This window comes from Salipaludibacillus sp. HK11 (assembly GCF_047795645.1).
Classification (GTDB): domain Bacteria; phylum Bacillota; class Bacilli; order Bacillales; family Salisediminibacteriaceae; genus Salipaludibacillus.
Genome location: NZ_CP181045.1, coordinates 2,825,903 through 2,941,245, shown reverse-complemented (window position 1 = coordinate 2,941,245; position 115,343 = coordinate 2,825,903). Strand labels below are relative to the sequence as shown.

The window sequence follows — 115,343 nt, the reverse complement described above, 5'->3', positions numbered from 1 at the left end:
CATCATTTGTCAGTTTGTCTGGTTTTAACAATATGGATTCAGGTACTTTCGTTTTACCGATATCATGCAAAAGTGCACCAAAATAAAGTTTATGTAATGATTCGGAATTCAGTTGCATTTTCTCCCCAACAAGCATTGAAAGATCTTTGATTCGTTTACAATGTTCGGCTGTATAGCCGTCTTTTTTCTCAATTTCAACTGCAAGTAGTTCCATTTTTTTAGTTGCGCCACTGTAATGGTGATACATAGGGCCAGAACAAACGTATAAAAATTCTGAATCTTCTATTGCAGTAAATACGAGATATTCACTAACTGGTTGTCCAGCAATAAAATCGCCAGGTTCAAGTAAGTACTCTTTCTCCGTTGTGTGCATAGTCATTTTTCCTGATAAAAGATAAATAGATTCTAAAATGTTTGTCTGATCATCTTCTGGTGTGATTCCCCATCTTCCACCTTTGATTAATTGGTGATGTATTATCTCTGTGCCATCATGTGAGCTCAAAAGAGATGTAAAAGCTTTTCGAGATCTAGTAGATTCAATAGATTCTCCTTTTTTTAAAATAAGCAAAGGAGATTTTGATGGTTTATGAGAACTCATTGTTGTACCTCCGACATAGCGTTTCGAGACTTACCCTTATTATAAGGTAAATTGGTAAGATTTGTCGAACTTAAATGATAATATAACTTAAATGAGCATTATGAATCAGGACTATTATTGTTAATTTTGTGAATATTAGATTTATTACTAGAATTTTCGTTGAAAAAACGACATATTCTTATTTTTATCAAAAATTCTTCTCTGCTATAATGGCAAAGAATACATATTAATGATGAATAGTAGGAGAGGATAGCATGAACTTGCCGAATGTAGAAGAAACAATTGTACTCATTAAAAAACTTGTAGAAATTCCGAGTCCCTCTGGTAATACAGAAAAGGTTATCTCTTTTGTGGAGGAGTATCTAGCTGATTTTGATGTGCAGACGAAACGAAACCGAAAAGGTGGTCTTATCGTAACGATTCCAGGAAAAGAGACAACGAAGCATAGGATGCTAACTGCACACGTTGATACACTTGGAGCGATGGTCAAGGAAATTAAGCCGAGTGGGCGGTTGAAGTTGGATCTGATAGGGGGATTCAAATTCAATGCAATTGAAGGCGAGTATTGTCAAATTGAAACTTCTTCAGGGAAAACATTTAATGGGACAATTTTAATGCACCAGACATCTGTTCATGTTTATAAGGATGCGGGAAGTGCGGAGCGCAATCAAGCAAATATGGAAGTACGGATTGATGAAAAAGTATCAACTGCTGAGCAGGTAAGAGAACTAGGTATTGAAGTGGGCGATTTCGTGTCGTTGGATCCTCGTGTTCAAGTGTTGGATAGCGGGTATATTAAATCACGTCATCTCGATGACAAAGCTAGTGTGGCGATTTTGCTGCAATTGATTAACAATGTTGTGAAGGAAAAAATTGAGCTACCATATACGACTCATTTCCTTATCTCTAATAATGAAGAAATAGGATATGGAGGCAATTCGAATGTGACAGCTGAGACGGTTGAATATCTCGCTGTTGATATGGGGGCAATGGGGGATGGACAGTTGACGGATGAATATACTGCATCAATTTGTGTCAAGGATGCAAGTGGACCATATCATTTCGGACTTCGAAAAAATCTCGTAAAGCTCGCTGAAGAATATGGTGTAGGTTATAAGTTAGACATATACCCTTACTACGGATCAGATGCTTCGGCAGCGATTCGAGCAGGAAATGATATTGTTCATGGTCTCATTGGACCTGGTATAGACTCCTCACATGCATATGAGCGAACGCATAAGGATTCAATTGAAGAAACAACGAAATTATTATGGCATTATTTACAAGCTGACATGGTGGAGTAAAAAGGGAATTAGTGTAAAGGACTGAGGGTTTTAGTTTTAGAAATACTATAAAAAGCAAAAATACGAATTTTTGCACACGTATTTTATCCGACAATCCACCACTTAAACTTTTAAGTGGTGGATTGTATGTTGCAATTTTCTAACTTCCTTAGGTAAGAATAGATTGGAGGGGAATATTGTAAGTAGTTCAAGGACGAGTAATAATCAATTAACAACTCAAGAATAGAGGAGTTTTTTTTCTTGGTAGGATGCGTACGGGTATTATTATCTATTACAAACTGAAACACTTTATGGTTATATTTAAATTCATCAATTTCAGGTAAAATGAATGCCCGAATACCAGGAGACACATACGTCTTTTTTCGCAAAGCAGCTAAATGAATCCCATCTTTTTGTTGTTTTTTTTCATAATCAAAAATAATCCCATCACCTTCCACTAGCAGATCAGAAACTGCAATCAAAGAGATAGGTCCCCTCAAGACAAAAATGACTGTACATTCGATCCATTTAAGTATTTCGATTTCTTTTCGTTCAGTTGTACTTTCTACTGGATAGGAATTAAGGTAGACATAATGAATCGAAGGCTCTTTTGCCATCGATGATAGAAAATGACGCAGATTACGTGTAATAATTTACACCTCCTATATAATTGTAATTAATTTATCTTAGCTATAATGATTAGGTTTGAGTCTGTCTATTCTATATAATACCACTTTAGAACTAATTTTTCCATTAAAAACAGTTGAATTTAATAGGTCTTTTATATTATTAAACTAATTCTTTTTGATTCGGAAAACAGGATGTTAGAGTTAAAAAACATAAAACCTTCTGCATATAGATGCAGAAGGTTTTCAGAAAGAATTTAATTATGCGACTTGTTTATTAGCTAATGGTGTTAACTTATCTTTAAAAATGACAGTGCGGATATATGGAATCACCCATCGGTCGCCACCAAATTTACCTGCATTGTATCCAGCAGCAAGAATAAAGATTGTGAGCAACACGAGCCATGGATTAGAAGAAACCGTACCGGCGAACATAAAAGCAAAATTCATCATAATACCAAAGAATGCGGCTGCTGTTGTTAATACGCCGACAATCAAGCCAAGTCCAACGAGTAATTCTCCCCATGCGACCATGAAACTAAAAACATCGGCACTTGGTAAAGCGAAATTTTCAATAAATGCATGATACGTTGGGTACTGTTCAATGACCGCTTCGTTGTTAACAACACCATTTAAATAACCACTTGCATCAAAACCACCTGTTACTTTTCCCCAGCCAGCAGTAAGCCACTGCCATCCAATATATACTCTTAAAATTGTTAAAACTCCGGCTGCAATCTTGTTATTTCGTAAGAATTCCATAAACATGATTCATTCCTCCTCAGAAATGTAAGTTTTTTATAGAGAGTTGGTTGATCACTTGTATCAAAAAAAATGAATGCTGGTTGTTTTTGTATACTTTAAGAATGTTTAACTTCGCAAAAGGATTGAAGTATAAGATAAAATAATGTGTGTGATCACTAACTAACTTTCTATAGTCTTAGTATAATATGGATTCCTCGACCGTGATCGTTGTAACTGTGAACAGTTCGTTGCAATCTAATGACCAATTTGTGAACAGGTGAACATTTGAAGAGAGTTAGGATGATAGCTACCACGTTTGATTTTGATATCATTAGCAAGGTTTTCTTTATCGTTAGAAAAAGTATATAATCATAGAAGTAAAACGCTTAATATTAAAATGAACGAACTAACGAAATAGTGAGAAAAAATTGATTATTGCTGTTGTTTTTTGGTATGATAGATAACATTATCGGTATTTCCTACTTGTTTATTGCGAGTGGGACAAGCTATGTCAACGTTTACGTAGGTTGTTCCAATTATAATCTCATCATTTAATGGTGAAGATGAAGCCGAAGTATAAAAAAATTAATGAATATGATCAAAGACTTTACTTTAATTAAGTTGTTGTTATATCTAATGTAGGAAGTTTACTAAAGACAACGTTCTGGCTTAAGGAAACTTTAAAAGTACAGATTTTTGGTCATAAACAGAGATGTTAGCTGAAAGATAAAACTCTGACATTTGATTAGGAGGATGATTTTATGATAGACACAAAAGATGCTAATGCACAATTACGAACAGATGTGAAAAAGCTAGGGAATATTTTAGGTGATGTGCTTATTGAGCATGGAGGAAAAGACTTATTTAATAAGGTGGAAGAAATACGAGAAACGACAAAAGGATTACGGGTTGATTTCCAAGAAGAGTCATATCAAGAGCTGAAAGAAAAAATCAGTAACTTGAAATCGCCGCAACGTCAAGACGTTATCCGAGCATTCTCTACATACTTTCATCTCGTCAATATAGCAGAACAAAATCATCGGATTCGCCGTTCTCGTGACTATCGATTAAGAGAAGATGGGGAAGTGCAGCCGATTTCGATTGAAAGTGCAGTGAAATCCGTGAAAGAGGATAACCATCCTAATGAAGTAATTCAAGAGATCTTAGACGATTTGTCAATTGAATTAATTATGACTGCTCATCCGACTGAGGCGACAAAACGAACAGTATTAGAAATTCAAAAACGTATTTCGCAAATTCTTCAGGATCTAGATAATCCTCTAATTACTAAAAAAGAGCGAAAAAATTATGAAGAGAGCTTGGCAAATGAAGTTACGGCAATTTGGCAGACGGATGAACTCCGTCATCGTAAACCAACTGTGATAGATGAAGTTAAAAATGGACTTTACTACTTTGATCAAACATTGTTTGATGTTTTGCCTGCTGTTCATCAAGAGTTAGAGGAACAGCTTGATGACTACTATCCAGGGCATCAATGGAAAGTGCCAAACTTTTTATTCTTCGGTTCATGGATCGGTGGAGACCGTGATGGAAATCCATTTGTTACATCTGATGTGACATGGGAAACGCTGAAATTGCAACGCGAATTAGCCTTGAAAAAATATGAAGAGTCACTTATTGATTTGATGCGAAGATTTAGTCAATCTACTGAACGGGTAAAGATTGATGAAGAGCTAGTGAATTCACTAGATGGAGACGAGAAAACGTACTTGAAAAAAGGAGAAAAATGGCCAGTAGCTTCTGAGGCGTACCGCAGAAAGTTTGCAATTATTCTTAATCGTATTCGCCAAGTAGGGAAAACAAAAGCAGGCTACCAGGATTCAGAGGAGCTTCTAAGTGACTTGCTCTTAATTAAAAATAGTGTTGAAAAACATCAGCTAAAAGGACAAAAACTTAAGAAGTTGGCAAAACTAACTCGTCAAGTGCAACTATTTGGATTTCACTTAGCGACGTTAGATGTTCGAAACCACAGTGGAGAACATGAAACAGCGGTTGCTGAAATGCTTAAGGTTGTTGGTATCTCAAAGGATTACGCACAACTATCTGAAGAAGAGAAATTGGACGTTTTACAAAAAGTACTGAAAGATCCGCGTCCATTAATGCTGCATAATGAAGATTATTCAAAAGAATCACAAGATATTTTTGATGTTTTTAGGACAATCAAAAAGGCTCACGAGGAATTTGGTACTCGCTCAATTGAAGTGTACTTGGTAAGTATGACGCAATCCTCGAGTGATCTGTTGGAAGTTCTCGTCTTGGCGAAAGAAGCGGGGATCTATCGATTACATGCGGATGGTACAGTAGAAAGTGGTTTGCATGTCGCGCCATTATTGGAAACTGTTGATGATTTAATTGCTGGGCCAAAAATTATGAAAACATTGTTTGATATGGACATTTACCGTCATCATATTCGTGAGCGTGGAGACCATCAGGAGATCATGCTCGGTTACTCTGATGGAAGTAAAGATGGAGGGACGTTAACAGCGAATTGGAAATTGTTCAAAGCGCAACAGGAAATCCATGACACTGCTCGTGAATTTAATATTGGGTTGAAATTTTTCCATGGACGTGGCGGTTCTCTTGGACGTGGAGGTGGACCTCTCAATCGTAGTATCGTTTCTCAACCGGCAGAAACATTAGGTGACGGGGTGAAAATCACGGAGCAAGGTGAAGTTCTATCATCTAGATATATGTTAGAAGATATTGCTTTCCGTAACTTAGAGCAAGCTGCTTCAGCTTTACTTTCTTCCTCATCGAAAGTTCATAGCAAGTCTGAGAAAGTAACTGGATTGAAAGATGGATGGGAAAAAGCGATGGAAGAAATCTCTCAGCATTCCTTAGAGAAATATCAATCACTTGTTTTCGGTGATAAAGATTTCTTGACGTATTTTAAACAGACAACGCCTTTAAATGAGCTTCGTGAACTAAATATTGGTTCACGACCGATGAGTCGTAAAAACAGTGAAGCGTTTGAAGATTTACGCGCAATTCCATGGGTGTTCGCTTGGACTCAGTGCCGACAGAACTTGCCTGCTTGGTATGCAGCCGGAACAGGTTTATCAGCTTTTGCATCTAAAGGTGACGAAGAATTAGCAATGTTGCAAGAAATGTATGAAGTTTGGCCTTTCTTTGAGTCAACTGTAAATAACTTGCAAATGGCGTTAATGAAAGCTGACTTGCACACGGCAAAGGAATATGTTGATTTAGTAGAGGATAAAAAAATCGGAGAACGTATTTTTGCAGATATTTCTGAGGAATATGAGCGAACAAAAGACGTTTTACTGAAAATTTCTAAAAGTGAAGAACTGTTAGATCACACACCAAATATTCGAGAGTCTGTGCATCGACGTAACCCTTATGTGGATCCGTTAAACTATTTGCAAGTCGACTTGATTCAAAAAATGCGGGAGTCTGATGATAAGAAATCTGAAGAATTGTTAACGGAAGTCTTATTGACGATAAGTGGTGTTGCCGCAGGTCTTGTTAATACTGGTTGATCATTTTTCTCAATTGAATACTTTAGTGTTGAATGAATATAGCTACAAACAGAATCGTTTAAGGTCCTTGGAAGTTCAATCTTCCGAGGGCTTTTTTTATACATGGGATACTTAGAGTAAGAAGAAGGAAGGGAGTGTCGAGAAAGAGGGTAAGGGATCCAAGTGGACTAGTTTCACTCCTAACTGAACGTTCTCTCAGCTAAGTAGGGAACGAATCGACTAGATTCACTCCCAACAGACGTATCTCCAGCAAGGTAGGGTTCGAAAGTCTCTCTCGACTTCACTCCTTAGGTAAAAATAACCCCCAATTCATCTCTTCTGTAAAAAATTCATATTATTACTCCACGAAACCCACACACCAATGGAAAATCAACGCTACCCATATAAAAATGACCTTTTGCATCCAATCAATCATTTATCAAACCCTAAGTAAAGGTTTATAACCATATAAAATGAATAATAACTCTCAAATTAAGTACATAATATTCATGAACACATCGAATCTTCAACTCTTCGTAGATTAAATTAACACTTTAGTTTATCTTATTTATGACATTTATCTTTCATACTTTTTCAAAAAATTTATATAATCAAAAAAAGAAAGAAAATTCAGTTAGTAAAAAGGAGGGAACGAGGGATAAAAATAAAATAGATAAAGGAGGGTACAAACCATGGTAGACAATATGCCAATTATTATTACGTTTATTGTTTATTTAGTTGGGATGCTGGCTTTAGGTGTCATCGCATATAGACTTACTACGAATTTATCGGATTATGTTTTGGGAGGAAGACGATTAGGGGCAGGGGTAGCTGCGTTATCTGCCGGTGCTTCTGACATGAGCAGTTGGTTAATTTTAGGATTACCTGGTGCTTTGTATGCTAGTGGTCTCGTTGAAGCATGGATTGCTATAGGTCTTGCTATTGGTGCGATTATAAACTGGCAATTTGTTGCAGGTAGGTTACGTTCTTATACAGAAGTTGCTAATGATTCGATAACGTTACCGGATTTCTTTGAAAATCGGTTTCAAGACAAATCCAAGTCTTTACGAGTTGTTTCAGCTATATTAATTTTAGCATTTTTTACTTTTTATACTTCCGCCGGGCTTGTAGGTGGAGCGGTACTGTTTGAAAGTAGTTTCGGTTTGGATCAGCAAGTGGCTTTATGGGTAGGTGCCATTGTCATTATTAGTTATACTTTTTTAGGTGGTTTTCTTGCTGTTAGTTGGACAGATTTTGTGCAAGGTATTCTAATGTTCCTTGCGTTAATTGTCATTCCAGTTGTGGCAATAATGGATCTTGGTGGCGTCGGACAAACGTTTGATCAAATTCGCAGCATAGATCCAGAGAATCTCAACATTATGAGCGGTGCTGGCTTCATTGGAACGATCTCCTTATTAGGGTGGGGGCTTGGTTACTTTGGGCAGCCACATATTATCGTCCGTTTTATGGCGATTCGTTCGATGAAAGAACTTCCTAAAGCAAAAGTAATTGGGATATCTTGGGTAGTTCTTTCTATGTTTGGTGCTGTAATGACAGGTTTAGTAGGGATTGCCTACTTTGCTGGGCAGCCTTTAGAAAACTCAGAAACCGTTTTTCTAGAGTTTACTCAAGTGTTATTTCATCCGGTAGTAGCCGGAATTCTTTTGGCTGCTGTATTGGCTGCGATTATGAGTACGATTGACTCTCAGTTACTCGTATCGTCATCGGCATTAGCCGAGGATTTCTATAAAGGGATGATCCGCAAAAATGCTCAGCAAAAAGAACTAGTCCTCGTAGGACGTTTCGGTGTGCTTGCGATTGCTCTTATTGCTTTGTTATTAGCGCAGAATCCTGACAGTACTGTCCTAGAATTAGTTAGTTACGCATGGGCAGGTCTCGGAGCTACCTTTGGACCACTCGTTCTTTTCTCGCTTTTCTGGAGACGAATGACGCGGAATGGTGCCCTAGCAGGAATGTTATCAGGTGGACTGACAGTTATTTTGTGGATTTTTATTAAAACAGATACAGGTTTCTTCTCTTTATATGAACTTGTTGTTGGATTTGTCGTTTCATCTATTTGTATTATCATATTTAGTAAAATTGGTCCGCCTCCATCAAAAGAAATCGAAGTTGACTTTGATAAGGCAAGAGACATGGACAAAAGAAAGGTATAATTAATATTTAAATGAAGCAGTTCTAGCTTTTTTCTTCCATTACTACAGTTCATCGTAAGAATTGGTAGACCTTGTCGTGCTCTGTACGACAAGGTCTTTAAAAACCGTTCTTGGAATTCATTCCAGGAACGGTTTTTATGGGAATTTGGAGAAGTCAGCTGAATGTAGTTCATTAAGGAGCTTAGTATCCGGTTATTAAATATTTACAAATAATTACTCAAATATTAATAGAGTGATAGACCTATACGATTTTTTTCTGTAAGATAAATGAAGAATACTTTGTAAAGTTAGTGTTTACTCGGTAGAGTGCATGTGATAGAACGACACTCTAACTCACTCAAACTATTACTACGGTGTTTATAAGGCGTCAATGCCTTTATAATACAGGAGGGGTTACATGCACCCGGATGAAAAACAACATAAAAAAATATTATTTCTTTCGCTTTTGGGAGCGGGTATCTTGATTATTACGATGCTCTATCAGTCTCGGGAGATTTTGTTCGACAATGAAATAGAGATGGAAGATGAAGTATATGTCGGAATCTTAACTTCTGATCAGATTATTGACCAGAGTTGGGGGAGCCTTGCTTACAAAGGGCAATTGGAGATAGAAGGTAAATTCCCTGTTAAAACGAAATTAAAAAGTGACTTGAATTCTACTGTTTTGATGAAGGAAGCGACGATTGACTTGATAGAAGATGGAGCCCGGTTAATTATTGGTCACGGAAGAGAATTCTCTGAGACATTTACAGAGATTGCTTTAACTCATCCTCATATAACTTTTGTAACCATTCACGGCTCCTCAACGTATCATAATCAAGCTGTTTATACGTTTAATCAAGGGGAGATAGATTATTTTGCTGCGCTAGCAGCAACATTAAAGTCAAAGACACAGAAAATAGCGATTATTGATGCAATTGATGAAAGGGAAATTTTCCCACAATTTGAAAAGGGAATAAATCATTATGCCCCCAAAGCGCAATTATTCTATGAAGTTGTTAATAGTCGAAATGACGGAGATAAAGCGGTGGAGATCATGGAAGACTTGATTGCCAGTGGAGTTGACGTGGTTTATTCGAAAGGGAATGCTTTCAATCAGGATGTGATTGATTATGCGAAAAAGGAAGATATCTATGTGATCGGATACATGGAAGATCAATCATATATGGCTAAAGACCACGTATTAACAAGCGTTTTAAATAATGTATCTAACGCATATATTGCGATATTGCGTGATTTTTTTAGTGAAGAAGGTATCTCTCCTGGAACGACGATTTTGAATGAAACTGATGAAGTTTATGGACTTGCTCCACTAGGCACAATGTTCTCAAAAGAAGAAAAAAAGTACGTTTATCGGGAAATGGAAAAATTTAAGCAGGGTGAATTTGTATTTTAACGTTGTTAGGGTGCAAATGCAGGTTTATTGGGAGGTAGAAGAGCGATGAAGGTTTTTTTCACAAAGATGACATTTCGAAGTAAAATTTTTTCCGCTCTTCTACTTACAACCGTTTTGTTTAGCAGTTTCTCATTTGTACTTATTCAATCAATGGATGAGATGAATCAAGTAAGTGATGACTTGAGTAATCGAAATATTCCTGAGCTGATTTGGCTAACACAATGGGAAGAAAACTTAACTGTAAAAGAATATATGGTAGAAACAGCAATTCAATCAGATTTTTGCTGTCAATTTATTGATAGATATGATGCATATCAGATCCAAATGGATAAGCAATTGACTAAAGACTATGACGAAGCTCCACCTGAAGTTGAAGATTTAAAAAGAGAGATGGATCTTTTGGATTTCATGATAACTAATGACGTTAGAGGGCTGATAAACTTTGAAAGTGAACAAGCAGCTGTGCGAATTATTGAAGAACAATATTTGCCTCAATTAAACGAACTACGTCTTGACTTACGTGCGGAAAGGGAAGGTTTACTGTCCTCACTTGAGGGCCACTCGACACGCCTTTCCAATATTATAAAAGAATCAATGTGGTTATTATTAATGTTGACGTCCATTTCAATAGTGTTGGCGATTGTGGCATCTTATCGTATAAGTAAAGGTTTGACTAAGCCAATTGAAAAAATAAGAAATAGACTTGGTCATATTGCCAAAGGGCAATACGGTTTATCCGTCGAAGAAGTGGACCAAATCGAGCTTAAGTCGTTAACAACATCAATTAATCAAATGTCATCACGTTTAAAAGACTCTTTCGAAACGATAAATGATGATAAGATATATCGAGAACAAATATTAAATTCATTACCTATTGGGATAGTTACTCTTGATGAAAAACAAGGTGATATAGCTTTAAACAATGCGGCAAAAAAACTACTGGTTAATAGTGATGGAAAGATAAAAACGCTTCAAGGTGACCCTTATGGCGAATCAAATCATGACTTCTGGAATGCTTTTTCTTCAAATGAAATTTTCCGTAACGTGAAACTCACTTTTCAAACAGAAGAGAAATATAGGTCTTTACTTGTATCGCAATCTCAATTAATTAATCGTGAAAAAGTAGAAATCGGACAAGTTTTTTATTTCGTCGATATTACAAAGACGGAAGAGTTAGCAAAGAAAATGCAGCATACAGAAAAACTGGCGCTTGTTGGAGAATTGTCTGCAGGAGCTGCTCATGAAATTCGTAATCCTCTAGCAGTCATAGACGGCTTCCTGTCTCTTATGAATCAATCTTTGTCAAATGAGCAAAAAGAGCAATTTCGCATTCCACTATTATTAAAAGAAATAGACCGTATAAATACGATCATTGAAGAAATGTTGCTGTTGACGAAACCAAGTGTTCCCAATCTTAAATTAACATACTTACAAGACATTATAGATGATATTTTGCCATTAATTCAGCGCACAATTAGTAATCAATCAATATCATTCACGATTCAATTGAATTCAACACCGCTGTTTGTAGATGGAGAGCAAATGAAACAAGTGCTACATAATCTCATTCGTAATAGTACTGAGGCTCTGGATGGAAAAGGTGATATATCAATTACTTCTTATACTAAAGGTGAAATGTGCCAGATTTTTTTAGAAGATAATGGACCAGGAATTTCTGAGCAGATGAAAAAGCAGATATTTAATCCGTTCTTAACAACAAAAGAAAATGGCACTGGATTGGGGTTGACGATCGCCCAACGAATCCTTGATAATCATGAAGGTAAATTGGAATTAGTATCGTCGTCTGAACGAGGAACGTGCTTTTTAATAGAAGTACCTATTGTATTGGGGGAGAAATAATGGTTTGTCAAACAAACAGATATACTCCTGACAAAAACTGACCATACTACTATCAGAAAATAGTGCGTGAGAAAGGTTCTGTTCTACAATGTTAATAGAATTACTTATACTAGTCAGTATTTTTTTTATCGGGAGTTTTATACAAGGTGTAAGTGGTTTTGGGTTTGGCCTTATTGCAATGAGTTTCTTACCTCTTTTATTTACGGTAAAGGAGAGTACTCTTCTTGTCGTCGCTCTCGCGTTCGTATTATCGGTTAGTATAGCAGTCCAAATGTTTCGCCATATTCAATGGAAAGCAATTATTATTTTATTAAGTGCAGCTTTATTAGGACGAATTTGTGCATTTTTTATCCTTGATCAGCATGGGGACAATGACATATTAAAAGTTCTACTTGGTATTTTTTTAATCGCTGTAGTTGTTTATTTCTTTAAAAGCAAGCGACCAGATGTAAATCGAGTAACAAATCGAACGTGGTTACCAGCTTTGCTTGGTTTAGGTGGTGGACTAGTTGGAGGAGTATTTGCCGTAGGTGGGCCCTTTTTTGTATTTTATATGCTACTGATTTTCAGTAATGACAAATATGCATACAGTGCAAATTTGCAAGTTAGCTTTGTTATGACGAGTCTTACTACGATTCTTTTACATGGAATAAATGGTGATTTCAATGTCGATTTTTTCGTTTATTTTTTAGTAGGTGTTATAAGTGTGCTAGTTGGATCACGTATTGGCGTTCTCTTCTTCAAGCGAATCTCTCAAGAAAATATCAAAAAGTTAGCAGCTGTCGTAGTGGCAGTTGCTGCGATTAATCTTATTCTGTTTGGGTAGTAAAATGGACAAGGATTGTATTCTGTTCAACTACTGTTATAATGAGTTTTGATTCCCAAAATAGTACATATTAGGCAATCATCAGAAGGGTGGTTACTCCATGGTAGATACGTTACATAATTTATTTACTGTCAGCATCCAAAAAAATCAGAATGACACCTATACTTTTGTAGGTTTAGTGAATGTAGAAGATTTACCTGAAGGAACTGTTTTAGAGTTAAATGTAAAAGAAATTTCAGGATTTTTAAAGAGGATCGTTAGCACTACTTTGGATGAATTTCGTTATTTTGCAATGGAAGATATTCCCTTAACAAATGATGATTTTCTCCATCTTTATCTCAAGCTATCTGAAACCGATATAATCGAGAAAATTGAATTTATAGAAGAATAAATAGGTAAATTTGTACTACTTTTTAGGAACAGGAATCGTAAGAGCTTTTAGTTTTGATACTCACTCATTTCTCAAGGAATGTAAAACGAAAATGGCGCTTATATCATAGTTATATTTGTGGAAATAAGAGAATAGTAGTGAAAAAGCCTAATTTTTACTGTATAATTTCTTTGTACATAGAATTTATTTATAATTATTTACAATGTAAAAGGAGAACAAAATGAACAAATATCTCGTAGCTAGTATTATAGCGTTATCTATACTTGTTATCATTTTTGGACGATATCAGTATGAGCAAAAACTTTCAGATATTACCACTTCTGCTCAACAGATGCTTGCAGATCAAGTTGATAATTTCTCTGAAGAACCAGAAGAAATAAATCAGGAAATTATCGTAGAACCGTCTGAAGATCCTGAATTAAATAGCGAAGAGGGCGATAGTAGCTCAGAAGTAGAGTTGGATGTGTTGTTAGAAGATACGCCTTCAAGTTTAGCTGACCGAATAGAAGCGCGGTTAACAGCAAACGAAACTATCACGATTTTAGCATTTGGCTCCGAATCACTAACAGATTCACAGAATGAAGGTTTGGTTCCGTGGCCAGAGTTATTCATGGAAAAAATTAATGAAGCTTTTTCTACTGACTTATTTGTCGTCGAAACAATGTCTGTTGGTGAAATGACATCGTTAGACATGGTTCTACAAGGAGTTGATCAAGAAGTAGCAGAAAAAAATGCTGACATATTCTTGATTGAGCCATTAATGTGGAATGATAATGGAAATGTGATTATTGATCATTCATCTGATCATCTTACTACATTAATGAACAGTATTTCGGAAGAAAACGATGAAGCAGTTATCGTTATTAATCCATCACAACCTGCGTATGAAACAGTTAATTATCCAGATCAAATGGAGTCTTTACGTAGTTTATCAATTGAAAACAATTATCTATTCGTTGATCATTGGAGTGACTGGCCAGGTATTTACGAAGAAGACCTGCTAGAGTATGTAGATGAAAATGATCACAGAATGCCAACTCAAATGGGCCATGAACAATGGAGTGAAAGCATCTTATCTTATTTTGTAAATTAAAAAAGAACCCAGGGTCCTGGGTTCTTTTTCTCGTCTTATGTAGTTTCAGAGGGTTTAAGTTGTGATGTAGAGGTTGACGTGTCTTTACCATCTGAAAAATTCATTTTCTTTGCGGAATATCCTTTAAAACAACTTGGACATTGGAAAGGAAAAGAGTTTCCTTTTTTCACTGCTGCATTTCTGATGTCAGGAGAGTGACTACCATACGTATCTTGAGCAAGTTGGTTCCACTTAGAAACTAGTTCAACGGATTTACAGTTTGGACATTCTACATAAGAAGCGTGCAATATTCTCTTTTGTCTTGCTGATTTCCAAAGCAACAAATCACCACCGATATTTAAATTAGTTCTACAGTATACTATATAGAATAATGTAATTATGTGAAATACTATTGCGAATTAGTGAATAAAAGACTAGTTTAAATAATTCCGTTTAGGACTTTTTGCTATTTTAATCGTTGATTGCATTATAAGTTCAGAATAATGAAAATATAGTAGTGAAATAGATTTAATTATCATTCATCCTTTTTTTGAAAAAATCAAGTTAACTTACATGTTGATGAGGAGAATATTCATTTTTTATAGAGTGAAAGTTGTTATAATAGAAAATAACACATATTGGAGGGATTTAGATGAAAGTACATAAAAGGCTTACAGGCTTGCTTTTATTGCTACTGATTGTAATGATATTGGCTGCTTGTTCAAATGAAGAACCAGCAAACCCGGAAGATGCTTTGGAGAGTTATGTAACTACGTGGAGCAATGGAGCATTTGCGGATATGTTGGAATTATTGAGTGATGAATCGATGGATGAAATCAGTAATTTTGATTGGGATTTCGAAGAGAGGTATGAAAATGAATACTCTGATTTAAGTGTTGAAGATTTAGAGATTACCTATCAATCAAGGGATTTTGATGGGGAAGAGATAGATCTAGAGGAATTACAAGAATTGGATTATCAAATATCTATTGAAATGGAAACATTGGTCGGGAAGTTAAGCTATCAAACAGATGTGGAGTTAAATAAACAAATCAGCTTAGATGAAAATGAAGACGAATTGGAAGAATGGGTGATTGAATGGGATCCTACACATTTATTAATGGGGATGAAAGATGCCCACGATCAAATTATTATTGAAACGGAGCAACCAAAACGTGGCGAGATTTTTGATCGAAATGGGGAACCGTTAGCGATTAATGGTGAAATCTACGATGCTGGTATTGTTCCCGATAGAACAGAAGATCTTGAACAAACGGCAAGCGAATTTGCTGAATTAATTGGTTTGAATGAAGAAACAGTCATAGAATTAGCAAATAGATATCCTGATAACCCTGATTGGCCGGCACCGGTGCAAAATTTATCGGTAAACGATGAACGGATAGATGCGTTACTAGAGATAGACGGGGTATTGTTAGATCGAGATTCTGGAAGGGAATATCCATTTGGTGATACGACAGGTCATATTATCGGTCACATTGGTGCGATAACAGCTGAACAATTAGAAGAACGAGCAGATGAAGGATATCATATGCACTCGGAAATAGGAATGAATGGAATGGAACTTCTTTTAGAGGAAGACCTTCGTGGAGATGCGGGAGTTTCACTATCTATTAAAACCGAAGATGGAGATGTTAGAGATCTTCTCAAGAAAATTGATCCAATTAATGGGGAAGATGTACACCTTACATTGGATATGGACTTACAGGAGAAAATGGCTGAGGTTTTGCGTGAAGATTCAGGATCTGGTGTTGTCATAGATCCGATATCAGGAGAAACATTAGTATTAGTAAGTGAACCGGCGTTTGATTCGAATCTAAGATATTTGCAATTATCAGATCCTCGAGCCGATGATTTGGATAATGCAGATATATTATTTGAACGCCGTTTTCAAAATGTTTATTCTCCTGGTTCAATTTTCAAGCCATTTACAGCTATTGCCGGAATTGAAGAGGGAACATTGGATCCTAATGAACAGAAACGAATTGAAGGAAGCCAGTGGCAAGCTGATGATAGTTGGGGGGGGTATCAAGTAACAAGAGTAAATGACAGTGTGTCCAATGTCGATTTAGAAACAGCGTTGAAACTGTCAGATAATATTTATTTTGCGCAACAGGCGTTGGAAATAGGGGAAGGGAAGATAGAAGAGTGGGCCGAAAAAGTTGGGTTCGGAGGAGGATTCTCTTATGACTTTCCTTTGAATTCTTCTACGATCGCCAATAATGAATTAGACCGTGATATTTTGTTGGCAGACACCGGATATGGACAAGGTGAGGTGCAAGCTTCTCCAGTTCATATGAATGCGTTATATTCGATATTCGTAAATGATGGGCAAATGGTTGAGCCAACGTTGTTTGTAGATGAAGACTCAAGTCCTGTGTATAACGAGATTTCATCTCCTGAAACAGCGGATCTTGTTCTTGATTCGCTTGTTCAAGTTGTAGAAGATTCAGATGGAACAGCGTATCGGTCTGAACCCGGCCATACTAGAGCTTTAGCTGGAAAAACTGGAACCGCGGAATTAAAACAAGAGCAAACTGCTGAAGAAGGAGAACAAATTGGCTGGTATGTCAGTTTCGATTATGAAGAAAAAGATCTTTTAACCACAATTATGGTTCAAAATGCGGAAGATAAAGGTGGAAGTGGTCATGCGGTAAACTTAGTTAATGAGTTTTGGGGAATGTTAGAATAATTGAAGATTGTTGGTTGTTGGAAAAGCTGGCCTTACGGGTCGGCTTTTTTATTTTGTTTTGACTGTGGGAGGAGGAGGAGGAGAATTGCGACCCATGGCGAGTGGATATGGAAAAGAAAGGTGACAAGAAGAGAGAGCTTGTGGACTATCAAAGCGGAAAAGTAAGAAGAAAGGTAACAAGTCGAACAGCATGCCCGAATCAATCAAACAAAAAACTATCCATCTACTGAACTACAAAATAAAATGAAGCTTTTGTGAACTCTATTGCAATTCGATCGATATTAATTTATATTATAACTATCAAGTTAGTGAAAATGTTCACAAAATATTATATCGATGTTGTTAACCTATAAGTCATTAATTAATTCTTTTATTTAAACTAATATGTGAATAGATTCACAAAAAACTAGGGGGAATGTGACATGTTACAAATTACGGATCGCGCAGCAGGTATGTACAGAGAGGATATGGAACTTTCAGGAGAAGATGAAGTTCGTTTATTTGTCCGAGGAGCAGAAGGATTTTTTCTTGGAGTGGAAAAAGACGCCTCGGATTCAGATGATTGGAAGACAGTTGTAAATGGTGTTCGTTTCTTTATTAAGGAAGATGACTTATGGATGTTTGATGGAATGACTCTCGATTTTTGTGAAAAAGGAGATTGTATTAAACTTCACTAAAATAATACTTTTCTATATTTAGACATGGGCTTCTCAGATTGACTGGGAAGCTCGTTTTGTTTGGTCGAAAGTCGATGGGGGATTGACCCCTCTGGGAAACATCCTAACCTCGAACTCACTTAACCTTCTACTAAAGATTGTCTTACAACGAATTCATGATAAAATATAATTGAAAACTAATGTTGACAAATAGTCGAGAGGGAGTGTTATTGAGATGATTTTAAGTGGAAAAACAATTTCTGAGAAGCTCTCTACAAAAGAAATGGTAATTAAACCGATGACAACTGAGCAAATTCAACCAGCTTCTGTAGACCTTCGATTGGGAAATCATTTTCTTGTAATTGATGATCATTTGAGCACCAAACTTTCTTTAACTGCAGAGGCTGTTTATCGAGAAATTGATGTGGGCGAGAGGGGGACGATTGTTATTCCACCACAGTCATTTCTCCTTGCCACGACAAAAGAGTATATAGAAATCCCCCCTACTTTAACGGCATTTGTTGAAGGTAGAAGTTCGATTGGACGACTAGGTTTGTTTATTCAAAATGCAGGCTGGGTTGATCCAGGGTTTCGTGGACATATCACGCTTGAGCTATTCAACGCGAATCGACTCCCTATCGAGTTAGACGTGAATCGGCGTATCTGTCAACTTGTACTTGCTCAAGTTGATCAAGAAGCAACGCCTTATGAAGGGAAATATTTAGATCAAAAGAATGCGACAGCAAGCCGCGTTCAATTGGATTACGAAAATCGAAATCGTTTAGACTAGAAAAATCTAGCTGTTGCCCTTTAATTGGAATTAGGGCAATGGCTTTTTTTGTCGTAAAAAACTCATTCTGCTTCAGTTTGTTAAGTGGTTTATTTGATTTAAAAATCTCTAATTATACTATTATAATTTCTCTAATTATGGTGGTGTTTCTATTATTTTCCGTATGATAAATTATAAATGAAAGCGGTTTCTATTTCAGAGAGGAGGGAACTTTGTCACCATTACATGGTTTATAGTTTTAATAATTGATGTGAGACAAAAATGAGGAGGAGTATATTTTGAAGAAGTCTTTATGGAACTTGGACAAGATTTCACGATCTAAAACGATGCTATTATTGTTCGGATTAATTATGTTGTTGTTTTTATTTCCTGTAAGTACTTTATCGGCTGATGAAAATGAAGGGATGGACATTGAGGGATATGTGGAGGCAATGCAGCCAGGTTGGAACTTAGGGAACACATATGATGCAGTTGGAGAAGATGAAACAGCTTGGGGGAACCCTAGGGTTACAAAAGAATTAATCGAACAAATTGCGGCTCAAGGATTTAAGAGTATTCGAGTGCCGATTACGTTTGATGAGAGAATGGAAGAATATGGTGATTTCGAGATAGATGCGGATTTCTTGGGGCGTGTTAATCAAACGGTTGAATGGGCCCTTGAAGAGGATCTATACGTAATGATAAATATTCACCATGATTCGTGGGTGTGGTTAGAAGCAGGGATGCAAAGTGATTATGATCATTCCCTTGCACGGTATAATGCCATTTGGAATCAGCTTGCAGACTATTTTAAGGATCACTCAGATAAAGTAATGTTCGAAAGCATAAACGAACCACGTTTCTGGGGAGCGGAAGAAGAAAGATTCGAGTATCTTTCTACACTTAATTCCTCTTTCTACGAAATCGTTCGAAATTCAGGAGGACGAAACGACGATCGACCACTTGTGTTACCAACGATGGATACGGGATCTGAGCCAGAAAAATTAGATGCCCTTTATGATGAGATTGTCGCGTTAGATGATCCGAATGTGATCTCTACGGTTCATTTCTACGGATTTTGGCCGTTCAGCGTAAACGTTGCTGGCTTCACTACGTTTGATCAGGAAACGAAACAAGATATCATTGACACATTCGATCGTGTACATGATAAATTTGTTGCCAATGGTATTCCTGTTGTCCTTGGAGAATTTGGATTGCTTGGTTTTGATACGAATACGGGTGTAATTCAACAAGGTGAAAAATTGAAATTTTTCGAATTTATGATTCATTATGCGAACGAAACAAGGATTACTCACATGTTGTGGGATAATGGGCAGCACTTCGATCGTACGAACTTTGAGTGGGCAGATGAAGAGCTCTACCAAATGATGAAAGCTAGTTGGGAAACGCGTTCATCAACTGCTGAATCGAATTATATTTACTTGAAAAAAGACAACGAGATTGTTGATGTGGATATGCCGCTTAACTTACATGGAAATCAATTTGTTTCACTACGTTATGACGGTGAAGAGTTAGATCAAGATCAAGATTATCAGCTTAACGGTGATATTTTGACGATTAACGCGAGTTTACTTGCGGACATTGCTTTCTCAGGTCAACTAGAAACAAACGGAGTTTTGACAGCGACGTTTAATAATGGAGCCGATTGGTTTTTTAAGGTGAACACTTACGATACACCTTTCCAAGAAAGTACGGAAGGGTTAGCGAGTAATTTTTCTATTCCAACAACCTTCAATGGCGATCAACTTGCGACGATGGAGGCGGTAGACGGAGACGGAATTCCAACTGGACCACAAAATTGGACAACCTTTAAGGAGTTTGGTTATGCTTTTTCTCCATCTTATGATACAAATGAAATTACTTTTCCACAGAGCTTTTTTAATGAAGTTGCTGATGGAGAAGTTGCGTTGCGTTTCCATTTTTGGAGCGGAGAAATTCTTGAATATACATTATTGAAAGATGGCAACAATATTACTGGAACAGTTGTAGAAGAAGTAGATGATACAACGCCGCCTGGTGAAGATGTTGTTAAAGTTACTCCTCAAGTAGACAGTGAAAATAAAGGTACTATCTTAGATGAGGATGTTCAAAAAGTAAATGCAAACGGTGAGCTTGTCGTAAATGCAAATGAGATTACTCAACTTGAACTCTCCTCAGATCAAGTGAAAATATTAAAGGGTAAAGAGGTAACCGTTATTTTTGAAAAAGAGACGGTAAGTGTTTCTATCCCTAGTGAATACTTTACTGAGGGGAATGAAATGACTATCACATTGGAAGAAGTGCAAGAGAGTTACAATGTTCCTTCTAATGTAAATATTAGAGCTGGGATTTTCAAATTTACCATTTCTGATGGAGAAAACGAAATGAATACATTTGAAGGTGTTCCAGTTACGCTTGCTTTTCAGATCGATTCTAGTAATCTGACTGAGTCTGAGAATTTAGCAGTATACATTCTTAACGAATCAACAGGCGAGTGGGAAAAACAAGATGGTGGCTCGTATAGTGATGGTGTTTTCACTTATCAGGCTAGCCATTTTAGTACTTTTACTGCGATGGAAGAATCAGATGATACTTCAACGCCACCAGGAAATGGAGAGCCTGAGGATGGTTCTGCCAACGAATTAGAAGAACTCTATGAAATTATTACTGAGTTAGCTGAAAGAATCGAAGAGCTTGAAAATAAAACAGAAGTTGAAAATCTTGCTCTAGAAATCGAGAATCTTGAACAAGAAATACTTGAGCTTGAATCGAAGTATCAAGCATTGGAAAATAAAACTTCTGAACTAGCAGAACTGATTGATAAGCTAAAATCAGAACTTGAAAGTTTAAAGGAACTTCTCGCTAATGCTGAGTCAGCTGATTCAAATGATGATGGTACAGAAACTCCCGCGAGTGGAACATCTGATAACGAAGAAAAAGACTCATATGGATCAGGAGCGACTGATCAAGAAATGAAAAGTGGCGCAATCTTACCAGATACTGCTACCAATACCTTTACCTTCTTAATGATAGGATTGGTGTTACTGATCATAGGCGGTGCGATTGGTGGCGTCTATTTCAAAAAAAGAAAAGTAATCGATTCAATATAATTTAAATTTCAATAAGAAACAATGAAGGTGATTCTAGAAGCGATTTAGCTAGTTGCCCGTTAGGATCACTTTTTTTGCGTTTGCTAATATCTAATATTTTTTAAAAAACTGGGTTACTATCTGAAACCCTAATTTCCTTTATAATTCGAAAAATTTGTTATACAATAATGTTGATAAATAGAAGACCCGTTTAACAGAAGACAAGATTATTTTAGAAACGAATACAGGTAGAAAGAGGGGATGATATTTTTGGCAGAACAAAAGAAATCTAGAGTCGGGATAGATATTGGAGGAACATCGATCAAAGCGGGTTTAATTAGTCATGATGGGGAAATGATCTCTCATCGCGAAACCCCTACCCCAGAAGATCCAAACAATGGAATGGACAAAATTAATGCGTTAATTACGGACTGGCTCGATGATTCCGAAGATATGATTGGTGTCGCGGCGCCTGGACCGATGGATTTAGCGAAAGGAATATTTTTGGATCCGCCAAATTTGAAAGGATGGCACGACTTCCCTTTTGTTCGAGAGTTTGAAGAGAAAAATGGAAAGGTATGTTTATTTGAGAATGATGCAAACGCTGCTGCAGTGGGGGAATATTACGCCGGTGCGGGACAGGATGCAAGAAGCATGGTCTACATAACGATCAGTACTGGAATTGGTGCAGGAATAGTGCTGAACGGACAGCTGCTATCTGGAGCACAATTTAGTGCAGGAGAAGTAGGTAATATGATTATTTCCGGAGATGGCCCAAAACAAGTAGGTCTGAATATTGGTTCATGGGAGGCACTAGCGTCAGGAACTGCGATAAAAAAGAAAGTGTTAGATGTATACCAGTCTGATGGCGGAGCCAAAGAGCTGATCACTAAAGTAGGTGAAAATGAGTCAGATGCTGTGCACATTTTCAACGATTGGATTGCTCATTTAGCAGCGGGAATTGCGAATCTCGTGCATGTGATTAATCCAGAAATGATTGTTCTCGGTGGTGGTGTGATGCAAGGTAAGGACGCAATACTACCCAAACTGATACCAGCAGTCGAGGAAAGAGTATATGTTAGTTTACGAGACTCTATTCAGATTCAACCCGCTCAACTAGGGACAAAAGCAGGCGTTGTCGGTGCATCGTACTTGCCTGTCGTGAAGCGGATATAATAAAAAAGTCATAGGTACTGTAATAAGCGATAACTTCGTAACAAGAAGTTATCGCTTATTAAATGGAAAAGTCCTATAATCATTTACAAAAATTGACGTAGATCGTCTTGCTTCTTATCAGTGTAAATGATACTTTAGTAATGTATCATATTACTTAAATAGAGGTGAGAAAGTGTTTAATAATATTAAAATATTGACGAAGTTTCAAATTGTAATGATTTCGACTATTCTTTTAGTATCAGTGATTTTATTATCGGTGACGTATACTCAAGTGAAAAGTGGAATGGAAAGTTTTGCGGCAGATAAAGCTGGTTCAGATATCGAGTTTTCATACAGCTACGTTGATGAAAAGTTAGAAGGAGCATGGGAAATAGTCGATGGAGAACTATATAAGGGTCCTCATAGAATTAATGAAAATTACGAACTTGCTGATGAATTAGCAGAGATGTCGGGAGGATTGGTAACAATCTTTCAAGATCGACAACCAGTAACAACGAATTTAATCATTAATGATGAAAGGGCTGTATCAGTTGAGGCTACAGGAGAAGTAACAGAACTTGTATTAGAAGAAGGACAAATGTATTATGGCGAAGCTGATATTTTAGGCACTGACATGCAGACAGCATATCGTCCGATTTTAGCTGAAGATGGAGAAATTATTGGAATGTTTTTCGTATCGACATCTCAAGAAATGATTAACTCGATTATGTCAGAAATTATTATATATGTATCAATCATTCTCGGCGTGATTCTAATAATCGTAACGATTTTACTTATGATTTTTTCAAGAAAAATTAAAAGTAGAATTGATTCAATCATGGATAACCTTAAATTGGCAGGTGAAGGAGATTTTCGCTCTCATCAACAAGAATCTAGTATGGATGAGATAGGGGAGATTTCAACTAGTTTTAACAAAATGAAGGGAAACCTTAGCGGTCTCTTGCAAAATGTCTCTTCAGCCTCAGTTTATCTTGCGTCTTCATCAGAAGAATTGATGGCAACGAGTGAACAATCGGCAAAAGCATCAGAAGATGTCGCAAAAACGATTGAGGATATTTCAAGAAGTGCACAAGAACAAGCATCAGATACAGAAAAAGGCTCTAAACAGGTGAATGAACTAGGTGTCTCCATTGAAGAGAATCAGGAGCATGTGGTGAGTTTAAATCACGTTGCTAGTGAACTTGGTAACTTGAAAGACAAAGGAGTCTCATTAGTGAACAATTTAATTGAGAAGACAACTGATAACAATCACTTAACAGAAGAAGTACATGAAATTATTTCTGAAACGCACATAAATACGGAAAAAATTGAAAATGCGAGTGGGATGATAAAAAATATTTCGGAGCAGACGAATTTATTAGCCTTAAACGCTTCGATTGAAGCAGCTCGTGCTGGAGAGGCGGGGAAAGGTTTTTCAGTGGTGGCCGACGAAATTAGGAAGCTTGCTGAGCAATCGAACCAATTCTCTGAGGAAATCTCGACTATCATTCAAATGCTTGCAGAAAAAACAAAGGATGCTGTTTCTAAAATGGAAGAATCGAAGCAGATGTCTCAAGTGCAAACAAAAAGTGTCCACGACACAACAGAGACATTTGATGGAGTTGCACAAGCGGTTGAGCGTATGCGGACAACACTGACAAACTTGAATTCGTCTGGGGAAAATATGCAAAATAAAAAAGACGGAATCATTAAAGTAATTGAAAACGCATCTGCAATTTCAGAAGAGAATGCTGCAAGCACCGAGGAAATGTCAGCTGCGATGGAAGAACAGACTGCTTCTATCGAAGAAATCGCAAGCTCTAGTGAGGCATTGGTTAAGTTAGCAGAAGATTTACAAAAAAATGCAGGTAAATTTAAGTACTAAAGCAGTAGAATAAAAAAGACCTGGTTTGAGCTATCTGCTCAATCCGGGTCTTTCTCTTTCATATCAAAAATCAACTCTCATGCACACCTAATGCCAATTTTGCGTAACGGGACATCATCTTTTTATCCCAAACTGGACTCCAGACGATATCAACATCAACTTCCTCGCCAATCTCTCCAATTTCTTGAAGTTCTTTTAATGAGTTTTTAATTTCACTTACGATTGTACCAGCAAGTGGGCAGCCCATTGACGTTAATGTCATTTCAATCTGGACATTATTTTTATCGTCTAAATCAACATCATATACTAGTCCTAAGTTGACAATGTCAACACCAAGTTCGGGATCAATTACTTTTTCCAATTCTGCATATACACGGTCAACCATTTCTTGTTTTTCATCGGTCATGTATATTGCCTCCTTCCTTCTAGTGTATCCATTACAATAAAAAAATGAAAATAATCTGCATAGTGAAAATTAGGAGAGGTACTAATAAGCGTTTGCTTATTCGTGAAATTTTACTTATGGCGTAAACTAGTGGTTGTTCCCTTGCTCTATTATTTTAAATCGTAATCGCCGAAATATAGGTGTCAGAAATAAAAAACTCGCCGTCCATTGCTTGTTTCCACCAATCTCGTTGTCTAGCATTTACCAGACCAGCAGGTGGGTTCGAATAAATAAATGATCCGTCATCTCTGTTAGACCAAATTACTTCAATTTCTTCAGAGTTTTCTAGATGGTTTGTTAATTGTGTTTTATGGTGGGTAGGGTCTAAACTGATGATCTCAGGAAGTTGCGTAATCGCCAGAAGTTTCTCTTTAATTGGTTCTAGGTTCAAGTCTTGAACCTTCGTTTGGCGAAGAACTCCTAACTCGTTAATTGATCGCGTCAACTCAGTAGAAGTAGCCTGGAGATCCGCACTAATTGTATGTAAATGTTCTGTTTGATCATGCTGTGCATCCATGTCTTCAACAGTTTTCTCTACGTAAGTCAGCGTGTCTTTCACACTGTCGCCAACGACTTCCAGTTGATTTGTGGCTTCAGTTGTCATCGTTGCTTGGGATTGGCTATCCTTGGTTGTTTCTTGAACCAAATCATTTACTAACGATATTTTTTGAAAAATAATAGCGATCCGTTTTTCCATATTGCCGACTTCGTTTACTCCTTCCGCGACAGCCAATTTCTCTGCCTCGACGGAACTGACTACTTCTCACTGTTTTCAATCGTAGACAGAATGTTTGAGGAACGTCCGACGGCTTCACTACTTTGATCGGCAAGTTTATTAATTTCTTGTGCAACCACTGAAAAACCTCGTCCATGTTTCTCGGCACGAGCAGCCTCAATCGAAGCATTTAAAGATAGAAGTGATGTCTGAGTCACTATTTCTTTTATTATGTGATTAATCTCTTCAATTTTATTAGTATGATCTGCAAGTCCATGAATTTTTTCTGTTACCGATTGGTTATAATCTGATAGCCGGTCCATCGATTGGTAACTGTTTTCCTTAAGGTATGTACCTTCAGTGACTGATTTATCGGCAATATATTTTAATCGATCTAATGCGATATTCACTTCTTTCACGGCAGCCATCATCCGATCAGATGCGACTTGAGATTCATTAATAAATTCATAGACTAGCTCCATATTCATATCTTATTCTTGAAAAGTTTGGTTATTTTATCCTGTTTTAAGAAAACTACTTAGAAAACTCATCCCTAATCACTCCCATACTTTGTCAAAAAATCATTATATATGAAAGATTATCATAGATCATCCGACCTAACCGTAGTTATGATAGATTTTCTTACTCTTTAAAAATATTTAACTTTGCTAAAGGATTAAAGTATAAGCTAAACTAAGTTTTTTAACGTAAAATAACAAAGCAAAAGCGTAGGAGCTAAATAGCCACTACGCTTTTGCTGCTTGAGTTATATCCATTTTTATTTATACTCTGGTAACCAATCACCGTGCGCTTCGATTAAGTCATCGCACATGGCGACGATGTCATCCAATGACAATTCGGCACTTGTATGTGGATCGAGCATTGCAGCTTGATAGACGTGCTCTTTCTTTTCAGTAACAGCAGCTTGAATAGTAAGAAGTTGTGTATTAATATTTGTTCGGTTTAGTGCCGCTAATTGTTCCGGAAGAGCACCAATATATGTCGCAAGAATCCCGTTTCGATCAGCGATACATGGAACTTCGACACATGCATTTTCAGGTAAATTTGAAATCAATCCACCGGTATTCAATACGTTTCCACCAAATTTAAACGGAACATTTGTCTCCATCGCTTCAATAATGCGTGATCCGTATTCCTTCGAACGTTCATGTGTTAATTGAGAATTGTTGACGATTTCGTCTCGCATCTCCTCCCAACCATTAATCTGATTCACACAACGGCGTGGATACTCATCCAATGGAATATTAAACCTATCGATTAATTCAGGATAACGGCTTTTGATGAAGTAAGGATGATATTCGGCGTTATGTTCAGACGACTCAGTGATGTAATAGCCGAACTTGTCCATTAATTCGAAGCGAACCATATCATTATGCTTTACTACTTGTTTTTCACGAGCTCTTTTTTTGATTTCTGGATACAAATCTTTTCCATCTCTTTTCACTTCCAAAAGCCAAGCCATATGGTTGATACCTGCGATTCTTTCTTCAATTCCTTCATGATCCATATCGAGCGATTTAAAAAGATCCTTTGTACATATTTGTACACTGTGACAAAGTCCAATTGTTTTCACATTCGTGTAGCGTAGCATAAACCCAGTTAATGCAGCCATTGGATTTGTGTAGTTTAACAGCCAAGCATCAGGGCAAACTTCTTCAATGTCTTTTGCGATATCCAGCATGACTGGGATCGTTCGTAAGGAACGAAATAGACCACCAATTCCGATCGTATCTGCAATCGTTTGTTGCAAATCGTATTTTTTCGGTACATCAAAGTCAATAACGGTACTTGGCTCATATCCACCGACTTGGATAGCATTGATCACATATTTAGCTCCTATTAAAGCCTCTTTTCTATCCAAATATGCTTTGACTTTTATCGTATCGTTATAGTTTTTAGCTAAATTTTTTAGCATCTGTTCCGATTCTTGTAATCTTTTTTCGTCAATATCGTGTAAAGCAAATTCAAATCCGTTTAAAGCAGAGACAAACATGCAGTCTCCAAGAACGTTTTTAGCAAAAACAGTACTTCCTGCACCGATAAACGTTATTCTTTTCAAAGAATTCAGCCCCTTTTGGTATATTATTGTTTTATTTATTAGATTAAAAAATCAATTAATATGTGATATATTAAGGTTAATATGAAAAGAGATCGCTTACAATGGTAAAAAATTGTTATTGGAGGGTAAGATATTGTCTAGGGAGAATTGGTGCAATTTAAAACAGGAGATTATTGGGTTTCGTAGGAATGAAAAAGTTGAAACAGTCGTAGATATTGATGTGATTGGATTGGAAACAAGGAATTCGCCGGAGTATAGGTGGCATGGTCGTGAGAGGCAAGGCCGAAATTCATTTGTATTTCAATACACACTTTCTGGAGAAGGGGCAATTGATATTCATGAAACGACGTATAGGCTAACGAAAGGAAAAGCCTTCATGGTTGAAATACCAGGAGATCATTGCTATTACCTGCCCGATCATAGTCCAGAGTGGGAATTTATATTTATTACATTGAGAGGCGAAGAAGCGAAACATTGTTGGGATAGAGTTTTGCAAAGGTATGGGCCAGTTCTTGATATTTCATTGTACTCTCGTGTGATGGAAAAATTGTTTGATATTTATATTGTTGCATCTGAAGAGAATTTTGACGACGCCTATATGTCATCAGCCGAATCATATTCATTTTTAATGGAATGTTATCGATTATTAAAACCAACGCAGGCTAAGTCGGAGATCCCAGATAGTTTAAACCGAGCAGTAAGTTTTATTAACCAGCATTATCATACATACGTGACAATCGATGAGATAGCAAATGCCGCTAATGTATCAAAGTACCATTTAATTAAGTTGTTCCAGAAATCACTCAATATTACTCCTGGCCATTATGTAACAAATAAACGGATAGAAAAGGCGATTGAATTAATGGTCAATACAGACTTTACAATTAAAACAATTGCAGAAAAAGTAGGATTTGCGAATGATAACTACTTTAATAAGGTTTTCAGAAAAGTGGTCGGTATTCCTCCTGGTGAGTTTCGAAAAAATAAGAACCGTATGCCGTTTGAGCGAATTGTGATTCATTGATGGTAAAAAACAGCGTGCAATTCTATGACCTCTCCACCGAAAGGTCATAGGCTAAGTTGAAGTAACCGTGTTTTCAATACTAACCAAAAGATACCTAATGAAAACAGCAAGAATCCTGCTAAATAGTAAACAGCGGTTAAGCTATACCAGCCAATGATTAGAAACGATATACTTGGCCCAAGAGCAGCACCGATATCTACCATGACGGTATGAGCAGTCATAACTTTCACACGGTCAGTTTGAGCGGCAGCATTTGTCGCAATGGTGTCCGTCGTTGTTACGAAAATCGTCGAGAGAAACTGAAACATTACTAAACCGACGATCAGCAGAATGATAGACTGAATATTCGCTAGTGTAAGGAAGAGGGCACTTCCAAGAAATAAAGGGACAAGTAAGATTCTCAGCATTGAGGAAGAGTTATCTAACATTTTTCCGACAATCGGAGCAACAAAGGGGTCCCATCCCCAACGGATCGCTTGGATGATACCAGCAAGAGTCGCGGCTCCAATTGTTATCTGTGCAACCGTCCAATCATCGAGATAAACTCGTTCGATAATTGGACTTAAAGTGGATGCAAACAGACCGAAAATAATAAATCCCATTGCCATCCCAGTGATGAGAACCATGCCGACATAGGGGGATAACCACTGTCTGATAGGAAGTGATCTTGTTTGTTTCCGAGTTTCAGATGCCTTGCTGACTGGAACGAGAATCCAAGCAGTTGGAAGGGCAGCTAAACCAATACATGCGAATAACGATGTTACGACAACGATCGATGTTTGGTCAACGAGCAAGCCACCTGCTAACATGCCAATTAATCCACCAATCCCCCACAAACCATTATATAAGCCAACATATTGGCCGCGATTTTGGTCATCTGTTGCATCAATGACTGTTAATAATCCGCCAAGTCGAATCAACGACCATGCAACTCCCCACAATATTCTCATCATCAAAAGCATCCAAAATTCAGTTAATAATCCATAAGACGCTGTCGTAATGACAGCGAGAAAAAGAGCAATTAAGACGCCTGTTCGCAACTGAAAGCGCTGATAAAAGATACCGACTAATGGATTGATAGGGAGTCGAATGAACCGGTTAACAGAAAGAAGGATTCCTATTTGCCAAAGTGCAGTTAAGCCAAATTCTTCCCAATAGAGAGGAAGGACAATAAATAACATCGAATCCCCCATCACCGCCACTGCAGTGAGTAAGGCGATGCCGACAACTCGTTTTTTTAGGGGAACTGTCATTGTCGTCATTTCGTTGCTCGTCCCCTTTTTAACCATTCAATAATTTCTAGTTTTGCTTGAAAAAGAGCTTGGCTTCGATGATTGATCAGTTGATTAGTTGAGTGATTTTGAGCAGATAAAGGTCGACCATTACTAAGCAAAAAAATATCGCCATATCCGTTACTTCGTTGGATAGGCTCTTCGGCAATCCAGCCGGTCATTGTTCCGGAGCAGGAAATTGTCTGCTCTTCTGGAAAAGACAAAGCTATAGAGCATTGAAATTGTGCCTGGCGTTTACTCAGAGGAATTCCTTTAAGCATGTTCAATAATTCTGCGGCTCTATCGTTATCATCACCATCTCTAAATCGAGCGGTATGAACACCGGGAAAACCAGATAAAGCATCGATGCAAAGACCTGAATCTTCCCCTAATATCAGCTCTTTTTTATACTTTTCTCTAGCAGCATTTACCTTTAATCGCGCATTACCTATAAAAGTATTTTCCGTTTCCTCTATATCCTGTATGTCATGAGCTAAGCAGAAAATAGGGATTTCTAAGTTTTTTAATTCATTTTGAATGAGTTTGAATTTCTGTTCATTCCATGTTGCTACGACTAATTGCATGTCTATCAACCTCCTTTCTTTATTGTAGTTTTTTAAAAGAGGAAAAAAAGTGTATAGTTATGATAATTATATTTCCCCTTTTAGAGAGGTTGGTTAAAACGATGAAATTACTCGATCACTATGAAGTGTTAGTTAACAATTTAAATGAGTATCAGAAAGCAACGCAGATTACCACTCCAGAAATTGCTTCGATGTTGTCTTGCTCAGAACGTAATGCAAAATTAATTATTGGTCGGTTGCAAGAGGATGGATGGATTGAGTGGAAAGCAGGGCGTGGAAGAGGCAACTATTCATCAATCACGCTAGTTGCTGAACTCGAGACGTTAGTTTTAGAAAATGCTAAAAAGCTAGCATCCTCTCATTCCATTGATGAGGCTATAAAATTTACAAAAAAATATTACTTGAGTGATTCGTTTCGACAAGAATGGCGTGATTGGCTCTTTTATACGCTAGTCAATGATAATGGAGATCGAAAAACGGGAGATAGAGATCGACTGCTGTTCCCCTCTTACAGACCGTTACCGGTTCTTGATCCGCTTTTCGTCAATCGTCGTTCGGAAAACCACGTTATGAGACATGTTTTCAGCCAACTTGTGACGTATGATGAAAGATCAGACATGCACGTTCCTCAACTGGCCCACGATTGGAGTTTTAATGATAGCTACACAGAATGGACGTTTCATCTGCGGAAAGGTGTCTTATTTCATGACGGACAGGAGATGAAGGGCGAAGATGTATGTTATAGTTTTCACCGCCATTTTTCTGAGTTCTCTGCCTACCACTGGTTGGTGCGTCATATCGCGAGCAACAAAGCTGAAAACAAATATAAAGTCGTGTTTACATTTAACCAATCGGTTCGATATTTTCTTCATATCGCTTCATCCTTAGGAGCGAGCGTTATTCCTAAAAATTCGAACGGAAGCATTAAAAAGCTACCAATTGGTACGGGGCCTTTTCAAGTGAAGGAAAATACAGAGGACAAGTTGGTGCTTACAGTATTCCAACAGTATTTTGGAATACGTCCGTTTTTAGATGAGGTGTCGATGTACTTCTTCCCACAGCTATATGACAATAAAAAGGACGTGCGTATTCCTGAAAACGAACGAATTAACTTTTATCATTATCCTTACAACAAAAAAATGACGGGAAACTTTGATCAGCATACAGCCGTTGATCGAGGTAGCAAACTTCTAACGCTAAATTTGCGACAGGGAATGTTAGCACAAGATCGCTTGTTGAGAAAAGCAATATTTCATTTATTGCAATCGACGAAATTAATGAACGAATTAGGTGGGAATCGCTTTGCTTCTGCTTCACGAATGTTAGTTGAATCAGAGGATAACGTGGTTGTACATGACGAAAAGATTGCGAAAAGCGCATTGGAACAGAGCAATTATAAAGGCGAAACACTCACGCTGTTTAGTTACTCTGGAGCGGGCAATGAATTAGATGCGAATTGGATTCAGAGACAGCTCACTGATGTGGGGATTGTTGTTTCTATTAACATTCTCCCTTATGAAGAATTGCAGGCAGTTTCTTTAACTGACCGAGCAGACATGCTTTTAGGGGAGCAACTTACTTATGAGAGTGAATTATATACCTATCTCGTTTCCTTCGTAGGTAATCACAGCCTTATGGCAAATCATTTATCGAAAAAAATGACGGAGAAAGTTTTTTCATATACAGGAAGTGGTGGTGCAGAAAATAAGTTGCTGCAATCGTTCCGAGAAATCGAAACGGATATCGTTCACGAGTTTGGTCATATCCACTTGTATCGATTGAAGCAATTTGCAATTTATCCGACGTATGTAAAGAACATTCATATCAATGCACTTGGTTGGGTTAATTATACAAAGCTTTGGTACAGGGGATGAAAGACCGAGCCTTCATTTAATAATCATAAAAGAAAGTTTCGTGTGGATACGTGTTTTTCAGCTTGGGATGTCACTTACTCGAATAATAAAAAGTATAATTAATAAAACATCACAGCAATTAAACTTAATCAAATTTCGATTTTTATATAATTTTACTCAAAAAAGCACTTCAATCCTTATTTAATCAATGTTTGCTAATTGAAAATCTTGAAAACAACAAGAGCGAGTGATAAACTATTTATAGTTTAGTAAAAATTTTACCAAGGAGGGTAAGTGATGGCGACAATAAAGGATATTGCGAAGCATGCAGATGTTTCAATTGCAACAGTTTCAAGAGTACTTAATAATGATAAAAATCTTTCAGTTGCTAGAAAAACTCGTGATCGAATAATGAGTGCGGCAAGTGAATTGAATTATATACCTATCAGACAACGGCAACAAACAGTTAGTAAAAAGCCAACAGTTCATGAATTTGAAATTGGAATTGTTATGTGGTGTTCTGAGGAGTATGAATGGGAAGACACTTACTTTCTCTCTATTCGAAGAGGGATTGAAAAAGAATGTACGAAGAGAGGAATAGTTGTTAATAAAATCGTCCATTTAGGAAATGGTAGAAATATGCAATTAAATAGTGTTGATGGAATAATTGTTGTTGGTGAAACTGATAAAGAAATTGAAGAAATTATGAGGGAAAAAATTAATAGAAATATTGTTTTTGTGAATCATATACCAAATGATGAAGATTACGATACGGTTGTGATTGATTTCGAAAAATCAACAAGAATTGCATTGGACCACATATTTTCTCAAGGTCACACAGAAATTGGCTTTATTGGTGGTATCAAAGAAAATGATAAAGAGGAAGTGAATCATAATACTGTTGACCCACGTAGAATCTATTATGAGAAAATCCTAAAAGAAAAAAAATTATTTGATCGAAATCTTATCTATGAAGTTAATGATTTTTTTATAAGTAATGGTTATGATGCGATGAAACGAGCGTTACAAGATGATAAACTTCCTACAGCATTTTATATAGCTAGCGATGCAATGGCAATAGGGGCAATTAGGGCATTACACGAGGTCGATATTCATGTGCCGAATGAAGTTAGTATCGTAAGTTTCAACGATATTGAAATGGCGAGTTTTGTTAAACCATCATTAACAACTATTAAGATATACACGGAGGAAATGGGAGGGATGGCAGTAAAACTGTTGTTAGATAGATTATCAGGTCGAGAACTACCAATAAAAGTTGTTGTTCCTTGTCACTTAATAATAAGAGAAAGTTCAGGGGTAAAAAAATAATATTCATATTTTACCAAAAACTACATTTTTAAGTGTAGTTTTTTACTTGTTTAAAGGCGAAATATACTTCCTTAGAAGGTCCGAAATAAATTAAAATGATTATCCCACTAGCTCAGAATGAGTAATGGTGTTTGATGATGCATACAGCTTTATTAAGCGACTGAACCACTTTCCTTCAAATTAACGTCGATTAAATCGATAACAAAATTCATCTAAATAAGCTTGAAGGTGTTTGAATCCACCCCGAGGAAAGTCCCGCTGAAAAAAGCTTTGGCATTTGAAAGAACCGTATGAAGCCAATGTAAATGGTCCGGAGTTTTTTTCGCGTCATAAAAATGGTACTCATGGTTAACCATTTTTCCACTTTAGTTGAAACAGATGACCCTGACAAATTTCTTCAGAAGAAAACTGCTTTTGAAATGAAATTAAACTCATCTGTTGGTATTTAGCCAATTATAACACCCATCCAGAACATTCGAACGCAAGGGTAGTGATTCCGAGCAAAAGGGATACTCAATTAAATAAATACTATTTAGTTCATAGATCAAAATACCATTACTCCAAGGTTTTTGTTAATTTTGATTAAAAATTAAAATAAAATAATAAAAAATCTTGATTTTTTTATGAAAAAATAATATAATTTTACTTAAATCAGATATATTTTTAGTTAAATTTATCTGACCGATTTAATTCCCATCTTTTTGTAAGCGTTATGCTTTTTGTCTGATATCAAAAATAAAAAGGAGGAAGAAAGTGAAAAAAGGCAGTTCAAACTCACTAAAAAATTTATTCAGGGGGAATAGTACAATGAAAAAATCATTAAAAGCGTTATCAGTTTTACTTGCAATGTTTTTGTTTACTGCTTGCAATAATTCAGAAGAACCAAATGAAGGAACGGAAAATTCTGGTGAAGGTAATGAAGCAGTAACTTTATCATTATATTCTACACTTACAGAAGAAAATGCCATCTCGGCTATGGAATCAGTGATTGAAGAATTTGAAAAAGAATATTCACATATTTCGGTTGATGCTAATTTCCCAGCTGACAGTTATGAAGATTCTATTCGGGTTCGAATGAGTTCAAATGACTTACCTGATTTGTTTGATACCCATGGTTGGGCAATAAATCGTTATGGGAACTATGTTGCTGATCTAAGTGATATGGATTGGGTTGAAAACTTTGATGAGTCAATGGAGCCTTTACTAAAGGATGATGATGGTAAAGTATATGCCTTCCCTCTTAATCAGGCAAATGACGGGATTATGTATAATGCAACGATGCTAGATGAGTTGAATATCGATCTCCCTGAGACGATGGATGATTGGATTGCAGCAATGGAAGTCATTCGTGATGAGACAGAGGATGATGTTGCGCCACTATGGATTCCTGGAAATGACCCGTATGCGATTGGTCAGATTTTGGATCAATTCTCTACACCACTATTAGTGACAGATGAGAATAACAATTATGAGGAAGAATTACTAGATGGTTCGTTTAATTGGTCAAATTACACTTTGTTGCCAGAAAAAATGGTCGAAATAAGAGATAAAGACTTATTAAATGTAGATGCTTTAACAGCGAACCCATCACAGAGAGCTCAATTGATGGCACAAGATCTCATTGCCTTTACTTTTGCTGACGGTGCTTTTGGAAGAGATGTACAAGAGCTAAACCCAGAAGTAGAAGTAGGAACGATGCCAGTGCCAGCCTTTTATGAAGGGGATGACCCAAGCTGGATCGGCGGGGAACGTCATACTCTAGCGGCTTATGATGAATCAGAAAATCTTGAAGAAGCAAAACAATTTATTGAATTTTTGGCTCAACCGGAAAATGCAAGAAATGTAGCAGAAGGCACAGCGCTTCCAGCTGGAATAACGGGCGTTGACGCAGATAATTACTATGCTGACTCTTACGAGAGATGGTCTCACGTGGATATTCAACCTTACTTTGACAGAGTATATCTTCCAGGTGGAATGTGGGATGTATACGCAACAACAGGAGCTGACTTGATTGCTGATTCTATTACACCAGATGAAGTTTCTCAAGTTATGGAAGAAGAATATAACCGTTTAAGAGGAGAAAATGATGAAGATGAAGCAGAAAGTGACGAAAATAATGATGAGTAAGTGATTGACATAGAGGGAGAGGGGCGTCCCCCCTTATCCTTCTATTCTTCTCCTTAAACGAGCAATACTCTTTAAAGGATTTTACTGTAGGTTACAAATTGTTCTCCTTCCTAATTAAATAGGGAAGCCAAGTTAGCTAAGGAGTTGGGAAAATGAGTGAAATGATAGGTAAAAATAATTCGAATGTGTCAAGAAATTCTTATAAGAAGAAGGAATCATCGCTTTGGTGGATGTATTTACCAGCTCTTGCTGCTATTTCATTTTTTATCATTTATCCCTTTTTAAACGGGATTCAGATATCTTTTACTGATTGGGATGGATTTTCGCAGGAGTCTAACTGGGTTGGACTAGATCAGTACGCAAGATTATTTTCAGATCCACTAACATGGTTGATTGTTAAAAATACACTTCTTTATGGGATGGGTAGTACTTTTTTACAACTGACAATTGGTCTTTTATATGCATTGCTGTTAAATCGCAGTATTAAATTTAAAGCGATAACGCGAACAATTATTTATCTTCCGGTCATTGTCAGTCCGCTAATTATGGGTTACATATGGGTTTTCTTTTTTGCTTATCAAGGTGGTGCGTTAAATGATCTAATCATGTTTTTCGGGTTTGATCCTATTAATTCGTTAGGTAATCCGAGTGTAAACCCTTATTTAATCGTAATCGTTAACACATATCAATTTGTAGGAATATCTATGATTATTTATTTAGCAGGGTTGCAAGGGATCTCAAAAGATTACTATGAAGCGGCAGATATTGATGGTGCAACTGGTTATCAACAATTTAAGAAAATTACCCTTCCTTTATTGATGCCTGCAATTACTATAAATGTAGTTTTAAATTTAATTGGAGGATTAAAATTATTTGATGTAATTGTTTCTCTCACAGGTGGAGGACCTGGCAATGCTTCGCAATCGATGTCAACGTTTATGTATACATTGTATTTCAGACGAGAAGATGCAGGATATGCGGCGACTCAAGGTGTTTTTATGACGTTTATTATATTGCTTATCAGTTTGTCTGCACTCATCTACTTTAAAAGAAAAGAGGTTGAGGCATAATGAAAAATATGAAGACATTTACCAAATGGTTGTTATCCATCCTTGCTTTAGTTATTTCAGTTATTCACATCGTCCCATTTTATATTTTAATAACGACTGCGTTTAAAAATAGAGCGGATTTTAGCTCAAGGTGGCTATTTCCAGATTATTTATCCTTTACTAATTTTTTTGAAGCTTGGGAACGAGCAAATTTAACGAATGCTTTTATTAACTCAATTATTATCACTGTGGGTGCTGCAATTTTACTAATTGTATTTGGCTCAATGGCGGCATATCCACTGGCAAGAGTGAATTCAAAAATTAATCAACTAGTATTCGGCATTTTCGTCGCAATCATGGTCATTCCACCATTAGCAGCGTTAGTACCTTTGTACAATATGGTTGTAAATTTGGGGATGATTAATACTCATGCGATTGCGATTTTAAACAATTTTGCAAGCTTTTTACCATTAACGATCTTTTTGTATGCAGGATTTATAAAATCAACGATCCCTAAAGAATTAGAAGAAGCGGCTAAGATAGATGGTGCAGGTACGCTCACGCTATTTTTCCGAATCGTATTTCCACTCTTAAAACCGATAACAGCGACGATTCTTATTATTTCGTCTGTATATATATGGAACGATTACCAATTTGCAATATTTTTCCTTCAAGATAGTAGTGTTCATACGTTGACCGTAACACTATCTAATTTCTTCGGAGAGAATCAAAACAACCTTAATTTAGTTGCTGCAGCGGCTTTAATGGCTTCTGTACCAATGATTATTGTGTTTTTATTTCTTCAAAAGCATTTTGTTGCTGGCCTATCTTCAGGTGCAGTAAAAGGTTAATAATTTTTGTAGTAGAACTTAGGAGGATATGTCGTGGGGATTACTTATTGTTCTGAAAATAGAATTTTCCATTTGCAATCAAATAATAGTAGTTATATTTTCAAAGTGATGGAAGGGGGATACTTGGCTCATCTGTATTGGGGAAAAAGAGTCAAGGAATATAATGGATCTAATCAAATTCGATATTTGGATAGAGGCTTTTCACCTAACCCTGTTGAATCGGATCGGACGTTTTCATTAGATACATTACCGCAGGAATACCCTAATTTTGGAACAACAGATTTTCGAAATCCTGCTTTTCAAGTAAAAACGGAAAATGGATCTACAATATCAGATCTTCGCTATGACTCTCACCAAATTGTTAAAGGGAAACCGCCTTTGAAAGGTTTACCTTCAACTTATGTGGAAAATGATGAGGAAGCTGAGACGTTGGAAGTTTCTTTTGTAGATTCATTAATTGGTCTTCATGTTGTTGTTTCATATACAGTGCTGTTTGAATTCAATGCGATTACAAGATCTGTTACTTTTCATAATGAGGGGGACCAAGATCTAGAAATATTGAAAGTTTCAAGTGTGAATGTAGATTTCCATGAAGCAGATTTCGATATCATTACATTGCCTGGTGGCCATATTAAAGAAAGATATATTTCTCGAACGGAACTTAGAGAAGGAGTCCAATCTATTGAAAGTAGACGAGGCGCTAGTAGTCATCAACAAAATCCATTTTTGGCTTTGTCTAGAAAGGATACGAATGAACACCATGGTGAGGTGTTTGCTTTTAATCTAGTTTACAGTGGGAATTTCCTAGGATTAGTTGAGGTTGACCAATTTCAACAAACTCGTGTAAATATGGGGATAAACCCATTCGATTTTTCCTGGTTACTAACTCCGGGGGAATCATTCCAATCTCCTGAAGTTGTCATGGTTTATTCCGATAATGGGTTTAATGAAATGTCGAAAACTTTTCATAAGTTGTACAGAACTAGGTTGTGTAGAGGCGAGTTTAGAGATAAAGAACGTCCCGTCCTTATTAATAATTGGGAAGCGACTTACTTTGATTTTAATGAAGAGAAATTAATAAATATAGCTGAAGCGAGTGGGAAATTAGGCATTGAATTATTTGTTCTCGATGATGGTTGGTTTGGCAAACGTGATGATGATTTAACGTCATTAGGAGATTGGTTTGTTGACGAAAATAAATTACCTAATGGATTGAAGCATTTAGCTGAAAAAGTTGTGTCAAAGAACATGCAGTTCGGTTTGTGGTTCGAACCCGAAATGATTTCAGAGGACAGTGAACTTTATCGGAAGCATCCAGACTGGTGTATTCATGTACCTGAAAGAAGACGATCAAAAGGGCGAAGTCAACTAATCTTAGACCTTACACGTGAAGAGGTATGTGATGAAGTTATTAAGCAAATGTCAGACGTATTATTAAGTGCACCAATTACCTATGTGAAATGGGACATGAATCGTCACATGACAGAAGTTGGGTCAGCTGCTTTGCCTGCTAATCGACAACGTGAAACAGCTCATCGTTATATGCTTGGTTTATATCGAGTGATGGAAGAATTAACGACTAAGTTCCCCCACATTTTATTCGAAAGTTGTTCAGGAGGTGGTGGACGCTTTGACCCTGGAATGCTTTATTACATGCCGCAAGTATGGACAAGTGATAATACTGATGCTATATCTAGGTTGAAAATTCAATACGGGACAAGTTTTGTATATCCTATTAGCGCAATGGGTGCTCATGTTTCTGCTGTGCCGAATCACCAAGTGCATCGTCATACTTCTCTTAAAACGAGAGGGCACGTAGCTATGTCTGGAAATTTTGGTTATGAACTTGATATTACTGAGTTATCGGATGACGAGAGTGGTCAAGTAATCGAGCAAACAGAGTTTTACAAGAAAAACCGTACATTGATTCAATTTGGTGATTTCTATCGATTGAAAAGCCCATTCGAAGGAAATGATACGTCCTGAATGTTTGTAGCACCAGATCTAGACGAAGCGATATTTGTTTATGTCAAAATATTGGCAGAGCCTGCTGAGCCATTTACTAAAATGAAGCTAACTGGGTTAAACCCAGACAAAAGTTATTATATAGAAGAGATTGGGAAACGGTTTAATGGTGAAGAATTAATGAATATAGGTATAAACATCCCGGTATTAGAAGGTGATTTTCAAAGTATTATGTGGAAATTATCAGCTAAATAAGAGCGCAGTTTTATCACTTTAACTCGCTATGATTTAGTTATTAGACTAATAGGTTAAGTGTGTAGAATTAGGGGTCTTCAACTTTAGTAGAAACTCTTAGTTTACTGGAGGAGTAATATGATTAAACTTAATGAAGCAATTGTGTTTCCAAATGAAAGAAATGATGTCTTAACGGTTGGAGAACTTCTTATAGATATGATACCTGTAGATTATGGAGATGATTTCGAATCTAATACGTACAATAAATATTTTGGTGGATCACCATCTAATATTGCTATAAATGTAAAGAAATTAGGGGCAAATTCATTGGTTGCTTCAGCGGTAGGGAAAGATAGCTTAGGGAAGTATTTAGTAAATCAATTGTACAAAGAAAGTATTGATATGGCTTGTGTTCAGATGGTTGATAATGCGACAAGTATGGTCCTAGTGACTAAAAGTAAAAATAGTCCTGTACCTATCTTCTATAGAGACGCAGATTATCAATTAGCTTATACTCCTGAGCTTGAAGATGCACTAATGAATTCTAAAATTCTACATTTTTCTTGTTGGCCAATATCTAGACTGCCCGTTCGCAAAACTGTTGAAAAGCTCATTGACGTCGCAAAAAAAAATCATAAACTAATTTGTTTTGATCCGAATTATCATCCTATGATCTGGGAAAAAGGTGAAGATGGTATCGCGTATATAAAATCATTGATAAGTAACATCGATAATGTCAAACCATCTGAAGATGATGCGGAAAGGTTATTTGGCAAAGATACACATGAAAATCAAATAAAGAAATTTATTCAGTTAGGAGCTAAACTTGTAATTATGACCTTGGGCAAGGATGGTGCAATCGTATCTAACGGAAGAGAAACACTGACATTCGATAGTTTGGCTACTGAAGTGGTTGATACTACTGGTGCTGGCGATGCATTTTGGTCTGGATTTTATGCTTCAATTATAAAAGGGGACACGATTAAGAAGGCTTTAAACTTAGGCTTTGCAGTTAGTGCCTATAAGCTGAAATTTACCGGAGCAGTAGTGGATTTGCCTAGACTTGAAGAGTTAAAGCGAGATTGTCGAATGGAGGAGAAATAAGATATGGCAATAAATAATCAAGTGCAACTTATTACTTATCCAGATTCAATGGGAGGAGATTTAAAGTCTCTTAATCATGTACTCTCGACCTATTTTCTTGAAACGTTTAAGGGTGGGGTTCATATACTACCTCCTTTTCCATCTTCGGGTGATAGAGGTTTTGCTCCATTGACTTATTTAGAAATTGAGCCTAGTCATGGTACATGGGATGATATTAAAACAATTGGAAGTAAATTCGATGTGCTGTTGGATTTGATGGTGAACCATATTTCAAGAAAATCTGATTATTTTCAAGATTTTCTAAAAAAGGGACGTAACTCAGAATACGCTGATTTATTTCTTACTTTAGATAAGATTTGGGAGGATGGGAAACCAGTCCAAGAAGATATAGACAAAATGTTTTTACGTAGGACGTTACCTTATTCTAGCTATATTATAGAAGAAACAGGTGAGGAAGAAAAAGTTTGGACAACGTTTGGTAAGGAAGATCCTTCTGAGCAAATTGATTTTGATATTGAATCGGATAAGGTAAAACAGCTCTTTATCGATTTCTTTATGAATTTCAAGAAGCAAAATGTTAAGATTGTCAGACTAGATGCAGTTGGATATATTATAAAAAAACTTGGAACAAGCTGCTTTTTCATTGAGCCAGATTTATACGAGTTTCTTGATTGGATGAAAGAACTTGCTGATTCATTAGACATTGAATTGCTTCCTGAAGTTCATGCTCATTATTCCGTTCAATATAAGTTGGCAGAGCGGGGATACTGGATATACGATTTTATCTTACCGTACAGGATACTTGATACGATGATTACGAAATCCAGTTCCGACCTTCGTCATTATCTTAAAACTCGTCCTGAAAAGCAGTTTACGATGCTTGACTGTCATGATGGTATCCCTGTTAAACCAGATATGGATGATCTTATCGATCCGAAAGAAGCAAAAGAATTAGTCGATGTATGTGTAGAAAGAGGGGCAAATCTTAGTCTTATTTTATCAGATGACCAAAAAGATGATGATGGCTTCGATGTCCACCAAATAAGATGTTCTTATTATTCTGTATTAAATTGTGATGGCGACGCATATTTAGCAGCAAGAGCTATTCAGTTGTTTACGCCTGGAATTCCTCAAGTCTATTATGTTGGGTTACTTGCAGGGGAGAATGATGTTGAAAAAGTTATTCGAACTGGAGAGGGTAGAGAAATTAACCGTCATAACTTCACCCTTGAGGAAATAGAAAAGTCACTTGAGAAAGATGTTGTTAAACGATTATTAAAGCTGATACATTTCAGAAACGACTATGATGCTTTTAATGGGAACTTTCAAGTATTAGATTCTGTTGACGATGAAATTCATCTAACTTGGAACAAGAAGGATAAGAGATGTACGCTATTTATAGATTTGAAAACGAAGAAGACTGTCATAGACTATATTGGAGAAAACGGCGTGGAAACTCAATACAGTGTTTAATTCAACTGTGTAAGAAATTTTTTTGACCCTAACCTTTCAAAGTCTTGACTCGGCACAAAAAAGATTATAATAGTTACTTCATGTGTTTTAGGAAATTTCAGTTTGAAAGGTGTGACAATTATTTCAATGATCGGTTTACTCGCAGCGGCTTTGACGACGATCTCATTTTTACCTCAAGCGATAAAGACAATCAAAGAAAAAGACACAGGTAGTATCTCTTTAGGAATGTATTCGTTGTTTACGACAGGGGTATTACTGTGGCTTATTTACGGAATATCAATTATGGATATTCCAATTATAGCAGCTAATTTAGTTACTTTTGCCTTAGCAAGTTTTATTTTAGGAATGAAGTTGAAATATAAGTAAAAACCAAGGGAACAAGACATTTGTCTTGTTCCCTTAGCTGTTTAATCAAAAATATACGCAATGGTGAACCATAGTTGAGTGATATTATTAAAGAGGTGTTTATTAGAACTAGGTAATATGTATTTTCAAAGAGCTGATTTGTCAGTAACTTCTACTACATAGAAGAGTTTGACTCCTTTTTGTTTTTAGTACGTCTAATAGTGTGAAAAGAAAGTGAGGTGGAGTGATATGGATGACGAAAGTCTGGTCGAATTAGCCATAGATGGAAATGACGAGGCACTTAGAATATTGCATGATCGATACGTTCAGCCGTTGTTTCATTATGCATACGTTCAAACAGGTAATCATCATGATGCGGAAGAAATTGTCCAAGATATCTTCTATAAAATGGCTAAAAGTTTAGCAAGTTTTCAGAGAAAGTCTAGTTTTAAAACATGGATATTCGCGATAAGTCGAAATGTCACTATTGACTATCATCGAAAACAGAAAAAACATAAAAAGAGCGTTGCGATGCCAGGGGAGTCGTTGGAGCCGTTTACGGCACCAGTGAAGTCAGCGGAAGATGAAGTTTTTCAAAGGGGGTTGAAAGAAGATATATTCGCGGCATTGAAACAACTACCATCAGACGATCAGGCCGTACTTCAACTTCGATTAATTGAAGGATTTTCAATTAAAGAGACAGCGGAAATTATGTCAAAAACAAGGTTTTCTGTGAAATCACTACAACATAGAGCGAAAAAGAAGATGGTTGCTCTGATGGGAAAGAGGTGAACGAATATGACGGATAGAAAAAACGATAACAAAGATGAAGAAATACAAAACTCTGGCCGGCAAACAGATAAACAAATTGAACGTGTAATGAGGGAGTGGAAAATGGAGCCTTCCGAAGAATTGAAACGAAAGAGCTTGCAGAAGGCGATGGCTGGCATAGAGGAAGCAAGGGGTCAAACAACTAAAAGAAAAAGGGTGAATCAAATGAAGAAATGGGCAAAGGGCCTTAGTGCGGGGGTACTTGTTGCAGCTTTATTTTTTTTAGTATTGGTTAACTTTGATGAATTTCAATCGTTCATTGGGTCAGGTCCTGATTCTGCTGGTGATAACGATACGTCTGAAAATGAACAGGTAAACGAGAACGATGATAACGTAAATAATGAAGATTCGAATGATGAAGAGCCGATAGAGGAACCAGATTTTTCAGAAGAAACAGTGACGGAGGAGTCGGATAGTTATCCTGAGGTAGATCGTCCTGATACAAAGGAAATTGTTACTACTGTAGAAGGAATGGAGGAAGAGAATACGTACAATCTTCTGGATGATCAGGATATGCCGTTTACGACTTATATTAGAGATAATTATGACTATGAATTATTTGACAGGGATTACGGAGAAGGTGTCTCTATTTGGATCCCAGGAACAGAAAAGAAATTTATTGTTGTTGATATCGTGTTTTTTGATGATGGAATAGGTTATGACGATGCATCTCAACATGCCGAACGAGAAATTGAAGGTATCGATTTAGTAGATCAGTGGGAAGAAGGGGATTTAGACGAACTTGACGAGTGGGCGATAGAATCATTTGTTCACACGGGTGAGATTTTAGGGAGGTTGGAATTGGGAACGTATGAGAATCACATTTTTTATATCCATACCTATTATCCAGAAGAGGCGATGGATGGCTGGTATGCAGTTCAGCAAGTCATCAAAGAAGAGTGGGAATGGAAGGAAACTGGCGAAATGCTCATTGAATAAAATGCCGTCAATGTTGTTAAACCAAAGCTATCTCAATTTTAAAAAAGAAAAAGGGCGTCCATTTTAATTTGAGACAGCCCTTTTTTATTATTGAAGTAAATTTAATTGCATGCCGGTCATGCTGATTCCCATTTGTTGGGCACTCATTTGCGCTTGTTGCATTGCTAAATATTGATTTAAGTGCACCGACTCTGCCGCCATGTCGGCATCGCGAATTCGTGATTCTGCTGCTTGTAAATTTAACAGTTGCGATTGTGCCAGACTTCCAGCATAGTTCAATCGGTTGTCCGTTGAACCAAGCGTACTACGAGTACTAGAAATTCTCGCGATGGATTCATCGATTACCCCAAGCGCACTCTGTGGATCCGAGCGTAAATCAACGTCTGCTAAGCTTTTTCCTGAAGCAAGACTTCCGAGAAATTCAGAGGTGCTCGCATCAATCGATAAATTGAGCGATTCTCCTTGAGCATTTGTTGTCATTTGCTTGTTAGTGAATGAGCCATCGAGCAGTGCTTGTGTATTGAATTCCGTATCTCTTCCGATTGAATCCAGTGTCTCACGCATTTGTGAAAACTCTTGGTGCAAGACACTTCTGTCTGACTCCGTCAACATTCCATTGTTAGCTTGAACGGTTAGCTGTCGCATCCTTTGCAAGATATCATGAGACTGGCCTAGCGCTCCTTCGGCAGTTCGAGTGAGAGACTGAGAATCTTCCATATTACGGACGGCCATCCGTTCTCCGCGAACTTGTCCTCGCATACCTTCAGAAATTGCTAACCCTGCTGCATCGTCACTAGCTCGGTTAATCCGTTGCGATGTGCTGAGCTGAAGCATTTTCATTGCTAAGTTATTATTTGTTTGATTGGTAGCTGAGAAAAATGGTACTGAAGTAATCATTCCTATCACCTCCGTAAATAGTTAGTCTATAGTAGTTCTATTATCCTCTTATTTTAAAAATAAAACAAGTTTTTTATGAAAAAGGGTTGACAGATTAAGTAGTCGTGCCTATTAGGCAAGCTTATTCAGATAAATAGCAGAAGAGGAGGGGGAGCATTCCTTTCAGAAAAACGTATCAAGTTGAAGGGAACACAAAAGGTTGAAGCGTGCCTTTCAAGACTGGGTTAGGTGAGCGAAGGGAACGTAAACAAAATTACCGTTCCCTTCATTAAAAGATGTATGTCTGAAGGGCAAGCTCAGCACAAGACATAAATCAAAAAGAGCTAATTAGTTCTTTTAAAACTTAGGTAAAGGAAAGTGGGGCATAAACATTGATAAATCTAGTAGAAATCTAGTTTCCTGAAGCGGATGATTAGATTTTGGTGGTCAATATTGGTAAAGTAGAACTGACAGATAAATTATAATTGTGAAAAAAGGATGATGAATATGTATGATATTATCGTAATTGGAGCAGGACCAGCTGGTGCGAGTGCATCGCTTTTTGCAGCAAGAGCAGGTAAGAAAACGTTGATGATTAATAGTGATCAAAGTATGACGAAAATGGCATGGCTAGAGAATCATTACGGTATTCCAGAAATAACTGGACCGGACCTAGTTGAAACAGGATTGAAACAAGCGGAAAAGTTTGGAGCGGAAGTTGTCGAAGCGAAAGTATCGAAAGTGGCAAAAGGGTCTGACAGCTTAAAAGTAGAAACGGACAAGGATACTTATGATGCGAAGCATGTTATTTTTGCAACTGGTGCTAGTTCTGATATCGCTGAAACATCTGGCGTTGCTACAAAAGAAGGTACGGAACCTAAAATTAAAAAAATCGTCGATGTCGATCGCTCTGGTAAGTCAAGTGTTGACGGCATTTGGGCTGCTGGAACATGTGCTGGGGAAAGTGTTCACACGATTATTACAGCAGGACACGGTGCAACAGTAGCGATTAATGTGATTAGCGAATTGAATGGTGAACGATACGTCGATCATGATATTTTGAAAAAATAGATATAATGAAGCCTAGCGGAATGCTAGGCTTTTTTATAATGTGAATAAATGTAGCGGAAAATAGTGCCCGGCACCTACTTAATCTAAATTATCATAAAATGTTTTTTAAGTGAAAATATGGCTAAGGCTTTCATCATTAGAAGTTTTTTCTGTATACTAGTATTAGGGATATTTCATTTTTAGGTTAGGAGGGAGGTAGATGATCGTGTGGTTTCGTAGGTTCAAACGAATTTTTAAAAAGAATGAGTTCGATCAGCAAGAAGATTCGGCGGCGGATCCTGTGCAAATGGCAAACGAATTGTTAGAAGATATGGACGGTGAACTTGCCGATTTACGTGCATCGTTGAACAAGCAGCTAGCAAGCGAGAAGCGACTGAAGCGGAGGCTAGAACTTGCTGAAACTGAGTCGAACCAACGAGAAGAAGATGCAATTCGATTTTTAAAAGACGAAGATGATCAGTCGGCTAAACTTGCGCTGATGAAAAAAGAAAAGATGGATCGGGATATAATAGAAATCACTTCTTTATATGAGTCGGCCCAAGCACACAAACAAGAACTTCTTCGTCATATTGATGATCAGACGAATGATTATCAGCGGTTGCAAACAAAAAAGAATGAATTACAGTTAAAGCGAAACCTTCCTCCTTCCTCTTCCGTAAATGAAATGGAGATAACAAAGGAGCTTGATCTTAATATGTCTGGTGCCAACTCGAATTCTCTCGCAACGAATCATTCTGTTGAGGGAGAAATGAAAGGCGGCGATCAGGAAAGGGAAACGTCGCTATCATCAACAGCTAGTGTAGACGCTAAGTTGGAAGCCTTGAAGCAGTCATTAAAGAAAAGAAATTAGGTGAGTACCATGGAGATATTCGGATACGATATCGAGTCGATTTACCTGTTTTTATTAATTGCAGGTGTGGTCTTAACGGTTCTTTACATATTTGTTGGGGAACTGTTGGAAGGACTTATGGATATAGGTGGAGATGCGTTCCTAAATCCAATTACATTCATCGGATATATTACGTTATTTGGTGGTCTAGGTTACGTGCTGGAAACGATGGCTTTTTTCATCAGCAGCGGGATGATCATTTTGATCAATTTGGTCGTATCAGCGATTGTCATCGTTCTAGTGAATTACTTCATTATTTTACCTGTGAAACGTTCCGAGAAAAACATGTCTTATTCTATGAATGATTTAAAAGGAACAGTAGGAGATGTGTTTACGTCGATTCCGGCCGATGGTTTTGGTGAAGTAATCATTTCCCGGACCCACGGAACTGTCAGCAAACCAGCAAAGAGCTTTGACCATGAGGAATTACCTGAAGGAACGAAAATACTCGTCATTGATATTGATGATGAGGGTGTGTTCCTTGTTTCCAAGCACTACGACTAAATCTTGAGTTGATGAAGCACCTTAATTCACTGTCGAGAAATAGTATCAGAACATTTTTTGAAAAAATTTAGCTTTCTTTGTTGAAAAATGTGGGAGCTCCCGTTTTCCACAAAAAATAGGGATGAGGAGTTGAAACAATGGATTTTAATTTTATTGACACAGTTTTCATCGTACCAATTGTTGTCGGGTTTGTATTCCTAGTACTATTAGGAGTTTATTTCACTCGTTACCAAACTTCAGGACCGAACGAAGCATTGATCGTAACTGGTAGTTACTTAGGAAAAGGCAAGAACATTTCAGAAGACTCAGATGGAAAAAAGATGAAAATTATCCGCGGTGGCGGTGCGTTTGTTGTTCCAGTATTTCAACAATACGCGAAATTCAGCTTATCGAACTATAGCTTAGACGTTCGTACGAGTGGAGCATATACCGAACAAGGTGTACCAGTCTCTGTTGATGGTGTTGCAATCATCAAAGTTGGATCGACGATGGAAGAGATTGCAACAGCAGCGGAACAATACTTAGGAAAACCAACGAGTGAATTTGAACAAGAAGTGCAGGATGTTTTGAAAGGTCACTTACGTTCGATTTTAGGTTCGATGAGCGTAGAAGACATAAATAACAACAGAGAGCGTTTTAATCAAGAAGTACAATCAGTTGCTTCACGTGATTTTAACAAAATGGGCCTTGAAATCAAGTCGTTTACTCTTCAAGAAGTAACGGACAATGAAGGGTATCTTGACTCTTTAGGTAAACCACGAATCGCTGAAGTGAAGCGTAATGCAGCGGTAGCTGAAGCAGAGCGCAAGAAAGAAGCTCGTATTGAAAATGCTCGTGCTGAGCAAGAAGCAAAGGCTCAGGAATTAGTAAGAGATACAGAGATTGCGAACTCTGAAAAAGAGAAGCAATTAAAGATTGCTCAATATACTCGTGAGCAAGATCAGGCACGTGCAGAAGCAGACCAAGCCTATGACTTACAAACGGCGAAGTCGAAACAGCACGTGACACAAGAAGAAATGCAAGTCCAGATCATTGAGAGAGATAAGCAGATTGAACTGGAAGAGCGTGAAATTATCCGTCGTGAGAAGCAATACGACGCAGAAGTCCGCAAGAAAGCAGATGCGGATCGCTACGAGCAAGAACAACGTGCGGAAGCTACGAAAGTTACGCAAATGCGTGCTGCGGAAGCATCGCAGTATCAAATTGAAGCAGAAGCAAAAGCGAATGCCGATGCCGAGCGTTTCCGTGGTGAGGCTGAAGCTACGGTTACATTCAAAAAAGGTGAAGCAGAAGCGAATGTTAGCTTGAAAAAGGGTGAAGCAGAAGCAACTGTCATCTTTAAGAAGGGTGAAGCAGAAGCCGAAGCGAAGAAGAAGTTGGCAGATGCATACAGTTACTACGGTGAAGCTGCGAAACTTAGCATGATGCTTGATATGCTTCCTGCATATGCGAGAGAAATTGCTGCACCATTAAGTGCAATTGACAAAGTTACTGTCGTTGATACTGGTGGTAGTGGAAAAGACGGAGGCCAAGGCGGCGGTGCCGGAAAAATGTCAGGTTACGTAACTGATCTAATGGCTACGCTCCCTGAAAACTTAAAAGCAGCATCAGGCTTGGATATTAACGAACTTCTCGAAAACTTCTCTGGTAAAGGCAATAATGCTAACACCAGTGTGAAGGATTCGACAGAAGAGGTTTCAACACATGTTTCTCCTACTGAAGAAGAATCGCCTGAACAAGATGATACAAATCAAACTCTCTAAAGATAAATAGTTAATATGAAAAAGGGAAGCTTTGGCATTTTATTACGCCAAGGCTTCTTCTTTGTTTTAATATTTATAAAATATCATGTCCCTAGAGTTATCGGGTCTGTTAAAATAAATAGGTGAAAGTAAATCAATTCTAAAATAGAACATTACCATTCACGATTGGAACAAAGAATTTAGGGAGAAGACCCCAAAGAAATAGGAAGCGATAGTATGACAATATTTATTTCAGTTATGTTGCCTGTGTTACTCGTGTTTTTGATTGGTTATGTTGTCCAAAAGTGGCGAAAAGTAGATATTAAACCGATTTCAACACTGGCGATTTATATTTTAACTCCAGCGCTCGTTTTTGAGACATTTTATTATGCAGAAATGAATATGCAATATGTTTATATGGTTGTATTTGCGGCGGTGCTTTTGTTTGCAATCATTCTTATTAACAAGTTGTATGCTTGGAAAATGAAATATCGACAAGATGTTGAAAGTGGACTAATCCTTTCGACAGCTTTTATGAATTCCGGCAATTATGGGGCGCCGATTATCTTGTTTGCTTATGGCCAAGAAGGATTTGCTTTTGCGGTATCTTTTATGGTTCTTCAAGCAGTAATAATGAACTTTTTTGGTGTGTATTATGCTGCTAGAGGTGGTTCAGGTGTGAAAATGGCGTTGCAAGTATTGCTTCGTATGCCGGTTACATATGCCGTTTTATTAGCAGTCTTACTTAAGTTGCTTGGCGCAGAAGTGCCAGACAATTTAATGCAACCTGTCGAACTCATATCGCAAGCGGCAATTCCGACTGTAATGCTCATTTTAGGGATGCAATTGGCACAAATAGAATGGACTAAATTTGACTGGGGAAAAGTATCATTTGGAGTAATTTTACGTCTCTTCATCTCGCCAGTGATCGCATGGGGAATCACACTACTGATGCCGCTTGATCCACTCCTAGCGAAAGTACTTATTGTCGCAGCGGCAATGCCTTCTGCAGCAACGATTGTTATGTATGCAGTCGAATTTGATGCCAAACCAAAGCTAGTATCGAGCATTACTTTGATTACTACGCTGCTTAGTGTGTTAACAATCACAATTATTCTCATGATTCTTGGATAATTCCTTCTTAGAAGAACAAATGTAAAAAATGGAGGGACACGCCCTCCATTTTTTGGTATAATAGCCGTGACTATTATCTATTAATAGATTATTTCTACTTTAAGGGGGAACAAATCATTGAAAAATGATAGACGTTTTATTCACAAGCGAAATCGACTCGTTTTACAACTGTTGTTCTTTTTCAATTTGTTCAGACTTGGGGCAGAAGTAATTTTTTATGATAATGTTAGCATTTTTGCAATTGTTGGATTTGTATTAATTGCGATAGTTTGGTTTATAAGTCAAAATAGTCAAGCTAAGTTTTTCACCATGTATGCCACGATCACAATTTTTTACGGCTATATGTTTTATATGCTGATTGAATATCCCCAACCTTCAACATACTTATTTGTTTGGCTTGGGCTAATTATTAGTTCGATCTATAACAAGGTCCATCTGATTGTGTTAGCAACAATTTACACGTTATTATTAACATCGTATGTCTATTATCAATCTGCACTGGAAGTCATTTTTTTCAGTCAGTCAATTAATTTTATCTATTTTTTGTTATTCACCTTGTTTGTAGCAATGTTTTTAGTTGTTCAAACGAAGTTTTCAGAGAAAATGTGGAATGGATTAAAAGAAAGTCAAGAAAAACTTACGTATATTCTAGAAAGTGCGAATATTGTCACTTATTCATATAATCTAAAAACAGAGGTCCATACGGTCACATCAGGTGTTGTTAAGTTAAAGAATATTTCGAGAAAAGAATTTTCAGCGAGCCCGATTTTGTGGAGAGAATTTATTCATGTAGAAGACGAGATGTTTGTTAATGGTATTGAAGAAGACATTCAACAGGGGAAGAAAAAATCTGTCGAGTATCGATTGCAGATTCCAGATAATCCAATGATGTGGGTGTCGGCAAGATTTTTCCCAATATTAAATGATCAAGGCTCAGTTGTTAGAGTTGAAGGGGCTTTAGTTGATATATCTGATAGGAAGAAAGCGGAAGAGAAAATTGAGTTCTTAGCGTATCATGACCCATTAACGAAGTTACCAAATCGTTCACTATTATATGAGTTTGTCGAACAAAAACAAGTGTGTCCAAAGTTTAATTACAAAAGAGCATTTATTATATTCATAGATTTGGATTCATTTAAGCAAGTGAACGACACATATGGACATGCTGCAGGTGACCAATTGCTGTCTATTGCTGCAAAGAGGCTTACATCTTCTTTGAAAAAAATAGATATTGTTTCGCGTATAGGTGGAGATGAATTTGTTGTATTTGTTGATAAGTTATCCGTTGAGCAGGCGGTAAAAGTGGCGGAGAGGTTAAAAGTAGATTTGTGTTCACCTTTTATCATTGGAGGCGAAGAGATAAAAATAACTCCGAGCATCGGGATCAGTAAATTCTCCTCAACTTCAGACAACTTGGATACGCTTATTTCTCAAGCGGATACAGCGATGTACAACATTAAGAATGAAGGGAAAAACGGGGTTAAGTTATATGATTACGTTCATTAAATGAAAGATAAATTTATTTAAGAATGGAGGATATTATGATAAAAAAAGCGATTGTTTCTTTGGGAGTCATCGTCTTAATTTATAGATGGGGATGGCCATTGATTGTACGACAATGCAAGTGTATTCAAGCCGAGCAGCCTACATATCCGCCGACAACGACTGATGCTGAAACCAAACAAGATCTCACACATAAAGAGGGAATTCCTCATCGAAGAAACGATAAAATTGAAGTAAATGAAGCGACTTTAAAAGAGTTGATGGAAATCAATGGTGTTGGCGATCGTTTGGCGGAAAAAATACTAGAAGACAGAACCGCAAATGGTAGATATAACACGGTTCAAGATCTTCTACGCGTGAATGGTATTGGGGAGAAAAAATTGAAGACAATAATACCTTATGTAGAAGTGGAATAGAGACAGGCGAGCGTTAAAAAGTTTATTCTAGCAAATCGAATATACTCATTCATTCATTAAAAATCACGAAATAGTAAACTTAATATGACTTCGAAAGCTACCTTGGTTGTGGTTCTGTTATTTTCCAGGGGGTGGAATGTCTTTTTCTAAGTAAGCTTGTCCGGTGTGTTCGATGAAAGCTTGACCACTTGTTAAATTGGCCATCCAGTTCTCAAAGACAGACTCTTCGCCATCAGCGACATAAATTTCAAGTTTTACTTGTTCTAAGTAATCAATTTGTTTTATTAAATACGGGGAAGAACGCACATCGTTTTCTACCTTTCCTAACGACGTATAATCAATTGTAGAAGCATAAATGTTCATTAATTTTCTTTCGACAATCCCTGTTGCGTTGAGGCCTTCGCTTACGGCAGAACCATACGCGCGAATGAGTCCACCAGCACCGAGTTTGATGCCGCCAAAATAACGCGTGACAACCACTGTCGTATCCTTTAGCTTGCGTTTTTTTAAAACTTCAAGCATAGGGACACCGGCAGTTCCAGAAGGTTCGCCATCATCGTTGGCCTTTTGGATGTGGTCTTGTTCGCCGATGATATAACAAGAACAATTGTGATTTGCGCTCCAATGCTGTTTTTTTATTGAGTCAATAAAAGATTTGGCTGCTTTTTCTGTAGTTGTTCTCTCTACATGAGCAATAAATCGTGACTTTTGGATGGTGATTTCATGTTCACCAGAACGCTTTACGGTATAATAGGATTTAAGCATCGTTAAATCTCTCCTGACATTAAACGGTGATCGATAACCTCAATTTTATGAGAATCGAGTCTTATTTGCAACTTTTTAATAGTAGATAAATGTAATTCTTATCTTTAATTGAAGGACTAAAGTATATCTTTGGCGAACATATTAGTAATACGGTGAATAAAGTCTAAAAGAATCTCGAAAATCTCTGTAATATGATGTATACAGATAAAATTAGGGTATTATGAATAAGAAGACCTTGTCAAGGTAATCATTTTTAAAAGTTAAGTAGGTAGAAATTCCCGATTAGCATTTTTAGACAAAAATATCATTTTAGAATATGATTGAGATGGAGTAGGTATCATTTGTATAAAAAATGAATCTAATGGCGGGGGACCCCCATAAAATTACTTGTTATTTCGAGTTTTAACAGTAGTGTCTACAATATTAATACTAACTTTGAACGTTAGGTAATATCCATGTTCTTTCGTTTGAATCAAAAAAACGAATGACATCCGTCTATAGTCGTAACCGCATTTGATAATTTGGTATAAAGGAAGAGAGGGGTTGGATGAGCTCCGGTCAGTCAATTGAATCTATTCTAAAAAAAATGATGGAAATGGTAGGCAACAGCAAAGAGGAAATATTTGAAATTGGCGAAGAATCAAGAAACGAACATGTGACATTAAAAAAAGAATTACAAGAGATTCAACAAAATGTGATTCAATTAATTGAAAAATCTGAACGAACAGAACTTCATTCGCGTTTTGCTCGCAATAGACTATCAGAAGTTAGTAAACATTTCGCCAATTATAATGATATGGAAGTTCGTGAAGCGTATGAACAAGCTAACGACTATCAAATCAAGCTAGCGTTAATACAGCAGGAGGAAAATCAATTACGTGAGCGTCGTAATAATCTTGAACGCCGATTAATGAAATTAGGCGAAACGATGGAGCGAGCAGATCATTTGATCAATCAGATCAATGTGGTCATAAACTATTTAACAGGTGACTTGCAGCATGTTTCAGAGATTGTCGCTGATGCACAGGAAATGCAAAAATTTGGATTGAAAATTATTCATGCACAAGAAGAAGAACGCAAAAAACTATCCAGAGAAATTCATGATGGACCTGCACAAGCAATGGCAAATGTAATGCTTCGCGCGGAACTTGTTGAAAAAGTGTTGGATACTCAAGGAATTGAGAAAGCACATATTGAAATTCGCGATTTGCGGCGTATCGTTAAAGATTCATTAGCAGAAGTTAGAAGGATCATTTATGATCTAAGACCGATGTCATTAGATGATTTAGGTTTAGTGCCGACGCTTGCTAAGTATATAAAAACTGCGGAAGATCACACAGGAATTAAGATTACTTTCACAAATGTTGGAAAAGAACGTCGCTTTCCTGCCAATATGGAGGTTGCCATCTTCCGTTTTGTACAGGAAGCGATTCAGAATGCCTATAAGCATGCGGATCCAGAGACGATTAAAGTGAAACTTGAGCTTGGAGCTGAACGTGTAACTGCCTTAATTAAAGATGATGGGAAAGGGTTTGATGTTCTTTCAAAAAAAGAAGGAAGCTTCGGACTTGTAGGTATGAAGGAACGAATTAATATGCTTGAAGGACAGTTAAGTATTGATTCTAAACCAGGCAAAGGAACATTAATCATGGTTCAGATTCCTATCAATTCAATCGAAGAAACAGATTAAGGCAAGTATTTCGTCGACGGTATAAAAGACCTAGTTATTTCCGTTCATTGTCCGATATACAAACGTCCTTACGTGCTTGATGCTTAAAAATGTAGCTAAATTTAAAATAACAAATTCATTTATAAATTAGGAGGAGAATAAAATGGAGAGAGACAATATATTAAAAATTGTACTCATTGACGATCATCAATTGTTCCGAGAAGGTGTCAAACGAATTTTGTCGATGGAACCAGGATTTGAGGTTGTCGCAGAGGCGAGCGACGGTGAGAACGCCGTTGATCTCGTTCGTCAAAACCAACCAGACGTTGTGCTTATGGACATTAATATGCCGAATGTCAACGGAATGGAAGCAACAAAGCAGCTCGTTGAAACGTTCCCTAATGTTAAAGTACTGATTCTTTCCATTCATGATGATGAAACATATGTGACACATGTTTTAAAAACAGGTGCATCTGGATATTTATTGAAGGAAATGGACACGGAAGCTTTGATCGAGGCAGTGAAAGTAGTTGGAGATGGTGGTGCGTATATCCATCCGAAAGTGACTTACAACCTCGTGAATGAATATCGTCGTTTAGCGAATGATAATGGGCCAGAAACAGAAGTTGGTTTCCGTGAAGTCGAATATCGACGGCCCCTTCATCTTCTTACGCGCCGCGAATGTGAAGTCTTGCAGTTGATGACTGATGGAAATAGTAACCGATCAATTGGTGAAGCTCTTTATATTAGTGAGAAGACGGTTAAGAATCATGTGAGCAATATTTTACAAAAAATGAGTATGAATGACCGTACACAAGCTGTTGTTGATGCAATCAAAAATGGTTGGGTTAAAGTGAATTAATTTATAGAAAACTATGCCTGAGTGTCAGACAAGCAGTTGTAGTTGCTTTGATAGATCAGTGTTGCCCATGCTTTTTTTAGCATGGGTATTTTATTTTTTACAATTTCACTGTTTTAGATACTTCCGAATATGTATAGACATTTGTATGAAAAAGTTGGTATTATTATGGTAACGTACGTTGTTGAACATATTGAACGGAAGTAATTGTAAGAGCTCTAATTTATAAAATGGAAGAAGTGGAAAATGACATATGAGTAAAATAGCCATTGTAACAGACAGTACCGCTTACATACCTGAAGAATTACGTAAAGAAAACGCGATTACGATGGTTCCTCTCAACGTCATGTTTGGAGAAGAAATGTACCAAGAAGAGGTTGAAATTACGACTGAAGAGTTTTACAAAAAGATGAAACAATCTGAAGAACTTCCGACGACGTCGCAACCAGCAATTGGGTTATTTGAGGAAACCTTTCAGAGATTGGCTGAAGATCATGACCAGATTATTGTGATAACACTTTCAAGTGGAATTAGTGGCACGCATCAAACGGCGATTGCTGCTGGGAATATGACGGATGATGTAGAAGTTCATGTGTTTGATACAGAAGTGAGTTGTATGCCTCAAGGTTTTTACGTATTGTCGGCAGCAAAGATGGTGAAAGAAGGCTATGATAGCAAGAAGATTCTCGACCATCTTTATAATATGAAAAATCATATGAAAGCCTACTTTATGGCGGATGATTTGAATCACTTGCATCGTGGTGGAAGGTTAAATGGCGCCCAGTTGTTTGTTGGTAGTCTTCTGCAAATCAAACCGGTTCTGCATTTTGAAAATAAAGTGATTGTTCCATATGAAAAGGTCCGCACAGAGAAACGGGCATTAGCAAGAATTTATTCGTTATTAGATAGTGATGCAAAAGGCGGTACGTCATTAGACATTGCTGTTATCCATGCAAATCGACCAGATAAAGCATTGGAAATTGCAGACGAGTTGCGTGAAAAATACCCAAATGCAAATGTATATATTAGTTATTTTGGTCCGGTAATTGGCACTCATCTTGGAGAGCGAAGCATCGGGATCGGCTGGGTTGATTCGAGTTTTAACTAAGCTAATATTAATAGGCTTATGCTGAAGTTAGATTTCAGTTGTACACTGGTCGAGTCCCTAGATTTATCTGGGGTCTCGTATGTCCAGTTGTGAATGAATTTTAAACATTAAATTGTGAATGATTTCACTTGTAGATTGTGAAATGAAAGGTAATTTAATTGAAAGTCCTACTTGACGAAAAAGGAGGCGCAGTGATGCGTTTTTATTTGGTTCCCCTCGATGACTCAGTGAGTCAATCCCTCGTTCCACCACATGTAGTGAAGCACCTTTCCCATAAATGGCTAATACCCGAACCCCTTCTCAATCATAAAGACAAGTTGAACATTCCTCTTGTAAGATTGTCTGATCTTCCTCCGGACAAATTAGAATTCCCTTCATTAAATACTACATTCCAAATTAACGAAGAAGTAGAAAACATGATAAAAGGACGGCGACTTCTGTTAGATGAAGTGATCGCTACCATACCTTTAGATGTTATTTATGATCATATTTGCAACGGATATATTCGTTACCAGTCGGCAATCAATCGTAAACCAAAATTGACATGTGTTCGCTGTGGGAATGATGATCCGTTTTTATTCGGAGAAATTTCTTGTGCCAGATGCGTAGACAAGTGTGCGTATTGCCGGGCGTGTATACAGATGGGAAAGGTGACAGAATGTAGTCCGTTACTGACGTGGCACGGAGAAGAGAGTGCCGAATCGAGAAATCATCCGCTTGGTTGGGAGGGGGAACTGTCCCCGGCGCAGGATAAAGCGAGTGAAGCGCTCGTTACACATGTAATGTCTTCTTATCTGATGGAGAGGAAATTTCTCATTTGGGCTGTTTGTGGTGCTGGAAAAACGGAGATGTTGTTCGAAGCTATCCAGTCAGGATTAGCAAAAGGAGATTCAGTTTTAATTGCAACGCCAAGGACGGATGTTGTGTTGGAACTGTTACCAAGGATGGTGATGGCATTTCCAAATACAGTTGTTCGGGCGTTCCACGGTGGCGTTAAACCCGAAGAACGATATGCGCAAGCGGAGCTTGTGATTGCGACGACACACCAACTCCTCCGGTTTTATGACCATTTCCCCCTTGCTATTATCGATGAAGTTGACGCTTTCCCTTTTAGTTATGATAAAAAATTACAGTATGCGGTTGAGTGTGCGCGTTCAAAACAAAGCTTAACCGTGTATGTCACGGCGACGCCATCGGATGAGTTGAAACGGAGAGTTAATTCTGGTGAGTTAGCGCACGTGAAAGTGCCGAGACGCTATCATGGGTTTGATCTTCCAGTTCCAAAGCGAGTCTGGGTTGGCGATTGGAGAAAGAAGCTTGAAAAAAATGTGTTACCGATGAAAGTAATTAACTGGATACAGCGTCACGTAAATGCTAAGAAGCAAGTGTTTTTATTTGTAGCAAAAATATCGCTGATGGCGACCATTGAAGAAGTGTTGAAATCGAAGCTGGACACGGTGGTGGAGTCCGTTCATGCGAGTGATCCTGATCGACGCGAGAAAGTCAGTCGATTTCGTGCTGGAGAAATGAATGTATTAGTGACAACGACAATCTTGGAGCGCGGCGTTACGATAAAGGGAGTGCAGGTGGGCGTGTTAGGTGCGGAAGATCGAATCTTCACAGAATCCGCGCTTGTACAAATTGCTGGACGTGTTGGGAGAAGTGCTGATGAGCATGATGGTGATGTGATCTTTTTTCATTATGGAAATACGAATGCGATCGTGAGAGCGGTTCGACATATTGAAGCGATGAATGATCAAACTTAAGGGAGGCGGTATTGATGTCAAGATGGGGAGAGACGTTATCGGAGACAAAACGATGTTTATATTGTGACACGTCTTTTATGGAAGAAGTGAATTGGACTTGGGCTTTGGGATTGTCGGAGGAGAAGTTGCTTTGTCCATCATGTGACGCGAAGGTCGTGCCGATACGGGCGATTGGATGCGAGATGTGTGGACGGCAAGTGGAAAAAGAGGATCATGATTTTGTTGACTCTGGTGTGAATCTGCCGGCAACGTTCAGGATAAAACCGTCTGTTCTGTGCCGGGATTGTCTAAGGTGGAAAGAAGAGGGCCAGGTTGGAAATCGATCTGTTCAGCAACGATCGCTGTATGTGTATAATGACTTTCTTCAGGAAGTGATGGCACGATTTAAGTACCGCGGGGATGCAGAACTTGCGACGTTATTTTCACAGAAGCTTAAAGGTTTGGTGCAGTCTCTGGGGAAGTTGGATGCGGTAACGGTGATTCCGTTGGCGGGGGAGCGGTTGTGGGAGCGGGGCTTTAATCAGGCGGCGTTGTTGGCGGGTGAGTTGTGGTATCGGGATGTGCTTGTGCGAGTGGGGGTGTCTGAGAAGCAGAGTAAGCGGGGGCGTCGAGAGCGGATGTCAGCGCTTCAGGGTGTGTTTCGGTTGTCAGATGAGGGAGGGGCGGTTGATTGGGCGGGGAAGCGTATTGTGATTGTGGATGATATTTATACGACGGGGGCGACATTGCGGGCAGCTGCGACGGTATTATATGAGGCTGGTGCTTTGGAGGTATTAGCGGTGACGGTGGCACGTGCTACGGGAGCGGTTATGTTAAAAAATAAGGGTTAAGATTGTGCGAACTTTGTCGATATAAGAGATAGATATTGTTTGTTGGAGAGGGTGTTGAAGATGGCTGAATTAGAAAATTGTCCGAATTGTGGTAGGTTGTTTGTGAGGGCATTGCGTCCGGTATGTGATCATTGTGCACGTGAGGTGGAGGAGAAGTTCCAGTTGGTGTATACGTTTATTCGCAAGCGGGAGAATCGGCGTGCAAATATGGAAGAGGTGATGGAGGCAACTGAAGTTGATCAGCAGTTGATTACGCAATTTATTCGTGAGGGTCGCTTGCATTTGTCGCAGTTCCCTAATTTGACGTATGGGTGTGAGAAGTGTGGGGGGCAAATTCGTGAAGGGCGTATTTGTGGCGATTGTCGTAATGAGATCAATTCTGGTTTGAAGGCTGGCGATAGTCAAGATGCGTTTGATGAGCGGAAGAAGAACCGAGAGAGTGCTAGGTATCAGACGTATTCGGCATTGAATGAGCGGGTGAGGAGAGATACGTAATCTATGTATTGACGTCCGGCAATGCTGGACGTTTCTGCGTTTGGGTGCAAGAGGAAGTATATAGTTATTTTTTCTGATGTATCCTAAAGATCTGTGAGAATCAGCCGATATAGTAGATAGAGCAAAGGGGTACAGGTCTGTCGAAGGTTTAAATGAGGCAGGCAATTCCAGGAGGTGGAATCAAATGAAGATTAATCCGATGCAGTCGGTTCAGGCATATAACAAGCTTCAAGAGAGTCAGGATCGGCAACAAAAGACGCAAACGAAGCGGGCCGACCAGGTGGAAATTTCGTCTGAAGCGAAACAGATGGCAAAGTCCAAGGAGATTTCTGCGGAGCGTCAAGAGCGTGTTAATGAAGTGAAGACGCAAATTGATCAGGGTACGTATAAGGTGAATGCCCAAGAAGTGGCGAAGAAATTTTACGAGTTTTGGGATAAATAATAAACCGAGTGAGGTGTGAAGCGTGGTGCAGGAGCTGATAAAAATTTTTCAAGCGATGACGGTTGTTCACGAGCGATTTAATGAACAAGCAATCCGAAAAGAAGATGCGATTAAAAAAGGCGAGATGGATAGCCTAGAGCAAGTGATGAAGGAAGAGTCGCCACTTATTCAGCAATTGGGAAAGCTTGAAAACACGCGTCAGCACCTCATTCAGCAGTGGATGAAGGAAAAGGGACTCGTGAAAGAGAACGTGACGATGGAGCAATTAATCCCGTTATTTCCGGAAAAAGATCGCGCGGACTTGCAAAGTTGGCAGGAGCGGTTGATGACGGAAATTCATAAGCTGAAAGATCAGAATGAACTTAATCAGCAATTGTTAGAAGATTCGTTGCGGTTTGTTAACTTGTCCCTTGATGCAATGCATCCTCAGAACCAGTTTGTTAGTTATTCTGGTGAGGGTGAAAAAGATGACGATGAAGGGTTTGAGCCTGGCGGAAGGTCGTTGTTTGATTCGAAGGTGTAAGTGGGAGGAGCAGGAGTGTTTTTAGGCATTCTATTAGCTGCGTCAGACTGCAACTGTTCGCTTTCCGCGGACGAGAAACGAGCCTTCTCGACTATCGTTTCCTCGGTCTCGTTCTTCCGCAGGAGTCTCACAGCTTACGTCTAACTTCGCAGTAAAGGAAGTCACAGACGTTTGCTTCTTCAAGATAATCGGTAATAAACAAAGTTTGCTAAAATAGACTTATATGCTTTACATGATCAATCTCAAATAAATAAGCGAGATAAAGGAGAGAAGACGATGCTTTCAACTTTTCATGGACTTGAAACAAGCCGCCGTGCGTTAAGTACGCATCAGGCAGCTTTACATACAACGGGACACAACATTGCTAATGCAAATACACCAGGTTATTCAAGGCAACGTGTCAATTTCACACAAACAGAGGCGTTCCCTAACCCAGGATTTAATCAACCTGGTATTCCAGGGCAACTAGGGACAGGTGTCAAAGCTGGTGAAATTCAGCGGGTTCGTGAAGCTTTTCTCGATATGCAGTTTCGTGCGGAACATAACAAAAGTGCGTATTGGGACGCTCGTCGCACATCACTAGAGAAAATAGAAGATATTATGAATGAGCCGACGGAAGATGGTCTAGCAAATACGATGGACCGATTTTGGCAGTCTTTGCAAGATTTAGCAGCGAATCCAGAAGATTCAGGAACTCGATCTGTTGTTCGTGAACGGGGAATTGCTATTGCTGAGACGTTCAATTATTCCTATAACTCTCTCGAAGCAATTCAACGTGATCATAAAGAACAAATCGGGGTACAAGAGAAGCAAATTAACTCTTTACTTACGCAAATAGATAATTTAAACAAACAAATTGCATCTGTGGAACCTCACGGAATGCTCCCAAATGACCTTTACGATCAGCGGGATATGCTTGTTGATGAGCTGTCACAGTTTGTTAACATTAAAGTTGAGCGAGTAGCAAGCGGTGGAGCCGCTAAAGAGATGGCGGACGGGAAGTATACGATATCGCTGATGGATGATCGAGGAAGAGATACGGGCATCAAATTGATTGACGGTGCGACGTTGAGAAAAAATACGATAGAAGTAAACTTCAGTGATGATAATGAAGCTGTTAATAGTATTACATTTACAAATGGAGCGTTGGTTGATCCAGATAATGAAATATATAACACTGTAATGACTGGAGATGGAGCGCAAGTTAGCATTAATGAGTTCTTCAACTCGTCAGGTGCTCTTTCAAGTGTAATAGAAGCGTATGGGTATGACACAGGAAGTTTCAATGCGACTGGTGAATTTGAATCCGGAGACATAGAAGGCCTTTACCCAGACATGATGGCAAACCTCGATGTAATGGCGTCTACGTTTGCGGACGAATTCAACAGAATTCACAGTTCTGGTTGGAGTTTGTCGGAAATTGAGAGTGGTGAAAAAGTTGGGTTTGACTTCTTTGATTATTCTGGTGAAGATAGTACAGCGCAAAACTTAAGAATTTCGGATGAAATTAAAAGTAGTAGGAATAATATTGCTGCATCTGGTTCTGCAGATAATATTTTTGTGAGAATGTCAGGTGACGGTGATGAAGTTGATGGCCCGATGGTTAGTGGGATATTTGAGGGTGATGGTTACGATGAAATAAGCGTTAGGTATGACAACGTCTCTGAGCAATGGGAATACTCAACAGATGGCGGGACGACTTATATTGAATTTGATGATACAACAACAACAAGTATAGATGGTCTAACAATTAATGTATTGGGTGTAACAGAAGATGATACGGTTTGGTCACTTGCTGATCTTGAAAATGGCGAACGCCCCCCAGGTGATGCCTATGCGGGTGATGGGTCCAACGCACTAGCTTTAGCGAACGTTAAAGATACAAACTTAAATTTTGGCGAAGATTCAACAACCAATATACAATCCTTTTATCAAGGGGTTATTGGGCAAATGGCAGTAGACACAAACGAAGCAGGTCGATTAGCTCGTAATACAGCAACACTTCGTGATTCGGTTCACCAGAACCGCCAATCGATAAGCAGTGTCTCGTTAGATGAGGAAATGAGTAACATGATCCAATTCCAACATGCTTACAATGCTGCAGCGAGGAACTTAACTGCGGTTGATGAAATGCTAGATGTGATTATTAATCGAATGGGCCTCGTCGGTAGATAAATCAGCACTATTATAAATAGTATCACCTGCTATTTGCTACTTTTATAGAGTGAAATGGCTGAACGAATAAAACAAGGTAGGTGAATTTCATGCGTGTCACACAATCAATGCTTGCTAGCAATTCTTTACGTCATTTGAGTCAAAGCTATGAACGACTACAAACGCTCAATGATCAATTATCATCAGGGAAAAAGATCAGTCGCGCATCTCAAGATCCAGTTGTCGCAATGAACGGCATGCGATACAGGACACAGGTGACGGAAACGGAGCAATTTAAGCGAAATTTATCTGAAGTATACAATTGGATGGATACGGCTGATTCTACACTTGATCAAACGACGAACGCGCTCCATCGTGTTCGTGAATTGACTGTTCAAGCGTCGAATGATTCGTATGAGGCGACACAACGTGGAAATATTGCCAAAGAGGTCGCTCAACTACGTGAGCACTTAGAATCACTGGCAAATACGAAAGCAAATAACAAATATATCTTCAACGGAACGAATACGACCAATGCACCAATAGATGCTGATAAAATGGATATTGAACTGTCTCAACTAACAGAAATGGATCCAGACGCATTAGAAAATTATCAAATCATCTTTAAAGGTGGAACGTATGAATATGATCTGGATGCAAGTAACGTTGCTGGTGAACCCGTTTTCCAAAATACTGAAGATCCTGATCAATCGATTCAAATAAATATTGATGGTGGTAACATTGATTCAATATCTCATACTGATGATGGGGAAATAACAACCCTTTCACAGAATCAATTAGTCCTATCAGATAAATCTGCAGTTTCGACGAACGGTCAAAATGTTGAGATTGAACTATTAAAAGGAACGAAGATTCCTATCAACATCAATCCTCAAAGCGTATTTTCAAATGAACTTTTTGGCGATATTAAAGCGTTGGAAAAAATGCTAGAAGATCCTTCAACGACGGCGTCAGAACTTTCAGGAATGCTCGATGTCGTAGACAAACATATTAACAATTCTGTTAATGAGCGAGCCGAACTTGGTGCTCGTATGAATCGAGTCGAAATGATTGATACCCGGATCCAAAATCAGCAAGTGATTGCGAAAAGAATCATGTCTGATAATGAAAATGCAGATATGGAATTGGTGATCACAGACCTATTGTCACAAGAGAATGTCCACCGCGCAGCTCTTTCCGCAACCGGGCGCCTTATTCAACCTTCATTAATGGACTTCTTGAGATAATTTTTACAAAAACCAAAGTTAAATGACTTATTAAGAGGAGGCCTGATTATGGACTTAGCTCGTATTAATATTTCATCGACGCAAGCTCAAACAGGACTCCAGAGTCATCGACCGCAGATGTCGATTCGGCAGCCGAATGCGGATCTCTATATTGATCAAGATCTGGTTGGGAGCTTCCGCATCAGCACGACGGCTTCAGAATTATTTATTGACCAATCTGAGGCGTTTGCTGATGCAGATCTAAAAGGACCAATGCGGAGAGTCGATGAATTTGCGGCCCGTGCCCAGCAAAATGTGATGCAATATATCGCTAAAACGGCGCAACAAGGTGAGCAATTGAAAAAAATTGAGAATGAAGGAAATCCGATTGCATCAATTGCTCGACAAAATGGTGAAATCTTCTCAGAGAAACAATACAACTTAGCAATGGTACCTGAACACATGGGCAAAGTGAAGTTTGATTACCGTCCATCTGAGGTAAACTTTCAGGTCGACAGGTCAGAACCCACGATTCGTGTGCAACGAAATGAACCGCAAATTAGCATTCCGCGTTGGGAAACAAATGCGTACGTGCAACAAAAAAATAGTATCAATTTCTCCGTTTCAGGAGGGGCGATCAATCGCCAACTTTAACCATCCACCGTTTGCCGAAAGAAACGCAACGTAGGGATGGTTTTTGTGTGGATTGATTATATGAACTAACAATGTTCTTTTCTACCAAGACATCGTTGACTATTTTAGGTACAATAAAACAAACAGTGAAATTGGAGTGATCAAGTTGAATATACAAACGAAGTATTCAGGAGAAATTAAGATTAATGAGGAAAATATGATTCAGTTTGCACAAGGACTGCCGAGCTTTGAAGAGGAAAAATCATTTATTCTCCTTCCGTTTAGTGAAGAACCAAGCCCCTTTTACATATTACAGTCAACGACAACACCAGCACTAGGACTTGTTGTGATGACGCCATTTTCATTTTTTCCAGATTATCAAGCAAAATTGTCTGATCAAACTTTGGAAGCGCTAGAGATTGAAAATGAAGAGGATGTTGCAATATTTGTTGTTCTGACTCTTCGAGATTCACTTGAAGAATCAACAGCAAACTTGAGAGGTCCAATCGTGATTAATTCCACTCGTAAAAAAGGAAAGCAAATCGGGTTGAGCGAATCCAGCTACCATACGAAGCATGCCCTGCAACCGGTGACGGATTCTGAAAAGAAGGAGGAGTAGTCGATGTTAGTGTTAACGAGAAAACTGAACGAATCAATAAAAATTGGTGACGACATTGAAATTACCGTCATTGGCGTCGATGGGGATCAAGTGAAGCTAGGTATCGATGCTCCGAGAAACGTTGATATTCACCGCAAAGAGATTTATTTGTCGATAAAAGAAGAGAATACAGCGGCTGCAGGTACTGATGCATCGATCGATATTTTAAATCAATTGACGAAATCGATTAAAAAGTAAGGGTAGATTTAAATAGGCTCATTTTGAAGCAGAATAGGTGTGCTTTGATGGGGAATTTTCAGTGGACTGTCTTATCTAAGATAGTCCTTTTCTTGTTTGTTTCAGTGTAAATAGGAATAAATACGCCCAATTTATCCAATTGCACAACAAAAGTCACATAGAGGATACGACCATTGAATCTTGCCGATCTCTTTGATAATAGGTATTGTTAACAGTAGAGAAAAATGAAAGGGGATCGATCTATGAAATCCTTGTACTCTAACAAAGATACAGCGACTACCGATAAGGTCCTCTTTATCGATTGTGACCATTGCTTAACGAGTGAAATGAAAAACAAGCTTTTAGCAGGCGTTGCTAATAAAGAGGTCATAATTGAAAAGAGTTACCCGAATAACGTGAATGATGTTCGCTATATTTTTATATTAATAGAAGAGACGAAACAAATCTCGATTGACTGTCTTGAATCTCTGCTTATAAAAAGAGGGAAAGAAAAACATACATACACGTTATTGATGACAGTGGATAGTCCATCAAAGAAACTCTTATCCTATTTCAATCATAACTTAGATGGGATTATCTCACTGAAATCCTTTTTAAAAGGCGTGCCTCATGTCCTTAAAACATTAGATGAATTCGGAGTCTTTTTGGAGCAAAATCTTCATAGCGATTTAATTGTTGACATTCAGCGGAAAAAAATGAAGGACCATCCAATCAAACAACTCGTTTTACGGGTCGAAGATGTAGAAAACATACTTACGCGCAATGAGAAGAAAGTACTTCAATACATACTAGACGGCCATAATAACCGCAAGATCGCCGAGTTAATGTTCCTAGCACCATCAACCGTAAGTACCGTGATCAGCCACCTCCTGAAAAAACTAGGCGCCAACGACCGTACCGATGCGATGGTGCAGATTATTAGGCGTGGCTGGGTTGATGCAGTGAGGTAATTGGTATAAAAGATAAGCCATGGAGTACGAGTACCTTGGCTTTTTTTTGTTTTGAAAAGAATAAACACTAAATTTATTTGTAATTTTAACAAGCTGAATATTAGTTATTTGTGAAATCATAAATGTGTAATGAGTCTTTCATATCTTAAAATTAAAATATAGAATCATTAATATGGAATTTAAAGGGGTTTTTATTTAAAAGAGATCGGTTTCATAACAATAAGCACCACAAAATCACAAAAATCGACATAAATATACTTAATTCTATAAGTTTGTGAACAAAAATATGTAGTATATTAGTAATTAATATTACTTATAGAAGGGGACTGTGATGAGCGAGTGATTGAGGAAAAAGAACTAGAAGCTAATATATTTATTATCGATGATCATGACATTGTGGAAGAAGAGAGTTTTCAGGAGGTCGCGGATGAATTAGAGGGTATCGTTGTAAAAAAAATAAAAGAAGTACCTCAATCGTTTGAGAAAGAAGATATATTTTTATATGTCGTGAAATGTACAGATTTAGAAAATACTGAAGAAATGAAGGAATTGTTGTTAAAACTTGACTGTAGAGTAATACTTGTAACTGAAGAGGAAGTACCGGATTCCTTTATTTCATATTTAACTCTTCCATTACATGGACTTTTATCATTGTCTTTCTTTTTAACTAATAAAAAGTGCATTTTACAATCAATTTACATGAACAATGTCGTCCTTGATGTAACATTACATCGTAGTTTAGTGTGTGAAATTGAAAGACGGAAAATGAAGCGAACGCCAATTGCGAAATTTCTTCTCAGAAAAGATAGAGTAAAAGAATTATTAAAAGAAAATGAACAAAGTGTTTTACAACTTCTTCTTGATGGAGTAAACAATCAAGATATTGCAAAAAAACTGTATTTTTCAACATCAGCCGTTAGTACAATTGTCAGTAAAATACTTCGAAAGACCCAAGCGCAAGATCGTACACACGCAACAGTATTAGCGATTCGTAACGGATGGGTCGATAGCATACGGTAAAAGTTCACTGATGTGAACTTTTTTTATTTTTTCTATTAAAATAACTAAACATTTATTCATCAGAGCCGATAAAACAATTGTAAGGTGATAAAGCATACGGCGGCCGACGTTTTCTTTACTACCAAAACACGAACTTCCACTCACAAGGATGTGAACAGGAAGCAAACTCAAGGAGGAATTTAACATGATTATCAATAATAATATTCCAGCAATGAACACACACCGTCAATTGGGAATCAACCAAAATGCAATGCAGAATTCAATGGAAAAGCTTTCATCAGGTCTTCGTATCAACCGTGCTGGAGACGATGCAGCAGGTCTTGCAATTTCTGAAAAAATGCGTGCACAGATCAATGGTCTTGATCAAGCTAGCCGTAACGCACAAGATGGTATTTCTTTAATTCAAACTGCAGAAGGTGCACTTGACGAGACACATAGTATCCTTCAACGTATGCGTGAGCTTGCTACGCAAGCATCAAACGATACGAACACTGCTTCTGACCGTGAAGAGATCCAAAAAGAAGTGAATCAATTAACAAATGAAATTGATCGTATCGCAAATACTACTGAATTCAATACTCAAAAATTATTGAATGGTGAAAAAGAAGGATTAAGAGCAGCAGAAACTGGTACAGTGAACGTTGAATCTAACACAACAGCTACTATAACTGCAGCAGCAGCTGATTCTGATGCGCTTACAGGATCTGGTACTGTTATTATCACACGTACAGCTGTTGGAGATGGTACAGGCGATTTAGCTGACGATTTTTCAATAGGAGATCCAGCTGATCTAAATGCAGAACTAGCTGCCGATGGAACTTCTTTAACGGATGCAGCTTTTGGAGATGCAATTAACTTAACTGGTTTAGCTGATATGCAAGTAGGCGAAAGTATTACTATTAGTGTTAAAGCTAATGACGATGGTAATGCTGACGCTAGCAAAGCGTTATCTTTCCAAATTGGTGCTAACAGTGGACAAAATGTTTTAGTTGGTGTGAATGATATGAGAGCTGAAGCATTGGGAGTGCGTAATGATGGCGAAGCTATTGATATTACTAGCGCTGAAAAAGCAACAGCAGCAATCACTACTATTAATAACGCAATTGAAACAGTATCTGGGCAACGTTCTGAGCTTGGTTCTTATCAGAATCGTTTAGAGCACACAATCTCTAACTTGGATAATGCGTCTGAAAACCTATCAGCTGCGGAATCTCGTATCCGTGACGTTGATATGGCTGCTGAGATGATGGAAATGACTCGTGCAAACATCCTTTCCCAAGCTTCTCAGTCTATGTTAGCTCAAGCAAATCAACAACCACAATCAGTACTACAATTACTTGGTTAATATTCTTAATCAAGTTAAGAGAGGCTCTAGTGAATATGCTAGAGTCTTTTTTTTTACATAATAGAAGATAATATAAGGGGGCATGAAATTTGAATATTGATAAATGTAATAAATGCTTTGATGGTTATATTCTAGACACAAATTATTCTGAGTATGAAAATGTAGATAGACAAATTGATAAATTGTTTGATGGAGGACAATTTTCTTACTATGATGCATTTGTAAACATAACAAAGAAAAATTCTGCAGCCAAAAAGAAATGTTTAGTTTGCAATGGTACTGGGAAAAGTTCAGACCATTCCTAAAGGAGGATATCAACTGGTACTAGAAATCACAGGGAATGTTCTCCTTATTGAGTACCTAGGTAGCTCTTGCCTGCCACCACCCAAGTTTTATAGATATACGTCTATAGAATAAGAAATACATAGTTTTTCATACATACATAGAAAGTAGTGATCAAATGGAGAAACATCTTGATGTAATGAAACAGAGTCTACAGCTGTCAGAGACGGTGTTAGAAGGATTAACACATGTACAGAAGCAGCTTAATGAAACAAAGTACGCTGATGCAATGCAATTGATGGATGACGTTATAGGTGGCTTTGCATCGATTGAGAATTCAGCCAGTCCTGTTTTTGCGGACTTGAAAGATACGGAATTAGTAGAAGCACACATTGGCAAGGTTCGTGATAGTTTAGAGAGAGTGGTGACATCCCTTGAAGATCATTCCTATGGCATAGTCCAGGAGATCCTCCAATTCACGCTCATTCCAAATGTGAAAAAGATGAAAGTAGAAATGGAAGCGTTGTTTGAACCGTATCTCGTTTCTTAATTTTAGATGAAGGAGGTGTTACGATGGATATTGCCGCACTATCGATGGCGATGAGTCAAGGAGAAGTGAAAAATCAGGCATCGATTTCGATGATGAAGAAAGCGATGAGGCAAGCAGGTGAACAAGTAGAAGCAATGGACAAGCTGATCGACTCAGCGAATGTGCAAAAGATGGCGCAAGCAGCTCAGCCACATCTCGGTGGGAATATTGACGTAAAAAAATAATAGAATGACTTAGAAGGGCAGCCAGCTTGGTTGCTTTTTATTCTTCAAAAAAATAAAAATTAATGGTATGATATGTAAGTTGTGAATAGAATGAACTTAAAATATAGTATACAAGGAGATGTTTACGTGGAACAAGAAATGAACCAACAATTTACTGAGACAAATGGAAAAGCAATAGCCTCAATGGTAGTAGGAATTATATCAATTGTAATCCCTTATATTGGCTTCGTTTTAGGTATTATCGGTATTGTATTAGCTGCAACAGCTTTTAAAGAAATAAGAATAAAAAATCAAAATGGCAAAGGTATGGCAATTGCTGGATTAGTGTGTAGTATAGTTTCTATCGCAATGTATGGATTTCTCATTTTAATGGCTGTATTATTAATTAATTTGTAACCGAGGGGCGGTTCCTTCGGTTGACTCCAGTTAGTCATTCCTTTTATCCTATGATTAGATTAGCTCCGAGAATTTTCCACTCTTCTTCAGAAAGTGAGCCCCTCATCTTCTGATTCTTCTGGTTTAATATTAATAACTTCAGGAAATCCTTTTTTTAATTGGTAAACTCTTTATGGAGAAGCATCTTGATGTAATGAAGCAGAGTTTACAGTTGTCAGGTACAGTGTTAGAGGGAATAACCATGTTCAGAAGCATCTTAAAGAAACAAAGTACCCTAAGGTGATGTAGTTGATGGATGATGTAATTGGAGGATCTGGTGCCTGGTCACTTCCCGGTTAGTTCGTGCGGTGTTGGAGCAATCGGAAGGGAAAAAGTACAAGGTGGGTTATGATCAAATGGTGCAAGATAGTCGGGGAACGGAGTGATGCTTCCCGACTGCCTTGTTTAGATTCATAATTCATAAAACAGACATAGGTTTATCTGTTATTTTATGCGGCGTATCTTAAAATAGTGCAACTAGGCAGGTAGGAGGGTGAAGAATGTAAGTTGGGGGTTGAATGAAAAGAAGTTATTTGTTGTCTGCAAGTTATTATCATTATCTGTCTTTGATAGGATGGTGATTATAATATGACTTGTAGCGGCTATAATTGCTGTTAACGTTTAGGTTCTTGCGAATACAAAACAAGATGATGGTTGCCAATTTCTTCTTTAAGTTTTGAGGAGGTTTTATCCCATCTTATTAGGTCGAGTTTCAAAAGTGTTTCACCATCTTCTTCGAGTTTTTCGCTAAACCTCATCCAATCATAATCAGACATTCCAGGGGCAATAATAGCAAGGAGGTCGATGTCTGATCGTGCTTGGTGATCGCCATAAGCTCTATAACCAAACAGGCGAACCTCTTCTATATCAGGGAACTGTTGACTAACATTAATTATTTGCTGACAAATAGGCTCAGGAATTCGCATTAATCATCACTCCCGTTCACTCTAGAATTGATTTTATAAAATGTGGCCTTCATCTCTGGAAAGTAGTCTTTTATATTGTGAACAATTAATAAAGCAGATTCTTCGACATACGTATGAGATGTTAAGTTTTTATCTTTCAGCATTTGTAACCAAGCTTCTTCATTTTCTAACCATCCTGCTTGAAAAGCTCCTTTTAGAATTTCTTTTGGAGTGTTTGCTTCAATTCCTTCCGACAATAACACTCTTTTTAAGGTTTTCCAATATAATTCTATTGTGAATTCAAATCTATGAATTGTTCCATCCACAATAAGGCTATTGTTTAAATCCTCCTACAAAGCTTCTTCCAATCTCTCCAAGGCACTTTTTAAATTTTTTATACTTTCGGTGAGTTTTCTTTCCTGATTGTCTAATGGATTCCCTCCTCTAATAAAAAAACTAAATATAGATTAATTATACCCTAATGTAAGAACTTAGAAGTATCTTCACAACCACTGGGACGGTTCTCCTGGTTGAGATCCCTCGTACTTGACCTCAATTTTGATTCCTGACCCAATAGCGGTGGTGTAATAAAGTGATTACATAATTAGAATGAAATAAGATACATCATGGTGCCATGCCCGGAGCTACCTGAGTTTTGTAGATATATGTCGTAGAGAAAGAGATACATTTAAAATTAGTGATGAAGTTATGCTAAGCATATTGACGCACTATTAATAGCAATCAGTCAATAGAAAGTGTTGGAATAAAAAGCAGATAAATAATGTTCCTTTTGCTAGTACTAACCAAGAGACCCCCCTAACTTTTGTGACTATTTGTGGTAAGATCTGTATAACTATTCTGAATTGATTCGTGCCATTTTACTAATCTAATAACAAAGGAGACGGGGATAACGATGGAAGAGGAGAAGTTGATACAAAATAGAAAGCAATTTTGGATTGGCGTTACATTATTACTGATTACGACAGTTATTGTTCTGCCATTTCCTCACAACAAACTGCTTGGGGAATCATTATTACTAGCAATTGGCATTCCGCCATTTTCTAATATGGAGACATACACTGGACTTCACTTTGTTGGAATAGGTTCTCTGATTTTAATAATAATAAGTCTGACATATATAGCTAAGTCTTTAAGTAAATGGAGAATCCGAATAATTATTCTAACCCTCATATTATTTTCTGCATTGCCTCATGTCATCGTTGATACGCTTCAATCCACTTTCGCTTCGGGAATATATGCGATTTCCTATGAGAGTGAGCGAAGTCAATGTTCGTTTCAACTGGAGGGAGGAGAAACAGAGGGTGAAATAAAGTGTTCGATTTTTCTGGAAAATAAACGGAACAAGGCAGTAGACTTTGAGATCGTTTTTCAAAAATCGAGATTTGATGAATTTGAAACTTATTCTCGATTAAATCAAGAAGGTCCATATTATTTTACGTTAGGCCCGAGGGAATCTCGATATTTAGAATTTAATATGAAGGTTGATATGTCAGGAGAAGAAATTTACTCTTCGAGGAGCCGAACCGATCTTGTCGAAATTATACTAAGAGATAATAAAGGAAACGAGCGCAGATTATAAAGTGAGATGGCTGGTCCCGTGTTTGGAAAAGCAACTGAATTTTGATCCCCTATTATAAGTACATAAATCCTCAATCATATTAGTATAGCTTCTTGGTGAAATATAAATATGATAGTAATATTAATTTATAAAGGCAATGGCTAGAGTTTTTGAGTAATGATAGATATTAAATAAAATCAAGGGGATTTACAAATAATTTCATACGTGAATGAAAAAGACAAATGGTATGCTACATATATGCAAGTTTCATTAGAACAAAGATATGACATGATGGTAGAATTATTGGAGAATCCACCTACAGACGATGTACTCATTACAGATGACATAGGGTTACCTCTTGTGGATTTAAAAGCTGATATTTTTCGAGAAAAACGGTTTGAAGAAGGAATTCGGTTAATTAATATCGTTAAACAAAATACACCAAATTTATATACAAAAGAAGCTCCTTATTTACTTGATTCTGCTGTAGAATATTACCTCTATAATAATGAGTTCGATAAAGCGAAAGAATACCTCCAACCATTTATCACCAATCCAGCGCATGGTCTTAATATGTATATCCCACTATTCAATCGATTCTTATTCTATGGACAAACTAATTATGCAACCTATTTAGCAGATTCTGTTTGGGAAAAAGTAATGAATAGTGACGAATTAATTGGTGGCGCTGAGTTAGACTTCGTAGATACGATTTTTTATCAAAACTGGCAAAATTACTATTTATCTCGACTAGAAGGGAAATCTGACTCTGAGATTAATTGAAAAAAGTTACTGATTCGTTAATTCGCTTTGACTATGATGAACAATTCTTTGAAGAGGAGATTCCATTTGTCGTTGAAACGATCGATTATCTTGTTGAAAAAAAGGGCGAACCGCTTTTTACTATAGATGAATGCATTGCTTATACTGCTGATGATTCGACTCACGCTTATCGTGAGCTCTACTTTGCTTTTGCTAGCTATGCACTTAACGAGAAAGAAATCTCCTTTACAGTGAGTTAAGTCATCTGGTTTGAATTTGTAGACCTAATGAAAAAAAAGCTCTCCTTTTCTATTTCAACGTCACGAACTTAAACAACAGGTAGAAAAATATACGAGAGGGATCATATCGAATCAAAATGAAATCGGTGTTATGATACTATGGGGATTTCCTTACGTTTACGATTTTTTAGAACAACAAAAATTGGTTACGCCCGATACGAAAAAGGAAGTATTACAACACGTAAATGCTATTAAACAACAGCTTATGAAAAATTTTAAAGAGGATCTCTGGCTCTTTGATTTTGTTCATTCAATTGAAAAACCAACTTGTCTCACGGAAGAAGAAGTTGCTATAGAAAAAGGAGCTTTTAGAGAGGCATTTTTAACATTGCCTAAAAAACAGGATAAAAGGACTGCGAACTCAGAGGATCTTTCAAGCCTTGTCTCGGAACAATTATCCCTTTTTGATACCACAAATAACCAAAGGGACGGTTCCTTCGGTTGAAACCAGTTAGATTAGCAATAAGGCACTCACTTTCTGAAGAAAGTGAGTGCCTTATTGCGTAGTTGATACCTGTAACCATAAGAACCGTCCCTCCGGTTTACCCCTCTGGTTTATCGTTACTTTACCTAAGTGGGGGAAAGGCAACGCTTTTTATATATCGCATAAAATCTTTAGGGGTGAGGGCTTTGCTAAATAAGTATCCTTGAACATAGTTCGTTTTCTCATTTATAAGTACATCCCTTTGCCCTTCTGTCTCAACGCCTTCAGCTGTAACAGTTAATTCTAATGAATGTGCCATTGCGATAATCGCCTTTACTATCGCTCCGTTATCTTTATCTATATCCATATCTTGTATAAATGATTTGTCTATTTTAATATTTGAAATTGGTAATTGTTTTAACATTGCTAACGATGAGTATCCTGTTCCAAAATCATCAATAGCTATGTTAACACCAATGTCACCAAGTTGTTTCAGCATGTCCAAACTGTTTTCCACGTTTTTAATAGCAGTACTTTCAGTAATTTCTAAACATAAATAAACAGGTGGCAACTGGGTTTCTTCAAGAATCGATTTAACTGTTTCTACGAAGTCTTTTTGTTGCATTTGCCGTGCTGAAATATTAACAGCAATCGTCATTGGTGGCAGTCCCTCATCGATCCAACTCTTAGTTTGTCGGCACGCTTCTTTTAATACCCAATGCCCAATAGGAATAATTAATCCTATCTCTTCAGCAATGGGGATAAATTCCAATGGTGCTACGATTCCATGATCTGGAGAATTCCACCGTAATAAAGCTTCAATTCCAATAATCTGATTATTTTCCAAATTTAATTGAGGCTGATAATGCAACACAAATTCATTACGTTCCACTGCTTTACGCAATTGATTTTCCATCGAAAAACGTTTCATAGTCGTTGAGTCTAGTTCTGACGAATATATTTCTATTTGATTTTTACCATTTTCTTTCGCTCTGTACATAGCCATATCTGCGCATTGAGACAATTCATCGAAATCCCGCCCATGATTTGGATAGACACTTCCGCCAATGCTAGCAGATGTAAACACCTCATGATTATCGATGATAAAAGGTTCTTTGAACTGTTGATTAATTCGATCTCCAACACTATAAAGATCATTCAAATCGTCGATATCAGCCAATAACACAATAAATTCATCACCACCCAATCTAGCAATCGTGGCTTGTTGATGGTTATCTTGTGAAATTGTATTAAAAGGCTCGATTGCATTCTCCAAAACTCGGGCAATATTTTGAATAAGTTGGTCCCCTGCATGATGACCGAGCGTATCGTTTATAACCTTAAATCGATTTAGATCGATTAACAAAACGCCCAGTTTAAACTGATAGCGATTTGCTTGTTCTATATATAAATCCAAACGATCACGAGCTAATTGACGGTTGGGTAGCCCCGTTAATCCATCGTGAAATGCTAAATGCCTGATTTGCTGCTCAGCGAATTTTTTTTCAGAGATGTTTGTTATCGAACCGATTATCCGAACGACTTTTTCGTCCTTATCACGAAGAGAATCTGCAGTTAAATAAACCCATAGTTCTTCCTCATTTTTACCTTGAATTCGAAATTCTATTTTCAATGAGTCGGCTTTGTCCAATTGCTCTCTCCAGCTAGCCATTACTCTATCTTTATCTTCAGGATGAATAAGATTAAAGAAAGATTCAGAACTTGTTGGTAATTTTTCACCAATTGACTTGAATATGTCATTGCTCCTGTTATTCCATTCAATATGATTCGTGATGATATCCCAATCCCAAATACCATCGTTCGTCGTTTTCGATACAATCTCTAATTGCTCTGCAATCAAATGAAGCTGCTGGAACAATTCGTCACGTTCCAATGCTGAAGCAGAAATGGTATAGCTGATCAGGGTTATATCAGCTGCAGAAATTAATATGAGTTCATCTACTGGTGCAACAATAGCTATAAATCCCCAGTCACCTCTCTCATTTTTGACTGACTGAACTCGAACAAAATCATTTTCTCTAACACTCGGAAGCCATTCTGTTGGTGGGAATTGTTCTATCGGAACTCTCAAACCTATTGGAGGAGCGGACTCCCCATTTTTACTAAATGCCTGCGTAATGATAAGGTTTTTTCTATTCTTCTCACGATTGTCCCATAATGCCAAACAGCCCCAGGAGCTTTTTTCAGAGAACATATTAGAAAAATTAAATTTTTTCTCTCTTGTAGCAGAAGCCCATCTTCTTACAAACTTGTCATAGCGTTTAATGATAGTATCCAAATTTGCATTCGACTCTGTTAATTGTTTCTTTACATCTGCTGTTGGTTCCAAAACGGAGTTATACTCGCAACCACAGGATGAACGGATCACAAGTTCTGTCTTTATTTTTGTAACGGAATCTTTTATAATTTCTCCGTTCAATTTCCGAAAAATAATGTCGAAGCTAGTTTTTGCCAAATCCTCAAATGATTGGCGAACTGTTGTTAATGGTGGGTTAAAAGTTGCAGCAGGGGGCAAATCATCAAAACCAATCACTGCAATATCCTCAGGAATTCGATGTCCTGCTCTCTGGAGCTTTTCAATCACTCCCATAGCATTTAAATCAGTCGAAGCAAATATAGCGGTAAAGTTGATCTTTTTTTCTAACATCGCTTCAGCGGAATGATATCCTCCTACTCGCAAGGCATCACTATTATAAAACACCAATTCTTCATCATACTGAATCCCACTGTCAGCAAGCGCTTCCAAATAACCTTCAAATCGTTCTAGCATATCTAAGTGTTCATTGTTACTGCCGACAAATGCAATTCTTCGGTGCCCATGATCTCTAATCAGGTGCAGTACCGCTGCTTTAGTCGATTCTCGATTGTCTATTACAACAGAATGACAGTTAACCCGATCCTCTTGATATCCAATAGTTACAACTGGTTTACCTGAGGATGCAATCTTTTTAAGTAACTTAGGATCTAATGGTAATAATGAATGTGGATTGGTCATCAGTAACCAACCATCGAGTACAGATGTGCCTACAGGATAATTAAAAGGTACTGGATTGTTGACTGCTGCTCTTGATTGAATAGTGAAGAGAGTAAAATGTTTTTTATTTGCTTCGTTCAGTAATTCTAGAAACACTCTCCCATAATAATCACCATCCAAAAATGGAGTCACTAAACTAATGTGAGTATTTATGCCCATAGGATCATCCCACTCCTAAATTGATTTTTAATTTTAGAAACTAGCAGGTATTATAAATTACCCGCGTTAGAAGCGATTTCAATTACTATTTGTCAGACAGTTTCACACGTAAATGTAATTATACGGAAAATTCTATTTTATCCAATGAGCCTATAGTATTCTGATTGTCTAGTAATCTAGCTAAATCAGTTCAAAAGAATCATAAATTTCCATGCTGATTTCCCAATATTATGTATTTTTATTTTATCACAAGTAATTTCATTAGTACAATTTATTCCAATCGATTGCTTAAACTCCTTAGCTGATTGCACGTGTGATCTGTTCAGATTGAAGAAATTCAAATGTTCTTGTTGAAAGATAAAGGTTATCTGTCCTCATACAATTTCAAGATTCCAGGTAGATTTTTCTGAAACTTCCTTTGTCAATAAATCCAATCATTCTTCCTCTTGTAGATCATCACCTCCTATGGTATTAGTATAATATAACCAATATATATATTGACAATGTAAATGGTGTTTTTCAGTCGAGAGTGCTCGAGAAAGCATTAATCTGTATTCAGGGGGATATGAACATGTTTAAAAAAGGAAAAGGCCAACGTGCAAAAAAGAAAGCGTTGTTATCTGAAGAAATCAAAGAGGTCAAGGTAAATCCAATAGATGTTGGCGAGTATAGTGATATTAAAAAGCAAATTCTTATGAATCAAATTACGGAAGAAGATTTAAAAGTACTGAATGTACTGAAACGAATCGTTGAACCTAATATTAATTATTTGGTTACGACGTTTTATGACAATATTGAGCATTCGCCAATCCTTATGCAGATTATTAATGACAATAGCTCTGTTGATAAATTAAAAAAGACACTCAGTAAACATATAGTGGAAATGTTTAATGGGGAAGTGAATGAATCTTTTATTCAAAAACGATATAAAATTGCTCATATTCACGTTCAAATAGGCCTAGAACAGAAGTGGTACATGTGTGCTTATCAAGGGATTCAGTTGGAAATGATCCAATTGATTGGCGAGCACTATAGTGATACGAATGATCTTCAGTTAGGAATTCAGGCAATTTCAAAGATTATCGGATTAGAGCAGCAAATAGTCTTAGAGGCTTTTGATAAAGAAACGACCCGCATTCGCGAAAGTGAAAATGCATTGAAACAGCAGGTACAATCAATGGTGATGTCCACGTCAGAAAATCTAAGCGCAATTGCTGAAGAGACATCTGCTAGTATTAATGATATAAATGAGCAATTAGCTGGAATTACCGAGAAGGCAAACAATGGAACGCAGCTAGCCATTGAGGGTGACTCTAACGCACAACAAGGAAAAAGCAAGTTAGGAAACTTGAAAAAATCTACGTTAGAAGTAACGGAAAATGTGGAGAAGATGGAGAAAAACATGGGCAAGCTAATGCAAATGTTTGAAGAAGTGAAAGGGATTGTTCAGATTGTTCAGGGAATTGCAGACCAAACGAATTTACTTTCCTTGAATGCGGCCATAGAAGCCGCAAGGTCGGGTGAGCACGGAAAAGGATTTGCTGTAGTTGCAGATGAAGTGCGAAAATTATCTGAGCAAACAAAAGAGTCGGTGGAAAAAGTTAGAAATCTATTAAATGAAACAAAAACAGAAGTGGAAGGAAATTCGCAAATTATTATAGATGTCAACAAAGCGATTGATGCGAATAATCAAACCGTCGATAGTCTTGACATTTCCTTTACACATATCGTTGATAAAATGAGTGTTACTCGTAGCTATAATGAGGAAATTGAAAACGAAGTACATAATTTTACCAAGTCAATTGGCGAAGTAGCTAGCGCCTCAGAGCATGTTTCCAAGACAGCGGACGAATTAGCTAATAAATCGAAAGATATGTAGGGGATGCCTGGCGTCACTTTCAGAATTGTTTAGATATTTCGGAACGTCATAGTTAAATACTTAAACATGAAACCAGTGGGTATTTTCACTTGTTATCAACTTTGTTAATCGGTGTAAAGTACTATATTTCCCGGGAATTACTGAGAACATTCTCTTATTATTCCACTCAAGACGGTATTTTAATAGTAGAAAGGGTAAAATAGAAGTAGATAGTAAGTTGAGGAGGGGATTGGCATGGATCAAGTCAATATTGACAACTTTGCACATCTAGCTTTGGACCGAAAGCTCGCTACTGATATTTTATCTGAAAATGGATCTATATTATTAAGAGAAGGCATGGTCATTACAACGAGTCACATAAGGTTGTTGAGACAAAATGAGATTAAGACAATTTCCGTATTTGGTCATACGTCCTTCCTTGAACAGTTGGATCAGAAGTGTAAAGTACAGCATAAGCCGTTTATCGCAGCTTATCGAGATCAGTTTAATAGATTGCAAGAGTTGTTTAACAGTACGGAGTCAGATATTGAAGTGGACGTGAAGGAGACGTTGGATGCGTTTGACCAATTAGTGACAGAGGCACTTGTGTCTCATAGTCTGCTTGAATTTTTGCAGCAATTGGAAGGTCATGAAGGATATTTGTTGCGCCATAGTATCCACGTGGGACTGATGACTTCCCTCATTGCAAAGTTGAATCACTTCCCAGATGAGGATGTGATTGAAATTGGGAAGGCTGGACTTCTCCATGATATCGGAATGGTAAAGATTCCAGAAACGATTTTTAATAAAGCGGATACGTTATCAACAGAAGAGGCAGACGCGATTTTTAAGCATACAGAGATCGGATATGACCTGCTCAAAAAAGAAGGTGTTTCTCAGTACATCCTAGATGGTGCATTCTATCATCATGAACGGATGGATGGATCAGGATATCCAAAGGAACGCCATGGAGATGAAATTCCAGAGGTGGCGCAAATGATTGCGATTGCAGATGTGTTCGATGCCGTTTCCTCTGACCGCATTTTTCGCAAAAAGCAGTCGCCCTTTAAAGCATTATCGGAAGTGAAGAAGGATATTTATGATAAGAGGCTCTCAGCCGTATATGGACTTCCATTTATTAATTATATGGTCAGCTTGTATACTGGCACAGAAGTGTATTTATCGGATGGGCGAACGGGAAAGATTGTATTATTTGACGCAATGAATATTGAGAATCCACTTATCAGTATTGATGAGGATGTACATCAGTTGTACGACCTAAAAGGTGTGACGATTCAAGACATTGCCGATAATAGGTTGAAGGATTTACAAGGAGAAGAAGTATAACAATGGTTTTATAAAGGTGTATAAGAAATTTCATGAAAAAAAGTCGGCCTGAACGTGAGCGATACTCATTGTTCAGGTCGACTTTTTACTGATAGTTCTTTTGATTATCGATTAACGACTGGAAACTTATCCCGCCTAGCCTTCACGCGATCAATTCCAGGATAATGTTGAATCATTTCTTTGCGTTCGCTTTCTAAAAGAGGGTATTTTTTAGTTAATCGTTTCCGTTGTTCCTTTAAGAAATCAATTTTATCGATGACAGCAGTGAATTTCCGTTGGTTCTCTAGGTTTTTGTCTTTTAAATCACTAATGAGGTTGCTCTCTACATCAAATAACGGAACATCATTTGAAACAATTAAATTGGCCATATCGCGATAAAGTTTTTTTCGCTTCAGTTCTCTTTCTTTAACTAATACTGAATTTTTGCTATTGACCACGCCAGCCTTTATTTTACCGATCAATCCTTGACCACTGACGATTTTCATTGATCGTGAATCAATGTCTCGTTCTATAATTTGAAGTTGACGGGCGATTCCAGCTATCAAGTCATGTTCAGCTAATTTTTCGAGGCTCATTGTTTGTAAATCATTCGCGATATTAGCGTGTTGTTGGGCAATGTTCTTTTTGACAATGGCGATCTTTTGCTCAAATGTCGACTTATTTTCAGTGTACCGATCAATCGCATTTGTCGTTTGTGATTTCTCTAAAGTGAGTTCGTTAATTTCTTGCAGCAAATGCTGGTAATGTGCAAATTTTGTCTTCCATCTTTGATTGATTTCTTCGGATGAACATGCTTCTTCTTCACTGTCTTGACTGAAAATCAATAGCAGAATAGCAAGAAAGTTCATCAAGTCGTTGTCTTTTGACCGCTGTTTAGTAAGAGCAGAGCCAGGGTTAATGCTTAAGAAAAATAGCGGGCTTGCTAAGGCGGAAACCAACGATGCCGAGTTTGTATAAGCGGTAGAAGGCATTGTCAGGCCTAAAAGGTTAGCACTACTCGCTAAAGGAGATGCTCCTTTCTCATAAAAAGAGAACCCCATTGTATTGACTAAAGCGGAATATAACATAACTGATCCATCGCTAACAAAAATTCGGTTGATCGTTTGCTGGGATAGATCAGATATACGTAATTCGTGTTTTAGTTGTTCTTGTTGCCGTTCAGGTAAATCTGCGATAAACGTTTCGAATGTTTTGTCAAGCTCTTCTTGCTCAGTATCCGTTGCTTCCTTATACTTTTTGCCAATTGCTTCATACATTTTTTTGAAAAAATGATGGACAACGTCTTCAAACCTAGTTCCAGTAAATTTTTTATTTATCGAACGATAAGACTGGATAGCCTTAGTTAAGACTTTGTCAGTAAATTCGTCTAAGCCTTGTTGTGTATCGATTGCCGAAAGAGACAAGTTATACCGCTGGGCAAAGACAGTGATTATCTCAAACGGTAGTTCCTCTCTAGCAAAATCGACAAGCTCGACTTCTTTATCGAGAGTCTGTTGATATTCGTCAAACAGCGCTTTTCGTTGTGAAACGTCTGTTGTTGTAGTCAATTTGCTTGAAATCATCCTCGTAATCGAAGCACTAGACATTAAAACATATGCAATCTTCAAGTTACGTGTAGAAGCCGATCGAACCGAATGAGTAAATGCAGCAGCTTGCATAGAAACACCTCTTTTAAAATTTCTAATAATACCACTCAATTTTACTATTAACCTCCAACCGGAAGCAAGAGGAGAAGCAAAGAGAAGCGCAGGGACGGTTCTCCTGCTTCCTAATTCCGATCGGGAAATTATCATTTTATAACGTATTTCATTATGACAGAAAAGATAGCTGAATGATTCACAAAGAACCTAGGCTAGGTGCTACTGAATAACATAGGTCTTTACAAAGGTGATCCATTTATTATCAAAGTAGGATGCCTCTTTCATGTCTTCGCTTTCCGCGGTGATGTCGTCAAGCCGCTTCGGGCAAATGCCCTGCAGGGTCTTGACAGGACTTCCAATACCGCAGGAAAGAGCATTTGCTTCGTCGAATCTACATCGATTTGTCTCGACGGATAAACAACAGCGCAATACTAGAAGAGGAAGAGACAGTCTTTTTCGCCATGAAAGAGGCATCCTTATTGATTAGAGCTGGTAAATCTCTTTAACCTGCAAGGTTTATGGCCCATATTGTGTACATTCCTTTGCACTTAACTACGATAAAATAGGCGGAAACCACTGTCACGATCAGTATTATTAGTCATTCAGTAACCCCTAGGATACGACGACATTTTCTCATGCACAATAATTTTGTATGCTTAACCAATAAAAAAACGACCTGAACGGTGAAATCATTCGTTCAGGTCGTTTTTATGAGTTGAAACTTACTGCTTCTTCTTAATAATGAGAACGGATCAGATTATGCAATCTTGATCTTAATCTAAAAAAAGATGAAGAATCCTGTAAGTGAACACGGTTTGTCAGGAAAATAACATGTAAATCTATCGTTGGATCAAACCATATGCTTGTTCCTGTAAATCCAGTATGTCCATATGATTGCTCAGAAAATAAGTCGCCGCACGAGGATGAATGTTGAGAATTTAATACCCATCCTAATCCTCTATGCTGAACATCGAAAGGAGTGAAATTAAGTTTAGAAAGTTTTAAAACTGGTTCTGAAAGAATCGTTTTTCCATTAAATACGCCATCATTTTCAATCATTGACGTATAATTCTGTAAATCGTTAAGAGTGGAAAAAAGTCCCGCGTGTCCGCTAACTCCTTCCATTACTTCTGCGTTTTCATCATGTACAATCCCTTGTTTATATCTATTTAATTTCTCACTATAAGCAGTTGCAGCATAGCGACTCAAATCAAAAGACGGATTGAATGTCGTTTCCATCATATTAAGAGGTTGAAAGATTTCCCTTTCAACGTAATGCTCAAATTTTTCTTCTGTTATCGTTTCAATAATTTTATATAAAATCATTAACCCTAGATCACTATAAACGACTTTACTGTCTGTTCGGTATTCGAGCGGTTCAGCACAAATGTCATCGATAATTTCCTCAGTTGAGAAGCGGTGGGGGCTTAGGTGATATGGTCGGTGTGCAGGGAGCCCTGACGTATGAGTTAACAAATGTTTCAACGTAAGTGATTCTTTGTTTTTCTGAGCGAATGCAGGTAAAAAGTAGGCAACTGGATCATCAAGAGTAATATCGCCAGAATCGATTAGTTTTAATAAAACAGGTAATGTCGCAACGATTTTTGTTAATGAAGCAAGATCAAATACCGTGTCTTTATTCATCGGTGATTTGTTTGGGAGGATCGTTCTGTTGCCTATGGCTTCACTTAAAACAATTTCTCCTTTAAAGGAAACTTGAACGCACGCCCCTGGTAAGTGGTTTAATGAAATTTCGTTTTGTAAAAACTGTTTAACAGAATGAATCATTTTTTTCAGTACACTCCTTATTTTGTGAATAGTAACTGTTATCTTTCTTCTTCAGTTTATCAGTATTTATACCATAAATGTGCCGAAACTGAAATTAAAAACCGAAATATTTAATAAATTATTGATTTTTTATTTCAAAAATAAAGTTTTTGTGTTATATTTTAATTATTCAAGAATCTCTTTAAGTTATTTACGAATGACAAAAGCTAAAAGGAGAAAAGATGAAACTTCAACTAATTGGAGATACGTCGTTAATAGCGGATGGAATGTCTATTCTTTCACAGGACATGAATATTCAATTAAAAGCAGACGGGTATCCAGTATACATTAAGCAGAGAAAAGGTCCATTATATGTAAATAATACAAACGACCACGGTGAAATATTCTTTGAAGAGAAGATACACTTCTTTCGTGCAATCGGGCTTTGGATCGAAAACTATCAACAAAAAAGGAATTTTGAATTAACAGAAGAACCTTATTTTCAGACGAATGGGGTCATGGTTGATGCCTCAAGAAATGGCGTATTAAAAACAGACGAGTTAAAAAAAATACTACGTAAAATGGCAACCATGGGTTTGAATGTTTTAATGGTCTATACGGAAGACACTTATGAAGTACCTGAATATCCTTATTTTGGCTATATGCGGGGGAGGTATAAACTGCGAGAATTAAGGTTATGCGACGACTATGCACACGAATTAGGTATTGAGATGATCCCCTGCATCCAGACATTAGCCCATTTAACCGAAGCTCTTAAATGGAACTACGCAGCCAACATAAAAGACACAGCAGACATTTTATTAGTTGGCGAATTAGAAACGCATCAATTTATAGAAAATATCATTGAAGCTGCATCGAAACCATTTCGATCACAAAGGATACATATCGGAATGGATGAAGCTCATCAGCTGGGGTTAGGAAAGTATTTAGATAAGAATGGCTACCGTGAGCGTTTTAACATTATGAATGAACACCTACAAAGAGTTGTTTCTATTGCTGAGAAAAATGGATTAAAGACAATGATTTGGAGTGACATGTACTTTCGATTAGGTTCAAAAGACGGTTCTTACTATGATTTAGAAGCGTCGATTCCAGAAGAAGTGATTGCGTCCATTCCAAATACGCAGCTTGTTTATTGGGATTATTATCATACGGATAAGAAGTTTTACAAAGAATTTATACAAAAACATCTGAAGTTGGGTTCCGCACCTATTTTTGCAGGCGGTGTTTGGACGTGGAATGGGATTGCTCCTAACTATGGTAAGGCGAGAGCTACTACTGAAGCAGCTTTGCTTGCTTGTAAAGAAGAGGGAATTGAAGAAGTTTTCTTAACGATGTGGGGGGACAATGGCGCTGAAACACCTCTCGTTTCAGGATTACCGATGTTGCAGTTATTTGCAGAACATGCCTATCGGGAACATGTGAATGACGAACACTTACAATCTCGGTTCGAAACGTGTGCTGGTGGGCGTTGGGAAGACTTTATGATTCTAAATCAATTCGATGAGACACCAGGTGTTTCAAAAAATAATTTACATGAATCTAATCCGTCTAAATTTTTACTCTGGCAAGACGTTTTAATTGGGTTATATGACAAAAACATTCACGGATTGTCTCTCAATGACCATTATGAAAAAATGATCTCTAAATTGAACAGAGCGACGGAAGAAAATCCACAATGGTATTTGTTGTTTGATTTTTATCGAAATCTAGCCATCGTCCTCAGTGTGAAAGCTGAAATAGGAATCAAATTGAAAGAAATATATGATGCGAAGGATAAACAAGAGATGCAATTGTTAATGAAAAAATTAGAGGAGTTAATGCAAAATGCAGATGCTTTGCGAAAATGCCACCGCGACTTATGGTTTTCGACAAATAAGCCTTTTGGGTGGGAAGTGTTAGAAATTAGATATGGAGGACTTTCTGCTCGCCTAGAGACAGTCCATCACCGAATGGAGAAATGGATAAAAGGCGATATAGCTGAAGTTGAAGAGTTGGAGGAAGAGCGATTAGAATTTGAGGGACCTTATGAAATGCCAAGTGGTTCTCTCGGAAGAAATATATATAAAAGAATTGTCACGGCTAGCGATTTGTCATAATAGCTTCGGAAAGCAATTCACCCAGGTATTAAGTTAAATATATTAAGGGAGGTGAAGTACTAGCAACTAGCTTTTTAAAAGGTTTGATTGCAAACTTAAAAAAATATGATTTTAAAAGGGGAAATTATTGATGAAAAAACAAAAGATCGTCACTGGTGTACTTTTAAGTTCACTATTAGCTTTGTCTGCTTGTGGAAATGATAATAATAATGCAAATGATGCAGCAGATGGAAATAATAACGAGACAGCTAATGAAGGAAACAATACGAATGGAAACAACGGTAACAATGAAGAAGCCTCTCAAGAAGAAGTCACATTAGAATTTTGGACAATGCAATTACAGCCAACGTTCACGGAATATATTGATGGATTAATAGATGTATATGAAGAAGAGAATAGTCACGTGACTATAAATTGGGTAGATGTTCCGGCCTCTGATTTAGAGCAAAAGTTACTTTCAGATATCAGTGCTAATAATGCCCCAGATGTCGTGAATTTAAATCCATCATTTGGGTCTAATCTTGCTGAGCTAGATGCTTTAACGATATTGGACGATGAAATATCTCAAGAAGAAAAAGACGTTTATCTCCAAGGTGCATGGGAAGCGAATCAACTTGGAGGGAATACTTTTGCTTTTCCATGGTATTTAGGTACAGAAATTGCCTACACAAATACTGAAGTTTTTGAGGAAGCAGGTTTAGATCCTGATAGCCCTCCTAGTAATTATGAAGAGGCTGCGGAATATGCAGAAACAGTGATGGAGGAAACAGGTAAATATGGATTCTTCCCTTCATTTGAAGGAACGTTACCAATGCAATACTTAGTTAAGATGGGTGCGGATCTAACAAATGAAGAAAGAACGGAAGCTGCTTTTAACAGTGCGGAAGGCATTGAAGCAGTAGAATATTTTACATCGTTATATCAAGATGGTCTGATTCCACCAGAATCATTAGGGGAACAAAGAGAAATTACAAATTTATATACATCAGGTCAACTTGCTTTTGGTGAGAATATCTTTATGACAGAAGTATCAGAAAATGCACCTGACGTTTACGAAGTTTCAGAGCCTTCTGAAGCTTTAACAGGAAAGTCAGGTAAAAAGAATATGAATGTTCAAAACCTTGTTATACCAGAACAATCAGAGAACAAAGAAGAGTCGATAAAATTTGCTCAGTTCGTGACGAATTCTGAAAATCAGTTAGAATTTACGAAACTTACTGCCATTCTTCCTTCTACTGAAGCGACATTGGATGACCCTTATTTCACTGACTTGCCTGAGGATCCAGAGGCAGCTGATTACGAGCGTATTATTTCAGCACAACAATTGCCAAATGCTGAACTATTAGTACCGCCAATGAATAATTTTAGTGAACTGCAAATTGCTATCCATGATGCATTTGCAAAAGCGATGTTAGGTGAAGCAACACCGGAAGAAGCATTAGCAGAAGCAGAAGCAGAAGAAGAGTGGAATGAACTATTAGTTGAATAAAAATTAGAATCGTCTACATGCTTTACCGAGACTCCCATTAAAGAGTCAGGCTCGCTAGCTTGACTCTTAGGGTGTTATTTAAATGATTCGTTTTACGATCAAGGAGGGAAAATGTTGCGTACTGCTAAAATTACACCTTATTTATTTTTGCTTCCAGGTTGCGTGATATTAGGAACTTTTGTTTTCTTTCCAATGATTCAAGCAATCTGGTTAAGTTTTACTGAGTACAATATTATTCAAGATGCTGAATTCACAGGATTAGAAAATTATACTGAGTTATTTCAAGATGGTTTATTTTGGCAAGTGCTCACAAATACAATCATTTATGTGGTCGGTGTCGTACCTTTATTAGTTATTCTTCCAATATTTGTGGCTGTATTAGTCAATCAGGAAATTAAAGGTGCTGTATTTTTTCGTTCTGCATTCTTCTTACCTGTTATTACGTCAATGGTAGTAGCCGGTTTAGCTTGGGATTTGCTGTACAGAGAATACGGGGTATTGAATTACATATTACAATTTTTAGGGGTTATTGATGAGCCAGTTCATTGGCTAACTTCTACTACGACTGCCTTATTTGCAGTGATGGTAGTGACAATCTGGAAAGGAATCGGTTACTATATGGTGATTTATTTGGCTGGATTACAATCGATACCAGAAGACTTGTATGAAGCAGCCAAGATTGACGGGGCAAGTTGGTGGCAACAAGTAACAAAGATTACGATTCCTATGCTTATGCCTTTTATTGCTTTGGTGTCAATGATGTCAATTATAGCAGCGATGAAAGTGTTTGAGGAAATCTACATTATGACTGGCGGTGGTCCACTCCATAGTTCAGAGACGCTCGTATTTTTTATCTATACGGAAGCATTTTCTAAATTAAATATGGGCTATGCAAGTGCAGCTGGTGTCGTACTATTTATTTTTACAGTTATTCTTACTGTAATAAATTTAAAATTCACAGGAAAAAGAGGCAATATTACCTGATCGGAGGTGAGTTATAGTGATCACGATTTATAACAAGAAGATTGACCTAAAAGATATTTCGAAAAAAATTATAGTTTATTTACTTTTATTATTAGTGGCGATTATTATGGTAGGACCTTTTATTTGGTTAATTTCTACTTCACTTAAATCAGCAGGAGAGAATGTATTTACATATCCTCCACAGTTAATTCCTGAGCAATTAACGTTCGCTAATTACGTTCAAGTCATGAATACATTTCCATTTGCTAGATATTTATTTAATAGTGTTGTAGTAACTGTTGTGACAGTGCTTCTTACGGTTCTATTTTGTACGTTGGCAGCTTATCCGCTAGCCAGAATGAATTTTAGATTCAAGAAAACAATTTTCTTTTTAGTAATTAGCACAATGATGATTCCATTCCAACTTTTAATGATTCCTGTATACCTTATTTCGATGAATCTTGGTCTGCAAAATACATACGCAGGCATGATTTTACCCAATATTACAACGGCATTTGGAGTATTTCTCATGAGGCAAGCCTTTACAGTTGTTCCATATGAAATGGATGAATCAGCCAGGATGGATGGGGCAAACACTTTTCAAATATTATTTAAAATTTTAGTCCCACTCGTCAAGCCTTCAATGGCAACATTAGCGATATTTACATTCATTACAGCGTGGGGAGACTTTCTCTGGCCATTAATTATTATCAGTGATCAAGATATGTTCACTTTGCCACTTGGTTTAAATATGCTATCAGGTACATTTACATCAAATTGGAGATTAATTTCAGCAGGTGCAGTTATTTCTATGGCTCCAGTTGTTATTCTCTTTATGTTTGTACAGAAATATTTTATAGGTGGGATCATGAAGGGCGCGGTCAAAGGTTAGTCTGTAAAAATTAACATTATCCAATCTTAAATCGCTTTGCTCATGCTTCAGGAATAAAAATATTGCTGAAAATATGAATAAGGAGAGAATCATTTGAAGAAAATCCTTGCAGTCGATGGTGGTAATAGCAAGACACATGCAGTGATCGTAAATGATGCAGGCGAACTTCTCGGTGAAGGGCTCTCGTTAGGATCAAATTATACGAGTACAGGGTCCGAATTATTTCTAACTCATTTGCATGGCGCAGTAAATCAAGCTTTAAATGAGGCTGATCTTCAATCGGATGATATTGATTATGCTCAATATGGCTTAGCAGGTGCTGATACTGCAAAAGATATGAAAGTATTAAAAAAATTAGTCGGTAAAATGCCTTTTAAACAATGGGGACTTGAGTGCGATACGTTGCAAGGTTTGAGATCTGGTAGCCCTAAAAATATCGGAGTTGTTCTCATCTGCGGATCAGGAACAAATGCAGCAGGAATTGATCAATTTGGTAATCGTGTGCAAATTGGTGGCTTTGGCTATAAATTTGGCGATGCGGCAGGTGGAGCGTTTATGGCGCAAGAAACTTTTCGGATGGCGATTAGATCTTGGGAGTCTCGTGATGAAAAATCAATGTTAGAAGAGATGGTCCCATTAGAACTAGGGTTTTCCGATATGGAAGAATTATATCATTTTGCGTTAGAAACGGAGGCTTTTTCAGCTCCTTTACAATTAACACGTGTGCTCCATAGAGCAGCGGAAAAAGGCGATAAGGCGGCAATAATGATCTTAAGAAACATTGGAGAAGAGCTAGGTAAAGCAGGAAAGGCAGTAGTCAATAGACTTCCGTCTCTACTTGAAATTAAAATTCCGATCGTTTTGAATGGATCTGTTTTACAAAAAGGAAAAAATCCTCACTTAATCAATTGTTTAAAAGAAACTCTAGAATATAGTGGGATTCACAATTATGAACTGATTAATTTAGATATAGCACCTGTATATGGTTCCGTTTTTCTAACATTTGATAAGTTAGGAATAAAGGTAACCGACGAACAAATTAAATCGTATAAACAATTTTAGATTTGCGAGGATGATGAAGTATGAGTGAAAAATCTTTGAAAATAGCTGTCATTGGTGCGGGTTCTTCTTATACGCCAGAATTGATTGAAGGTTTTATTAATAACTACAGCGAACTCCCAATCAAAGAATTGTATTTAGTTGATATTAGAGAAGGGCAGATGAAGCTAGAGATTATTGGAAATCTAGTGAATCGCATGCTAAAGAAAAAAGAAATACCAATCAATGTTCACGTTACGTTAAATCGAAGAGAAGCCATTGAGGATGCAGATTTTGTCCTTACTCAGATTAGGGTTGGTCTTCTTGAAGCGAGAGCATCAGATGAAAGAATTCCACTTAAGTACAACTGCATTGGTCAAGAGACGACAGGTGCTGGAGGGTTTTCAAAGGCTTTGAGAACAATACCGGTTATTTTAGATATTTGTAAAGAGATCGAGGAATTAGCACCAAATGCTTATTTAATCAATTTTACAAATCCTGCTGGGATAGTAACAGAAGCTGTAGCGAAATACTCAAAGGTTAAAAGTATTGGATTATGTAATTTGCCTATTGGGATAAAAAAGAAAATCGCCAATTATGCAGAGGTTGATATTGCAAATCTTGATATTGAATGGGTCGGAATCAACCATTTAAATTGGACGACGAAAATAAAAATTAATGGTGAAAACGTGATGGAACAATTTTTGAATAACCCTGCTGGTGATCAAAGTTTTTCTGTAAAGAATATTCCAGATTTTAAATGGGATGAAGATTTTTTAAGTTCTTTAGGTGGTCTCCCGTGTGGCTATCTTCGCTATTATTACATGACAGATAAAATGCTTGCTGATGAACTAGAGGCGGCCGATCAAACTGGTACAAGGGCTGAAGTAGTCAAAGAAATAGAGAAGGAATTATTTGAAGTATATCGGAACGCTGAAGTGGATGAAAAGCCTAAATTGCTAGAAAATAGAGGTGGAGCTTATTACTCTCTTGCGGCTGTGAATCTGATTTCTTCGATTTATAATAACAAAAAAGATATCCAAACGGTGAATATTCAAAATAATGGAGTGTTAAGTTTCTTGAAAGATGACGCATCGATTGAGGTGAATTGTGTAATTGATTCGGATGGAGCTCATCCAATCCAAATTCAGTCAGAAGTGAAACCTCATATGATTGGTCTCTTGCAAATCATCAAGTCTTTCGAAGAACTGACAGTGGAAGCAGCGGTAAAAGGAGATTATCATGCAGCTTTACAAGCTTTGAATCTCCACCCTTTAGTGACGTCTGTTACGGTAGCAAAACCGATGTTAAACGATATTTTAAAAGAAAACAAACGATTTTTACCTCAATTCAATTAATGGTTTTGTAAGCACAATTTGATCGCAAACAAACGACGTTTTAAAGATTTAGTGTGAAAGCAGCGACGGGAAAACAGGTGATCTAAATGAAGATAGGATTAGATATATTTTTAGAAAAAGAGTATTTAAACTTTAAAGGGAAAAGAATTGGACTTGTTACAAATATGACAGGAGTCAACCACTCCTTAGTCCCATCTATTGACTTGTTCTTTAACCATCCAGATATTCATTTAACATCGCTTTACAGTCCGGAACATGGGCTCCGAGGAGACATGAAAGAGGGAGAAGAAGTTGAGTCATACACAGATCCATATACCCATCTTCCTGTTTACAGTCTGTATGGCAAGCACAAGAAACCCACTAAAAAGATGTTGGACCAAGTAGATGTGATAGTTTTTGATCTTCAGGACATTGGTTCTAGATATTATACGTTTATATATACGATGGCTTATGTCATGGAAGCCAGTGAAAAGTATGGAAAGCATTTTGTTGTTCTCGATCGTCCTAATCCAATCTCGGGAATAAATATGGAAGGGAATTTGGTTGAGAGTGATGCCAGGTCATTTGTAGGGCTACTACCTATCCCTAACAGACATGGGATGACAGTTGGGGAACTCGCCCAGATGTATAAGTCCGAATTCGGATATAACTGTCAACTTACAGTCATTCCAATGGATGGATGGAAGCGTGATATGTATTATGACGAGACTGGATTATTTTGGGTTCCGCCTTCACCGAATGTAACAAATATTGATATGAACACGCTGTACACAGGAACGTGCTTAATTGAAGGGACAAATTTATCAGAAGGTAGAGGAACAACAAAACCATTTGAAGTGGTAGGTGCTCCCTTTATTGATGGGCATGAACTTGCAAAGAAATTTAACGGAAGACAATTGCCAGGTGTACTAGCAAGACCAACTTCTTTCATTCCAAGCTATCAGAAGCATAAAGATGAAATTTGCGGAGGAGTGCAACTGCATGTCGTCAATAGACATGATCTAAATTCTTTGCAAATAGGGATTCTGTTGCTTGAGACAATTGCTAATCTTCATCAAAAAGATTTCAAATTTATTGTAAACGAGAACGACAAATATTTTTTTGATTTATTAGCTGGGACGAAAATATTAAGGAATCTTATACTGAATGGTAACTCAAAAGAATTTTTATTAACTTGCAAGGATCAATTGGATTCATTCAGTCAACTAAGAGAACCTTATCTTCTATATAGATAGGATGAGATGAGATGGAAAAATTAATTAAATTATCAACAGAAATGAGAAATACTCATTCAATGAATATTGACAAAGAGTCAACTTCAAAAATCTTGACAATTATAAATAATGAGGATCAAACTGTTGCGGAAAGCGTTAAAAAAACCCTTCCTGAGATTGAAAAAACCGTTGATGCAGTCGTTCATGCGTTAAAAAAAGGTGGGAAATTGTTTTATGTTGGTGCAGGCACAAGTGGAAGAATAGGAATACTAGATGCCGTTGAATGTCCTCCTACATTTAGCGTTCCCTCGGATTTAGTCCAAGCAGTTGTAGCGGGGGGGAATTCTGCTATGTTTACAGCGGTGGAAGGTGCAGAAGATAATGAAAATTTAGCTGCACAAGAATTGGCAAATAGAGGGTTGACAGAGTTGGATGTTGTGATCGGAATTGCGGCTAGCGGTCGCACTCCATACGTAGCAGGAGCACTCAAATATGCTGGGGATATTGGTGCAAAAACGATCAGCTTGTCAAGTAATAAAGATTCTCTAATCAGTCAATATGCTAGTATTAATATTGAAGTTATCACAGGACCGGAAACATTAACAGGCTCAACAAGAATGAAGGCAGCTTCTGCTCACAAAATGATAGTAAATATGATAACGACAACGACGATGATTAAAATTGGAAAAGTATATGAAAATTTGATGGTAGATCTTAAAGTGAGCAATAATAAATTGAAAGAACGTGCAAAAAACATTGTATCCACGATTACTAATGTATCTTATTTAGAAGCTGAAGAGGTTTTGAAAAAAACGAAATATGAAGTGAAGCCTGCCATTGTGATGATTAAAGCGAATATAGATTTTTCTCTTGCAAAACAATATATAGAACAAACGGATGGATTTATTCGCGAGGCGATTCATTTAGCAAATGACCAATAGAAAATATCGTGTGATTAAGACATGAGTCTGGTAACCTAGACTTATCAAAGCATTTTTCTAATGTCTTTGTTTATACTTAGTATTTAAAAATGAGATTTCCACTTTTAATGTGAGAAAGGAGGGATATGTATGTCTGTAAACGGGGGGATTATGATGCTATCTGAGATGCTTTCATCGTTACCACCTTCAGAAAAAAAAATAGCCATTTATATCATCGCTAACCCTCAGGAAACAATTTCTCTGACCGCTAAAGAGTTAGGGGAAAAAAGCTTAACGAGTGGTGCTGCAGTTATTAGACTTTGTAAATCATTGAATTTAAAAGGTTTTCAGGATTTGAAAATTAGAATTGCTGGCGATCTGCAAAGAACTGACAGTGGCGCTGTTCGAGATATAGAACCTAATGAATCACCGCTCTCAATTATCGAAAAAATGACGAATAATAGTATTCAAACGATACGGGAAACCTCTGAATTATTAAGTATTGATGAATTAGTGAGAGCAACTGAGATGTTAAGAAAAACTTCACGGATACATTTTGTCGGTTTAGGTGCTTCGGGTATCATTGCTCAAGATGCGCAACAAAAATTTCTAAGAATAAATAAAAACGCTTATGCTTTTACGGATATTCATATGGTAGCAACTCAAGTGGCTAATGCAGAAGAGAACGATGTTGTTGTTGGTATTTCTTATTCGGGTAGCACGTTAGAAATTGCTAAGGTTTTGCAACTCGCAAAACAAAGGAATATCAAAACAATCAGCCTTACAAAATATAGTAATAACGTTGTCGCTGAAAATGCGGATGTTAACTTGTATACTTCCGCAACGAAAGAACCTACTTTCAGAAGTGGTGCTACTTCATCAAGAATCGCCCAATTACAAGTAGTGGATATATTATTTATGTGTGTTGCTTCCTTATTGTACGACGAAACAGTGAAACATTTAGACGAAACGAGAAAAGCAGTAGAATTTTTAACTAATACAAAAAAGAAAATAAATTAAATGAATCGATTGATTACATTTAAGGTTCGTTCGTTTTCTCTGAATCTTTCTTTTTTTCTTTGAGAGGTGTACACGATGTATTTTATAGGAATTGACGGTGGTGGTACAAAAACAAAAGGTGTGATTGCTGATGAGAGCGGGAAGATCTTGTCAGAAGCAACAGTGGGATCGACTAATCCTAATAGCGTAAATTTCGGGATGGTTAGAAATGAAATAAACATGCTATTAAATCAATTAAAAACGAAAAGTGAGATCGATATTACAAAAATAAGAATAGTTTATGCGGGTATTTCCGGTGCAGAGCATCCATCTACTAAAAGAGAATTACATCATGTTATTGCATCCTTATTTATTGAAAAAGTCGAGGTAATAATAAATAATGATGCAATAACTGCACTCTATTCTGGTACATTAGGGAAACCAGGGATCGTGCAAATTGCGGGTACTGGATCTATCACATATGGAATGAACCAAGATGAAGTCATTGATCGTGTAGGTGGTTGGGGATATTTAGTTGGCGAACGAGGTAGTGGTTATGCATTAGGAAGTGATGCATTGGAGGTTGCTTTTTTAGCACATGATGGCTTAAATGGAGAAACGAAACTAACGGATTTAATTCAGAATCATTTTAAAGTTGATACATTATCAGATATTATTCCCTCTATCTATCACTCAGGAAATTCTAAAGAAACAATTGCAGGTTTAGCAAAGTTAGTAATAGAAGCGGCAGATGATGGTGATCTAGAGGCTGAGAAAATCATCTATACAAATGCTACATATATGGGTAAATCGATATCATCTTTAATTAATAAATTGTTTCACTCTCAAGATCAGAAAATTCCTGTTGTGTTAACAGGTGGACTGTTTAACAGGTTGGATTTATTTCGTGAAACGATAGAAAAGGAAATAGATAGACACAACCTTAAAGTTGATATCATAGTGCCTAGCATAGAACCAGTAGAAGGTGCACTTATCGCTGCAATGCTTGAAAAACAGAAGCAGAGGGACGGTTCTTCTGCTTCCTAAGTCCGATCGGTAAAATCAACTTAGTGTTCCTTTCTTAATTATAATGAGAATATATTCAACAAGGCGAATTAGATTATGAGCAATCTAATATTCCATTATCAATAACAGATGGAGTAGTAAAAGTAGATCGTCAACGTAATATAGAAGAAACGATTTAATTAGCAGATAAAGCTTTATATCAAGGCAAACGAAATGGCAAGAATCAAATAGTGTTTCGGAAGGGAACCTAGAAAGACGATTTCACACATGAAGTCGTCTTTTTGCGTTTCAACTTTTCGCTGCTTTTCTTAAAGACGCTCATCATCCATGTTTGGAAACGATTATATCAAAAGTATTGCCTCTTTATGGATAGGTTTGTCTTATTACTTCAATATATTTCTAGAAATATAAAGGTATATAGCATTAAAAGTCGAATTATATCCTTAGATAATTGTAAATATTAGGTGTGGTCGAGCTTGGGCCAGTAGGGAATTCAAGAAATCATATTCTTTTAAAATGAAACAACGACCTAAAATAGGAAGCAGGAGAACCGTCCCTGCGCTTCTTGTCTGTGCGTCCCTATGCTTCTTTTTTTGAAAGGGTTTACATGTGTGAGGGAGGGTGTTAAGTGTAATGGAGGAACTGTTAAGGACGACAAATATTACGCGTGATTTTGGTAGCGGGAGGAATGTGGTGCACGCATTACGAGGTGCAAGTGTGAATATCGCTTATAACAAACTGATTGTATTAAAAGGAAGGTCTGGATCGGGGAAGACAACGATGCTAAACCTGTTAGGTGCATTGGATATTCCGACAGAAGGGGATGTGTTTTTTGCAGGGGAAAACACTCGTGATATGTCTGAAAAAGAGAAAGTGATATTACGCCGGGAAAAAATAGGGTTTATATTTCAGTCATTTGCCCTCGTTCCGTTTATGTCAGTATATGAAAATATCGAATTTGGTTTGAGAATTGCTGGGGTACCTAAAGAAGAATGGCAAGAAAAAGTCGAATACTCACTGGCTTTTGTTGGTTTAAGTAAACGAGCAAAACATCGACCGTCGGAATTATCAGGTGGCGAGCAACAAAGATGTGCGATTGCGCGAGCCGTTGCCCACCGTCCACCGCTTGTATTAGCCGATGAGCCAACGGCAGAATTGGACAGTTTAATGGCCGTGCGGGTGATGCAAGGCTTCAAAAAATTGGTGGAAGAGGAGAAAACGACGGTTGTTATGACAACACATGACCCTTCTATTATGGAGTTAGCCGATCAAGTGTATGAATTGGAGGATGGAATCATTGTTGAAAAAAATGCAGTTTTATAAGAACGGTATCAATCAATTAATTGGGTTATTTTCAGTTGGGCTGTTGCTTTTGCTTCTCTCGGCTTGTGCGATATTTCCAACCGAAGAGGCAATGCTTGAACCACCATTAGTAGAACCAGCGCAAACGGAATTTGAAACGGAGGAAGTTATTAAAGGGGACATTTATAGCAGTGTGAGCGGTTCTGCCAATTTCACGGCGATTAATAAAACGAATGTGTATTATACGGAAACGGACGGGCGTATCAAAGAAATCCATGTTCGCCCTAATGATGAAGTGGAAGAAGGTGATTTACTAGTTGAACTAGAAACAGGAGACTTAAGTTTTGATATAGAATTATTGGAATTAGATTTGGAAAAAGCGAAGCAAAGGTTAAGTCAAATAGAAAACTCGGATGGAGATCAATATGAAACGACTATCTCTCGCCTCGATGTTGAAGGTTTGCAATTGAGATTAGATAAAATGAACCAAGATATGGAAGGTGCATTTTTGCGGGCTCCTATGAGTGGAATTATCACTTTTATTAGTGAACATCAATCGGGGGATTATATCGAAAGTTATCATACGCTCGTACAAATATCTGACCCGGAAAACCTCGAAATTATTTATACGGCGTCTAGTAGTAATACGCTGAGTGATGTTGATTTAGGTATGGATGTTCAAATTACATATGATAATCAAGAATTGGCAGGGGAAGTCATTCAAACTCCTCGTGATTTGCCATCTGATATATCTGAAGAAAGTATAGATTTGTATGATCGAAGTTTACTTATTGATCTTACCGAGGATAGGCCTGATAGTGTTGCAAAAGGCGATTTAGTAAATATAGAAGTTGTCACAGAAAAAAGTGAAGAGACGTTAATGATATCGCGTGGTGCATTACGTACTTTTTCGGGGAGAGAATATGTCCAAGTAGTAGATGAAGATGGTAGTTTAAGAGAAGTGGATGTGCGAACTGGCATTGTATCCTCGACTCAAGTGGAAATTCTTGAAGGTCTTAATGAAGGAGATCAAGTGATTATTAGGTAGGAGGCATCAATTAGTGGCCATTATTCGCATGCTTATACGTAAAATGATAAATAATTTGTGGATTGTAGGTAGCCTATTACTAGGAATCGTCATTACTGTTGCTCTAGTAACTAGTATCCCGATATATACGTCGGGTGTTCTAGAAAAGATGTTAATAAGTGATATGGAAGACTACCAAATCGACAATGAGGTATACGCTGGTCAATTAAATCATTTCATGTCTTTTGGTAGCGTGGAAGAATCGGCGCAACAAGAGATTGAAGAAATGGAGTCATACTTTCACAATACGCTGTCAGATTATATAGACTTATCTGTAAAAAATCATGTCACAAGATTGAGCACAAAGAAATTACCGATTTTTTATCAAGATGAAGAGCTTTATGACAATGAGTCTAATAATTACTTTCATATTGATAGTTTAACAGGATTAGAGGATCATATTGAGATCATTAATGGTGTTATGCCAAGCAATAAACCGGTAGATGGTGTATATGAAGTCATGGTAACGGAGACGGCTTTGTACGAATTGGACGCCGTTCTTGGGACGGAATTTTCTATTGAACTGGAGGATGGGGAAACAGTTTTAGTAAAACCTGTTGGTGTGTTTGAAGCGAGTAATTCACAAGATTTGTATTGGTTTGATTCGTTAAGTTCATACGATGAAAGTATTATCATGCGTGATGAATTATTTCGTGAAGACATCTTTAGTCGTGATATGAATGCGCTCTTTTATGTAAGAATGAACGCAGCATTTGATTACCATCAACTTTCGTTGGTTGATATAGATCGGTTAGTGACTGTAGAAAATCGATTAGATAGAAATACGAATGAGATTATGGGGGCAGAAATTTATTCGACAAATGAATTTCCTGCACAAGGTATTATGCTGGAATATAGGGAGAGAGAAACACAATTAACCGCATTAATGTGGTCGTTGAATGTACCTGTCTTAATTATGCTCGCGCTTTACTTATTTATGGTGTCACGACTCATCGTTGACCGGCAAAAAACGGAGATAGCTATCTTTCGCAGTCGAGGGGCAGCAAGATGGAAAGTCATGTTTATTTATTTGCTTGAAGTGAGTATGCTAGGTGTGATTGCTCTGTTTATAGGTCCATTATTAGGATTAGGCATTAGTCGTATTTTAGGAGCTTCGAGCGGATTTTTAGAATTTGTGCAGAGAACGGCTTTACCCGTTTCTTTGACAAATGAGGCTTATATGTATGCTTTTTGGACTGTGGTAGCATGTGTTTTCATGGTAATGATTCCCGTGTTTCTAGCGGCATGTGAGAATATCATTAGTCATAAACAAGACTCTGCTAGAATGCAAGGTCATGCTTGGTGGCATAAACTTTATTTAGATGTTATTTTGTTGCTTATAACCTTGTATGGATGGACAGTATTTGAACACAGGCAATCAGCGTCAGAAGGATCAGTAAATGGCGATATGATTCAAATTGATCCACTGTTATTTTTGATACCAACCTTTTTCATCATAGGATTAGGTTTGATGTGTTTACGCATCTATCCTTGGGTAATCCGCTTAGTAAATTGGCTTGGAAAAAAGCATTGGTCGCCTGCTATGTTTGCCACGCTCGTTCAAGTAGGGCGCTCGTCCAGACAATATCAGTTTTTTATGTTGTTCTTGATCATGACGATTGCTGTTGGAATTTATAGTGCTGGGGCAGCTCGAACGATTAATGCAAATATGGAAGAACAAATTCAATATGACTTTGGGGCCGATGTTCGTTTAGAATCACATTGGGAAAATAATGCACCAATAGAAAGTATGGGTGGAGCGGGAATGTCGCCTGGATCTGATACCGAGGAAGAAGATCCAGGCGATGAGGATGTATTTGTTGATAGTCAAGCAGACGTTATTCAATATTCTGAGCCCCCGTTTACACCATACCAACAATTATCAGGTGTAGAACACAGTGCGAAAGTGTTTAATAAAAGCGGAGTGACGATTCAATCAATCGGTAATAGTATGAGTTGGACAGACATGATGGCGATTAATACAGACGAATTTGCACAAACAGCTTGGTTTAAGCCTCAGTTGTTGGATACACATTGGTATAACTATTTGAATTTAATCGGGAAAGAGCCATCTTCGGTTCTTATTTCAGAATCTGTTGCGTCGCAGCTTGGCGTAGGACAGGGCGATTATATTGATATATCATGGCAAGGAAGAGACAGTGCTCAATTTGTCGTATATGAAACAATTTCTTATTGGCCGTCGTGGAATCCTCATCCTGAAGAAGATGGACGAGCCCCTGGGTTAGTCGTAGCTAATTTACCTTATGTTCAAAACGTACTAGGATTGGAACCTTATGAGGTTTGGCTGGATATGGAAGATAAAGCTAGCAGTGAAGCACTGTATGACAATATTCGTGAACAAGAATTATCGGTTGTTGGTATTCAGGATTCTAGACAAGAGTTGATAGCGTTAAATAACAGTGCTTTTTTACTGGGAATCAATGGTGCCCTAACGCTTGGATTTTTGATTGCACTTGCCGTTTCCTTTTTCGGATTCTTATTATATTGGATCTTAACGATGAAGTCTCGTATTTTACAATATGGTATTTTCAGAGCGATGGGATTATCGTTTAAGCAAATGCTTTTAATGATTACCTCAGAACAAATTTTAACTTCGGGAATGGCTTGCTTGTTCGGGGTTTTCATTGGAGGGTTGACGACAAGAATATTTGTACCTTTATTTAGTCTCTTTTTTGAAGCTGGCAGAGTTCCTCCATTTGAAGTCGTGTTTGAAACGTCTGACCAGATCCAGTTATATGTGTTCGTTTCAATCATGATTATTGTAGGTCTTGGTATCTTAAGTTGGTTATTGTCACGTATTCGTATCCATGAAGCCGTTAAGCTAGGAGAGGATTAAGATGATTTTATGTGATGAGCTTGTTAAAATTTATAAAATGGACGATCTTGAGGTCGTTGCTTTACAGGGGCTAGATTTAAAAGTAGCAGATGGAGAATTGATGGGGATTATTGGGGCGAGTGGTAGTGGCAAATCAACATTACTTAATATGCTAGGCGGATTAGATCGTCCATCCGCTGGTAAACTGCAAATAGATGGTAAAGATATGTTACGAATGACAGAAAAAGATCTCGTGCGGTACAAGCTAGAAACGGTTGGTTTTGTCTGGCAAAACAATGCGCGGAATTTAATTCCTTACTTAACTGCTTTGCAAAACGTAGAATTGCCGATGCTAATTAAAGGAAGTAAAAAAAGGACGAGAGCAACAGAGCTCCTCGAAGCGGTTGGACTAAAGGAAAGAATGAATAATCGCTTGACCCAACTGTCGGGGGGCGAGCAGCAGAGAGTGGCGATTGCAATCGCATTGGCAAATTCTCCAAGGCTCTTGTTAGCGGATGAGCCGACAGGTAGTGTCGATTCAAAGACAGCAGATATGATCATGGATATTTTTCGAAAGTTAAATAAAGAAATGGGCTTAACTGTAGTGATTGTCACACACGATACGGAACTTGCTCAAAAAGTTGATCGTGTTGTGGCGATAAGAGATGGGAAAACGTCTAGTGAAATTTTACGAAGGATTCCATATGAAGAAATGAACGAATCATTAGCGGAAGAAGAAAAGACGCAACAGCAAAATGACTATGTCGAGCTAGCCGTGTTGGACAAAGCTGGTCGTATGCAAATACCAAGAGAATACCTAAACCAACTCGATATGAAAGATCAAAACAAAATGCAAGTCAAACTCGTCGATGGCCAGATCATCCTCACCCCTGCGAAGCAGAGGGACGGTTCTTCTGCTTCCTAAATCCGATAAGCTTACTCTAGTATCTGGATTTTAAAAATTAGTGTTAAGCAGTGTAATCGATAGAATCGCCAAACTATCATCGCAGTTTTTCGCTTCTTCGAGCATATAAAACTTGATAAAAAATCATCCCCTTCTGTTTCTCCTGTGTCTACTTTTTCTTTTTAATTAGTGACTGATATTTTTGCAATATTTCCAGTTACTTTTAAAAATTAATATGGTAAGTTAATGTAGTTAGAATCTACTAAAGAAAAGAGTGGACTGGGGTTATGAAACATATAGGGCAGATAACAGTGGTTTGTTTTGTATCGATATTATTTTTGATATTCCGCTTTTTTGGAGACGTATTAGACGTTGGATTTATAGATGGGTTATTTTTAATAAGTGTCGTTCTTGGTTGGTGGATAGGTAAGCGGTTCGACAAGAGTCGATCTGATAATGTGAGTCTACAAAAAAACATAGATGAATTAGCAAGTGAAAATAAATGTTTACAAAAAAGTAAAGAGGAATTACAACAATTATATGAAAGTATTGATATGACAATCTTTAGCTATGATAATTTAACTAATTATTTTTACGCGTCAAAAGGAGTCAAGCAGATTTTAGGTTATTCAAATAAAGAATTTTATGATGATCCAAAACTATGGAAAAAAATCATTCATCAAGATGATGTAACTATATTTGAAAAAAATCAACAACAATTATATTCAGGAATAGGTATTGAAATGAAACATCGAATTATAACGAAAAATAATGAAATCCGCTGGGTTCAGATTAAAGCAACTCCTATTCAAGATTCACTAGGAAATGTCACAAAAATTAACGGTATCCTGTTAGATATATCTGTTGAGAAGAAATTAGAGGAAAAGCTGAAACAATTAGCATACTTTGACAACTTGACGGAATTGCCTAATCGTGCAAGTCTTCAAAAACATTTGAAAAAGGTGCTCGCTCGGGCTAAACGCCATCAGTATAAAGTCACTATCGCCTTTATAGACTTGGATGGTTTTAAAAAAGTAAATGATAAGTTTGGGCATGAATCAGGAGATTTATTGCTACAAGAAGTAGCAAATAGATTAAATGATATTGTGCGAGAAGAGGACTTAATCGCGCGTATTGGCGGAGATGAATTTATTATTGTTTTTGAAGAAACGGAAAAGGTAGAAGTTGAAGGCGTTTGTAACCGAATTTTACGTGAGATATCTTCAACGTTTATGATAAACGATCATAAATTAAATATTTCACCAAGTATTGGTATTAGTATGTTCCCTACTGATGGTGATGATAGTGATACCTTAATTAAAAATGCGGATAGAGCGATGTATTTTGCTAAAAGTAAAGGCAAGAATAATTTTCAGTATTATCATCCTGATTTAATAGATCTTCCAAATAAAAAATTTGTTTTTCTCGAGAAGATCGTCAGTACTTTAAAGAAATAATTGTTTTTAGTTGCTCTCGTTATCATACCGATATAAAAAGGCTAAGCCACGACTATTAACGTATGGCTTAGCCTTTTCTTTTATCACAAGTGGCTGGGAACTATCGACACTTTGTCATTTTCGATAACTGTCCAGTTTGTTGATAGGAGAGTTCTCAATTGTCTCAATTGTTTATTTGTGAGAATTAAAGATTCGAAATTATTTTCAGCCAGTTGATAATCCCGTCCTTCTTCTAAATTAAATTTTAGAGAAAGGATCTTTTTAACCCCTAATTTTGTCAAAAACTTAATTGTGTAACCTTCTAGCATGGCAATTTTATATACCGTTTCGTTTTTTTTAACTGATTGGATAAGGTCATTATAATCAAAACTTTGGTCGATGTTTGCTAATGTGTTTATATCTTCTTTTATTACATATTCCAAGAGTTCTTCTCGGGATGTGCCTTTCGATACAAGTGTTTCTATCATAAACGCGTCCCATTGAGAGATAGCTACTGTCATAAACATCACCTTTTCATCCAAATTTAGTTGGTTTTGTTATTCGCTTAATTGAATTTCATCTACATAGTAAAGCTCATCTAAGCGTGGTGTGTAGTCGATTCGATCGCTAACACCATACCGGCCCTGTAACTGGAAGAGGTAGACAGCTGGACGCTCTTCAGCAATCACCTGCTGAATTTCTTCATACTGTGCAGCGCGCTCTTCTTCATTCATGTTATAAGCGGCATCATCTAATAGTGCGTCGACGTCTGGATTAGAGTAACTCGTAACGTTGTCTTCATAAAATAATTCAAGAATACTTCCATCGAACATATCATTTCCCCATCCGACAAGAACGCCTTCTCTCAGCTCATTGTTGAATAATCGATCAGCAAATTGACTTTGCTCGACCATTTCCATATCTGCTTCAATTCCAACCGCAGCTAGCATACCACCAACAACTTCACCAATTTCTCGATAGTAGTTATTTGCTGATATTTCTACAGTCACCCCATCTTCATAACCTGCTTCAGCTAGCAACTCTTGTGCTCTTTCAGGATCATAATCATACGTGTCATAAAGAGATTCGTCTGCACCAAAGTTTCCAGGTGTTACATGTGTCTTCGTCGGAGTTGCATTACCTTCTAAAATCTCGTCGATAATTACTTGATTATCAATTGCAAGGTCGATGGCTTCGCGAACTACTGGATCAGCAGTAGCGGCATCATCTTCCGTTGAGAGCCACAATTGAATAACGCGTTGGATCGGTTCAATCGCTGCATGTGTACCATCATTTTCATCGATGCGAGCAATATCTGCACTAGGAATATTAAAGGCAACGTCAATTCCACCAGTTAATAGTTCTGATACACGTGTAGAGTCTTCAGGAACAACTTGGAATTGAACGGTATCCCATACAGGATCATTCTCAAAGTAGTCGGCATATTTCGTCAGTTCGACGTAGTCATCTTGATTCCATTCACTGTATTCGTAAGGCCCCGTGCCAATTGGGTGTTGTAAAAATTCGTCGATACCAACTTCATCAAAGTAGTCGGCGGGTAAAATGCTAGCGCCAACTGTAGAAAGGCGACTCAATAATTGTGGATCTGGTTCGCTTGTAACTACCTCAACAGTTGTCTCATCAACGACATTGACGGAGTCAATCCCACTGAAAATTCCATGCTGTAATAATGAAGAGTCTGAAGCAAGTCTTTCTAATGAGAACTTTACATCCTCTGCGGTGAAAGAATCGCCGTTATGGAAAGTGACATCTTCGTTTAGTTGAAACTCCCATGTGACATCGTCCGTATTTTCCCAAGAAGTTGCTAAATCGGCGATGATTTCACCGTCAGCATCTCTTTTCACGAGTTTGTTATAGACATTTACTAGTACAGCAGAAGTCGTGATTACACTGTTATTATGTGGGTCAAATGTATTGATATCAGCAGGATTTGCGATAGTTAGCAATTCGTTTCCAGTTTGATTGTCTTCTTGATTAGCATTTGTTTCGTTATTTGTGGTCTCGTTATTTTCTCCACCACATGCGGCTAATAAAAATGTTGTGGCAAGGATGCCGCTTACTATTTTCAGTTTGTTTTTCATTATTAATCCTCCATAATAATTATTTTAAATTCATTGGGATACCTATTCCATTGCTTCGCTTTCCACGAAGGAGTTGAAAGTCTTTTCAACCTCAACCTGTCTTTGAAAATTAAGAATCAGGCAATGGAAAATGGCATGCAAAGCTATTCCCGTTTGCTTGTTCCTCTAATGTCGGTGTATCTCGTTTACACTTTTCTTGTGCATAAGGGCATCTTGGATGAAAGGCACACCCTTGTGGTGGATCGATTGTACTCGGTGGGTCCCCCTTTAAGACGAGACGCTCCTTTCGGTTAAACGGATCAGAAGGAGGGATAGCGTCTAATAAGGCTTTCGTATAAGGGTGTTTCGGATTGCTGAAAAGCTGCTCACGATCGGCTAGTTCAACAATTTTACCAGCGTACATGATTGCAATTCGATCACTTATATGTTTAACGGCCGGAAGCCCATGAGCGATAAAGATATAGGCAATGCCATAATTTTTTTGTAATGTTTTTAATAAGTTCAATATTTGTGCTTGAATCGATACGTCTAAAGCAGATACAGCTTCATCGCAAATAATAAGATCAGGTTTTAGCGACAGGGCGCGAGCAATGCTTAGGCGTTGTCGTTGACCACCACTAAATTCATGCGGATATCGGTTTAAGTGCTCTTTGCCAAGGCCAACTTCTTTTAGTAACTCGAGTGCTTTTTCGTTAATATTTTTATTTAAAAGTTGCTTGTGAAGTGTTAATGGTTCTGTAACAATATGTTTAGCTGTCATCCTTGGATTTAGAGAAGCATATGGATCTTGGAAAATAGCTTGAAGGTGTTTTCGCATGTCTCTATTGGATCCTTTGGATAATGTGAACAGATTTTCCCCGTGAAAAAAGACAGCTCCTTCGGTAGGTTCTTCAAGTTGAAGAATTAAATTTGCTACTGTAGACTTTCCAGATCCTGACTCTCCGACAATCCCAAGCGTCTTTCCTTTTTTTATACTGAAACTTACTCCATCGACAGCTTTTACAACAGTGGGTAATTTTTGTCGCCATTTTTTCTTCATCGGGAAATGCTTTTTTAGTTCACTGACTTCTAATAAAGCTTCATCTACTAATTTATTCATGTCGAACCCCCTCCTTTCCGGGATAGTAGCACCTCACCAGATGATTGGAGTTGGCGTGCGATTCTTCTAATTTAGGTAATTTGTCAATACATTCTGATGTAGCTCTGGCGCATCTTGGGTGAAAAGGACATCCACCAGGTTTCTTTTGCAAGTCTGGCATCGTTCCGGGAATGACTTCGAGCATTGAATCTTGGCTTTCCATCTTAGGCATCGAGCGCATAAGCCCGTTCGTATACGGGTGTTGAGGATCGGAAAAAAGGTCATAGACGCTCGCTTCCTCAACGATTTTCCCTGCATACATGACTAGCACTCGATCTGCTACATCTGCTACAACACTAAGATCGTGTGTGATCAAAATTACTCCGGTGTTTGATTTTTCATTTAAGTCTTTTATTAAATTTAGGATTTGTGCTTGGATCGTCACGTCCAATGCGGTTGTCGGTTCATCAGCAATCAACAATTTTGGATTACAGGCAATCGCAATGGCAATCATGACACGTTGTCGCATACCTCCTGATAGTTGATGTGGATAACGGTTTGCCACATTCACGGCATCAGGAGTTTCGACTTGAGTTAATAAATCAACAACTTGATCATTGATTTTCCCGCTATTCACTTTTGGGTTGTGAATACGAATCGCTTCGCTTATTTGCGATTTAATTTTAATCATCGGATTAAGAGATGACATCGGTTCTTGGAAAATCATCGCCATATCATTGCCACGAAGTTGTCGACGTTGCTTCTTTGTGAAATCGAGAATGTTCTTTCCATTGTAAAAGATTTCTCCATTAGTTACTTTTCCACCAGTCTTTAACAGACCCATAATCGATAAAGACGTGATACTTTTACCGCTACCGGATTCACCGACAATTGCGAGGATTTCTCCATCATGAACATTAAAAGAGATATCGTCGACAACGGTGATGTTTTTCTTCTTCTTTGAGATAAATTCCGTACGTAAATGTTTTACTGAAAGCAATGGTTCATCGTTATCAATTGGTTGTTCATGATTCATCTGCATCACCTCCACGTTTTAGCTTAGGGTCAAGTAAATCTCTCAGCCAATCTCCAAGAAATGTAATAGACAAGACGGTGATTGTTATTGCAATACCAGGAAACGTTGATACCCACCAACTAGTGGCGATGTAATCTCTTCCATCATTTAACATGCCACCCCACGTGATATCTGGGGGCTGAACTCCTAGTCCGAGAAAACTGAGGGAAGATTCCGTCATAATAGCAGTGGCGATCCCAATTGTTGCGACAACAGTAAAAGATGACAGGACGTTAGGTAAAATGTGTTTTTTAATGATATAGCTATTACTTGCCCCTAATGTTTTAGCTGATTTGACGAAGTCCCTCTCTTTTACACTCAAAACTTCTCCGCGAACAATCCGTGTATACTGAACCCAACTGGTCAACCCGATGACAAGAATTAACGTATATAAACCAGGTTCCATTACGATTACAACGACGAGAATAAGTAATAGCGTTGGGAGAGCGAGCAAAGCATCAACGACTCTCATAATGAGCTGATCAATCCAACTTCCACCAAAATAGCCAGAAATTAAACCTAGTAAAAGCCCAATCGAACCAGCTATTAAAACTGCGAATATACCAACCATTAAGGAAACTCTTGATCCGTATAGTAATCGACTGAAAATATCTCTGCCTAAATGGTCAGTTCCTAGTAAATATGTGCTCGTTCCCTCATCCGCCCAGGTAGGAGGGATGAGGCGTTGGGTTGCATCAATCACGAATGGGTCATGTGGAACAATCCATGGAGAAAGGATGGCAATCATACTAATCAAACCGAAGAATATAAGACCAAATAAGCCGAGTGGACTAGATGATAGCAAGTTAGTTAATCTATGTTTTGTTATTAGTGGTTTATTTTTCAACATGAGTCCTCCCTTGGCATTCTATTCTTAGGCTTTAGTCATACTTAATTCTCGGGTCCAAAAGTCGGTAAATTAAATCAGTGATTAAATTAGTAAATATTGTGATAATTGCGATCACAAAAACAATTGCTTGAACAACTGCCATGTCCCTGGCATCCATTGCACCTAAAAGTAGCCTGCCGATCCCAGGCCATGAAAACACGGTTTCAACAACGATCGTTCCACCAATTAATTGCGGGAATTGAAGGCCGATGATTGTGACCACAGGGATAAGGGCATTTAGGAAAACGTGTCTTGAGATGACAATCCACTCGATCTGCCCTTTACTTCGAGCTGTTTGCACATAATCATATTCAATCACTTCTAAAATACTTGCCCGAATCAGTCGAGTCATTTCAGCTGCTAGTGCGACCCCAAGAGTGAAAGCAGGTAACACAATGTGAGCAACAGAACCGCTTCCCGATACTGGGAATATTCGGAATGTCACTGCTAAAAATAGAATAAGCATAATCCCAATCCAAAAATTCGGCATCGCTTTTCCGATAATAGAAATGGTCGATACAAGGAAATCAATGATCGTATTCCTTTTTAATGCTGCAATAATGCCAAGAGGCACGGAAATCAGGATGGCAACCAACATAGATGACAGAGCCAATATTAGGGTTGCTCCTAATCGGTCCAAAACAAGCTCGATCGCAGGTTGATTGTAAACATAGGATGTTCCGAAGTCTCCTTGTAGCATAGATGTAATATATTGGAAGTATTGCATGTAAAATGGTTGATCAAGTCCTAAAGATGCTGCTAAAATTCTCCGGTCTTCTGGAGTTGCCGTTTCTGGTAGCATCAAGGAAACCGGGTCACCTGCTATAAATACCAATGTAAAAACGATCGTAGATAAGATTAATAGACTCGGTATAATTTGTAAGAGTGACCGTTTTAAATAATGGCTCAAAATATCACCTCATTTCGAATATAAACATTTTATGTATGATATGTTCAGTCGATTCTTTTTCCGAGAAGTCCAAAGAATTCAAAATCAACAATTTCTTTTGCAATCGTTTGTGGTGTCATTACATGAATAGAATCCGTTGTCTCATCAGAATGGAATAACCAGCGCTGCATCATTCCTTTAACTAAACTAGTTAGCATCGATGCCCTTAAGTCCTCTGTTGATTTACTTTTCAACATTCCGAGTTCTTGTGCTCGATGGATATTCCGACTGAATGCATCTTCCAAATCCTTGTTAATCTTAGAAATTAAATCAATTATTTCTTCATCTGCATCATGCCCTGTTAGGAACAAAAGCGTCATTAAATAGCGCTCTTCTTTTGCAAAGGTAAATAAATGAGTCATCAGGCTTGTAGAGGAAGCAATCATTTCATCAATTGTTCCCACATCTTTACGATATCCTTCCTGAATGACTTGGAGTAAAGCTAACTCACCTTCTTTTAAAATAGCTAATGCAATATCTTTTTTACTCTTAAAATGCCAGTAGAATGTCCCTTGGGCGACGCCTGCACGTTTTACGATGGAAGAGACTTTCGTAGCAGGATATCCGTTTGTTGCATATAGTTCTAATGCTATTTTCATTAATTGCTCTCGACGTTCGGGATGGTTTTGCATAATTCCTCCATAATAATAAAAATAGTGTCGATTGACTAGTCAGTCAGTTTTAAATAAAAAATAATTCCGATGTGATAACTATAGATTAAAAGTATTCATAAAGTCAACCATTAGACGCAGGAGTTAGTAAAAAACGATTTCCTCACCAGGAAATCGCTAGTTTACTATCATTATAGTAATCAATATTTAAATAAGACCGCAACGACTTGAAAACCTGCGCCAACGGTCCAAAAAAGGACGTAATCTCCACGTTGCAAATGACGCTTTTTGATGGCATCATTTAGTGCGAAAAATGGGCTGCTTGTTCCGGTATAACCGAATTGATCTCCTACGTATGAAATTTGACTATCAGCAAGCTTAAAATGAGCTTGGAATTTTTCGATATTACTCCAAGCAAATTGAGATAAACAATACATTTTCACGTCATTTGCGGTTAATTGCTGACGGTCTAATAGCTTTTCTATCATTGTATAAGTTGGTGGCATGCAGACTGCACCATCGAATGGAAGCCATTTAATATGGTTACTATTTCCGGTTCCTCGTAGTGACTCAGACAATCCATTCTCAGGATATTTAATTTTATCACGGTTTAGAGAATCAGTATAACTAATAGAATCGATAAAACCAGTGTCTTCAGAAGTTTTCTCTAAGATGATCGCTGCCGCTCCATCTCCATAATTAGCATAAGTAATCTCTTCGTTAGGATTACTAATTAAACTATTAAAATCTGAGCCAATAATCAAGGCTGCTTTCATATGTTCATTTGACCTCATATAATGGGATGCTTGTTCGACAGCTACAGTCATGCCAGCGCAGTTTGCATTAGAATCTAAAATAAGCGCATCTGATGAACCGTTTATCGCTTCATGCACGTAGACAGCGTTAGAAGGGAAGGTAGTTTCAGGAACTTGGGTCGAAAAAACAATCATGTCAATATCTTCACCATTCATCCCAGCTTTATCAAGTGCATGATGACTTGCATTAATCGCCATTGTCAGACCGTTTTCTTTATCGTTATTAATAATGTATCGTTTTTTTCTTCCCATATGTGTTAAGAAATTTTCAATATCTTTCCCTTGTTTCTTAAAGTGTTCAATGTAAAAATTGTTGTCTACTTCATTCTCAGGATGATAAACTGCGACTTCTTTAATCTTTATATTTTTCATGTGAAATGTTCCCCCTATCCTTCAGGTAATATTATTTAATGAACAGTTAATCGAATAAAAACAAGACTTTCAATGATGAAAGTCCTGTTTCTTTTTACTGTTATGCGGATATAACTTCTGCATTCTCAAGTTGAGTACTTTTAAGTAAACGATTCAACTGCATCTTTAAAATTGCTGATTTAATATTAAGATTTACCTTCTTAAATCCGGTTGCCTTATACATTTTAAAGGCACCTTCCATAGAAGGAATCATATCTTGATGAAGAGTACTCAAACCTGTGCAATCGATATTCAAAATATAATCGGCCACTTTAACTTTTTTTACGATATTCTCGTATTCTGACATGAAGTTTTTTACGTCTTCAGGTGAGAATGTCCCGTTTACTGTCATTTCTAATTGCTTGTTGGCATTATCTACTGTTAATACATATTTTTCTTCCATTTTCCACATCTCCTATTAAATTGTATATTAGTGAGTAACTATATGTGAGTATATTATACTGTATTCAAGTAAAATGGAAGGGGATTTATATTAAATAGTGCTAAAGCGCTATTTTAAAAAGAACCTAAGAAAATTCCTATGGTAGATTTTTTTACTGAAAATAACAATTATCTCGAAAAATAATGTTAAATAGTACTATTCGAAAAGGGAGGGTGATTTTTTGTCTGTTCTTATAATTAAAGCTCATGATTGCGCATTAGTCATTTCGCGCTTCTTGCCCATTGTTACAGATAAAACAGTAGATACATAGAAAGTATTAATATCTTCAATTGATATTAAGGATGTTAAGCCGTTTTTAAGATTAGACATATTGATACCTACCCCATAAATTATAAATGGCTGTTAAAAATAATTTAACATTTATTAACATTGAATTAATGGTCACTTAAAACTTCGAGAGTAAAGTTACGAGTAGACCGTTGTCAGTAATTGTTAACGGTAGAGGACTTTTATTAATAATAGAATTTAATCGGATTTTTTGCATGTGGCAGCTAATTATTAGAATTGTAATAAAAAGCTTGTGGCATTATATTCAAAATAACATCTTAAAATCTGAATATCTTCTTTCATTAATTAAGACTCTGATAGTAAACCTGAGGAGGATAATAATGAATAAACTATTGATGAAAAGAATTTTTAATTTACTCTTAATATTTATTTTGTTAAGTACAAGCTTTTCTAGTGTGTTTGCGAATCAAGTAAATGCTGACGAAGGCGCCATTTCTGTCGATGATGCTATTGCAAATAATAGTGGAGAAGCAACGGTAGAAGGTTATATTGTGGGTGTTATGACAGATGATTTAGAACCACCATTTACTGTAACTACTAATATAATTATTGCAGACTCACCAGATGAAACGGATAGTGCAAAATTACTTCCTGTCCAACTTCCAAATAATTCGATTAGAACGGAATTAAACTTGGAAGATAATCCAGAAAATTATCATATCAAGATCCAAATAACAGGTGACCTTGAAGCTTATTTTAGTAGGCCAGGTCTTAAAAGTCCTACTGCGTATACTATAGTAGAGGGAAGAGAAGAGGAAGAAACTAATACTATCTCTGTTAGCGATGCTATTGCAAATAATAATGGAGAAGCAACGGTAGAAGGTTACATTATTGGAACGATGACAGATGTGTTAGAACCGCCATTTTCAACGACAACAAATCTAATCCTAGCAGATTCACCAGATGAAACAGACAGTTCTAAATATATCCCTGTACAATTGCCAAATAACTTCATTAGAACAGAATTGAATTTGGCGGATAACCCAGGGAATTATCATGCGAAAATAGAAATCGTAGGAGATCTTGAAGCTTATTTCGGGAGACCAGGTCTTAAAAGCCCGTCTTCTTATACGATACTTGAAGGTGGACAACCTCCAGAACCTCATCCAGATGCGGAACTGACATCCATTGCAGAAGTTCGTGACATGCAAATTGGACGAGAAGTCATCGTTCAGGGTGTTGTGACAGCCGATAACGCAGCGATCGGAAATGGTCAACTTTCAACATATGTTCAAGACGATTCAGCAGGGATTAATATCTTTCATTTTGATCCAAGTGGTTTTCCTGAATTAGTTGAAGGTCAATTGGTTGAAGTTAGTGGTGAGATTGATGAATACAATGGGCTTTTAGAAATTATTCCTGAAGAAAATGGGATTGAAGTTTTGCAAGAAAACGTAGATATACCAGAACCGATCTCTGTAAATTTAGAAGATTTACAGAGTCCGAATACAGCAGAACCTTTGGAAGGATCTTTGGTTCATGTATCTGGTTATGTTCAGAATGTTCCGAGCAGTCCAGCAGGTGGAGGATATAACATCTCACTTGTCGATGAAGAATTCAATGGAACAACATTACGTGTCATGGAAGGTACAAATGCAATTGATTCGATTGAAGAAGGGAACTGGTATGATGTTACAGCTATTCTAAGTCAGTATAATTCTTATCAAATATTGCCAAGAAAAGCTTCAGATATTACCTTATCAGACGAACAACCAGATTCGCCAACGCCAGCTGGAGAATATACCTCTACCGTAGCGAGGGTGACTGATGGAGATACGATTGGTTTAGCAACGCCAGTTTTAGGGGCGACAAATGTCCGTTTTTTAAATATGGATACTCCAGAAACGTATCACGCAATTAATAATGAGTTAGATGCGAATCAAAAATATCACGGAGATGCAGCAACAGATTATATGAGTACACTAGTTGAAGTCGGGGATGAAGTAACATTAAAGGTCGGAGAAGAAGCGACAGATGCTTATGGACGTCTTCTTGCCCAAGTCATCACTGAGGATGGAGTAAACCTTAACCTTGAGATGGTAGAAGCCGGATATGCCTCTACGTAT

102 protein-coding genes and 4 pseudogenes (2 of these 106 running past the window's edge) are annotated in these 115,343 nt (G+C 37.5%); 78 read left to right on the top strand and 28 right to left on the bottom strand.

Annotated features, from left to right (window positions below; translation table 11 throughout):
* On the bottom strand, window positions 1-598 hold the 5' portion of the coding sequence (locus ACM26V_RS14180) for an HD domain-containing phosphohydrolase (protein WP_416147368.1). The gene continues 332 nt to the left of window position 1, outside the view; only the first 598 of its 930 coding nucleotides appear in the window; it begins with the start codon at window positions 596-598; its stop codon lies off the left edge, out of view.
* A gap of 254 nt (window positions 599-852) precedes the next feature.
* Between ACM26V_RS14180 and ACM26V_RS14175 the strand changes: the two genes are divergently transcribed.
* The gene (locus ACM26V_RS14175; RefSeq protein ID WP_416147367.1) at window positions 853-1,902 is read left to right on the top strand and encodes a M42 family metallopeptidase; all 1,050 of its coding nucleotides are present in this window, start codon (window positions 853-855) and stop codon (window positions 1,900-1,902) included.
* A gap of 110 nt (window positions 1,903-2,012) precedes the next feature.
* On the opposite strand, the gene ACM26V_RS14170 is transcribed toward ACM26V_RS14175, so the two are convergent.
* Window positions 2,013-2,498: a hypothetical protein gene (locus tag ACM26V_RS14170; protein ID WP_416147366.1), complete on the bottom strand. Its 486-nt coding sequence runs from the start codon at window positions 2,496-2,498 to the stop codon at window positions 2,013-2,015.
* Window positions 2,499-2,768: 270 nt separating this feature from the next.
* On the bottom strand, window positions 2,769-3,275 hold the full coding sequence (locus ACM26V_RS14165; protein ID WP_416147364.1) for a DoxX family protein: 507 nt from the start codon (window positions 3,273-3,275) through the stop codon (window positions 2,769-2,771).
* A 737-nt stretch (window positions 3,276-4,012) separates the two neighbouring features.
* Between ACM26V_RS14165 and ppc the strand changes: the two genes are divergently transcribed.
* The 7 genes from ppc (at window position 4,013) to ACM26V_RS14130 (ending at window position 14,488) form a co-directional block, all read left to right on the top strand.
* Window positions 4,013-6,769 carry a phosphoenolpyruvate carboxylase gene (gene ppc / locus ACM26V_RS14160; RefSeq protein WP_416147363.1) on the top strand — a complete coding sequence of 919 codons (2,757 nt, stop codon included), beginning with the start codon at window positions 4,013-4,015 and terminating at the stop codon, window positions 6,767-6,769.
* Between the two features lie 671 nt (window positions 6,770-7,440).
* On the top strand, window positions 7,441-8,922 hold the full coding sequence (gene putP / locus ACM26V_RS14155; RefSeq protein WP_416147362.1) for a sodium/proline symporter PutP: 1,482 nt from the start codon (window positions 7,441-7,443) through the stop codon (window positions 8,920-8,922).
* Between the two features lie 397 nt (window positions 8,923-9,319).
* Window positions 9,320-10,318 (top strand): BMP family ABC transporter substrate-binding protein, encoded by a 999-nt coding sequence (locus ACM26V_RS14150; RefSeq protein WP_416147361.1) that lies wholly within the window; start codon window positions 9,320-9,322, stop codon window positions 10,316-10,318.
* Between the two features lie 45 nt (window positions 10,319-10,363).
* The gene (locus tag ACM26V_RS14145; protein ID WP_416147360.1) at window positions 10,364-12,178 is read left to right on the top strand and encodes an ATP-binding protein; all 1,815 of its coding nucleotides are present in this window, start codon (window positions 10,364-10,366) and stop codon (window positions 12,176-12,178) included.
* Between the two features lie 88 nt (window positions 12,179-12,266).
* Entirely contained in the window at window positions 12,267-13,004 is a 738-nt protein-coding gene (locus ACM26V_RS14140) for a sulfite exporter TauE/SafE family protein (RefSeq protein ID WP_416147359.1), read from the top strand.
* 100 nt (window positions 13,005-13,104) lie between these two features.
* Window positions 13,105-13,395 (top strand): hypothetical protein, encoded by a 291-nt coding sequence (locus ACM26V_RS14135; RefSeq protein ID WP_416147358.1) that lies wholly within the window; start codon window positions 13,105-13,107, stop codon window positions 13,393-13,395.
* A gap of 220 nt (window positions 13,396-13,615) precedes the next feature.
* Entirely contained in the window at window positions 13,616-14,488 is an 873-nt protein-coding gene (locus tag ACM26V_RS14130) for a hypothetical protein (protein WP_416147357.1), read from the top strand.
* A gap of 35 nt (window positions 14,489-14,523) precedes the next feature.
* Here ACM26V_RS14130 and ACM26V_RS14125 read toward each other — a convergent pair whose 3' ends face one another.
* Complete coding sequence (locus tag ACM26V_RS14125; RefSeq protein ID WP_416147356.1) at window positions 14,524-14,808, bottom strand: hypothetical protein; 285 nt, start codon at window positions 14,806-14,808, stop codon at window positions 14,524-14,526.
* Between the two features lie 311 nt (window positions 14,809-15,119).
* On the opposite strand from ACM26V_RS14125, the gene ACM26V_RS14120 reads away from it, so the two are divergent.
* The 7 genes from ACM26V_RS14120 to ACM26V_RS14090 all read left to right on the top strand — a co-directional run bounded on the left by ACM26V_RS14120 (window position 15,120) and on the right by ACM26V_RS14090 (window position 24,731).
* Window positions 15,120-17,177: a penicillin-binding transpeptidase domain-containing protein gene (locus ACM26V_RS14120; RefSeq protein ID WP_416147355.1), complete on the top strand. Its 2,058-nt coding sequence runs from the start codon at window positions 15,120-15,122 to the stop codon at window positions 17,175-17,177.
* Window positions 17,178-17,284: 107 nt separating this feature from the next.
* Window positions 17,285-17,407, top strand: coding sequence for a hypothetical protein (locus ACM26V_RS14115; RefSeq protein WP_416147354.1), 123 nt, complete (start codon window positions 17,285-17,287; stop codon window positions 17,405-17,407).
* A 192-nt stretch (window positions 17,408-17,599) separates the two neighbouring features.
* Window positions 17,600-17,854, top strand: coding sequence for a hypothetical protein (locus ACM26V_RS14110; protein WP_416147353.1), 255 nt, complete (start codon window positions 17,600-17,602; stop codon window positions 17,852-17,854).
* Between the two features lie 214 nt (window positions 17,855-18,068).
* The gene (gene dcd / locus ACM26V_RS14105) at window positions 18,069-18,623 is read left to right on the top strand and encodes a dCTP deaminase (protein WP_416147352.1); all 555 of its coding nucleotides are present in this window, start codon (window positions 18,069-18,071) and stop codon (window positions 18,621-18,623) included.
* A 278-nt stretch (window positions 18,624-18,901) separates the two neighbouring features.
* Entirely contained in the window at window positions 18,902-21,712 is a 2,811-nt protein-coding gene (locus ACM26V_RS14100; protein ID WP_416147351.1) for a cellulase family glycosylhydrolase, read from the top strand.
* A gap of 249 nt (window positions 21,713-21,961) precedes the next feature.
* Entirely contained in the window at window positions 21,962-22,867 is a 906-nt protein-coding gene (locus ACM26V_RS14095; protein ID WP_416147350.1) for an ROK family protein, read from the top strand.
* A gap of 172 nt (window positions 22,868-23,039) precedes the next feature.
* Window positions 23,040-24,731 (top strand): methyl-accepting chemotaxis protein, encoded by a 1,692-nt coding sequence (locus ACM26V_RS14090; RefSeq protein ID WP_416147349.1) that lies wholly within the window; start codon window positions 23,040-23,042, stop codon window positions 24,729-24,731.
* A 70-nt stretch (window positions 24,732-24,801) separates the two neighbouring features.
* Here the strand turns inward: ACM26V_RS14090 and ACM26V_RS14085 are convergent, their stop codons facing one another.
* The 4 genes from ACM26V_RS14085 to ACM26V_RS14070 form a co-directional block, all read right to left on the bottom strand.
* Window positions 24,802-25,137, bottom strand: coding sequence for a metal-sulfur cluster assembly factor (locus ACM26V_RS14085; protein WP_416147348.1), 336 nt, complete (start codon window positions 25,135-25,137; stop codon window positions 24,802-24,804).
* A 154-nt stretch (window positions 25,138-25,291) separates the two neighbouring features.
* Window positions 25,292-25,873, bottom strand: coding sequence for a PDC sensor domain-containing protein (locus ACM26V_RS14080; protein WP_416147347.1), 582 nt, complete (start codon window positions 25,871-25,873; stop codon window positions 25,292-25,294).
* A 59-nt stretch (window positions 25,874-25,932) separates the two neighbouring features.
* Entirely contained in the window at window positions 25,933-26,379 is a 447-nt protein-coding gene (locus ACM26V_RS14075) for a methyl-accepting chemotaxis protein (RefSeq protein ID WP_416147346.1), read from the bottom strand.
* A 290-nt stretch (window positions 26,380-26,669) separates the two neighbouring features.
* Window positions 26,670-27,971, bottom strand: coding sequence for an alpha-glucosidase/alpha-galactosidase (locus ACM26V_RS14070; RefSeq protein ID WP_416147345.1), 1,302 nt, complete (start codon window positions 27,969-27,971; stop codon window positions 26,670-26,672).
* Window positions 27,972-28,104: 133 nt separating this feature from the next.
* Between ACM26V_RS14070 and ACM26V_RS14065 the strand changes: the two genes are divergently transcribed.
* Window positions 28,105-28,995, top strand: a complete 891-nt coding sequence (locus ACM26V_RS14065) for a helix-turn-helix domain-containing protein (protein ID WP_416147344.1) — start codon at window positions 28,105-28,107, stop codon at window positions 28,993-28,995.
* A 44-nt stretch (window positions 28,996-29,039) separates the two neighbouring features.
* Here the strand turns inward: ACM26V_RS14065 and ACM26V_RS14060 are convergent, their stop codons facing one another.
* Window positions 29,040-30,257: an MFS transporter gene (locus ACM26V_RS14060; protein WP_416147343.1), complete on the bottom strand. Its 1,218-nt coding sequence runs from the start codon at window positions 30,255-30,257 to the stop codon at window positions 29,040-29,042.
* Window positions 30,254-30,850, bottom strand: a complete 597-nt coding sequence (locus tag ACM26V_RS14055) for a non-canonical purine NTP pyrophosphatase (RefSeq protein WP_416147342.1) — start codon at window positions 30,848-30,850, stop codon at window positions 30,254-30,256. The genes ACM26V_RS14060 and ACM26V_RS14055 overlap by 4 nt, the downstream gene beginning before the upstream one ends.
* Before the next feature lie 101 nt (window positions 30,851-30,951).
* Between ACM26V_RS14055 and ACM26V_RS14050 the strand changes: the two genes are divergently transcribed.
* Both ACM26V_RS14050 and ACM26V_RS14045 read left to right on the top strand, forming a co-directional pair.
* Complete coding sequence (locus tag ACM26V_RS14050; protein ID WP_416147341.1) at window positions 30,952-32,724, top strand: ABC transporter substrate-binding protein; 1,773 nt, start codon at window positions 30,952-30,954, stop codon at window positions 32,722-32,724.
* Window positions 32,725-33,000: 276 nt separating this feature from the next.
* Entirely contained in the window at window positions 33,001-34,032 is a 1,032-nt protein-coding gene (locus ACM26V_RS14045) for a LacI family DNA-binding transcriptional regulator (protein ID WP_416147340.1), read from the top strand.
* Between the two features lie 183 nt (window positions 34,033-34,215).
* Here the strand turns inward: ACM26V_RS14045 and ACM26V_RS14040 are convergent.
* Window positions 34,216-34,337, bottom strand: a pseudogene (locus ACM26V_RS14040) (transposase); the annotation flags it as partial.
* Window positions 34,338-34,839: 502 nt separating this feature from the next.
* Here ACM26V_RS14040 and ACM26V_RS14035 point away from each other — a divergent pair.
* The 9 genes and pseudogenes from ACM26V_RS14035 (at window position 34,840) to ACM26V_RS13995 (ending at window position 44,950) form a co-directional block, all read left to right on the top strand.
* Window positions 34,840-36,159 (top strand): ABC transporter substrate-binding protein, encoded by a 1,320-nt coding sequence (locus ACM26V_RS14035; protein ID WP_416147339.1) that lies wholly within the window; start codon window positions 34,840-34,842, stop codon window positions 36,157-36,159.
* Between the two features lie 152 nt (window positions 36,160-36,311).
* On the top strand, window positions 36,312-37,229 hold the full coding sequence (locus tag ACM26V_RS14030) for a carbohydrate ABC transporter permease (RefSeq protein WP_416147338.1): 918 nt from the start codon (window positions 36,312-36,314) through the stop codon (window positions 37,227-37,229).
* Window positions 37,229-38,059 (top strand): carbohydrate ABC transporter permease, encoded by an 831-nt coding sequence (locus ACM26V_RS14025; RefSeq protein ID WP_416147337.1) that lies wholly within the window; start codon window positions 37,229-37,231, stop codon window positions 38,057-38,059. Before ACM26V_RS14030 ends, ACM26V_RS14025 begins: the two co-directional genes overlap by 1 nt.
* A gap of 33 nt (window positions 38,060-38,092) precedes the next feature.
* A pseudogene (locus ACM26V_RS14020) lies at window positions 38,093-40,279 on the top strand (alpha-galactosidase).
* 117 nt (window positions 40,280-40,396) lie between these two features.
* Window positions 40,397-41,362, top strand: a complete 966-nt coding sequence (locus ACM26V_RS14015; protein ID WP_416147336.1) for a carbohydrate kinase family protein — start codon at window positions 40,397-40,399, stop codon at window positions 41,360-41,362.
* A gap of 3 nt (window positions 41,363-41,365) precedes the next feature.
* A complete protein-coding gene (gene gtfA / locus ACM26V_RS14010) occupies window positions 41,366-42,835 on the top strand; it encodes a sucrose phosphorylase (RefSeq protein ID WP_416147335.1) in 1,470 nt (489 codons plus the stop codon).
* Window positions 42,836-42,946: 111 nt separating this feature from the next.
* Complete coding sequence (locus ACM26V_RS14005) at window positions 42,947-43,201, top strand: SemiSWEET transporter (protein WP_416151882.1); 255 nt, start codon at window positions 42,947-42,949, stop codon at window positions 43,199-43,201.
* A 228-nt stretch (window positions 43,202-43,429) separates the two neighbouring features.
* Window positions 43,430-43,972 (top strand): RNA polymerase sigma factor, encoded by a 543-nt coding sequence (locus ACM26V_RS14000; RefSeq protein WP_416147334.1) that lies wholly within the window; start codon window positions 43,430-43,432, stop codon window positions 43,970-43,972.
* Window positions 43,973-43,978: 6 nt separating this feature from the next.
* Window positions 43,979-44,950, top strand: coding sequence for a hypothetical protein (locus tag ACM26V_RS13995; RefSeq protein WP_416147333.1), 972 nt, complete (start codon window positions 43,979-43,981; stop codon window positions 44,948-44,950).
* An 87-nt stretch (window positions 44,951-45,037) separates the two neighbouring features.
* On the opposite strand, the gene ACM26V_RS13990 is transcribed toward ACM26V_RS13995, so the two are convergent.
* Window positions 45,038-45,847 (bottom strand): flagellin, encoded by an 810-nt coding sequence (locus ACM26V_RS13990; protein ID WP_416147331.1) that lies wholly within the window; start codon window positions 45,845-45,847, stop codon window positions 45,038-45,040.
* A 486-nt stretch (window positions 45,848-46,333) separates the two neighbouring features.
* Between ACM26V_RS13990 and ACM26V_RS13985 the strand changes: the two genes are divergently transcribed.
* From ACM26V_RS13985 to ACM26V_RS13955, 7 genes are all read left to right on the top strand, one after another.
* Window positions 46,334-46,897 carry an FAD-dependent oxidoreductase gene (locus ACM26V_RS13985; protein WP_416147330.1) on the top strand — a complete coding sequence of 188 codons (564 nt, stop codon included), beginning with the start codon at window positions 46,334-46,336 and terminating at the stop codon, window positions 46,895-46,897.
* Window positions 46,898-47,096: 199 nt separating this feature from the next.
* Window positions 47,097-47,747 carry a PspA/IM30 family protein gene (locus ACM26V_RS13980; RefSeq protein ID WP_416147329.1) on the top strand — a complete coding sequence of 217 codons (651 nt, stop codon included), beginning with the start codon at window positions 47,097-47,099 and terminating at the stop codon, window positions 47,745-47,747.
* Between the two features lie 9 nt (window positions 47,748-47,756).
* On the top strand, window positions 47,757-48,290 hold the full coding sequence (locus tag ACM26V_RS13975) for a hypothetical protein (RefSeq protein WP_416147327.1): 534 nt from the start codon (window positions 47,757-47,759) through the stop codon (window positions 48,288-48,290).
* A gap of 137 nt (window positions 48,291-48,427) precedes the next feature.
* Window positions 48,428-50,053 carry an SPFH domain-containing protein gene (locus ACM26V_RS13970; RefSeq protein WP_416147326.1) on the top strand — a complete coding sequence of 542 codons (1,626 nt, stop codon included), beginning with the start codon at window positions 48,428-48,430 and terminating at the stop codon, window positions 50,051-50,053.
* Between the two features lie 216 nt (window positions 50,054-50,269).
* The gene (locus ACM26V_RS13965; RefSeq protein ID WP_416147325.1) at window positions 50,270-51,166 is read left to right on the top strand and encodes an AEC family transporter; all 897 of its coding nucleotides are present in this window, start codon (window positions 50,270-50,272) and stop codon (window positions 51,164-51,166) included.
* 117 nt (window positions 51,167-51,283) lie between these two features.
* Entirely contained in the window at window positions 51,284-52,672 is a 1,389-nt protein-coding gene (locus ACM26V_RS13960) for a diguanylate cyclase (protein ID WP_416147324.1), read from the top strand.
* 35 nt (window positions 52,673-52,707) lie between these two features.
* Window positions 52,708-53,085: a ComEA family DNA-binding protein gene (locus ACM26V_RS13955; protein ID WP_416147323.1), complete on the top strand. Its 378-nt coding sequence runs from the start codon at window positions 52,708-52,710 to the stop codon at window positions 53,083-53,085.
* Between the two features lie 117 nt (window positions 53,086-53,202).
* Here the strand turns inward: ACM26V_RS13955 and ACM26V_RS13950 are convergent, their stop codons facing one another.
* A complete protein-coding gene (locus tag ACM26V_RS13950) occupies window positions 53,203-53,850 on the bottom strand; it encodes a YigZ family protein (protein ID WP_416147322.1) in 648 nt (215 codons plus the stop codon).
* 547 nt (window positions 53,851-54,397) lie between these two features.
* On the opposite strand from ACM26V_RS13950, the gene ACM26V_RS13945 reads away from it, so the two are divergent.
* From ACM26V_RS13945 to ACM26V_RS13910, 8 genes are all read left to right on the top strand, one after another.
* Window positions 54,398-55,540 (top strand): sensor histidine kinase, encoded by a 1,143-nt coding sequence (locus tag ACM26V_RS13945; RefSeq protein ID WP_416147321.1) that lies wholly within the window; start codon window positions 54,398-54,400, stop codon window positions 55,538-55,540.
* Between the two features lie 142 nt (window positions 55,541-55,682).
* Complete coding sequence (locus tag ACM26V_RS13940) at window positions 55,683-56,381, top strand: response regulator (protein WP_416147320.1); 699 nt, start codon at window positions 55,683-55,685, stop codon at window positions 56,379-56,381.
* A gap of 250 nt (window positions 56,382-56,631) precedes the next feature.
* Entirely contained in the window at window positions 56,632-57,486 is an 855-nt protein-coding gene (locus ACM26V_RS13935) for a DegV family protein (protein ID WP_416147319.1), read from the top strand.
* Window positions 57,487-57,680: 194 nt separating this feature from the next.
* Window positions 57,681-59,252 (top strand): DEAD/DEAH box helicase, encoded by a 1,572-nt coding sequence (locus ACM26V_RS13930; protein WP_416147318.1) that lies wholly within the window; start codon window positions 57,681-57,683, stop codon window positions 59,250-59,252.
* A 14-nt stretch (window positions 59,253-59,266) separates the two neighbouring features.
* Window positions 59,267-60,082: a ComF family protein gene (locus ACM26V_RS13925; RefSeq protein WP_416147317.1), complete on the top strand. Its 816-nt coding sequence runs from the start codon at window positions 59,267-59,269 to the stop codon at window positions 60,080-60,082.
* A gap of 39 nt (window positions 60,083-60,121) precedes the next feature.
* The gene (locus ACM26V_RS13920; protein WP_416147316.1) at window positions 60,122-60,577 is read left to right on the top strand and encodes a TIGR03826 family flagellar region protein; all 456 of its coding nucleotides are present in this window, start codon (window positions 60,122-60,124) and stop codon (window positions 60,575-60,577) included.
* Between the two features lie 184 nt (window positions 60,578-60,761).
* Window positions 60,762-61,019: a flagellar biosynthesis anti-sigma factor FlgM gene (flgM, locus tag ACM26V_RS13915; RefSeq protein WP_416147315.1), complete on the top strand. Its 258-nt coding sequence runs from the start codon at window positions 60,762-60,764 to the stop codon at window positions 61,017-61,019.
* A gap of 25 nt (window positions 61,020-61,044) precedes the next feature.
* Entirely contained in the window at window positions 61,045-61,542 is a 498-nt protein-coding gene (locus ACM26V_RS13910; RefSeq protein ID WP_416147314.1) for a flagellar protein FlgN, read from the top strand.
* A gap of 42 nt (window positions 61,543-61,584) precedes the next feature.
* Here the strand turns inward: ACM26V_RS13910 and ACM26V_RS13905 are convergent, their stop codons facing one another.
* The gene (locus tag ACM26V_RS13905) at window positions 61,585-61,725 is read right to left on the bottom strand and encodes a hypothetical protein (protein ID WP_416147313.1); all 141 of its coding nucleotides are present in this window, start codon (window positions 61,723-61,725) and stop codon (window positions 61,585-61,587) included.
* 93 nt (window positions 61,726-61,818) lie between these two features.
* Between ACM26V_RS13905 and flgK the strand changes: the two genes are divergently transcribed.
* From flgK to ACM26V_RS13845, 12 genes are all read left to right on the top strand, one after another.
* On the top strand, window positions 61,819-63,717 hold the full coding sequence (flgK, locus tag ACM26V_RS13900) for a flagellar hook-associated protein FlgK (RefSeq protein WP_416147312.1): 1,899 nt from the start codon (window positions 61,819-61,821) through the stop codon (window positions 63,715-63,717).
* An 89-nt stretch (window positions 63,718-63,806) separates the two neighbouring features.
* Complete coding sequence (gene flgL / locus ACM26V_RS13895) at window positions 63,807-64,943, top strand: flagellar hook-associated protein FlgL (protein WP_416147311.1); 1,137 nt, start codon at window positions 63,807-63,809, stop codon at window positions 64,941-64,943.
* A 48-nt stretch (window positions 64,944-64,991) separates the two neighbouring features.
* Complete coding sequence (locus ACM26V_RS13890; RefSeq protein ID WP_416147310.1) at window positions 64,992-65,576, top strand: DUF6470 family protein; 585 nt, start codon at window positions 64,992-64,994, stop codon at window positions 65,574-65,576.
* Between the two features lie 145 nt (window positions 65,577-65,721).
* On the top strand, window positions 65,722-66,174 hold the full coding sequence (gene fliW, locus ACM26V_RS13885) for a flagellar assembly protein FliW (RefSeq protein WP_416147309.1): 453 nt from the start codon (window positions 65,722-65,724) through the stop codon (window positions 66,172-66,174).
* Between the two features lie 3 nt (window positions 66,175-66,177).
* The gene (csrA, locus tag ACM26V_RS13880; RefSeq protein WP_416147308.1) at window positions 66,178-66,411 is read left to right on the top strand and encodes a carbon storage regulator CsrA; all 234 of its coding nucleotides are present in this window, start codon (window positions 66,178-66,180) and stop codon (window positions 66,409-66,411) included.
* Between the two features lie 242 nt (window positions 66,412-66,653).
* The gene (locus tag ACM26V_RS13875; RefSeq protein ID WP_416147307.1) at window positions 66,654-67,361 is read left to right on the top strand and encodes a response regulator transcription factor; all 708 of its coding nucleotides are present in this window, start codon (window positions 66,654-66,656) and stop codon (window positions 67,359-67,361) included.
* Window positions 67,362-67,700: 339 nt separating this feature from the next.
* Entirely contained in the window at window positions 67,701-68,381 is a 681-nt protein-coding gene (locus ACM26V_RS13870) for a response regulator transcription factor (RefSeq protein ID WP_416147306.1), read from the top strand.
* 184 nt (window positions 68,382-68,565) lie between these two features.
* Complete coding sequence (locus ACM26V_RS13865; RefSeq protein ID WP_416147305.1) at window positions 68,566-69,726, top strand: flagellin; 1,161 nt, start codon at window positions 68,566-68,568, stop codon at window positions 69,724-69,726.
* An 89-nt stretch (window positions 69,727-69,815) separates the two neighbouring features.
* On the top strand, window positions 69,816-70,031 hold the full coding sequence (locus ACM26V_RS13860; protein ID WP_416147304.1) for a hypothetical protein: 216 nt from the start codon (window positions 69,816-69,818) through the stop codon (window positions 70,029-70,031).
* Between the two features lie 176 nt (window positions 70,032-70,207).
* Window positions 70,208-70,558 carry a hypothetical protein gene (locus ACM26V_RS13855; protein WP_416147303.1) on the top strand — a complete coding sequence of 117 codons (351 nt, stop codon included), beginning with the start codon at window positions 70,208-70,210 and terminating at the stop codon, window positions 70,556-70,558.
* Window positions 70,559-70,581: 23 nt separating this feature from the next.
* Window positions 70,582-70,782 carry a YjfB family protein gene (locus ACM26V_RS13850; protein ID WP_416147302.1) on the top strand — a complete coding sequence of 67 codons (201 nt, stop codon included), beginning with the start codon at window positions 70,582-70,584 and terminating at the stop codon, window positions 70,780-70,782.
* Between the two features lie 126 nt (window positions 70,783-70,908).
* Window positions 70,909-71,178 (top strand): DUF4190 domain-containing protein, encoded by a 270-nt coding sequence (locus tag ACM26V_RS13845; RefSeq protein ID WP_416147301.1) that lies wholly within the window; start codon window positions 70,909-70,911, stop codon window positions 71,176-71,178.
* A gap of 653 nt (window positions 71,179-71,831) precedes the next feature.
* On the opposite strand, the gene ACM26V_RS13840 is transcribed toward ACM26V_RS13845, so the two are convergent.
* Together ACM26V_RS13840 and ACM26V_RS13835 are read right to left on the bottom strand one after the other, a co-directional pair.
* The gene (locus ACM26V_RS13840; protein WP_416147300.1) at window positions 71,832-72,143 is read right to left on the bottom strand and encodes a nucleotidyltransferase family protein; all 312 of its coding nucleotides are present in this window, start codon (window positions 72,141-72,143) and stop codon (window positions 71,832-71,834) included.
* Window positions 72,143-72,448 carry an HI0074 family nucleotidyltransferase substrate-binding subunit gene (locus ACM26V_RS13835; RefSeq protein WP_416147299.1) on the bottom strand — a complete coding sequence of 102 codons (306 nt, stop codon included), beginning with the start codon at window positions 72,446-72,448 and terminating at the stop codon, window positions 72,143-72,145. Before ACM26V_RS13835 ends, ACM26V_RS13840 begins: the two co-directional genes overlap by 1 nt.
* A gap of 587 nt (window positions 72,449-73,035) precedes the next feature.
* Here ACM26V_RS13835 and ACM26V_RS13830 point away from each other — a divergent pair.
* The 4 genes from ACM26V_RS13830 (at window position 73,036) to ACM26V_RS13815 (ending at window position 75,207) form a co-directional block, all read left to right on the top strand.
* Complete coding sequence (locus ACM26V_RS13830) at window positions 73,036-73,722, top strand: hypothetical protein (protein WP_416147298.1); 687 nt, start codon at window positions 73,036-73,038, stop codon at window positions 73,720-73,722.
* Between the two features lie 204 nt (window positions 73,723-73,926).
* Window positions 73,927-74,484, top strand: a complete 558-nt coding sequence (locus tag ACM26V_RS13825; RefSeq protein ID WP_416147297.1) for a hypothetical protein — start codon at window positions 73,927-73,929, stop codon at window positions 74,482-74,484.
* A complete protein-coding gene (locus ACM26V_RS13820) occupies window positions 74,481-74,723 on the top strand; it encodes a hypothetical protein (protein ID WP_416147296.1) in 243 nt (80 codons plus the stop codon). Before ACM26V_RS13825 ends, ACM26V_RS13820 begins: the two co-directional genes overlap by 4 nt.
* Window positions 74,724-74,967: 244 nt before the next feature.
* Complete coding sequence (locus tag ACM26V_RS13815) at window positions 74,968-75,207, top strand: hypothetical protein (RefSeq protein WP_416147295.1); 240 nt, start codon at window positions 74,968-74,970, stop codon at window positions 75,205-75,207.
* Window positions 75,208-75,328: 121 nt separating this feature from the next.
* Here the strand turns inward: ACM26V_RS13815 and ACM26V_RS13810 are convergent, their stop codons facing one another.
* On the bottom strand, window positions 75,329-78,400 hold the full coding sequence (locus ACM26V_RS13810; protein ID WP_416147294.1) for an EAL domain-containing protein: 3,072 nt from the start codon (window positions 78,398-78,400) through the stop codon (window positions 75,329-75,331).
* A gap of 571 nt (window positions 78,401-78,971) precedes the next feature.
* Between ACM26V_RS13810 and ACM26V_RS13805 the strand changes: the two genes are divergently transcribed.
* Complete coding sequence (locus ACM26V_RS13805) at window positions 78,972-80,279, top strand: protoglobin domain-containing protein (protein ID WP_416147293.1); 1,308 nt, start codon at window positions 78,972-78,974, stop codon at window positions 80,277-80,279.
* Window positions 80,280-80,513: 234 nt separating this feature from the next.
* On the top strand, window positions 80,514-81,605 hold the full coding sequence (locus ACM26V_RS13800; protein WP_416147292.1) for an HD-GYP domain-containing protein: 1,092 nt from the start codon (window positions 80,514-80,516) through the stop codon (window positions 81,603-81,605).
* A gap of 104 nt (window positions 81,606-81,709) precedes the next feature.
* On the opposite strand, the gene ACM26V_RS13795 is transcribed toward ACM26V_RS13800, so the two are convergent.
* Window positions 81,710-83,263 carry a hypothetical protein gene (locus ACM26V_RS13795; RefSeq protein ID WP_416147291.1) on the bottom strand — a complete coding sequence of 518 codons (1,554 nt, stop codon included), beginning with the start codon at window positions 83,261-83,263 and terminating at the stop codon, window positions 81,710-81,712.
* A gap of 325 nt (window positions 83,264-83,588) precedes the next feature.
* On the opposite strand from ACM26V_RS13795, the gene ACM26V_RS13790 reads away from it, so the two are divergent.
* Window positions 83,589-83,732, top strand: coding sequence for a hypothetical protein (locus ACM26V_RS13790; RefSeq protein ID WP_416147290.1), 144 nt, complete (start codon window positions 83,589-83,591; stop codon window positions 83,730-83,732).
* A gap of 248 nt (window positions 83,733-83,980) precedes the next feature.
* Here ACM26V_RS13790 and ACM26V_RS13785 read toward each other — a convergent pair whose 3' ends face one another.
* Entirely contained in the window at window positions 83,981-85,033 is a 1,053-nt protein-coding gene (locus tag ACM26V_RS13785; RefSeq protein WP_416147289.1) for a serine hydrolase domain-containing protein, read from the bottom strand.
* A gap of 221 nt (window positions 85,034-85,254) precedes the next feature.
* On the opposite strand from ACM26V_RS13785, the gene ACM26V_RS13780 reads away from it, so the two are divergent.
* From ACM26V_RS13780 to ACM26V_RS13710, 15 genes are all read left to right on the top strand, one after another.
* The gene (locus ACM26V_RS13780; protein ID WP_416147288.1) at window positions 85,255-87,132 is read left to right on the top strand and encodes a beta-N-acetylhexosaminidase; all 1,878 of its coding nucleotides are present in this window, start codon (window positions 85,255-85,257) and stop codon (window positions 87,130-87,132) included.
* Window positions 87,133-87,262: 130 nt separating this feature from the next.
* The gene (locus ACM26V_RS13775; protein WP_416147287.1) at window positions 87,263-88,621 is read left to right on the top strand and encodes an ABC transporter substrate-binding protein; all 1,359 of its coding nucleotides are present in this window, start codon (window positions 87,263-87,265) and stop codon (window positions 88,619-88,621) included.
* A gap of 111 nt (window positions 88,622-88,732) precedes the next feature.
* Complete coding sequence (locus ACM26V_RS13770) at window positions 88,733-89,605, top strand: carbohydrate ABC transporter permease (protein WP_416147286.1); 873 nt, start codon at window positions 88,733-88,735, stop codon at window positions 89,603-89,605.
* Window positions 89,606-89,621: 16 nt separating this feature from the next.
* A complete protein-coding gene (locus ACM26V_RS13765) occupies window positions 89,622-90,476 on the top strand; it encodes a carbohydrate ABC transporter permease (RefSeq protein WP_416147285.1) in 855 nt (284 codons plus the stop codon).
* A 93-nt stretch (window positions 90,477-90,569) separates the two neighbouring features.
* Window positions 90,570-91,538 (top strand): N-acetylglucosamine kinase, encoded by a 969-nt coding sequence (locus tag ACM26V_RS13760; protein WP_416147284.1) that lies wholly within the window; start codon window positions 90,570-90,572, stop codon window positions 91,536-91,538.
* A 20-nt stretch (window positions 91,539-91,558) separates the two neighbouring features.
* Window positions 91,559-92,872: a 6-phospho-beta-glucosidase gene (locus tag ACM26V_RS13755; RefSeq protein WP_416147283.1), complete on the top strand. Its 1,314-nt coding sequence runs from the start codon at window positions 91,559-91,561 to the stop codon at window positions 92,870-92,872.
* Between the two features lie 86 nt (window positions 92,873-92,958).
* Window positions 92,959-94,107 (top strand): exo-beta-N-acetylmuramidase NamZ domain-containing protein, encoded by a 1,149-nt coding sequence (locus tag ACM26V_RS13750; RefSeq protein ID WP_416147282.1) that lies wholly within the window; start codon window positions 92,959-92,961, stop codon window positions 94,105-94,107.
* Between the two features lie 11 nt (window positions 94,108-94,118).
* Window positions 94,119-95,027, top strand: a complete 909-nt coding sequence (murQ, locus tag ACM26V_RS13745; protein ID WP_416147281.1) for an N-acetylmuramic acid 6-phosphate etherase — start codon at window positions 94,119-94,121, stop codon at window positions 95,025-95,027.
* Between the two features lie 129 nt (window positions 95,028-95,156).
* Window positions 95,157-96,026, top strand: a complete 870-nt coding sequence (locus tag ACM26V_RS13740; RefSeq protein WP_416147280.1) for a MurR/RpiR family transcriptional regulator — start codon at window positions 95,157-95,159, stop codon at window positions 96,024-96,026.
* Between the two features lie 75 nt (window positions 96,027-96,101).
* Window positions 96,102-97,052 (top strand): N-acetylglucosamine kinase, encoded by a 951-nt coding sequence (locus ACM26V_RS13735; protein WP_416147279.1) that lies wholly within the window; start codon window positions 96,102-96,104, stop codon window positions 97,050-97,052.
* Window positions 97,053-97,724: 672 nt separating this feature from the next.
* Window positions 97,725-98,354, top strand: a complete 630-nt coding sequence (locus ACM26V_RS13730; RefSeq protein ID WP_416147278.1) for an ABC transporter ATP-binding protein — start codon at window positions 97,725-97,727, stop codon at window positions 98,352-98,354.
* On the top strand, window positions 98,329-99,381 hold the full coding sequence (locus ACM26V_RS13725; RefSeq protein ID WP_416147277.1) for an efflux RND transporter periplasmic adaptor subunit: 1,053 nt from the start codon (window positions 98,329-98,331) through the stop codon (window positions 99,379-99,381). The genes ACM26V_RS13730 and ACM26V_RS13725 overlap by 26 nt, the downstream gene beginning before the upstream one ends.
* A 13-nt stretch (window positions 99,382-99,394) precedes the next feature.
* Window positions 99,395-102,277 (top strand): ABC transporter permease, encoded by a 2,883-nt coding sequence (locus ACM26V_RS13720; protein ID WP_416147276.1) that lies wholly within the window; start codon window positions 99,395-99,397, stop codon window positions 102,275-102,277.
* 1 nt (window position 102,278) lies between these two features.
* Entirely contained in the window at window positions 102,279-103,181 is a 903-nt protein-coding gene (locus ACM26V_RS13715; RefSeq protein ID WP_416147275.1) for an ABC transporter ATP-binding protein, read from the top strand.
* A gap of 266 nt (window positions 103,182-103,447) precedes the next feature.
* Window positions 103,448-104,617, top strand: coding sequence for a diguanylate cyclase domain-containing protein (locus tag ACM26V_RS13710; RefSeq protein WP_416147274.1), 1,170 nt, complete (start codon window positions 103,448-103,450; stop codon window positions 104,615-104,617).
* Between the two features lie 83 nt (window positions 104,618-104,700).
* On the opposite strand, the gene ACM26V_RS13705 is transcribed toward ACM26V_RS13710, so the two are convergent.
* The 9 genes from ACM26V_RS13705 to ACM26V_RS13665 form a co-directional block, all read right to left on the bottom strand.
* Window positions 104,701-105,123 (bottom strand): hypothetical protein, encoded by a 423-nt coding sequence (locus ACM26V_RS13705; RefSeq protein ID WP_416147273.1) that lies wholly within the window; start codon window positions 105,121-105,123, stop codon window positions 104,701-104,703.
* 30 nt (window positions 105,124-105,153) lie between these two features.
* Complete coding sequence (locus tag ACM26V_RS13700) at window positions 105,154-106,698, bottom strand: ABC transporter substrate-binding protein (RefSeq protein WP_416147272.1); 1,545 nt, start codon at window positions 106,696-106,698, stop codon at window positions 105,154-105,156.
* A 109-nt stretch (window positions 106,699-106,807) separates the two neighbouring features.
* On the bottom strand, window positions 106,808-107,797 hold the full coding sequence (locus ACM26V_RS13695) for an ABC transporter ATP-binding protein (RefSeq protein ID WP_416147271.1): 990 nt from the start codon (window positions 107,795-107,797) through the stop codon (window positions 106,808-106,810).
* Window positions 107,790-108,812, bottom strand: coding sequence for an ABC transporter ATP-binding protein (locus tag ACM26V_RS13690; protein WP_416147270.1), 1,023 nt, complete (start codon window positions 108,810-108,812; stop codon window positions 107,790-107,792). Before ACM26V_RS13690 ends, ACM26V_RS13695 begins: the two co-directional genes overlap by 8 nt.
* A complete protein-coding gene (locus ACM26V_RS13685) occupies window positions 108,802-109,701 on the bottom strand; it encodes an ABC transporter permease (protein WP_416147269.1) in 900 nt (299 codons plus the stop codon). Before ACM26V_RS13685 ends, ACM26V_RS13690 begins: the two co-directional genes overlap by 11 nt.
* A 31-nt stretch (window positions 109,702-109,732) precedes the next feature.
* Complete coding sequence (locus ACM26V_RS13680) at window positions 109,733-110,650, bottom strand: ABC transporter permease (RefSeq protein WP_416147268.1); 918 nt, start codon at window positions 110,648-110,650, stop codon at window positions 109,733-109,735.
* Between the two features lie 44 nt (window positions 110,651-110,694).
* Complete coding sequence (locus tag ACM26V_RS13675) at window positions 110,695-111,321, bottom strand: TetR/AcrR family transcriptional regulator (RefSeq protein WP_416147267.1); 627 nt, start codon at window positions 111,319-111,321, stop codon at window positions 110,695-110,697.
* A gap of 179 nt (window positions 111,322-111,500) precedes the next feature.
* Entirely contained in the window at window positions 111,501-112,487 is a 987-nt protein-coding gene (locus tag ACM26V_RS13670; RefSeq protein WP_416147266.1) for a ketoacyl-ACP synthase III, read from the bottom strand.
* A 100-nt stretch (window positions 112,488-112,587) separates the two neighbouring features.
* Complete coding sequence (locus ACM26V_RS13665; RefSeq protein ID WP_416147265.1) at window positions 112,588-112,929, bottom strand: hypothetical protein; 342 nt, start codon at window positions 112,927-112,929, stop codon at window positions 112,588-112,590.
* A gap of 542 nt (window positions 112,930-113,471) precedes the next feature.
* On the opposite strand from ACM26V_RS13665, the pseudogene ACM26V_RS13660 reads away from it, so the two are divergent.
* Window positions 113,472-113,954: pseudogene (locus ACM26V_RS13660) on the top strand (DUF6359 domain-containing protein); the annotation flags it as partial.
* 87 nt (window positions 113,955-114,041) lie between these two features.
* A pseudogene (locus tag ACM26V_RS13655) lies at window positions 114,042-115,343 on the top strand (5'-nucleotidase C-terminal domain-containing protein) (its annotated part continues 2,397 nt past the right edge of the window); the annotation flags it as partial.

What these genes read in the sequence shown, in the direction of transcription:
- ACM26V_RS14175 (WP_416147367.1), top strand. Translation starts at nt 853, where the DNA reads ATGAACTTGCCGAATGTAGAAGAAACAATTGTACTCATTAAAAAACTT.
- ACM26V_RS14170 (WP_416147366.1), bottom strand. Translation starts at nt 2,498, where the DNA reads ATGGCAAAAGAGCCTTCGATTCATTATGTCTACCTTAATTCCTATCCA.
- ACM26V_RS14165 (WP_416147364.1), bottom strand. Translation starts at nt 3,275, where the DNA reads ATGTTTATGGAATTCTTACGAAATAACAAGATTGCAGCCGGAGTTTTA.
- ppc (WP_416147363.1), top strand. Translation starts at nt 4,013, where the DNA reads ATGATAGACACAAAAGATGCTAATGCACAATTACGAACAGATGTGAAA.
- putP (WP_416147362.1), top strand. Translation starts at nt 7,441, where the DNA reads ATGGTAGACAATATGCCAATTATTATTACGTTTATTGTTTATTTAGTT.
- ACM26V_RS14150 (WP_416147361.1), top strand. Translation starts at nt 9,320, where the DNA reads ATGCACCCGGATGAAAAACAACATAAAAAAATATTATTTCTTTCGCTT.
- ACM26V_RS14145 (WP_416147360.1), top strand. Translation starts at nt 10,364, where the DNA reads ATGAAGGTTTTTTTCACAAAGATGACATTTCGAAGTAAAATTTTTTCC.
- ACM26V_RS14140 (WP_416147359.1), top strand. Translation starts at nt 12,267, where the DNA reads ATGTTAATAGAATTACTTATACTAGTCAGTATTTTTTTTATCGGGAGT.
- ACM26V_RS14135 (WP_416147358.1), top strand. Translation starts at nt 13,105, where the DNA reads ATGGTAGATACGTTACATAATTTATTTACTGTCAGCATCCAAAAAAAT.
- ACM26V_RS14130 (WP_416147357.1), top strand. Translation starts at nt 13,616, where the DNA reads ATGAACAAATATCTCGTAGCTAGTATTATAGCGTTATCTATACTTGTT.
- ACM26V_RS14120 (WP_416147355.1), top strand. Translation starts at nt 15,120, where the DNA reads ATGAAAGTACATAAAAGGCTTACAGGCTTGCTTTTATTGCTACTGATT.
- ACM26V_RS14115 (WP_416147354.1), top strand. Translation starts at nt 17,285, where the DNA reads ATGGAAAAGAAAGGTGACAAGAAGAGAGAGCTTGTGGACTATCAAAGC.
- ACM26V_RS14110 (WP_416147353.1), top strand. Translation starts at nt 17,600, where the DNA reads ATGTTACAAATTACGGATCGCGCAGCAGGTATGTACAGAGAGGATATG.
- dcd (WP_416147352.1), top strand. Translation starts at nt 18,069, where the DNA reads ATGATTTTAAGTGGAAAAACAATTTCTGAGAAGCTCTCTACAAAAGAA.
- ACM26V_RS14085 (WP_416147348.1), bottom strand. Translation starts at nt 25,137, where the DNA reads ATGACCGATGAAAAACAAGAAATGGTTGACCGTGTATATGCAGAATTG.
- ACM26V_RS14080 (WP_416147347.1), bottom strand. Translation starts at nt 25,873, where the DNA reads ATGGAAAAACGGATCGCTATTATTTTTCAAAAAATATCGTTAGTAAAT.
- ACM26V_RS14075 (WP_416147346.1), bottom strand. Translation starts at nt 26,379, where the DNA reads ATGAATATGGAGCTAGTCTATGAATTTATTAATGAATCTCAAGTCGCA.
- ACM26V_RS14060 (WP_416147343.1), bottom strand. Translation starts at nt 30,257, where the DNA reads ATGACGACAATGACAGTTCCCCTAAAAAAACGAGTTGTCGGCATCGCC.
- ACM26V_RS14055 (WP_416147342.1), bottom strand. Translation starts at nt 30,850, where the DNA reads ATGCAATTAGTCGTAGCAACATGGAATGAACAGAAATTCAAACTCATT.
- ACM26V_RS14050 (WP_416147341.1), top strand. Translation starts at nt 30,952, where the DNA reads ATGAAATTACTCGATCACTATGAAGTGTTAGTTAACAATTTAAATGAG.
- ACM26V_RS14045 (WP_416147340.1), top strand. Translation starts at nt 33,001, where the DNA reads ATGGCGACAATAAAGGATATTGCGAAGCATGCAGATGTTTCAATTGCA.
- ACM26V_RS14035 (WP_416147339.1), top strand. Translation starts at nt 34,840, where the DNA reads ATGAAAAAATCATTAAAAGCGTTATCAGTTTTACTTGCAATGTTTTTG.
- ACM26V_RS14030 (WP_416147338.1), top strand. Translation starts at nt 36,312, where the DNA reads ATGAGTGAAATGATAGGTAAAAATAATTCGAATGTGTCAAGAAATTCT.
- ACM26V_RS14025 (WP_416147337.1), top strand. Translation starts at nt 37,229, where the DNA reads ATGAAAAATATGAAGACATTTACCAAATGGTTGTTATCCATCCTTGCT.
- ACM26V_RS14015 (WP_416147336.1), top strand. Translation starts at nt 40,397, where the DNA reads ATGATTAAACTTAATGAAGCAATTGTGTTTCCAAATGAAAGAAATGAT.
- gtfA (WP_416147335.1), top strand. Translation starts at nt 41,366, where the DNA reads ATGGCAATAAATAATCAAGTGCAACTTATTACTTATCCAGATTCAATG.
- ACM26V_RS14000 (WP_416147334.1), top strand. Translation starts at nt 43,430, where the DNA reads ATGGATGACGAAAGTCTGGTCGAATTAGCCATAGATGGAAATGACGAG.
- ACM26V_RS13995 (WP_416147333.1), top strand. Translation starts at nt 43,979, where the DNA reads ATGACGGATAGAAAAAACGATAACAAAGATGAAGAAATACAAAACTCT.
- ACM26V_RS13990 (WP_416147331.1), bottom strand. Translation starts at nt 45,847, where the DNA reads ATGATTACTTCAGTACCATTTTTCTCAGCTACCAATCAAACAAATAAT.
- ACM26V_RS13985 (WP_416147330.1), top strand. Translation starts at nt 46,334, where the DNA reads ATGTATGATATTATCGTAATTGGAGCAGGACCAGCTGGTGCGAGTGCA.
- ACM26V_RS13980 (WP_416147329.1), top strand. Translation starts at nt 47,097, where the DNA reads ATGATCGTGTGGTTTCGTAGGTTCAAACGAATTTTTAAAAAGAATGAG.
- ACM26V_RS13975 (WP_416147327.1), top strand. Translation starts at nt 47,757, where the DNA reads ATGGAGATATTCGGATACGATATCGAGTCGATTTACCTGTTTTTATTA.
- ACM26V_RS13970 (WP_416147326.1), top strand. Translation starts at nt 48,428, where the DNA reads ATGGATTTTAATTTTATTGACACAGTTTTCATCGTACCAATTGTTGTC.
- ACM26V_RS13965 (WP_416147325.1), top strand. Translation starts at nt 50,270, where the DNA reads ATGACAATATTTATTTCAGTTATGTTGCCTGTGTTACTCGTGTTTTTG.
- ACM26V_RS13955 (WP_416147323.1), top strand. Translation starts at nt 52,708, where the DNA reads ATGATAAAAAAAGCGATTGTTTCTTTGGGAGTCATCGTCTTAATTTAT.
- ACM26V_RS13950 (WP_416147322.1), bottom strand. Translation starts at nt 53,850, where the DNA reads ATGCTTAAATCCTATTATACCGTAAAGCGTTCTGGTGAACATGAAATC.
- ACM26V_RS13945 (WP_416147321.1), top strand. Translation starts at nt 54,398, where the DNA reads ATGAGCTCCGGTCAGTCAATTGAATCTATTCTAAAAAAAATGATGGAA.
- ACM26V_RS13940 (WP_416147320.1), top strand. Translation starts at nt 55,683, where the DNA reads ATGGAGAGAGACAATATATTAAAAATTGTACTCATTGACGATCATCAA.
- ACM26V_RS13935 (WP_416147319.1), top strand. Translation starts at nt 56,632, where the DNA reads ATGAGTAAAATAGCCATTGTAACAGACAGTACCGCTTACATACCTGAA.
- ACM26V_RS13930 (WP_416147318.1), top strand. Translation starts at nt 57,681, where the DNA reads ATGCGTTTTTATTTGGTTCCCCTCGATGACTCAGTGAGTCAATCCCTC.
- ACM26V_RS13925 (WP_416147317.1), top strand. Translation starts at nt 59,267, where the DNA reads ATGTCAAGATGGGGAGAGACGTTATCGGAGACAAAACGATGTTTATAT.
- flgM (WP_416147315.1), top strand. Translation starts at nt 60,762, where the DNA reads ATGAAGATTAATCCGATGCAGTCGGTTCAGGCATATAACAAGCTTCAA.
- flgK (WP_416147312.1), top strand. Translation starts at nt 61,819, where the DNA reads ATGCTTTCAACTTTTCATGGACTTGAAACAAGCCGCCGTGCGTTAAGT.
- flgL (WP_416147311.1), top strand. Translation starts at nt 63,807, where the DNA reads ATGCGTGTCACACAATCAATGCTTGCTAGCAATTCTTTACGTCATTTG.
- ACM26V_RS13890 (WP_416147310.1), top strand. Translation starts at nt 64,992, where the DNA reads ATGGACTTAGCTCGTATTAATATTTCATCGACGCAAGCTCAAACAGGA.
- csrA (WP_416147308.1), top strand. Translation starts at nt 66,178, where the DNA reads ATGTTAGTGTTAACGAGAAAACTGAACGAATCAATAAAAATTGGTGAC.
- ACM26V_RS13875 (WP_416147307.1), top strand. Translation starts at nt 66,654, where the DNA reads ATGAAATCCTTGTACTCTAACAAAGATACAGCGACTACCGATAAGGTC.
- ACM26V_RS13865 (WP_416147305.1), top strand. Translation starts at nt 68,566, where the DNA reads ATGATTATCAATAATAATATTCCAGCAATGAACACACACCGTCAATTG.
- ACM26V_RS13855 (WP_416147303.1), top strand. Translation starts at nt 70,208, where the DNA reads ATGAAACAGAGTCTACAGCTGTCAGAGACGGTGTTAGAAGGATTAACA.
- ACM26V_RS13850 (WP_416147302.1), top strand. Translation starts at nt 70,582, where the DNA reads ATGGATATTGCCGCACTATCGATGGCGATGAGTCAAGGAGAAGTGAAA.
- ACM26V_RS13840 (WP_416147300.1), bottom strand. Translation starts at nt 72,143, where the DNA reads ATGCGAATTCCTGAGCCTATTTGTCAGCAAATAATTAATGTTAGTCAA.
- ACM26V_RS13830 (WP_416147298.1), top strand. Translation starts at nt 73,036, where the DNA reads ATGGAAGAGGAGAAGTTGATACAAAATAGAAAGCAATTTTGGATTGGC.
- ACM26V_RS13815 (WP_416147295.1), top strand. Translation starts at nt 74,968, where the DNA reads ATGAAAAATTTTAAAGAGGATCTCTGGCTCTTTGATTTTGTTCATTCA.
- ACM26V_RS13810 (WP_416147294.1), bottom strand. Translation starts at nt 78,400, where the DNA reads ATGGGCATAAATACTCACATTAGTTTAGTGACTCCATTTTTGGATGGT.
- ACM26V_RS13805 (WP_416147293.1), top strand. Translation starts at nt 78,972, where the DNA reads ATGTTTAAAAAAGGAAAAGGCCAACGTGCAAAAAAGAAAGCGTTGTTA.
- ACM26V_RS13800 (WP_416147292.1), top strand. Translation starts at nt 80,514, where the DNA reads ATGGATCAAGTCAATATTGACAACTTTGCACATCTAGCTTTGGACCGA.
- ACM26V_RS13795 (WP_416147291.1), bottom strand. Translation starts at nt 83,263, where the DNA reads ATGCAAGCTGCTGCATTTACTCATTCGGTTCGATCGGCTTCTACACGT.
- ACM26V_RS13785 (WP_416147289.1), bottom strand. Translation starts at nt 85,033, where the DNA reads ATGATTCATTCTGTTAAACAGTTTTTACAAAACGAAATTTCATTAAAC.
- ACM26V_RS13780 (WP_416147288.1), top strand. Translation starts at nt 85,255, where the DNA reads ATGAAACTTCAACTAATTGGAGATACGTCGTTAATAGCGGATGGAATG.
- ACM26V_RS13775 (WP_416147287.1), top strand. Translation starts at nt 87,263, where the DNA reads ATGAAAAAACAAAAGATCGTCACTGGTGTACTTTTAAGTTCACTATTA.
- ACM26V_RS13770 (WP_416147286.1), top strand. Translation starts at nt 88,733, where the DNA reads ATGTTGCGTACTGCTAAAATTACACCTTATTTATTTTTGCTTCCAGGT.
- ACM26V_RS13755 (WP_416147283.1), top strand. Translation starts at nt 91,559, where the DNA reads ATGAGTGAAAAATCTTTGAAAATAGCTGTCATTGGTGCGGGTTCTTCT.
- ACM26V_RS13750 (WP_416147282.1), top strand. Translation starts at nt 92,959, where the DNA reads ATGAAGATAGGATTAGATATATTTTTAGAAAAAGAGTATTTAAACTTT.
- murQ (WP_416147281.1), top strand. Translation starts at nt 94,119, where the DNA reads ATGGAAAAATTAATTAAATTATCAACAGAAATGAGAAATACTCATTCA.
- ACM26V_RS13740 (WP_416147280.1), top strand. Translation starts at nt 95,157, where the DNA reads ATGTCTGTAAACGGGGGGATTATGATGCTATCTGAGATGCTTTCATCG.
- ACM26V_RS13735 (WP_416147279.1), top strand. Translation starts at nt 96,102, where the DNA reads ATGTATTTTATAGGAATTGACGGTGGTGGTACAAAAACAAAAGGTGTG.
- ACM26V_RS13715 (WP_416147275.1), top strand. Translation starts at nt 102,279, where the DNA reads ATGATTTTATGTGATGAGCTTGTTAAAATTTATAAAATGGACGATCTT.
- ACM26V_RS13710 (WP_416147274.1), top strand. Translation starts at nt 103,448, where the DNA reads ATGAAACATATAGGGCAGATAACAGTGGTTTGTTTTGTATCGATATTA.
- ACM26V_RS13705 (WP_416147273.1), bottom strand. Translation starts at nt 105,123, where the DNA reads ATGTTTATGACAGTAGCTATCTCTCAATGGGACGCGTTTATGATAGAA.
- ACM26V_RS13700 (WP_416147272.1), bottom strand. Translation starts at nt 106,698, where the DNA reads ATGAAAAACAAACTGAAAATAGTAAGCGGCATCCTTGCCACAACATTT.
- ACM26V_RS13695 (WP_416147271.1), bottom strand. Translation starts at nt 107,797, where the DNA reads ATGAATAAATTAGTAGATGAAGCTTTATTAGAAGTCAGTGAACTAAAA.
- ACM26V_RS13690 (WP_416147270.1), bottom strand. Translation starts at nt 108,812, where the DNA reads ATGAATCATGAACAACCAATTGATAACGATGAACCATTGCTTTCAGTA.
- ACM26V_RS13685 (WP_416147269.1), bottom strand. Translation starts at nt 109,701, where the DNA reads ATGTTGAAAAATAAACCACTAATAACAAAACATAGATTAACTAACTTG.
- ACM26V_RS13675 (WP_416147267.1), bottom strand. Translation starts at nt 111,321, where the DNA reads ATGCAAAACCATCCCGAACGTCGAGAGCAATTAATGAAAATAGCATTA.
- ACM26V_RS13670 (WP_416147266.1), bottom strand. Translation starts at nt 112,487, where the DNA reads ATGAAAAATATAAAGATTAAAGAAGTCGCAGTTTATCATCCTGAGAAT.
- ACM26V_RS13665 (WP_416147265.1), bottom strand. Translation starts at nt 112,929, where the DNA reads ATGGAAGAAAAATATGTATTAACAGTAGATAATGCCAACAAGCAATTA.